Origin of the sequence: Mucilaginibacter sp. SG538B (genome assembly GCF_013376065.1) — a bacterium.
Classification (GTDB): domain Bacteria; phylum Bacteroidota; class Bacteroidia; order Sphingobacteriales; family Sphingobacteriaceae; genus Mucilaginibacter; species Mucilaginibacter rubeus.
In genome coordinates this window covers 813,729-919,850 of the sequence record NZ_JABMJI010000001.1, presented here as the reverse complement: position 1 = coordinate 919,850, position 106,122 = coordinate 813,729, and the positions used below count along the sequence as shown (strand labels likewise).

The following is a 106,122-nucleotide window of genomic DNA, read 5'->3' as shown; positions in this document are numbered from 1 at the left end:
ACCTTTCACCTGTATTCCAGAATATCCCCCGGCTGGCAGTCAAGCGCCTTACATATGGCTTCGAGTGTTTCAAAACGGATGGCTTTCGCCTTGCCTGTTTTTAGGATAGAAAGGTTTGATATGGTGATCCCTACCCTGTCGCTCAGTTCATTTAATGACATTTTTCGTTTTGCCATCATCACATCAAGATTTACTATTATCGGCATGACTTAAATAGTTAAAGCTTGCTCCTCTTTAAGCCTCGCCCCTTGCTTAAATGCTTCGGCCAGGATAAATATCAAGATAGCAAATACCAGCGTGCCAAAATTAAATGCCGATGTATTAATGATTTTTAGCGGCACATGCAATTTAGCTATTAACACCTGATAGGATACCTGCTGCCCTATATAATCAGTCAATGTAAACAGCAATAACAGCATCCCTGTGCTTTTGATCAGCCTAATACATCGCTGCTCAAATAAAGTACCCTCTACAATATTTACAATAACCTTATTAACAAGATAGGCTATTCTTATTACTATCAGAGTTGTAATAAGTATCAGCCCAGTTTCAATCGCGTTTAATGGCCAGCTTACAGATATATTATCATTATTAACTACTATATCACTGTTTATAATTATATTCTTTAAAGTATAGTTTTCACCTATCTTCATTTCGCCCCCATTTTTTTGCGAAATGAAGCTTCCGTCAATAGTGGCTTGCAATGTTGGCCCGTATCTTTTAGCGCCATCTATTGTACCCATTCCATCATTGTATCCATCCTTAAACCCCTGCCAGAAATCGGCAGCCATATTCTGAAAAACAAACAAACCAAACACTATATAAACAAGTATTTGCAGGGCACGTACCTTTTTCATTACACTACAATATTAATTCAATTCAAATAAAAACAATATTTATTAAATAACAAAATAAATTCATTGTTTTACAATAAATTTTATGCGATATACATAAATTTAAAATTTTGAATATAAAATTTTACACTGGTATTGCTATTTCTGATTTATATGTTTTATTTTAGAAACAAAATATTAGCTTTGCACGTTCTATTCAGAATATAACGAATAGAGAGGTTTATTAAATAGATGAGACAACTCAAAATAACGCAATCCATTACCAATCGCGAGTCGCAATCGCTTGATAAATATCTGCACGAGATTGGTAAGGTAGACCTAATAACCGCCGAAGAAGAAGTAATTTTAGCGCAAAAGATCCGCGAGGGCGACCAGGCGGCATTGGAGCGTTTAACCAAAACTAACCTTCGCTTTGTTGTATCTGTTGCTAAACAATACCAAAACCAGGGCCTCACACTGGGCGATTTAATTAACGAGGGTAACCTCGGCCTGATTAAAGCCGCCAAGCGTTTTGATGAAACCAAAGGCTTTAAATTTATATCATATGCTGTATGGTGGATCCGCCAGTCAATATTGCAGGCTATTGCCGAGCAATCGCGTATTGTGCGTTTACCGCTTAACCAGGTAGGTTCATTAAGTAAGATCAGCAAGGCTTTTTCAAAACTTGAACAGGAGTACGAGCGCGAACCATCGCCTGAAGAACTTGCTGATATATTGGAGACCACTGTTGATAAGATCTCCGACACACTGAGTAACTCTGGTCGCCACGTATCAATGGATGCACCGTTTGTACAGGGTGAAGAGAATACATTGCTTGATGTACTGGAAAACCAGGAACCAAACACCGATTCGATCCTGATCAATGAGTCATTATCTGAAGAGATCAAACGTTCACTATCAACCTTAACTGAGCGCGAGCGCGAGATCATTGTATTGTTCTTTGGCTTAGGCACCAACCATCCGCTTTCATTAGAGGAAATTGGTGAGAAGTTTAATTTAACCCGCGAGCGTGTGCGCCAGATCAAGGACAAAGCCTTGCAACGCTTGCGCCATACTTCAAGGAGCAAGATCCTGAAATCATACTTAGGTTAATCAAAAAATTTAAAGGAGATATTAAAAGCCACCAGTTATGTAACCGATGGCTTTTTTATTGGTATGGTTAGCTGCGATGTAATGACTGCCCCTCAACGACTAATGACGATTTATCAAAATGACTTAATGGCTAAATAAGCCGCCTGTCAAAACTAAAAGGTTCTCTTTTTAAAAGTTTCACTCCAAAAGACTCGGGATGCGAGGGGTTAAGCAGATAGTTATTTTCGGCAGGGACAATTGAAGAGGGTACTTTCATTAATAAATACTCCTGTTTTTTAAGAAAGGCATCGCCAAGTTGGCGCAAAATTACCGGACCGGATATATCACGCCAATCTTCAGGTAATTGCTCAGCCTCCACAGTGATTATTTTACTATCCGGCACTTCTATTTCAGTAAGGCAATAATTACCCGGAATTACCAGCGGATCCAAATGCACCAACACCTCAAGCACCGCTAATGATCTGGAGGAAGCAAGGTAAAGCATCGGTTTACCTTCGCTATTCCAGCGACCGCCATATAATCGTGCTCCGGTGCCGCTCAGATCGGCCGCATAATTACATTTGGTAATACGGTAAAGTATCATCAGGCGAAAATACCGTGCTCAATACGGCCAAGCTCCTTGAAAACCATGTCGAAGCCGGCAGATGTATCCAGAATAGTAACCGGTGCCTCACCTCTGAAAACCAACGACGGCGTTTTGATCCAGATCTTGAATTTATCCATCGATTCAAAAACCTCCTCGCCGCGGGTATAAAGCCGTGCAAGCTCAATAGCCTTTTCGGCATATTCGGTTTTGATGATAACATCATCCTCGTAGCGCTGTAAGGTGCGCTCGGAGATATGCAGTATATTGGCAAGCTCCTGGATATTAAGGGAGATTTTTTTTGCCAGGGAAAGCAAGGCGCTTTTAGGGAAACCCTTACGCGCCAGGCTGATGATATCAAAATCAGAGGATGCTTTTAACTGTTTTGAGCCGTTCAATAAACTATAAAACGAAGGCATAGCTCCCTGAACAACATACGCTGCCATGGGCTCATTAACCTCATTTTTAGTATCTGGTTTTGATTTATACGACATATATACAAATATAATTACCATTTGTCGTATTTACAAATATTAAGCCAACAAAAAAAGCGATAGGTTTTAACCTGTCGCTTTTCTATATCGTTTGGTCATTTTGTCATTAAGTCATTGACCTTACCAACGATTTAATGAGACAAGAGTCCAATGACTTAATGACGATTCATCGAATGACTCAATGACCTAACTTATTCTGCTATTATCAAAAAATAGTTCTTCTTACCTTTTTGAGCTACGATGAATTTATCGCCAATCAAAGCATTTGCATTATAAACATCATCGGCAGTACCTATTTTAACTTTATTGATAGCAACACCACCGCCTTGTATCATCTTTTTAGCTTCACCTTTTGATGCAAAAACAGCCGTTTTCGCCGCTAACAGATCGGCAGCGTTAATTCCCTGCTCTAATTCGCTTAACGCTATGGTATAGTTAGGCACACCGGCAAACAAACCCAAAACCTCAGCTTCATTCAGTTCGCTCAAAAATTCGATGCCTATATTACCAAACAAAAACTCCGAAGATTTTATTGCTTTTTCGTATTCAGCTTCGCCATGTACGCGAATCGTAATATCTTTAGCCAATGCTTTTTGCAATACACGTGTATGTGGTGCGGCATCATGCTCAACTTCCATCGCTTCAATAACATCACGACCAAGCAGAGTAAAAATGCGGATATATGATTTGGCGTCAACATCGGTAGTATTTAACCAAAACTGGTAAAACTGGTATGGCGAGGTACGCTCGGCATCAAGCCAAACAGCACCGCTTTCGGTTTTTCCAAATTTTGTACCATCTGCTTTTTTGATCAGGTTGGTAGTTAAGGCAAAAGCCTCACCGCTGTCTTTACGACGGATAAGCTCAGTACCGGTAACGATATTTCCCCATTGATCGCTGCCACCCATTTGCAATGAGCAGTTATGATACTTCCACAGGTAGTAAAAATCGTAGCCCTGTACCAACTGATATGTAAATTCGGTGAATGACATACCGGTATCGCCCTCCAAACGTTTCTTCACCGAATCTTTGGCCATCATATAATTAACCGTAATGTGTTTGCCTACATCGCGGATAAAATCAAGAAAAGTAAAGTTTTTGAACCAATCGTAATTGTTCACCATTTCGGCGCTGTTGGCACCGGTGTTAAAATCAAGGAAACGGGTAAGCTGTTTTTTTACAGCTTCCAGGTTATGCTGTAGCACATCTTCTGATAATAAATTACGCTCGGCCGATTTACCCGACGGATCCCCCACCATGCCGGTAGCCCCACCAACCAAAGCATATGGTTTATGACCTGAACGCTGAAAGTGGATCAGGGTCATGATCTGGGTAAGGTGACCAACATGCAATGAATCGGCAGTTGGATCAAACCCGATATACCCCGAAGCCATACCTTTATTTAACATATCCTCGGTTCCGGGCATTTCGGTATGCAGCATGCCGCGCCAGCGTAATTCTTCAACAAAGTTCATATCAAGTTCTGTTTCAAAAAGGTGCAAATATAAATGAAATTGATACACTAATTTTCACTAATTGAATCGAATTTCACTAATTGCAGATACCCCCTTTGAAAAATTCGTGTAATTCGATTTAATTATCTATTCGTGAAAAAATCCGTGCTTATATAGGTTAACTACAGGTAAAATCTGTTTCAAATAATTACTTATATTTTGTATCTTGAGCAAAACCGGGTATTTTGCAAGGCAAGGCTTATGAATTTTTTATCGCATTTTTATTTCGACAGGGATACGACCAACTGTTACCACGTGCTGGGAACGGTGCTGCCCGACCTGCTGAAAAACGCCGATAAAAACATCATCCTTCATCCCGAAAAACTGCACCACACTGATAACAAGGTTAATTCGATCATAGCAGGATGGAACAAACACCTTGATGTCGACCGGTATTTTCACTCATCTGCTTTTTTCACCACCCGTTCGCATGAGCTTAAAAAGTTGTTAGCCCCGGCCTTAATAAACTCGCCGGTAAAACCATTTTTTTTAGGGCACATCGCACTTGAGTTAATTATTGATAACCTGCTGCTGACCACTGGCAAAATAAGTGTCACTGAATTTTACGACCATTTAGAAGGTTGTCAGGACGATAAAATAAAAAGCTTTTTAACCTTTGCCGGGCTTGAGGATACTGCCGTTTTCTTTAAATTTTATGAAGGTTTTAAAAAAAGCCAGTATCTGCATACTTATGCCGAAACGCACCAGATTGCCTATGCATTAAAACGGATCTGTATGCGCGTTTGGAAAAACCCATTCACACCAGAGCAGGAGGTGATCATGGATGAAATATTGAGCAGTTACCGCGAGGAAATGCTGAATGATTTTATGCAGATTTTTCAAGAGATAGAAAATAAACTCAACGCAAATTAAAGTTTGTCTTTATATTTACTTGTTAAAAAACCTTATCTCAATGAAAAAAACAATCTGCATACTGTTATCGGTATATTCAATTTTAACCTACTCCTGTAAAAAAGACAAGAAGGAGACCGCATCGATAATAGGAAAATGGTATTGGGTTGAGCAAACCTATGATGATTACACTAATGATAAATTGACTGATCATCGTGATTATACCACTACGCTTGACCCGCTTAGTTATTTTGAATTTAAAGTCGATGGCACATTCATTGAAAATCCCCAAGATCGTAATGGGCTTTTTGAATATGGCAAATATCAAATTGCTGGCGATAGCTTATTTGTAAAAAGGGATATTGACCAAAAAGCCACTCGGTATGCTATAAAAAAAATTACAAGCTCAAGCCTGGTCATACATTTTTCTGGCAGTTCCTCTATATACCGGGGAGAAGTAGAATACACTATGAAAAGGCAATAATTATTTGTTAACTGGCCTTAATATTAAGACTTACAAGAGTGGCAATTAGTATCAAAAGTTATTCTAACTCGTTTCTGACCTAAAATTGCCTGAATATAAGCAATTAACATTAAAAAATTTCTTTTTTCAATAAAATATATCCGTACCTTTGCAGTCCCAATTAACAAATTGGGAAAAGGAGAAAAATTATTTAATGGCAAAAAAACAAGAAGCAGAAAAAGAATTAAAAGCGAAAGAAGCTGAACTGGGTACAGTTAAAGCGGCTGGCGAAAAAGAAACTATTGAATCAGAAGCTGATTCAATATCAATTGAAGAGATCAAATCAAAAATCGCGGCTACACCAAGCGAAGATTTCGACTGGGATGCTGACGACAAAAAATTTGGTAACTACAGCGATGACGACCGTGAGAAATTTGAGAAATTGTATGATGGAACTTTCAGCTCTATCACCAAAGGCGAAATCATCACCGGTACTGTTGTTAACGTTAACAACAAAGATGTTGTACTTAACGTAGGTTTCAAATCAGACGGTTTAGTATCAGTATCAGAATTCCGTGACACACCTGATCTGAAGATCGGTGACAAAGTTGACGTTTTTGTTGAATCGCAGGAAGATGCTAACGGTCAGTTAGTACTTTCACGCAAACGTGCAAAAACTCAAAAATCATGGGAGCGCATTAATTCAGCCCTTGATAACGATGAAATCATCACCGGTTTTGTTAAGAGCCGTACTAAAGGTGGTTTAATTGTTGACATTATGGGCGTTGAAGCCTTCTTACCTGGCTCACAGATCGATATCAAACCTATCAGGGATTACGATGTGTATGTAGGTAAAACTATGGAATTCAAAGTTGTTAAAATCAACCACGAATTCAAGAACGTTGTGGTATCGCACAAAGTGCTTATCGAAGACGATCTGGAAAACCAAAAAACTGAAATTGTTGCTCGCCTTGAAAAAGGTCAGGTATTGGAAGGTACCGTTAAAAACATTACCGACTTTGGTGTATTCATTGACCTTGGTGGTGTTGACGGCTTACTGCACATTACAGATATTTCATGGGGCCGTATTGAGCACCCACGCGAAATTTTATCATTGGATCAAAAAATCAACGTTGTTGTGCTTGACTTTGATGATGAGAAAAAACGTATCGCTCTTGGCTTGAAACAATTAACCCCTCACCCTTGGCAAAGCCTTTCTGAAGATATTCAGGTTGGTTCAAAAGTTAAAGGTAAAATCGTTACCGTTGCTGATTACGGCGCATTCCTTGAAATCATCCCTGGTGTTGAAGGTTTGATCCACGTATCAGAAATGTCATGGTCACAAAACCTGCGCAACCCTCAGGAATTCCTGAAAGTTGGTGACGAGATCGAAGCTCAGGTATTGACTTTAGACCGCGAAGAGCGCAAAATGTCATTAGGTGTTAAACAATTAACTCCTGATCCATGGCAAAACGCTGCTGAAAGGTACGCAGTTGGTACTCAGCACGTAGCTACAGTTAAAAACATGACCAACTTTGGTGTATTTGTTGAACTGGAAGACGGCATCGACGGCTTAATCCACATCTCTGACCTTTCTTGGTCTAAAAAAGTTAACCACCCTAACGAATTCACTAAAGTTGGTGAAAAATTAAACGTGGTTGTACTTGAGCTTGATGTTGAAAACCGCAAACTGAGCTTAGGCCACAAACAGCTTGAAGAAAACCCTTGGGATACTTTTGAAACTATCTTCACTATCGACTCGATCCATGAAGGTACTGTTATCAAAGTAACCGACAAAGGTGCTATCGTAGCTTTACCTTACGGTGTTGAAGGCTTTGCGCCAACCAAACACTTAGTTAAAGAAGACGGTAAGAGCTTAAAAGCTGAAGAAGCTGCTGAATTCAAAATCATTGAATTTAACAAAGAAAACAAACGTATCGTTATTTCACACTCACGTATCTGGGAAGAAGCCCGCGCTGATGCCCGCGTACAGGAATTTGAAAACCGTAAAAAAGAAGCAAAAGCTGCTACTAACGCGGTGAAAAAAGTGAAAGATTCTGTTGAAAAATCAACTTTAGGCGATCTTAGCGTATTAGCTCAGTTAAAAGAGCAAATGGAAGGTGCTGAAAACAAAGCCCGCAAGGCTGCACCTGCTGCTAACAGCTCTGAAGAAGAAGCATAATTTTAGCTTAAGCAATTATATAAGCCCCTTTGGTTATCCGGAGGGGCTTTTTTTGTTTCCCTTTCATTTTATTGCGCTCATTTGCAATGAGCGCTTAATAGGGCTTGGCAATTGTATTGCCCGTGGCGTTATAAACGCAAACCCGTGTTATGCACTCGTTAAAAACGAGCGCGAATTAGTTTTGTATATTTGGGATATGACCACCGGCGAAACCAACCTCAATACCCTACTTAAAAACATGACACCCGTAATTAATGAAGGTGACTATGTTTATTTCACAACATCATCATTAAGTAACATTAACACTGATGCTATCATAGCTTTTTTTTTAAAGAACAGGAAGCCGTAACCCTCATTCTAAAAAAAGAAACAGACGATAAGCTAAATCTTGAATACAGCTATATTGCCGCCTGGATCACTTTAACCATCCATTCATCACTGGAAGCGCCTGGTTTAACCGCTGCATTTGCAACTGCGCTGGCCAATGAAAATATCAGCTGCAACGTAGTAGCTGCTTATTATCATGATCATATTTTTGTGGCGAAAAAAGATGCAGAAAGGGCGATGTTGACTTTAAGAAAACTTGCCGAATAACTGAATTGTAAAAAGTCTCCCCTATCGGGGGAGATTTAGAGGGGGCTTTTGAAAACAAATTATTACTTTTGCCCAAATCCACCCATACGATGCAAAATCTAACACTGCTCGACGGACAAAAGTTTCAAATTACCATACAACGTTTATGTCGCCAGTTAATTGAAAATCATAACGACTTTTCAAATACAGTATTAATTGGTATTCAGCCGCGTGGCATTTATTTAGCCAAACGCGTTGCAGAAGAACTTAGAAAAATCCTTCCCGATAAAAACATACTGCAAGGCGATCTTGATATCACCTTTTACCGCGACGATTTCCGCCGCCGCGAATCACAACTGGTACCTAATCAAACCAAAATAGATTTTATTATTGAAGGTAAAAAAGTGATCATGATGGATGATGTGCTGTGGACAGGCCGTACTATTCGCGCCGCTATGGATGCCATGCAGGCATTCGGCAGGCCGGAGAAAATAGAGCTACTGGCTTTGGTTGATCGCCGTTACTCGCGCCACATCCCGGTATCTGCCGATTATGTGGGTATCGAGGTCGATTCTATCGCATCGCAAAAAGTAGTAGTAAGCTGGAAGGACACTGATGGTGAGGACAAGATCGTTCTTGTTTCAGAGGTACAGGAATAAAATATTATAATATACACAAAGCGTCATTGCGAGGTACGAAGCAATCCCAAATTGTACAGAGCTATCATGCAAGAAGTCTCTGCTAATCGGGGATTGCTTCGTATCTCAATGACGGAATAAAAATAAAAATTCAGAAATCGAACATCCGAAATCCGAAATCAAAATAACATGGCAGGACTGAGCACACGACACTTATTGGGTATAAAAGATTTGAACCAAGCAGATATTGAGCTGATATTTGAAACTGCCGATACTTTTAAATCTGTTTTAAACCGACCGATCAAGAAAGTGCCGTCGTTACGGGATGTTACCATCGCTAATATTTTCTTTGAAAACTCAACCCGTACCCGTTTATCATTTGAACTGGCCGAAAAAAGGCTTTCGGCTGATGTGATCAACTTCGCGGCCTCATCATCCTCTGTAAGCAAAGGCGAAACGCTGATCGATACAGTAAACAACATCCTGGCTATGAAGGTTGATATGGTAGTAATGCGTCATCCGTACGCAGGCGCCGGGATCTTCCTGTCAAAACATGTTAAAGCACAAATCGTAAACGCAGGAGACGGTGCACATGAGCACCCTACCCAGGCCTTGCTTGATGCTTTCTCTATCCGTGAAAAATACGGCGATGTAGCTGGAAAAAAAGTGGTGATTGTGGGCGATATCCTGCACTCACGCGTGGCACTTTCCAACATCCTTTGCCTTAAACAACTGGGTGCCGAAGTAATGGTTTGCGGCCCAACCACGCTTATTCCAAAATACATAGGCTCGTTAGGTGTAAAGGTTGAACACAACCTTATTAAAGCCCTTAATTGGTGCGATGTTGCCAATATGCTCCGCATTCAGCTGGAACGTCAGGATATTAAATATTTCCCTTCACTAAGGGAATACACCATGCTTTTCGGGCTTAACAAAACCATTCTGGATTCGCTGGATAAAGAAATCACTGTGATGCACCCCGGCCCTATTAACCGTGGTGTGGAGATCACCAGCGATGTGGCCGACAGCAAACAGTCTATCATTCTCGACCAGGTAGAAAATGGTGTTGCCGTACGCATGGCTGTACTTTACCTGCTGGCCGGACAAACACCAACCATATAAGCGCATGTTTCAGATATGAAATTCAATTTTAAAACATATCTGAAACATACTTACAAAACCGAACTGGTTTATCTTGCCGTTATTGTTGCACTGTATTTTTACGACCACAACAATATCATCTTTCTTTTATTTTTCCCGTTCTCGTTTGTACAGGGTTACTATCGTTATCAGTATAAATTAACCCAGGCCGAAAAACTTAAAGCCAAAGGCCTCACCGAAGAGGACATCGACAACATTAGCTTTGTAAAAAAGTGGGAGCACTCGCGCCAACGCGGTATGTGGAACTATTGTATCATCGACGGCGGGTTTATTTTCGGATTGGCAATATCCCTTATCACAAGTGTAGCCTGGCTAATTTTCAAAGGCAAAGACATGCACACATTACTTGCCGAACCCGGCGATATGTTTGCTTTTATCGGTTTTAATTATATCATCGGAGCCGGTATTGCCGTTATCATATTCCGTATGAAATGGAAATACAATGAGAAACGTTTTGTGCGCCTAACCGATCCTTTGGCCGATAATTACTTTGCCAAAGATTACCAGGATATTTAAGTCAGTAGTCGTAAGTCAACTTTTCCCTTCAGGATAAAGACTAAACGACATTAATTAAACACGAATTATTTCATGAAACTCAGGTTCTGCTTTATCTTACTTTTGTTTATCCCGGGCATAGCCTTCGCCCAAAGTCATCAGCAATTTAAAACCGATTCGGTATTTGTACTGGTGAAAAAATTCTTCAACGCCAAGCAGGCCGACTCCATTTATGCTTTAACCGGGCCGAACTTCAGGCATGCCGTAAGCGCGGGCCAGTTCCGTAGTCTTACCGAGCAACAATTATTCCCCTTAAATGAAATTAAAGGCTCAACAGTAATCAGCTTCGTTAACAATAAGGTAAGCACTTACAAACTGGTATTTCAGTCGGCAACATTGCAACTGCTTATGAGCCTCGATGCAGGTAATAAAATTGAACTTTTTCTGTTTCAGCCATTTAAAGATGTCACAGCCGATAAAACCACACAGGTACCTACCTCCAACAAACTGCTCAACCCAATGGATAAACAGGTTGATGAAATTGCCCGCCCGTATATTCAAAAAGTAAATACAGTAGGTTTGAGCATAGGCATATTAAAAGACGGACAGATCAGCACTTATAATTACGGAGAAACCGCCCGCGGCAATAACCAGCTACCAACGGGCAATACAATCTTCGAAATTGGTTCTATTACCAAAACATTTACCGCTACTTTACTGGCTTATTACGCCAACGAGGGCAAAGTAAAGTTAACTGATCCCATAACCCAATACCTGCCCGATTCAGTAAAAACCAATGTCGCACTGAATGATATAACTTTGCAAACGCTAAGCAATCATACTTCGGGGTTGGCAAGGATCCCGGAAAACCTTCAGTTTGATTCTGCCAGTGCAGCAAATCCCTATAAAAGTTATAATAAAAGGCTACTGTTTAGTTATCTAAAAACCTGCAAACTCAACAGTAAGCCAGGAGAACAATACGCATACTCCAATTTGGGAGTTGGTTTATTAGGAATGATACTATCACAGGTAAGCGGCAAAACATTTGATCAGATGGTGCAGGAAGTGATCTGCAGTCCCTTGGGGATGAAAAATACAGTACAGCATTTAAGCGCTTTACAACTGCCCCATTTTACCAAAGTATACAGTCAATACGGGAATGCAACAGTAGCCTGGGATTTTAACGCCCTTGCCGCCTGCGGGGCCCTCCATTCAACGGTAAATGATTTGCTGATATATGCAAAGGCAAACATGGCAAATGGTACAGACAAGCTATCAAAGGCTTTTGAGCTAACCCACCAAATCACCTACAGCAAAGATGCCAAAATAGCCCTCGGCTGGCACATTATTTTGGTTGATGGTGTAGAATACATTTTCCATAACGGTGGCACTTACGGCAGCAGTAGCTTCCTGGCTTTTAATGCTGATAAGAAACTGGCAGTGGTTATACTATCCAATGCTGCTGAAAGTACGGATGCTGTGGGGACGGGGATTATTAAGAAGTTGCAGGCGGAGGGGAAATAGAACAAAAGAAACAGGGATTATGCGATTCCCCTCTCGAGAGTAATGGCCCATGAATTGACAGTTCCCTCCCTTGGGAGGGGTGCGTTAGGATTCTGCGTTGGCAGGGAGGGGTTTCTACGCCTTGATAACGATTAGGTATCTCGCTTAAACCCCTCCCTACACCCTCCCAGGGGAGGGAATCGCTCAATCCCCGCCCTTAAATTTCTCTAATTGTCTAATGCTGGTCTATTACTCTCAAGGGGGGAATTTAATCACTCGCATAAAAAGAGCCCGAAAACTTTTCAGTTTTCGGGCTCTTTTCTCTTCGCACTATCCAAAAGGCTGAATCTAATCGAACTTCAATTTATTAATATTTCAAGGTCGATCCGTTCCTGATCTCGTCTGAAGCTACTTTTACCAGCTTGTCATCAGGTTTCAGGTCGCCACCGAAGATCTCGATACTATCGCCATTACTCAGGCCTTTTTTAACATCAACCCAAACGGCCTTATGATCAACAACTTTTATCACAAACACCTTTTCGGTCGAAGTTGCTACGGCTGTTTTAGGTACAACATAAGTACTGTCGCCGGCAGGCAATGGTACACTTACTTCGGCAAACATGTGCGGGATCAGCTTTTTGTCTTTATTGTAAACGTCCATTTCTAAACGTTCGGCACGTAATTTTTCATCAAGTGCACCTGCTATACGTTTTACCTGGGCGGTAAATTTTTGGCTTGGCAAGGCTCTTACGGTAAAATTAACTTCACTTTTGTTGCTCAATGCGCCTGTGTAAATTTCAGGCACTGATACCACTAAACGTAAACGGCCCTGATCCTGAACTGTAAACAATGGATCGGTACTTTTTCCTCCTGGACCAACATAGGCACCCAAGTTAACGTTACGACTGGTGATCACGCCATCAAAAGGGGCGCGGATCTCCAGGTAAGCCAAATTAGCTGATACTTCTTTTAAGCCGGATTTAGCGGCATCAATATTAGCCTGGTCGGCGTTCTTTTTAGCTTCGGCTTGCTCCAGGTCGTTTTGCGAAACAGTACCCGGCGTTTTGCTGGTGCTTACCAACCTGTCATAGGTGGCTTTGCTGGCAAAGTAAACCGCTTCAAATTGTTTAATGCGAGATTGCGCCGCAGCCAATTGCGAGTTAATTTCCGGCGCTTCAAGCACAGCCAATAACTGGCCCTGCTTAACTTCTGAACCGATATCAACCAAAAGCTTTTTAACATAGCTGTTGGTTTTGGCATACAGGTCAACCTGTTGGTAAGGGATCAGCTCACCGGGTATGGTGATGTTGCTGCTTAACCTGCCTTTAGTTACCGGCACAATTTGCACAGTTGGCGTTTCAACAGCTTCCTGCTGCTCCTGCTCTTCCTGTTGTTCTTTCTTTTCTTTATCATCCGAGTGGCAGGCACTCAATGAGCCTATTGCCATTGCTAAAACGGCAAGCAGCAATATCGATTTATTTTTTAGCTTATTCATGGTGGTGCAAAGGGACATAAAATTTACTTTCTTTATCTTCCGGGTCTAATGAAACAGATTGGGTAGTGGCATTACCTTGTACCCAGGCAAAAACCAATGGTAATATCAGCAGCGCAGCAAAAGTTGATGCGATAAGTCCACCGATAACGGCGCGACCTAATGGTGATGTTTGATCACCGCCTTCACCTAAGCCCGATGCCATCGGGATCATACCTACAATCATGGCTAAACTGGTCATTAATATAGGGCGAAGACGCAAGGCCACCGCTTCACGGGCTGATTTTAGTGCATCACCGTTGTGCTTGCGTAATTCCTCGGCATTGGTGATCAGTAACACGGCATTTGAAATAGATACACCTACCGACATGATCATCCCCATGTATGATTGCAGGTTAAGCGTAGCGCCGGTGATCTTAACCAACAGCAATGAACCAAACAATACAGCCGGCACAGTTGATAATACCACCATCGACATTTTGAACGATTGGAAGTTTGCAGCCAGCATCAAAAATATCACCAATACGGCTACCAATAAGCCCGATTGTAAGCTGTTCAGTGTATCGGTAAGGGTTTGGCTCATGCCATGCATCTCAACTGTTAAACCGCGCGGCGGTTTGCCTAATTCGTCAATGGCTTTCTGTACATCGTTAGTTGCCGTACCCAAATCCTTTTTGTTGATGTTTGCTGTTACGGATAATGTGGGCACAGCGCCTACGTTATCGTTTTCGCCAAAGGTGGTACCGGTTTTAACATCGGCCACATCTCCCAAAACAGGGCGTACCTGATTTGCTAATACCGGGATCTCCTTAACATCGTTCAAACTGGCCATTTGATATTCAGGCACCTGTACCTGCACGAGATAACTTAGATTTGATTTTTCATCGATCCAGTTATTCTTTTCGGTAAACCTTGATGATGATGTTGAAGCTACCAGTGAACGTGAAATATCATTTAAACCTACACCAAGCTGTGCCGCCCGCTGCCTGTCGATATTGATATCGATAGTTGGGTAATTGAACGACTGGCCTATCTGCACATCGCGCAGGTATTTGATATCTTTCAGTTTATTGATAACCTTAAAAGCGTAATCAACGTTTTGCTTTTTGTTTTTACCGGTGATGGCTACTTCGATAGGAGTTGGCGAACCCTGGCTCAGGATCTTATCTGTTAACTCAATTGGCTCAAATGATAGTTTAACATCGGGTAACTGTTTTGCCATCTCATGCCTGAATTTTTCCTTCAGATCATCAAGATTAACTTTATAATCCTCCGTTAAGCTTACCTGCATAACAGACTCCTGCGGACCAGCCATAAACAGATAGATAGGGTTAGTTGAGAATGATGAAGGGTGCGAGCCAACAAATGTCGAAGTTATAGCTATGTGGTTTTTACCCACAATATCGCCCAATATGTGTTGCGCCTTAACAGCTATTAGTTCTGTACGCTCTAAACGGGTACCATCAGCAGCCCGCAAACGTACCTGGAAGGTACCTGAGTTTACCTTAGGCAGTACGTCACGGCCTATGATATTGAATAACAGGAAAGCAAGGCCAAAGGCAACGATTACATAAACCGTTACCAGTATCTTGCGGTTAGGCAGCATGCGGTCCATCAGGCGCATAAAGCTGTCTCTGAATTTGTCAAAGCGGGTTACCTCGTCGCCTGTATGTTCAAGGGCAGCCTTCATGGCTTTTTCTTTTTGTTCCCATGGCTCACCTTCATCCTCCAGTGCAAAACCATCTTTATGGCTGTGGTCTTCATGTTTGTTTACCATGATCCAGTTGGCCATGATTGGTACAAAGGTTTGCGCCAGGAAGTAAGATACGATCATCGAGAAACCGATAGCCAGCGCCAACGGCAGGAACAATGCTCCCGGAATCCCGTTCATGGTAAATGCAGGTGCAAACACCGCCAGGATACAGAACAGGATCAACAATTTAGGGAACGCGATCTCCTTACAGGCATCCCAGATAGCCAAAGCTTTCGGCTTGCCCATATCAAAATGCTGGTGAATATTCTCAATTGTCACCGTCGACTCATCCACCAAAATACCTATCGCCAGCGAAAGCCCGCTAAGCGTCATAATATTGATGGTTTGGTGTGCCAGCGACAGGAAGAAAATAGCCGAGATAATACAGGTGGGGATAGTAAGGATCACGATAAGCGCCCCGCGTTTATCACCTAAAAACAGCAATACCATAAGCCCGGTAAGTACCGCCCCTATCGCGCCCTCTTCGGCCAAACTTTTTACCGCGTTAATTACATAAACCGACTGGTCAAACACGAACGACAGCTTCACATCATCGGGTAGTAAGGCCTGGAATTTTGGCAATGCTTTTTTCAGGTTTTGCACTACTTCCCAGGTTGAGGCCGTGGCCGATTTGGTGATTGGCAGGTAAACCGAACGCTTACCATTAATAAGTGCATAGCCGTTGGTGATATCGGCGCCATCTTCTATAGTGGCAACATCCTTCATAAATACGGTTTGGATCCCATTTTTATAAAGCGGGATATCTCCAAAATCCGGGATTTTCTTTATCGTGGTGTTTGAAGGTGCAAGGTAGTTGTAATCGCCTATACGCACGTTACCTGCCGGGGTGTTCTGGTTATTCTCGCGCAGGGCGGCCACGATCTGGTCGGGTGTTAAATTGTGCGAGCGTAACAGGTTTGGATCGACCTTAATCAGGATAGTACGCTGGTTACCACCAAAAGGAGCCGGCGCAACAAGGCCGGGGATTGAGGTAAATGACGAACGTACGTAAACCAAAGCATAATCGAGCAATTCGTTATTGCTTCGGGTAGCGCTGCTCAACACCAGCTGACCAACCGGCAGCGTTGAGGCATCAAAGCGCAAAATGAAGGGTGGCTGCGAGCCCTGCGGGAATGCGGCCTGCGCCCGGTTGGTGTAACTCGTGACCTCCGCCGCGGCCTGAGCCATGTTTGTGCCCTCGTAAAAAGTAACTTTTATTAACGTTAAGCCTTGTATGTTTTTTGTTTCGATGCTTTTTACGCCCGATACGAAAAGCAACAGGTTAACATATTGCTTACCAAAGTAAGCTTCCATTTGGTTTGGGGTGAAACCGCCGTATGGGTGCGATACATATATAACCGGCAGGTTCAGATCGGGAAATATATCGATCTTGATAGTCCGTACCGCATTTATACCGAAGAAGAACAGCCCGGCTACTATAACCAATATGGTAATTGGTTTTTGCAGCGCCCCTTTTATCATTCCCATTGTATATGTGTGTAACTGTTAAAAATTATTGATAAAAATCCCGAAATCGCCGGTAGCTGCTGATTTGAACAGCAGCGCCTGCCATACATTGTTCAGGGCTATGTATTTGTCAACCTCGGCCCGGTTAAGGGTATAAAGCGCCTGTGTAAAATCAACTATATTTGATAGTCCGTTTTTGTACAGTGTATATTTTTGAATGTAAGCGTTGTTAGCGGCCGATACTTCAACCGGTACCTCGTTTACATTTTTAAGGGCATTGCTTATGCGTGTTTCGGCCAGGGTACGCTGCGCTTCCAGTTGCTTATCAACCAGTTCGTAGTCGTTTTTCAATTGCTCTGAAGTGAACTTTTGCGATTGAACCTGGTAGTGCGTCCTGAAAACGTTTGTAAAGTTCCAAATCATGCCAATACCAAACAGATAGTTATAACGGGTTGGATCAACACCTGCACCATAGCTGCCGGTATAGCTTGATTGATCAACGCCATAATCCGACTTAAAGCCCGATCCCCTGCCCTGGTAAACACCAAACAAGCTAAAGGTTGGCAAGGCGAAAGTGCGGAGATATTTAGCCTGCTGATCGCTCACGTTTACCCTGTTTTGATAGAATTTCAAAGTTGGATGATCGGTCGCGGCAACAGCACTTAACGCTTCCAGGTTATTGGGCTGCCTGGTAATGAAAGCGCTATCCAATTGAAATTCCTGCGCGGGTATCCCTAAATAAATAGATAGCTGATTACTTTGGTCCTGCACGGCTTGCTGTGAGTTGGTAAGCGCTATTTTGGCATTAGATACCTCGGCATTGGCCAATGATGAATCCACGCCCGGATTTAAACCGTTCTTTACGCGGGCAACTACTACCTTTTGCAGTTCCATCGCACGGTTGAGGTTATCCTGCTGTGCTTTGGCAAGTTGCTGAGCCGCAAGGAGGTTTAAGTAAGTAGCAGCAACACGTACCTGGTGCTGAAATTGCTCCTGTGCAAGATCTGTTTCATCGCGCGATACGATGGTTTTCTGTACGCCGATCCTTTGCTTTGATCTGCCGAAGGCGAAAAAGTCCCAGCTAACGTTGGTTAAATAGAGGGCCCCAAAAGCGGCATTCCAGTTCTGTTTGGCCAAAGCTGGCCCCGATGAGGATACCGACAAGCCACGGTAACCATACGATGGTCCGTTTTGGCCGTTCACTGTTCCGTAGTCCTGCTGCGCGGAGAAATTTACATCCGGCAGATACTCCGTTTTTGTTTCTTTGAGGTATGCCTTAGAGGCGTTAAGCTGGTTTGCCTTCGACTTGATGGAAGCATAGTTAGCAAGGGCCATTTGTTCAGCATCCTTAATGGAAAGGACTTTTTGCTGAGCTTGTACGTGTAAGACATATGAAACACTCAAAAAAAACAGGAGTAATTTTTTTGAATTTGTGTTTAACATGAGGTGTATTTTATACACGGCAAATGTATATCTATATGATTCATGAAAAAAATGAATTAATTTTGTGTAAATCATTAGCAAAACTAATAATGAATATTGCACTACATCATTTCAGGTTAGTTGATACTATTTCAAAAGAGGGTTCGCTGACCAAAGCAGCAAGCGCTTTACACCTAACTCAATCGGCCCTGAGCCACCAGTTAAAAGAGCTGGAAAAGGAACTGGATATAGAGGTGTTCCATCGCCAGGGAAAGAAGCTTCAGCTTACCGAAGTGGGTTATCGTTTTCTACGAAGTTCGGAAAAAATATTGGCCGAAATACGCACCCTTGAAGAAGATATTAACAACTATAAAAATGGCAAAACAGGCAAGCTCAATATCAGTATGCAGTGCTATACAGCGTACCACTGGCTGCCTGGTGTAATTAAGGATTTCAAGAGCCAATGGCCTGATATTAACATAAATATAGTTTCGGATGCCAGCCGCCGACCGCTCGAATACCTCATGCGTGGCGACCTTGACCTGGGTATTGTGCGCACCCAAATGGTGAACACACAAATCGTTTATGAACCCATTTTTGAAGACCGCCTGATATGCATTTTACCGGCCGATCATCCGCTTGCAAAAAAGGCCGTTATTGACATCTGCGACTTCCAGGATCAGGAGTTAATTCTGGCTCTTTATGACCCCTCTTACCAGGAGACTCCGGTCATCGAAACGCTGATCCAGGAGCAGCATGTAAAGCCCAAAACACTTAACCGGATCCACTATACTGATGCCACTATTGAGATGGTAAATGCAGGCCTCGGAATAAGCGTTATGGCCGACTGGATAGTGAAACCATACCTCCCCGGTAAACACATTGTTACAAAACCATTACATCACAGTATAGCAAAACGCACGTGGTATGCCGCTACTTGTAAGGATACACCGGTAATTCAAAACTTTTTGAGCTGTCTTAAGAACCATTTCTGCAAAACTGAGTTATTGTGCAATGATGTTGAAAAGGTTGCTGCTTACCCCGAATTGCGTGCGATATAGCCTGCTGTTATTTATAATATTTATTGTAAACGGCCTTCATGCACAAGTTGTATTAAGGCCGTTTCCGCAACATTGTAAGTATACTTCCGGTACAATCAAGCCCAATCACCTCAATCAGCAACAGTTGGATAGGCAGGTAACCAGTTTTTACGATCAATGGAAACACAGGTATATAAAACCGGGCTGCGATAAAGAACAGTTTTATGTTTGGTTTGAAAAGCCCGGGAAAGAGTGCGTATCCGAAGGGCAGGGTTACGGTATGGTGATTACCGCGCTAATGGCCGGGTATGATAAACAGGCAAAAACCGTTTACGACGGCTTGTATAATTATTACAAAATTCATCCGGCCAAAGCATCCCCTTATTTAATGGCCTGGGCCCAACTAAAAAACTGCAAAAACCACGACCGGGATGCTGCCACCGACGGCGATATGGATATCGCTTACTCCCTCTTATTGGCCGATAAGCAATGGGGCAGCAAAGGCAATATCAACTACCTGCAGGAAGCCAGAAACGCGATGGCGGCAATTATGCACTATGAAATCAATCCTAAAACATTTTCTGTTTTATTAAGCGATGGCAGCGACGGAGATAGCGAAGATTATTACGATATGCGCGCGTCTGATTTTATGCCTGCCAATTTCAAAGCATTTGAAAGTGCCTCAAAAACCGGTAAATGGCAGAAAGTCATTGATAACAACTACCTCTTATTCGGCTATCTGCAAAAAAACTACAGCCCGGATGCAGGCCTGGTGCCCGATTTTATCAGAGGAATAAAGACTAAAGCCCGGCCTGCTCAGCCCAACTACATGGAGTCAAAGTATGATGGTTATTATAATTACAATGCATGTCGTGTTCCATGGCGCATAACAACTGATTATTTACTATATGGCGATAAGCGCGCAAAAGCTTTTGTAAACCCGATAAACCGATGGATCAAAGAAACTACCAACGGCGACCCTGATAATATTTCGGCAGGGTATACGCTTGAAGGAAATGATATTAAAGGGCGATACTTTGAAGCATTGAGTTTTATTGCTCCCTTTACGGTATCTGCCATGGTCGACAAAAGTAATCAGCAGTGGCTTAACAAGGTATGGGACTATCTCGTGGCTTTTAAACTGAAGGATTATGATTATTACGATAATACTATCAAAATGTTGGATATGATTATTGTGAGTGGGAATTATTGGAAGGTGGAATAGCGCCTCCAACTGTTCATGTCATTGCGAGCGTAGCGTGGCAATCGCACGGAGGCAAGGCCGCTCTGTATAGTATGCGATTGCCACACTACGCTCGCAATGACATGGTTTTAATTACTCATAATCCAACAACATTTCCGCCGCCCTTAAACCACTGGTAAGCGCAGCCTCAACAGTCCCCATAGCTGTACCCTCATATAAATATTCGCCTGCAAAAAACAAGGTATCGCCTATTGGATGACTCAAAATCTTCCTTGCTTCAGCCGTTTCTGTGGTATCGTAGCTGTATGATCCGCGCGAAAATGGATCGACTGTCCAGTTGATTACATTCCAGGTGAGGAGTTTTTCTTTCAGCTTCGCGATATCTATCTTAAAAATATTGGAGATGGAACCAAGTGCTTCTATCAAAACATCCTCGTCGCTGGTATTCAAACGTGCGGCTGCAGGCGGACCACCGAGCCAGCCGGTAAGCAGCGGGCGATGTACCGGCATTTGGGTCCACCAAACCGGGATTGCTTCATTTGAAAACAGAAAGCCCATATCTTCCAGATCGGCACCAGTCATTTGCCGGGTTTCATCACTGTACCAAAATGCTTCGTCAAACTCAAGTAACACTTTGATCACCGCTCCAAAGCCGAGCGATTTTAATGCCTTAATATAATAATCAACCGGTGGGTCAAAACTTAGTGTCCCCTTCAACCCGGCTTCTGCCTGTAAAATCCCAAGCGGCACAGCAACCAACAATTGCCGGGCCTGATAGGTGATACCTATGTCAGTACTTACCGTAACATGATGCCGGCCCCAGTCGATATCTTTCGCGACAGCATTAAGATAAATATGCCCACCAGCCTGTTTAAACTCATTTGCGAGGTAGCTGATTAACATGCAATAACCACCTTCTATACGATATTGTGCATCCTCATGTTCATTTTGCCATTCTTTACGGATAGAAAAGGCGCTGGCTTTTTTGGGATCGGCGTTGTCATATCCCGACACATATCCCCGCACTGAATCGCGAAGACCTTCATACTGCTCGCCCGAAAACTCCTGCTGCATGAACGCTTCAATGCTCATGTCATGCTTCAGCTGCATAATGCTTTCCAGAAACTCGTCCCAATGTTCAATAACGTGTCCTTCGGCTATAAACTTCCCGTCCTCATACTTCCACATGGAGGCCGAGGCGGGGGTGTATTTAATGCCGGCTTCATTAAGCAAGCTTTGGGTTATAGGTAAATCGCCATGAATAAATTCGGCACCCAGCTCTGCAGGTTCTAAAGATGTACCATGTTCCAGCGTATGGATCCGACCTCCAAGTCGGTTACGCCCTTCAAGCAATACAATATTCTTCCCAGCTTTGGCAAGCGTACGGGCGGCCATCAAGCCGGCTGCTCCTCCTCCAATGATAATTACATCTGTATTTTCCATATGTAAAATGCGTTGAGCAAGATAAGCAGATTTTTAAAGCTCCGCCTGTATGACAAGTCATTCTTAAACAAAATTTAACTTTGAAAACAGAACGCGGCACAAGTCCCCCCAACCACTATCCAAACACACAAGACTTGCGCCAAAGACAAAAAGCAAAGGCTCAAAGCCGCTAAGAAAAAATCTTTGCGTCTTCGCGCCTTTGCGAGAATATTAAGTTTAAAAAGTTTTACGGTAGCGTTATCACCTGCTTATCCAAATTCCAGCCTTCAAGTAATATCGTTGGTTTTACCATGCCCAATTTGGCTACAGGAGCGCTAACGGATACCGTGATGCTTTCACGCGGCGCCAAGCTAAAGTAATTGCCTGTCCAGTAGCTTGGCATTACCTCCTCACCGTTTTTCATCAATTGCGGGCGGACAAAAAATGCCAGTTGATTGGAGTTATTGGTGAACTGCATAGTCCATTTATTTTCACTTACTCCTTTTTCAGCTTTGATCACTTTGCCTTGTACCTGCGCATGTTTCATATCATTCAATGATGTAAAGTCATCAGTGGCCGATAACCAGTAAACATTATGTGATACATTTTTGCCTGTGGCATTAGTTAAGTTTAATACAACAAAGCTTACGCCTTTGGTATTGGCAAGTGCATCTTTGAGCTGGATCACTTCCTTAACTCCGGTTTGTGCTAATCCTACATTGCCAACCTTTTCTGATTTTATCAGTTTACTGTTGATATCATAAATATCGGCCGTTGCAGTTAAGCTGCCTGTTGCATGGTGCGTACGGTTGATGACAGCTATCGATGAATTATCATAATTATATTGAATGTGAACAGGTTCGCAAGCATTTTGCATTGTATAGTAGCCTGCGTTAGGTTCAAGGTACCAATCGTAGATCTGCCATATTACACTTGGCAAGGCCGCATTTAACTTCCAGAGCATTACGCCGCCGGTTTCGTTCAGTTTATGACCATCGGCTTCAAAAATACCCTGGTAGCCTACGGCGTTCATGAGCTGCATCTTGTCCGAAAAATTAACGATGCTACTTGGTTTGCCATACCTTTTGGTCATTTCTTCATAATACTTATCATATTTACCGGCTCCGGTTGCCGCGTCATGGTAGCCCCATGAATTATTAAGCGGGAATGGCAAATTTGTATCCCAAACCAAATTAGGGATGATCTTTGGCAGAGTAGTATAAGGCGGCTGCGACGGTAAGCCTGTTTCATCCTTAAATACCCAATCCTTAGCATCATCGGCCAGCTTATAATAGTCTTTAGGATCCTTCCACTCGTACGGGCCACCGCTGTAAACACCCGATGGCATCTCATCAGGCCACGAGCCCTTCCAGCCGGCAGGCAGTTTGGCAAAACCCGATGAACTTGGAATGAACGGACGCGTACCATCTAAAGTGATGATATCATTACGCATTACATCATATAGCTCTTTACGGGCATGGCCTTCGTTCCCTCCTGTCCATACCAATAAACTCGGATGGTTACGGATGCGATAGATGGTACTTTCTACGTTTTTGATGAATACGTTACCTGCCAGCGGCCAATCAGGCGAACCTTTAAATTCGCCTTGGGTATCGCCGGTGATCCAAAAATCCGACCATACCATCTGCCCGTATTTATCGGCAGCATTCCAGAAAGCGTCCGGCTCAGTAACGCCACCGCCCCAAATACGTACCAGGTTAACATTAGCATTGCGGCACAGGTGCATCTCATAATCATAACGGGCCGAATCGCGGTTCACCATCATATCCGGTACCCAGGCGCCACCTACCAAATGCACTTCCTTCCCATTAACATAAAACTTACGGCGTACAAAACCATTGGCTGTAGTTTCGGCTTTTGAGGCCACCTTGCGGATGCCAAATACAAAAGTGGTATCGTCACTTACAGTATTCCCTTCAGCGTACTGCATACGGATCCGGTATAAGTTTGCTTTACCATAACCGTTAGGCCACCATAATTTAGGCTGATGGATTATCAGCTGGCTAATCTTATCGGCATTTAAGTCGACCGCTTTTTCGGCACCGGCTGGTACAACCACAGACTGGCTAAACTGAACCGGTACGCCTGCAAAATTTTCGGGCTTTATACTGATGGTGAGTTTACCACCACGCGTTGCAGTTGTATTGTTTGTTAATGTCAGGTTTAATGAAAGCTTTGCTATGCCGGTATCGGGCAGGTTTGGCAGATCAGTAACCAGTTTTGGCCTACTAATAGTCACGGCACCGCTTGTACGCAGAAAAACCGGCTGCCAGATCCCCATATTACGGTCGCGCACGGGCGGGATCCAATCCCATCCTGATGAGCAAAGCATAGTTACGTTTTTGCCGATATCACCCGTTGGCCCCCCATTTTCATAAAACGGACCGAGGGCTTTCAACTGCTCCTTTGCAGGATATCCCGGATAATCAAGCGGATAAATTTTTACGGCAAGGGCATTTTCAGCACCAGCTTTAACTATATTGCTTACATCAAGGTTATGTTCAGCAAACATACCAGCCATCTGGGTACTGTCGGCAATTTGCTTGCCGTTAAGCCATACAGCTGCCCGGTAGTTGATACCTTTAAAGATCAATTGGAAACGACGGCCTTTATCTGCGGCAGGCACTTTAAAAGTAGTGCGGTACCAGTATGGTTTTTTCCAGGGATTAGGGTCATTGGGTAAATGACTGTATTGTTCCAGGTTATATTCTTTATTAAACTGATCGGAGGCATCAGGGATCAGCATATTATTAAGGCCCTGGTATGGGTCTGGATAAATGTGATTGGCCACCAGTCCGGTGAGTACTGTAGATGGTACTTTTACAGGAAACCAGTATACCGGCGAGTGGTATTGTGTATTGGAAAGTTCAGTGCCTGGTGCACTTACCAAAGCCGATGATTGCAGATCGAAATTGCTTAATTTAACTTGTTTTACAACTCCTGATTGTGCCGAAACAATGGCGGGTAAAACACAGGCTGCCATAACACTTAAAGCAGAGCGGATACTTTTGTTCATTTAGTATATCAATAAATAAGTATGGCAAAACTACTTAACATACAACCAGATACAGCGGTACTTATTTATCAATTTATTGTACAAATGATACGTTTTGGGGCTTTAGTAATCAATTTACCAGTTTCTTATCAAGACAACCTCTGTCCTTGTTAAAACGGTTAATGAAACCCTACTTCTTGATTGTTTTATTCTGCAGTACAATAATTGGCTCGTACATATCCCAGTTGGGTTTATAATCCTTTTGGTTCATCAGGCCCTGCGCCCCTACTGAAAAATTGCCCAAAACCAGATCAGTATCGCCATCGCCATCAATATCACCGGCTTCCATCGAAATCCAACGGCCTAATAAATTAACCGGAACCTCGTGTACCTTAAACTTTCCCGGACTAACCTGCTCGTGATAGGTAAAACCTTCGGTAGGATGATATTTATAATCAGGAAAGAAAGCTATTACAGCAAGATCAAGATCTCCATCCTTATCAAAATCGGCGGCTATTGCTTTGGAGCAGCCGTTGATATGGTAAAAGTAGGTTTGTATAAATTCCCAGTTGCCTTGATTGGTAAATATATAAACTCCATGATAGGGCTTAAATATAGGCGAGTAATCATTGTTATCGCCGCAGGTATATACAATGTCGAGTTTGCCGTCATTGTTAACATCCACCAACTGGAAACTGCTCGACCCATATACAGATGGAAAACGTATGATATTTTGGGTAGTAAATCCTCCCTTTTTATCGTTCAGAAACAGCCAGATCCCTTCATCGGCCTGGGCAAACAGGCAGGCAATATCAGGCCAGCCATCGCCGTTAAAATCGCCGGTATAAACTATTTCAGGACCAGGAACTGCACGGATGATCTTTCTTTTGAATGTATGATTAGTTTGTTGCTGTAATAGGAACAAACCACCCCGGTCGCGGCCAAAACCGCAACTAACATAATCCATCAGGCCATCTTTGTTAAAGTCGGCCGTCCCACTTTTAACCGGGCGTGGCAGACTATCGGCCATTAGGGTGGTATCTTTTGATTTCTTGTCGAGATTAATATGTGTTAAGGTTCCTTTGAGTTGATCATTAGGCGGAAGTATCCCGATGCAGGTAACTACGACGCTGTTAGGTTCGGTTGCCGACTGATAAAAGGTAGCATCGGTTATTGGCGAATGGAATTTTTTTATCAGGGTAGCTGTAAGGTCACTATTCCAGCGGTAAAGCTTATTGCCGGCATCTCCTGTATAAAAGTGCTTATCAACATCATTAAACTTAACCATGGTGGTCATGGCCTCCCCTGATTTTGTGTCAACATTAACAGGTCTTTTCACCGAAAATATAGCCGAATCGAGTAAAGCATCCGGTTTGGGAATTTTTAGTTTTTTGGGTGAGGCGTACTTATAGTACACAACAATCTTTGTCCAGTCAGCAAGAGACAGCGTGGCCCCTGGACCGGCTATATACTGGTCCATAAAAGGGCGCATGCCAAGTTTTGCTCCCATGGCTGGTAATATGTGCTTGTCCCAGGTGGCACTATCCAGTAAAGAAGCATCGGGCGGTTCATGGCAGCTGCCGCAATGTTGGAACGCCGTTTTTTTAGCGTCGGCCAAAAGCTGTTCGTCGCTCGGTTCATTATCGCCGCAACTATTCAATGCGGCAATAACAACAGCTGCGAATATTATAGTCAGCAACAATACGTTTCGTTTTATTATGCTCACCCCTCCTGCTTTCCTCATACAGTTCGGTATCGCTTTACTTTTTGGTGTGATTTTCAAGCATTATCAGTGGCAGGTGCTGATCCCAATTAGGTTTAAAACCATCCTGGAACATAAAACCATCTGCATAATTACCTAATACAATGTCGGGTTTGCCGTCCTTGTTCAGGTCGGTCATTTCCATACACATCCAATGACCAAGGTTGCTAATCGGCAAAGCATGAGGTTTAAAATCTAAAGGTTTAGCCTGTTCAAAGTAAACAAACTCTTCGGCAGGCGTATTTTTCATATCGGCAAAGAAAGCTATCGTAGCAATATCGATATCGCCATCACCATCAAAATCAGTGGCAATGGCTTTGGTACAACCGTTTATAGGGTAAAACCAGCGTTGTTTAAAGTTCCAGTCGCCCGTATTGGTAAAAATGTATAAGCCGTGGTAAGGTTTCAGAATCCTCGAATCACGGTAGTTGTAGCCGCAGGTTAGTACCAGGTCAAGTTTGCCGTCATGATCCATATCAACCAATTGAAAACTGCTTGAACCATAAACCGGCGGAAAATGTAGCAGGTTCCGGGTTGTAAATCCTCCTTTTTGATCATTCAACAACAACCAAAGACCTTCATCGCCGCTTCCGGTTAACAACATTACATCTGTCCAACCATCGTTGTTAAAATCACCGGCTAAAGCTTGTGCAGCGCCCGGCTTGTCATAAATGGTTTGTTGCTCATACGTATGATCCTTATTTTGCTTAAGCAAGTAAACGCCTCCTTTAAACTTGCCCTGACCGCAAACTACAACATCCTGCAAACCGTCCTTATTAAAATCGCCTGTTATTGTGCCAACAGGCCGGGGCAAATCAGATGCAATGTAAGTTTGCTCGTTATTAACATGCTGCGCATCAAGGTTCACTTTAACTACTTTACCATTCGGAAAATCAACCGGTGCCATACGCCCAATACAGGCGAAAAAGCCTATATTATTCCCGGCACTATCCTTGTCAAAACTAACCCCAACTGCGGCTGATGGAAATTTGGCGAGGGAGTCCATTTTTAAATTACTGTCCCAGGTATACAATTTTTCATCCACAGCGTCGGCACTATACATACGCCCTGTAGCTGCATTGGCAGCAAGCATAGTAGTAAAAGCGGTATAACCTACCCGTGCAGGCTTTTTAAGTGTAAAACCAGCCCAATCATTTATTAATGGGATTGGCTTTTTAGCCGGCAGCAAGGTGTCGGGTGCAGCTTTTTTATAATAATCTAAAATGGCTGTCCATTCGGCAATAGTGGCGCCGGTAGTATCAAGCGGATTATCCTTATAGTATGACGAACCGCCATAAGTTGAAATATGCAGCAGCGGGGCCATATTAACCAGCGTGTGGTTAAGCCAAACATCCTTAGGTAATGCATCAACAGGCACTAACGAGTGGCAGCGGGTACACTTTAATTGTACCAGGTTTTTACCATCAACTATCACATCGCCGGTAAATTTATAAGGTTGATATGCCGGTTTCCGCTTGCAGCTATTGATGAGCGTTAAACCGGCTAATATTGCAGAAAATGAAAAAAGGTATGATATGGTTAATAAGCTTTTTTTTAAATTCATAAAATAGCTCAGCCCTTAATTTTTAAGTTTTAATTTTTTCCAGATATATTCGCCTACCTGTTTGCCCTGTACAGCGCCCTGATTAACGCTGTTCCGGAAGTGGATGCCGCCGTAAAACCTGCTTATTGAAGTTTCGTCGGCAGCTTTCAAAAATGAGTCGAAATGGCGCTGCATGCCTATGTAACGCAGATCGCTGGTATCCTGATAGGCAAAGTTATCGCCAAATAAATGCGTAAGCACCACAGCCGAGGCCCCACTGATATCGCTGTGGCCGCTCGGATACTCGGGGAATGGTGGTGTTTGCAGCATTGGCAACCAGTCGTGGTCAATTTTATCATTGATAATGGTTACCGGTCTTATATAATTAGTTTCATACTTAACCTGCCAGCCGCAAATAAAAGCATCAAACAAAGCTATTGAGGTAAGCGCATAAGCCTGCGCAGTTTTTACAACATCAGCATGGGTTTGCTTGCAGGCAATTGCGGTTATGCCGATCCAGTGACCGCCCGGGGTGATTTTCTTGTTGGCAAACATCATGTGGCCATTATGCTCAATAACAAAAGGATTATCATCCCAAAACTTTGCAATAGTTTTTTGCTCGGGCGTAATGTTTTTGCTTTGGTTATACACCTCCATTGTTTGTCTAAAATACTCGCTGTTTTTATCCTCGCTAAAAGCAGGTGGCGGAGGCAAAGGGAACATGGTTGAGGTGTCAACGGCGAAAGTATGCATAGTACCCCAGCAAAACTCAACACCATCCAGGTAATCGGGAGGAGTAGGATGCCAGTTACCCGGATTATCGTTGCCCAAAAACCTTGGCTTGCCACGGGTTTGGGGATAATTATCCACTGCTGCTCTTTTTAAGATGTACTTGCCAATTTTTTCGCCAAATGCCATTGAGCGGGCATAGGTTGAATCATCCATGTTGTCTTTATACATGGCGTAAACCTTGGCCTCATATTTTTTGAGCGAATCGATAGAGAAGGTAACCTTATGAGCTACTGCAAAAAACGCTGATGTAGCCGCAAGCGTATAATTATACTTTACCCCTGCCTTTGGTTCGGGAGGTTTACCAAAGCCCCGCAGCTGAGCTGTAATTGAATTGTATCCGGGATTAGAATAACGTATTGCCTCATAAGCAGCCAGCGAGGTATATCCATAAATACGGCTTGCTACGGGAGGGCTGAACACATCATAAATAATAACCTGCGTAAGCTGATCAATGTTGTTATGTATAACATCAGCATCTTTCATCATCGGTGTTTTTTTAGGCTTACTACCGCAACCTAAAACAAGGGCACAACCCGCAACGGCTATAAATATTTTAAAGCATCTCATTTATAATAGTTTATTTAATTGGTACATTACGTTGATGGCCATAACTATCGGTTACAGTTATCGATGCCATGTTATCATCAATATTAATGAATCTGCCCGATTGCGACAAGAAAGAATTACCATTATAAAACTCCTGTTTAGCAGTTTTACCATTTTTGTATTTTATGGTTGCAAATGCATCAAGCGGCTGCAGATTATAGGTTTTAACTGGCCGTTTCAGTTCAAACAATTTCATACTGTCACGATTTTGAGTAGCTGCCAACAGGTAGTTACCACGGGCTCCTTTAAGCTTCACCAGGGCCTTGCCATTGCCAGGAATATAAATACCGCTTTGCATAATGCTGAGCGGTTTAAAGCCACCTTTGCCATCTCCCTTTAGCAATAAACCATTAAAAGCATCATAACGGCCAGTTGCAACCTCAGTGCCGTAGTCATTGCCGTTCAGTGCAACATCAAGGTTGCCATCTCCATCAAAATCATCAACAGTAATGCCGCATAGTTCAGACATTTGCGCTTCAACCGGGAGTGGAATAGCCGTAAACTTCCCTCCCCCGTCATTGCGTAAGTATACCGATTGCAGGTAGTTCACTTTTAAACGCAATGCCCCCTCACGCATTTTTGGGGTTATCACCGAATCCATTGTCGCTGTTGCAAATGACCTATAATTCTGGAATCTGATACGCATGCTGATCATTTGCTTCACAATATCGTCGCGCCCGAAAGCCGGAAATTCCTGCAATTGGCCCTGCTGATCTTTCAGGAAAACAGAGGGGAAAGCATCGTAGCTGCCATTCTTATCAAAATCCTTAGCAGTAATATAAATCGGGTATTGATCGGTTGCTTTATAAAAAGTATTGAGGCCGGTATTGCCTATAATGTAATCAGTATCTCCGTCGTGGTCAAAATCGCCGGAGGCAATTGTATTCCACCAACCAAGCTTATTTTCAACGCCGGTGCTTTGCGTTACATTTTTGTATATGCCATGATCGTTTTTAAGGAATGTGATCGGCATCCATTCGCCGGTAAGAATCAGGTCGGGCCACCCGTCATTATTAAAATCGGTAAATGTGGCATCGCAAACCAAACCTATATTATTCAATTCTTTTGCCGCTGATGCGGATACGTCGGTAAATTTGATAACGCCGTTCTTGCTATCGTTACGCAAAATAAAACTTGAAACCGGCTTAGGATAGTTCCAGGGATCCACACGGCCGGAGATAAACAGATCCATTTTGCCGTCGCGGTTTATATCTGCTGCTTTTACACACAGTTTGCTGGTAAAGTTTTTAGGCAGGGCATCGGGTTGCAGTTTGAAGTTGCCTTTACCATCGTTAACATAAAGCCTGTCCTGGTAATTTGATGAACCAGGCTCGCTTTCATAACCGCCGCTGGCAACGTACAGATCAAGGTCGCCATCGCCGTCGGCATCAAAAAGCAACATACCTTCGTCTTTCACTCTTACAGGCGATATCATATGTGCCATATCGTTGGGATCTCCAACCGGGATGATAGTTTTAGGTTGAGGCACTAAATCGCGCTGAATAAATTTTCCGCTGGCTTGCTGCAATAATAACTGAGCCGGATATTTTGTAGTGCCGCCTACCACCATATCATCAATGCCGTTACCATCTACATCGCCAACCGCTACGGCCGGCGTATATTCCGACAGTTTATGCGGAAGCAGTTTCTGAACATTAAAATCGATATAATCCTGATCATTATGTTTATAGGTTATTCCTGCCGATTGAGTGACATCTTTAAACAACGCAGTGTTATCAACAGAGGGCTGTTTATTGGTATAATTAAGCTTCGCATCGCCAATTTTAACCTGGAGTGTTTGATTCGTTTTAACATGGGTAAGCACCTGTTTTTTACCGTTATCCCAGCGGATCACTACCGAATCGAGTTGAGATATGTTACCCAGGCCAAAGTGGGCGATATCCTGTATGGTTGATAAATAACCACGGTAAGGTGTATTTTCATAATATTGATGTTTGCCGTGATCGTAATAAATATCGGCAAAAGCACCAAGACCGTTCAGGTTTTTTGTACCGCCGTGAAACTGTATATGTAAGTAGTTACTACTGTTTGTTGCTTTATTACGGGAGGTGTTTCTGTACACCATGGCTTCATCATTAATATTGTTGATCACCATATCCATTGCGCCGTCATTATCCAGATCGGCATAGGCACATCCGTTTGAAAACGAGGGAGCATCAAGCCCCCAGCTTTGGGTTACATCTTCAAACTGCACACCATTGGTATTGCGGAAAGCATAGTTGGGTATTTTCACAATCGGGATTTGGTCAAGCACCTGTTGGGTTGACGCTACCGAATAGGCCATTTGCCTGAAAGTTATAAAATCATGATCAGTTACATCGCGCGGATAGCCATTGGTTATTACAATATCGCGATACCCGTCATTATCAAAATCGGTTATCATGGGTCCCCAGCTCCAGTCTGTTTGTCCAACACCACTTAAAAAAGCCACATCGCTAAATGAGGGGTCGCCAATAGAATCATTACCGCCAATTCGCGGGCCGTTGTTTAATTGTAAAGTATTACGGGTGTATTGATATTGATATTGATACCTGTCGAAATTTTGAAATATCTGGTAATTATTAGGCGGCATGAACATCTTTTTACGGTAGTTATCCTCGGGGTTCATGTCAACCTCAAAAACATCGGCAAGACCATCGTTGTTTACATCCTCAATATCCTGCCCCATGGAGCTGAAGGCGGTGTGCTTAAAATACTCCTTCACTTTATCTCTAAAAGTGCCGTCGCCGTTATTGATGTATAAAATGTTATCGGTTAAAAAATCGTTGGTTACGTAAATGTCTTTCCAGCCATCTCGGTTAATATCTACAATGGTGGCAGCATGTCCATAGCCTTCGGTCCCAATGCCTGCCCGTTTGGATACGTTGGTATAAACCGGGTGTTTTAACGCCGGATCCCAGTCGCAGCGGTAAAGCTGCCCGGTACTCCGGTGACTTCCATTAGTTATTATCGGCCTGAAAGTACTTTGATTATCTCCGGCTACAGCCTCATTAACGGTGAGGTACATATCCAGGTCGCCATCGTTATCATAATCAAAAAACGACGCCATGGTTGAGTGAAGTTTTACATTGAGGCCATACGCTTTAGCCATTTCTTTAAAGCGCGGTACGCCGTCGTTACCTATTCCCTGGTTTACATAAAGCAGATTAGTGCGCTTAACCGAATCATCAAGCAAAGTATAGCACACATATATATCCATAAGGCCGTCGTTGTTGATATCAACAACAGCCACTCCCCTGCCCCAGCCGCCACTCCCCTTTACACCGGCTACGTCGGTAACGTCATCAAATTTCATATCGCCCTTGTTAAGGTATAGCTTATTTGATGTAGTATTGGCTACAAAGTAGATATCCTGCAGGCCATCATTATTAAAATCGCCTATGCCCACGCCACCGCCATTATACAGGTTAAGTTTGGTAAGCGGGTTTATGGTGTCATTTTCAACGATTTTATTATTGAAGGTGATACCCGAGTGCGAAGAAGGTACCTGTTCAAAAAGTGTAGCTTTTTTACAGGCACTAAATAAAACGGCAACCAGGCATATAAAGGGAAGGGTATACTTCATTATTGGTTAGTAAACTATAAAAAAAGGTGGAGATAACTATCTCCACCTAAAGTTAAATATTTAAAATCAATGGTTAATTAATAACCAGGGTTTTGTTTCAATACACCTTGTCCGGTTGATGCAGACAAATCAATTTCACTTTGCGGAATTGGATAGTATTCGTTTCTGCCTTTGGTGAAATGAGCGCCTTTTAGCTGTAGGTTGATATTGATATCATATGCAAAGAAGGCGTTGATCTCATTTGCCATGCTTCCAGTACCCTGATCCCAGCGTTGTAAGTCAAAGAAACGCTGACCTTCCATCGCCAGTTCAAGCTTACGCTCAAAATGTATGGCTGTACGCGCATAATTTTTATCAGCAAACACACCGGCAGGGTAAGGTTTGATCAGATAATTATCAGCCGGAGTAGTTTTAACTGTATACTCAGATTTTGAGGGATCATAAGCAGAGTTTTTGTAAACCCACCATGAACTGCCGGCAGCACGGTTACGGACTAGGTTCACATAATCCAAAGCTTTATTAACATCCCCAACTTCAACTTCGGCTTCAGCAGCCATTAAAAGTACATCACTCCAACGCATCAGGTTTACGTTATTTGAAGTAACCTCGTTAGCTGCCCAATAGTTTTCGGTACTTGAATTGGTACCTTTTTCGGCAGACGAGTAAACGTTTTTACGCGGGTTAAATACACCGTCTGTAGGGTCACGGATCCAGGCAGCCGGAGGATTACCCCAATCAAGATACGGAATATTTGGGCGGCCCATGGTGATATCAATACGAGGATCTACAGTACCGGTATATGGATTAGTCTTTCCACTAACTAATTGACCATCATTAAAAGTAGTAAACAACGGCAAACCACTGGCATCCGTTTTAAATGAGTTAGCCAGTGATTGAGATGGATTAAACCAGCCGCAGCAAGCGCCAGGGCCTCCGGTATAGGGAAAGTTAAGCTCATCACCGGTATTACCATTGTTACCACCCGAGTTATCATTTACCGAAGCCTGTGCTGCAAAAACTGATTCGGGGCTATTTTTTTGGGCAGCCTGCGGACTAAAGTTCCTTTGAAAGTTCACGTTTAACGCAAACTTGCTACCGTCACCTTTTATCCCGTTTGGTATTAAGTCATCAAACAGCTTCTTGGCTTCTAAAAATTTATGCTGAAACATTTTTGCTTTTGCCAAATATGCAACGGCAACCCATTTATTAGCGCGGCCTTTTTGTGCCTGGGTAACAGGAATATTGTCAATACCGGCTTGCAAATCAGCTTCAATATTTGGCCATATATCCTTATCGTTAGGCAAGTTGTAATTGGTGGCAGTTTCGTCAACATAAGGAATCATGTTATACATTTTTTTAAGCTCCATATAATAATACGCTCTTAAAAATTTAGCTTCACCAGTTATCCTTTTAACATCATCAGCGCCTATATCTTTCGCAAGGGCAAGCGTACGCAAAACGTCATTTGCACGGGCCACACCATCAAAGCATAATGTATACTTTGAAGTGATATACGGATTTGAGGTTGCTAATGTAAAATTACCCACCGGCAACGCATCGTTACCGCCGTCTGATGGTTCAGAGCCTTTATAGGCATCTCCGGCAGCCACGCTGCCAAATAACCAGTTAGAACCGGCCGCGTTAATACCGCCGCCGCGACCGCCTACACCATCAAGCAATGAATAAGTGCCTATAAGCAAACTCTCAACACCTGTTTTATTAGCTACGATACTCGGGCTTAACGAGCGTTGTATAGGCCTGTTCAAAATATCCTTCTGGCAGGCGTAAACCATACACACTAACAATACGGCTAATGGTATAATTACTTTTATGTTTAATTTTTTCATAACTTTTATGATAATATAACTATTAGTATTAGAATGTTGCGTTTACACCAACGTTATAAATTTTCTGATTTGCAGGATAGTTACCGAAATCAATTCCGAAGCTGGTGTTATCCTGTAAGTTTGAATTTTGAAGCTCGGGATCTAAACCTTTGTATTTTGTTATGGTAAATAAGTTATTGGCTAATAAATATACCCTTATTCTGCTGACACCTAAACTTTTAATTTTTGATTGAGGAATAGTATAGCCTAATGTCAATGATTTAAGTCTTAAGTAAGATCCATTTTCAACATAAAATGAGTTGAATACGCTCGAAGTACTTAAGTTGGCATTTCTGCTTAACTGAGGTACAGTTGCATGGCTGTTATCAGCACCTTCGCGCCAAACATTAGGACCTAAAATGTCGGCGCTTACGTTGCCGTTAAACACCTGAGGGAAATAAGTCCAGTATTTAATATAATTAACTACTTTATTACCATAAGTACCGTAGAAGAACGCATTAAAGTCGAAACCTTTGTAGCTTGCTCCTAAGGTTAAACCACCGGTAAATTTAGGGTTAGGATTGCCTATAAACGTCCTGTCCTTATCATCAATGGTGCCATTATGGTCTACATCCACATATCTGAATGCACCAGGTGCTTTACCAGGCTGGGCTGGCGCAGCATCAACTTCGGCTTGGTTTTGAAATAAGCCCGATACCTGATAACCAAAAAACTCACCTACAGGTTGGCCTGGCTGCAACCTAACAAAATTTTGCAAACGGGTTGAGCCTGAGCTGTTGTAGTCTTTATATTTCAGGCCACCGCCCAAAGCAACCATTTTATTTTTGTAATGGCTAAAATTTAATCCTATGTCATATCTCAATCCGTTACCCGCCGTACCGTGGTAACCGAAGTCAATATCAATACCTTTGTTACTGATGTTACCACCGTTTACATAAGGTGCAGATGCGCCACCTTGCGGTGCGAACAATGATGAAGGGAATAGTAAGCCAGATATATCTTTTTTATACAACTCCACAGAAAGGGTAAACTTGTTATTGATAAAAGTTGCATCAAAACCAACGTTGGTCACCTTATCAGTTTCCCAGGTTGTTGATTCATTACCAATTTGAGATTTATATAAACCGGTTAAGGTTGAGTTGCCTGTACCTGTTATATCGTAGTTAGCATTACCATTTGATTTTGCGTATAAACTATAAGCATTACTTTGGCGCTGATTAACACCCGATAACGAACCCAGGGTTCCGTAACCTCCCCTGATTTTTAAGTCATTCAGCCAGCTTACGTTTTTCAGGAAGTTTTCTTTAGAAATACGCCATGCACCAGTTATTGAACCAAACGTACCATATTGGTGGCCAGGAGCAAAGAACGATGAACCATCATGACGAATAATACCACTGATATAATATTTTTCATCATAGTTATAGTTAACCTGACCGAATTGTGAATATAATGTGTTGTTGTAAAGCTGGTCGACAGCGTTTGTTGGTGTACCATCACCATTTTCTACAGTTACGTAGTTAGGATCATAGCTTAGCGCATAGGTAGTATTACCAGCTCTTATACCACGGCCATAATTTGTAATAGCCTCAGTTGCAACGAAAGCTTTAATACTGTGTTTGCCAAATTGCTGGTTGTAGCTTAATTGATTGGTCCATGTGTATGAGCTGTTATAGCCTGCAACCTCAGTGAACGAATTGTTGGTGGTATTACCTTCAGAGTTTTCATACGCGGTTGGGGTAAAGTAGTAGTAGTAGTAGTTATCTACCGTTCCACCAAACTGGGTGCGCACAGTGAAATGTTTCAGGAAGTCAACCTCAGCAAATACGTTACCGGTAATATCCCAGTTGTTGTTCCTGTCGTTTTTTGTACGTTCCTGACGGGCAACCGGATTGCTTGAGTTACCCAAAGACCCAGGCCGTGTACCCGCATAGTTGCCCATGATATCGTAAACCGGAATTATAGGTGGTTCGCGATAAATATATGATATGCCGTTGCCTTCATTTTGGTTGTTGCTTACATTGGGATTTCTTTTGTAGAAGATGTATGCGTTTTCACCTACACGAATATTTTTTCCAACATTAAAATTGGTATTAATTCTTGATGAATAACGCTTAATGTAAGTATCAATAAGCGTACCCTGTTGATTATAGTAACCTATCGAGAACAAATAAGTCGATTTTTCGCTACCACCGCTTGCAGTAATGTTATGGCTTTGTATAGGTGCAGGTTTAAACACTTCATGAAACCAATCTGTACCTACTTTATTTGCCCTGGTAATATTATTTACATCCAGCTTATCTATGCCGTTCGGACCCAAACGGTCGGGGTTCAACGGTTTCCCGGTAAGTGTGTTCAGGTTGTACCAGTCAGCGGTAGTACCAGGGTCACCTACATGCGCACCTGCAGGCTGTATAAAATCAGGTATTGTCCAGGTTTTAGTGTTCTTTGGATCAAACTGGGTATTTGTAGTAAGCGCATTTGAATTTTTAAATGATTCATACACCGCTTGCATATAAGTTTGAGTGCCCGCAAGTTTAAAACCATCCGCAAGCGGCCTTTGGGTACCATACATGCCATCATAAGTTATAGTGGCAACACCAGATTTACCTTTTTTAGTAGTTACTACAACTACACCGTTTGAACCACGTACGCCATAAACCGACGCAGCACCGGCATCTTTTAATACTTGGATTGATTCGATATCGTTAGGGTTAACGTTATCAAGGTTACCTTGTGTACCGTCAATAATTACCAGCGGGGCTGTGCTGTAAATAGAACTGATACCACGAATATTAACAGATGTTCCCCCACCCGGGTTACCGGAATTGGTAACTGTTACACCGGCTGCCTGGCCCTGAAGTAAAGAGGTTGTGTTACCAGAAGGCACAGTTTTTAAACTCGCCACGTTAACAACCGCTACCGAACCTGTAATGTCCTTTTTACGTTGTGAACCGTAACCAGTAACAACCACCTCATTAAGCGTGCTGCTGCCTGATTGTAGCGTAACCCGAAGGTTTACATCGGTACCTACCTTGACTTCGGTAGTTTGATAACCGATGTAAGATACTACCAGTGTATTGCCCGGGCTTAGGGTTAAGGTGAATTCACCATTAACATCAGTTACAGTACCTGTACTTGTACCTTTGACGCGTATAGAAGCGCCAACAACAGGTAATTTATCGTCGGAGCCGATAACTTTACCTTTGTACTTTGTTTGTGCTGTAACTACCAATGAAGATACCAGGCAGCATAGCAGCAAACCCAAGTATCTTCCTTTTAGGAGTAAACTTTTAAACATGAGATTGAGATTTAGTTGATTAATATATTTGATTTAAGCTTTTAAGTCGATAATTGGTATTGCTAAGTTTTAAAATAGAAAATTGCACACTTGCGGGTAGCCTGTTTGAACTGAGCGATTGTGAGATAAGCTCTGTTAAACAGATTAATGGAAGATGAAGTGTTGGAAAGTAAAAAATGTAAAAGTTTTATCATATGAACTTCTCTCGTATAATTTTTTTTAAACTTTTTATCCGTGTAGTCACCTTTTTTACGCTACCGCAACCGAAGCAACATTAAAGTTAAAATGTTATAATAATATTAGATTTTGAACGATTTCTGCCAAAACAGAAATTTATATTGGCTATGGAACTAATGTAATTAGTGTGTACTGTATACACAAGTAAAATAGGTAGATTTACAAATTAATTATTTATAGGTCGATTTATCCACTAAAATTACAAATTGAGAATATTTCATTAATACATTGCTAACACATGGCCTACTTTTTTAAAAATATCGTATTGTAAAAGTGTTGCTATTATTCTGTAACCAGTGCAAAAAAGTTGTTGAAACAATAAATATTAACCCAACCGAGCTGTTATCTTAAATATTTTGCCCTTAGTTTAATGTGCGGGCCCTCCCTGCCATAATTTACCAAAGTGTTAAAATATCATTATACTTTGCAAATACTGTCAGGTCAACATTTATTATTAATTATACAATAATAAATGTTAAATATACATTTACCCAAGCAGTACTTTTCAAACAATAAATGTTCAGGTTACATTTATTACAATCGATTTCACGCCATTATACAACATTTTATACACTTTTTCCAAAACAAAACGACACCGGTAAACTTTACTTACCGGTGCCGTTCAGATATTTTCGTGCATCAAAAAATACCTTTACTATTTTTAACAAAGTGCTAAAAATGTATTACACTTTAAATGGCACTATTTAGCCCACCAAACCGATGTATTATGCGTATCGGCCGAGTTGGTTCCTATTTCAACTACAAATTCGCCTGATTCCCAGTCATACTTAAGCTGCGTGTTATAAAACTTCAATAGCTCCGGAGTAATAGTGAAGCTTACCTGTTTTGACCCACCCGGCTTAAGGCTTATTTTTTGATAACCCTTAAGCTCTTTTACCGAGCGGCTGATACTTGCTACAGGATCGCTTATATATAACTGTACCACTTCTTCCCCCGCATATTTACCCGTATTGGTTACTGTAACAGTAGCCGTTAAGGTTTCATTACCTTTTAATTTGGTTTTGCTTACGCTAACAGCGCTGTAGTTAAAGGTGGTATAGCTTAAGCCGTAACCAAACGGATAAAGCGGATCGTTTGAAATATCAAGATAATTTGACCTGAATTTTGAAGGACCGCCTTTGTATGGCCTGCCCGTGTTTTTGTGGTTGTAATAAATAGGTATTTGCCCTACGCTGCGCGGAAATGTAGCAGTTAATTTACCGGCCGGGTTATAGTCGCCAAATAATACATCGGCGATGGCGTTACCGGCCTCGGTGCCGGGCGCCCAAACGTCAAGTATCGCGTTAGCATGCTTATCTTCCCAGGTTAGGGTAAGCGGACGACCGTTAAACAGCACAATCACCATCGGTTTGCCCAGTTTTGAAAGTTCCTTCAGCATGTTTTTCTGGCTTTCGGGAATATCGATATCCGAGCGGCTTGACGATTCGCCCGACATGCTTTGGGATTCACCAACAACAGCCACAATCACATCCGATTTTTTAGCAGCGTCAACCGCTTCTTTCAATAATTCGTCAGCCGGCTTAGCATCTAAAGAAACCATTCCGGGACCAAAGTTCAGCCTTTTAATAAACAAACTATCTTCAGTTACATTAGCACCTTTAGCATAGTTAATGGCAACATTGTTACCCACAACATTTTTAATACCTTCCATTACGCTCACCGATTTTTGCCACTCGCCGGCAATAACCCATGTACCCAGCATATCGCGGTGATTATCGGCCAATGGGCCTACCAATGCGATGCTACCGCCTTTTTTAAGCGGAAGCGTTTGATTATCATTTTTTAATAATACGAAGGAATGTTTAGTAATCTCTCTTGCAGCTGCGCGGTTCGCAACTGATAGCTCTTCTTTAGCCTCTTTACCGGCATCCATCGATTTGTAAGGGTTATCAAACAAACCTAATTTGTACTTAGCTTCCAATACACGCTGGCAGGCCTGGTCAATTTCCTGCTGGGTGATTTTCTTTTGTGTAAGTGACTTTTTCAACGTTTTCAAGAACCCCTCTCCTACCATATCCATATCCAAGCCGGCTTTCAGCGCAAGGGCAGATACTGTTTGCAAATCGCCAAGGCCATGATCTGTCACTTCGTTTACAGCGGTATAATCAGATACCACAAAACCTTTAAAGCCCCATTGTTTCCTTAACAAGTCGGTTAACAACCACTGGTTAACTGTTGCAGGCACACCATCAACCGTATTAAATGAGCTCATGAAACTGCCTGCACCCGCATCAACTGCTGCTTTATATGGCGGCAGGTAATCCTGGTACATTTTAATGCGGCTCATATCAACTGTATTATACTCACGGCCGGCTTCTGCGCCACCGTAAAGTGCAAAGTGCTTAACGCAGGCCATCACGGCATCAGCATCTTTCATACTGCTGCCCTGGTAACCCTGCACCATAGCTTTTGCCACTTGTGAGCCATACCATGGGTCTTCACCCGAGCCTTCTGAAATACGGCCCCAGCGCGGGTCGCGGGCAATATCAACCATTGGCGAAAACACCCAGTTCAAACCTTCTCCGGTTGCTTCTTTAGCTGCGATTTGTGCCGATTGTTTGATCAAACCCATATCCCACGTTGCCGACATGCCCAGCGGAATAGGAAAAATAGTGCGGTGGCCATGGATTACATCCAAACCAAAAATAAGCGGAATATGCAGTCTTGAGTTTTTAACGGCTATATCCTGGATCTGGCGGGTTTGTGCTGTACCCCAAACACCAAACACTCCACCAATTGATCCATTTTTTATATTTTCTTCAACCCCTTTATTTACTACCGATCCTGTTGTTGCCGCTCCGATGGTTACCAGGTTTAACTGCCCAATTTTTTCATCGAGTGTCATTTTACTCATCAGGCCTTTAACATAGGCATTCATTTTTGCATCTTCGGTTTTGCTTTGGGCCAATACCTTATTATAAGGCATCAACGCCAAGCAAAGTGGCGTAATGGCTATAACAAGCCGACTTGAAAAATACTTTTTCATTTTTTAATTTATGTGGGTAGTAAATAATTGGTTAACAAATATGACTAATAATCAGAGCATTTCATTGCGCCTTTAAATATTTTTGACAATTTTAGAAACAGGATGCTACGGCATTTATCATAGTGTATTAAGTACACAATTGTAAATATTATAATTAAAAAATCAAACTTTATTTGTACAATAGCACAAATGTTAAGTAAACAGCAACTTATTGAGTACAGCGAGGATGCCCGCAAAAATTACGTAAACCACATTTCTATTGATTGTGTTGTATTTGGATTTCATGAGGGGCAAATGAAAGTGCTGCTATTAAAAACCCATGACGAAGAGAAGTGGTATTTGCCCGGCGGTTTTGTACTTAAGGAAGAACCGATAGACAATGCCGCTGTAAGGATACTACAGGAACGTACCGGTTTAGATAAAATATTTTTACAGCAGTTTCGTGTATTTGGTGATCCCGACCGTTCAAAGGTCCATAACGATATGTATGCCGATATGCTGCCAAAAGAACAAAACTGGTTTTCTGGCCGGTTTATATCTATTGGCTATTACGCGCTGGTCGACTTTTTTGGCGTTATACCCCACCCCGATCAGTTTTCGGAGCTTTGTGCCTGGCGCGACCTGGATGACATGCCCGAGATGCAGCTCGACCACGAAAATATTTATAAAAGCGCTTTGGATGCCTTGCGCCTGCAGCTTAACTATCAACCCATAGGTTACAACCTGATGCCGAGAGAATTTACCATGCCCGAGCTGCAAAAATTGTATGAAGCCATTTTAGGTAAAAAGTTGGACAGGCGTAACTTTCAACGCCGGATCTTAGCTTTTGGCATCCTTAACCGGTCTGAAGAGCCACGTAAAGGCGGTGCGCATAAGGCGCCGTACCTGTATTCGTTCGATATAGAAAATTACCAACACGCCTTAACCGAAGGGTTTAAAGGCGGTTGGTAATTGCCGATAAAAGGGTTATGGCTCACGCCGCGGCTATCGCCCGTTTTAATGTAAAATAAAATGTACTGCCCGAACCTATTTCACTATCCACGCTAATTTTACCTGCTTGCGCCTCAATAAAATCCTTGGCGATGGCAAGGCCTAAACCCGTTCCGCTTTGCTCGGATGTAGCATTAGGCACCTTAAAATAGCGCTCAAACAAACGGGGCAGATATTGCTGTTCTATTCCCTTGCCATGATCAGTTACCGAAAACTCTATCTCATCGTTCTTATGTTTTTTAACTACCAGTTCAACTGTCGATTTTTCGTGGCTATATTTTATAGCATTCGAAAGCAGGTTGATGAGCACCCAGGTTGTTTTATCCAAATCGGCATGTACTTTGGGGAGGCTTTGATCGCATTTCACCTTAATTTCTACATGCTTTTGATCGGCTATAAACTTAATGGCTTTTACGGCATAATCCACAATATTTTGAGGATGCGTACTGCCGAAGTTAAGTTGTAATTTACCTGTTTCAACCTGTGCCATATCCAGCAGCTCGCCGGTGATGAGCAACAGGCGGCGGGTATCGTCTTCTATATTACCTATCAGCTGGCGCTGCTCGGCATTTACTTCGCCTATACGTTCATCTTCCAATAATTTCAGGCTCATTTTTATGGATGAGATAGGGGTTTTTAACTCGTGCGATATGGTAGCGATGAAATTAGTTTTTGCCTCATCCAACTGTTGATACTCGGTAATATTTTTTAGGATAATCACTTTGCCTATCACTTTATCCCTGCTGCTTACCGATAATGATTCGCGCGAATAAAAACCTTCGCGCTCATCAGCAAAGATCCGAAGCTTTGCCTGGTCATTAACAAGCAGCTTGCGCATCAGGTCATTTTCGATGGCAATATCTGGCGCGTATTTACCGTTGAGCTGATCTGGCTTCATGCCGATCAGGTTGCAGGCCACCTGGTTGGCAAAAATGATAACACCTTTTTCGTCAAGACCAATAATGGCATCATGCATGGAATTGATAATAGTTTCAATCCGCTTTTTCTCAAACAGGATACTGGCCAGGTTACTGTTTTCAAACTCATCAAGCTTGCGGGTCATGTTATTGAAAGCCTGGCCCAGTTCGCCAAACTCATCGTCCGACTCAAAATGAATCTGCTGATGGTAGTTTTTGTTTGATACCTCTTTAATACGGACCGTAAGCTCCTTAATTGGGTTGGCGATGTATCCCGGGAAATTAACCGCGAAACTGAATGCCACCAAAAACAAAAACGCGCCTAAAAATGCCACCAGCAACGACCCTCGTTTTGAAGTTGTGTTAGCTATCTCATTCTTTCGCGCGATGGCATCCATGTTGAGCTTCATTATCCCATATACTTGCCTGTGCAGGCGATTGCGTAAGTCGTCTTCGGTTATTTTATTATCAGGTTCCTGCGTTAAACGTTCAAAAATAGCACGCAAAGAATCAGTAAGCTGCAGCTCGCCAACCTCGGTAATATTATGTTCCTGCAATACCAAATTGTCATTTATCGTTTTTTGTTGGTCTGCCGATAGTTTGTCGGTGCGCGAATCAATAGCGGTAAGTATATTTTGCATATACTTTACTGTTTTATAATTATCCTTTAATATAGCACCTGCATCGGCAGATAACCGATTTAGGAAATATATCGACATTCCGCAGCAAATTATTGCCAGTACAAACAGGAAACCTATCCCTGCCCGGAGTTTATTTTTTATTGTCATGGCTATGAAAGTATTACAAGGTCAATATCAGTTTTCGACATTTTATTTAGTAGCTGTGTAAACACCGCTGTTTTCATGATAAGCTGGTAAAATTTAAACCGCGGCTTGCCAATGCAAATCGTGGTGATGTCATATTTTTCGGCCGTTTCCCAAATGGTGCGAGCTACATTATCGTCTTTTACCTTCAACACTTCGCCCCCCAGTTGCGTGGCCAGCTTCATGTTGTTAATAAGGTGCCTTTGCGCGGCTAAGTTAATCTTATCACTGCTCTCCCGCGATGTTTGCACATACAACAAATACCATTTGGAGCGATAGTATGACGATAACCGCGCCGTTTTACGGATAATAACCTTGGCCGACTCATCATTAGTACTGATACAAGCCAAAAACAGCTCGGGCCTTAGCTTAATTGTTTTGGGCACCTCAATATCAATTTTCCGCTCCACCTGGTGGGCCACCTCACGCAAGGCCAGCTCCCGCAGCTGCAAGATCCGCTCCGCCTGGAAAAAGTTACTTAGCGCTGTCGGGATCTTTTTCTCATCATAAATTTTGCCTTCTTTAAGTCGTTCAATCAACTCATCGGCGGTAAGGTCGATGTTTACCACCTCGTCGGCCAGTTGCAGAACCTTATCGGGTACACGCTCGTGGATGGTTGCACCGGTTATCCGTTCCACTTCCTCATTAAGGCTTTCCATGTGCTGAATGTTCACCGCACTGATCACGTTAATGCCTGCATTCAGGATCTCCAGTACATCCTGCCATCGTTTTTCATTGTTGCTGCCCTCAATGTTGGTGTGGGCAAGCTCGTCAACTATAACCACCTCGGGGCGCAGGCTTATTACAGCTTTCAGGTCCATCTCCTCCAGCTCCTTCCCCTTGTAAAACAGTTTACGGCGGGGTATTACAGGCAAACCTTCCAGCAAGGCATGGGTTTCTTTACGGTTATGGGTTTCGATGTAGCCAATTTTCACGTCGATACCATTGCGCAGCAGGGTTTGGGCCTCCTGCAGCATCCGGTAGGTTTTGCCTACACCGGCACTCATGCCTATATATACCTTGAACTTTCCGCGGCGCGATTTTTTGATCAGCTCCAGGAAATGCTCTACAGATTGCTCTTTAGTGTCCTCATTCATAAGTCGCCTTTGAATCTTCCTTTAGTTTTTATGGTGTTCCATGCCGGTCAGGCTTTCCGCTCACTTTGCACATGCTTTAGTCACGATGCCTGGATTTGCTGTAATAGTTAAGCATTTAATTGCTGCTAAAACCCATAAACGGCTGCCAGCACAAACTGTGATGCAGACTTTGTCAGATCACCATTGCGTGCTTTAAACTGCTCTACCGATCCGTGATCCAATCTCACCTCGGGTATTAATGTTAACGGGCCTGCTTTAACGTTAGCAGTAAGCGTTGCCGCTGTAACCGATTTACCATTTACCGGCCCTGCAATTGCGGTATAAGTACCTGTTTTATGCTTAAAATATTCGCCCCTTAAACCAAGTGTAACATATTTTGAAACTGCCAGTTGCGGATACAAAGCTACGCCCGAAAAACCGCCGGTAACACCTTTGTTTGCCGAAAAGTCGGCCGCGTTCAGGCCAAGCTTAAACGCGTTTGTTATTTGATAGGCAGTTGTTAAATCAAACTCGGTGCCTACAATCCCTCCGGTAATTACGTTTAAATAGGCGGTCCAGCCCTTAACCGGGTTTAATATCAGCTGAGCGCCAAAACTGTTTACTTGATTTGACGACCGGTAATAATTCCAATTATCATTAAACACACCGGCCATCACGTTCACTTTATCCGAAAACGAATATGCGGCTTTAAAACCCGCGTTTTGAAACGGGCCATTGGTAAACAGATAAGAGGTTGAGTAGTTAAAATTGCCAACCGGGCTCACAACTTCATAACCTATAAAGGTAGCCATATATCCAGCAGTAAGTACAAATTTATCTGTTACATCATAAGCCACATACAAGTTTTGAATATGATACGAATCGCCATCAGATCCGTTTGGTATCGACTGGCTTTGTCCTCTCGGACCAAATGATAACTCGCCTACAAAAGCGGCCCTGCCAACCTTTTTCTTTAAACCCAGATCTATCATCCCGATAGAAATTGAATTGTGATCCGTTGCAAAACTCGTCGGGATCTGCGATCCCCTGTTCGCGAAATCATACTTAAAATAGGTATCAACCGAGCCATAAACCACCAAAGGCGCATCGGATGTGGTTTTGACCGTATCCTGAGCCTTAACTATAAAAGCACAGGTTAACATCGAAAATATCAATAGCAGGAAAAATTTCATTTAAGTAGGTATTAAAATTTCGGGTTCCTTATTGGTAACCCAAATTGTGTTTGTATCCTCGCCGTTGCTAATTATTGCTAACCCCGGCGAGGATTTGAGCTGCGCTAAAACCGCGGCAGCCTGGTTTTTACTTCTTCAATCCATCCAAAGCTACATTCAGCTTTAATACATTCACTTTAGCAGGACCAAACAAACCTAACAAAGGCTGCTCAGTATGCTCATCAACCAGTTTGTTTACGGCATCAACTGATAAACCGCGAACTTTAGCTACACGGGCAACCTGTACTTTTGCTCCGGCTGGTGAAAGATCAGGGTCCAAACCGCTGCCTGACGCTGTAACCAGTTCGGCAGGAATTTGTGAGCGTGTTACGTCAGGGTTATGTTTCAGGAAATCCTCAATCCTGCCTTCAACCTGTTTCAGGTAATCAGGATTTGACGGGCCTTTGTTTGAGCCTCCTGAACCGGCAGCATTATAATCAACTGATGACGGACGACCCCAGAAATACTCGTCTTTAGTAAACTTTTGACCAATGTTGGCGTAGCCAACTACACGGCCTTTGTATGTAATGGTTTCACCATCGCCTTTACCCGGGGTAAATTTACCTATACCGGCTATAGCTAAAGGATAGATGCCTGCTGTTAATACTATCAGTATTAGGGTAAGCTTGATGGATGGCAACAAATATGTTTTCATTTTATTTAATTTTTAAAGATGAGTTTGGGAACGTGGGGTTTGTGACGGATGGTAGTTAAAGCTTATCTGTCGCCCTAAAACCATACCTCACGTCCCCGGCTCATTTAGTTTTTATATGAATAATGAAACAGCTAAATCAATTAATTTAATGCCTATAAAAGGTATAATAATACCGCCTAAGCCATAAATGAGCAGGTTACGGCGTAACAACGCACTTGCGCCTATCGGTTTATACTCAACGCCACGCAAAGCCAATGGTATCAGCAACGGAATAATAATAGCATTGAATATCACCGCCGAAAGTATCGCCGATTGCGGACTGTGCAGGTCCATAATGTTCAGCGCTTTTAAGGCGGGCATTGATACCATGAATAAAGCCGGAACAATGGCGAAATATTTAGCTACGTCGTTTGCTATACTGAAAGTTGTGAGCGTACCACGTGTCATCAGCAACTGTTTACCTATTTCCACAATCTCGATCAGCTTGGTTGGGTCGTTATCCAGATCCACCATGTTACCGGCTTCTTTGGCAGCTTGAGTACCGCTGTTCATGGCTACGCCAACATCGGCCTGGGCAAGTGCGGGGGCATCGTTTGTACCGTCGCCCATCATGGCTACAAGTTTACCGCCTTGCTGTTCTTTCTTAATGTAGTTCATTTTATCTTCGGGCTTGGCCTCGGCAATAAAATCATCCACACCGGCTTTCTCGGCAATAAACTTGGCGGTAAGTGGGTTATCGCCGGTTACCATCACCGTTTTAACACCCATTTTACGCAGGCGTTCAAAGCGTTCGGCAATACCGGTTTTAATGATATCCTGCAACTCAATCACACCCATGATCTTTTCATTTTGTGATACAACCAATGGCGTACCACCGTTTGATGAGATCTTTTTAACATTCTCCTCTACATCTGTTGGAAACGGGTTACCAGCTTTTAAAGCAATATTACGGATGGAGTCAAAAGCACCTTTGCGGATGCGTAAACCATCGGGGGTATCTAAACCGCTTGAACGGGTTTCGGCAGTGAATTTGATAAACACTGAATCGGCTGGAGCGTGGATTTTTAGTTTGTGCGGACCTTGCTCGGCCAGCTCTACAATCGACTTACCTTCAGGGGTTTCGTCGGCCAGTGAACTTAATACGCAAGCCATTACAAACTCCTGCTCATTTACCCCTGCTGTTGGGTAAAAGCTGGTTGCTTTACGATTACCAATGGTTATGGTACCAGTTTTATCCAGTAATAAAGTGTCTAAGTCACCCGCTGTTTCAACAGCTTTACCACTTTTGGTGATCACGTTGGCGCGTAAAGCCCTGTCCATCCCGGCAATACCGATGGCCGATAAAAGGCCACCGATAGTGGTAGGGATCAAACAAACAAACAACGATATAAAAGCGGCTATAGTGATGGGCGTATTTGAATAATCACCAAATGGCTTCAGGGTAACGCACACAATAACGAAGATCAGCGTAAAACCAGCTAATAAAATGGTTAAGGCTATTTCATTAGGGGTTTTCTGGCGTGATGCACCTTCTACCAGCGCGATCATCTTATCCAAAAAGCTTTCGCCCGGTTGGGTAGTAACCAATACTTTAATCCTATCGGATAATACCTTGGTACCGCCGGTAACTGATGATTTATCACCACCGGCCTCGCGGATCACCGGGGCGGATTCACCTGTAATAGCCGATTCATCAATGGTAGCGATACCTTCAATAATTTCACCGTCGGTAGGGATATTATCCCCTGTTTCGCAAATGAAAACATCACCTTTTTTTAGTTGTGACGACATCACTTTTTCTTCCTTACCGTTAACCAGTAAGCGGGCAGGTGTCTCTTCGCGGGTTTTGCGGAGACTTTCGGCCTGGGCTTTACCACGTGCTTCCGCAATGGCCTCGGCAAAGTTGGCAAACAGCACAGTTAACAATAATATAATGAATACCGTAAAGTTGTAGGCAAAGCTACCCTGGCCTTTATTGGTCAGCGAAAATATGCTCACAATGAGCATTACAACTGTACCGATCTCTACAGTAAACATTACCGGGTTGCGGAACAGCACACGAGGGTTTAACTTGATAAAGGATTGTTTAAAAGCATCCCTCATCTGATCACCCTGAAACAATGTATTTTGAGTTGAGTTCATGATTATTTTAATGAAAAATGTTCAGCAATTGGGCCTAAAGCCAGTGAAGGGAAGAATGACAACGCTGCAATGATCACGATCACCGCGAAGATCATCAACCCAAAGGTTGAAGTATCACTCTTCAATGTACCGGCCGATTCAGGTATATATTTTTTGTTAGCCAACAATCCGGCAATAGCCAGCGGACCAATTATTGGCAGGAACCTGCCCAATATCATCACGATGCCGGTGGTATAGTTCCAAAAGATATTACCATCGCCCAAACCTTCAAAACCCGAACCGTTGTTGGCTGCGGCTGAAGTATACTCGTACAACATTTCGGAGAAACCATGTGTACCGGGGTTATTTAACCAGGCCGAAGGTTTAACAGCCCAATCGGCACCGGCTACGTTAACCACATAATATGATGATATGGCCAAGCCTACAAGGATAATGAACGGGTGAAGCAAAGCGATCAGCGAAGCTATTTTCATCTCCCTCGCCTCTATCTTACGGCCTAAAAACTCAGGCGTACGGCCAACCATCAGTCCTGAAATAAATACTGCTACTATGATAAATATGTAGAAGTTGAGGATACCAACGCCGCAGCCACCATAAAAACAATTAACCATCATACCCAGCAGCATCATAGTACCTGATACCGGCATAGCACTGTCATGCATGGAGTTTACCGAACCTGTAGAGATAATAGTAGTCACGATGCTCCAGTAAGCCGAGTTAGCCGGACCAAATCTTACTTCCTTACCTTCTATAGCACCGGTTGGCTGGCTGATACCCATTTTTGCGATGGCAGGGTTTCCGTTCAGTTCGGCATTCATAGTCGGGATCAACAGCATGAGCATACCCAGCGTCATTACGCCGAAGATCACATAAGCGAATTTCTTTTTATTGAGATAAAAACCCAATGCAAACACCAACGCGATCGGGATAGCAACCTGTGCTACCAGCTCGACAGTATTGGTTAAATAGTTAGGGTTCTCGATAGGGTGGGCGGAGTTTGCGCCAAACCAGCCGCCGCCGTTGGTACCTAAGTGCTTAATAGCAACCAGAGGTGCAACCGGTCCGCGGGATACGTGAACAGTGTCGCCCTGCATACTGATGAAAGTATCTTTACCTGCATAGCTGGTAGTCATGCCGTTAAAAGCGAAGATCACGGCTATTACAAACGAGATAGGCAATAATATACGGGTGATTGATTTTACAAAATACTCCCAAAAGTTGCCCAGCTTATCGGTAACCTTATCTTTCATGGCCCTGAAAACAACCACCAGCGCAGCAATACCTGTAGCAGCCGATACAAAGTGTAGGAACATAAATACAAAGTGCTGTGTAAAGTAAGTAGCACCGCTTTCGCCAGAGTAATGCTGCAGGTTACAGTTTACCAAAAAGCTGATGGCAGTATTGAAAGCTGTATCAGGCGACTGCCCTGGGTTAGCATCGGGGTTAAGCGGCAAATGACCTTGTGCCATTAAACACACAAAGGCATATACCAGCCAAACGCTGTTGATGGTAAGCAGTGCCAGCAGGTGCTGTTTCCAGTTCATTTCGCGTTTGGTGTCGATACCGCTGAAACGGAAAATAAAGCGATCAAGCGGGGCGAGAAAATCGAGCCAGGTTTTTTCGCCCTTAAATACCTTAGCTATGTAGCGGCCAAGGGGAATGGCGATGGCTAAGGTGAGCAGGTAGGTGAAAATTACACCCGTTAGTTCAGTGTTCATAGTTTAATTTTAAAATTTTTCGGGTTTAAGAAGTACGTATACCATGTAAATGAACACGGCTATTGCTACGATGAATAATGCTGCCATGATTTTAGATTTTTTCGAAGTACGTTACAGATTTAAAAAAGACCCAGAATACCACTACAAATGTGGCCAGGTAAGCGATTGTGAGTAAAGCATCCATTTTTATGTGTTTTGCAAAGGGCTTTGCCAAGTGGATGCCAAGAAAAATTATTATTATATAAAAAACTGATTGTTAATTATTTATACAAGTATCAAATTAAGATTTTATTTATTTAGCAGGAATTCAGCTATCATTTTGATAGGTGATTATCAAAGTGGAATTACATTTCTCCTTATCATGGCATTATGATATCTTCGATCACTTAAATCTTATTTTTATGGGACAAAGCGCGTCATTATATCAGGTTACCAACGCCGACTTTTTGAAAATAGCGGATAACCTAAACGATCTTAACCTATTTGACATCGCAAAATCAAGCAGGCACTTCGATAAATCTTTTGAAGGACTTCGGTTTGTGCTTTCAAAAAACAGGGATACCGAAACTACAGACCTTGTACAGGAAATATTTTATCCTGTTTTGTTTTTAGGAGAAGAAATAGACTACGCAAATTTTGACTTTGAAAATACTCCGGACGATTTCGACAGCGTTGCCTTATATTTTCATGATCCATCGAAAGTAGCCCTGATCAACCAACTTCTCGAATTGGTTAGTAATGACGATTTTGTAAAATCATTTAACGCCGATGAGTTAAATACGAATGATATTTATCCGGGTAAGGTCTGGAGCACAGGCACAGGCGATGACCACGCGTTCAATATAACGCATATGCTTCAGGAATTTATCAATCTGAAAAAGGTGTTCAACAGTGCAGCGATTGGTAATGATTATGTTATTTGTACTATTGGGTAACGAAAAATAATGTTTTTTATGAAGGTATTTGTGCGCTGTATAACAACGAAACGGAGCTATTGGAAAGTCATATTTACCCCAAATTTGTTATAAAGTATACAAAAAAGAGACTGGGTCGAAATACCTGCGAAAGTTAGCTGGGCCAAATGTTAGACAACGGAATGAGTATTAAACTATATCTTTAAGGGAGGGCAAAACAGGAGTTTTCTTTGCGAGAAAAGTGGTTTACTGAGAATATTTATGTACCAGCGTAACTTGGTCTAATAACAGTGGCCTCTGGCCTGTGTGTACGGCAGCCAGAGGCCGCTTGATAGTCGACACCCGGAGAGTTGTCTGAACTCGAATTTTTAGAATTTAAGAATTGCCAGAACCAAAGAAAGATTCAATAGATTCAGGTTCAGACAATCCGAAATTACTCCAGGTTATATTCCTTCAACTTCCTATACAATGTAGCCACACCAATATTCAGTAAATGCGCAGCTTCCGCCCTATTACCATGAGTATGGTTCAAAACCCGTTGAATATGCAGTTTCTCTACAGAAGAAAGGTCAAAAGCTGAGATTGGTGCACCGCTTTTCACCTGTTGCTGCTGAACTTCATAAGGTAGCAGGCTCTCATCAAGCACATTGCTATCGGTCAGGATCACCGCACGTTCTACAATATTCTTCAACTCGCGGATGTTACCGGGCCAAGGATAGGCTTCCAGTTTTTCTATGAACTCGTCGCTGAGGGTATTTACCTGCTTTTTTACTTTAAGGGCAAAATGCTGCATAAAGTATTCGGCCAGCAGTTTGATATCTTTTTTACGCTCGCGTAAGGCTGGCAGCGTGATCTGGAATACTGAAAGACGGTAATACAAATCAGACCGGAAATGGCCGTCATTGATTTCGTTGAGCAAATTACGGTTGGTAGCTGCCAGAATCCGTACGTTAACCTGGGTGGGTTTAGTATCGCCAATTTTAATGAATTGCTGCGATTCAAGCACACGAAGTAGCTTAGCCTGCAGATCGTGATCGAGCTCACCTATTTCATCTAAAAATATAGTGCCGCCGTTGGCCTCTTCAAAAAGTCCTTTTTTATCTTTAACTGCTCCCGTGAATGAACCAGCTTTATGACCGAACAGTTCGCTTTCCAATAATTCCTTAGTGAATGCGCTGCAATTTACCGCCACAAATGATTTTGCGCTGCGGTTGCTGGCCTGATGAATAGCTTCGGCAAAAATTTCCTTTCCGGTACCGGTTTCACCCAATAATAACACAGTTGTATCGGTAAGGGCAACCTTTTGGGCAAGCTTAATTACATCGCTGATAGCCGTTGATTTACCGATGAGCCTGTCGAAACCAAACTTATCATTCAGCTTGCTTTCCAGTTCTGCAACCTTTTGCTGTAGCAGGGCTTTATCCATGGCCTTGCTTACCAGCGGGATGATCTTTTCGTTATCATCGCCCTTGGTGATATAGTCAAATGCACCGGCTTTTATGGCCTTTACGCCATCATTAATGGTACCATAGGCGGTCAAAACAATGATCTCGGTATTTGGGTAGTTTTTTTTAATGGTTTCGGAAAGGGTAATACCATCAATATCAGGCAGCTTAACATCGCTTAATACCACCTGTATGCTTTCGAGTTGGAGCTTTTTAAGCCCCTCTTTGGCTGTAGCCGCAGTAATTACCTCATGGCCTTCCAACTGCAGAATGCGCGCCAGCAAGTTACGGAGGCGTTCCTCGTCATCAATAATTAATAGCTTACCTTTTTGCATCGTGGCAAATATGGCAATTTATTTTGAACCTTGATTTTTAGGATTTAAGGATTTCCTGATAGAATAGTCCTAAATAGTCTCATTCAAAACCTCAGGGAATCCCATAATCAAGCGAATCAAGGTTACCAACGGTAACGCCTTGTCGCCCGCATCAGTTGCCTGTGGCGTTTAGCCTCATAATAATCGCTGGTTACCAGGATAGAATGAATCACGCCCGGGATCCAGAAGAAAAGGGTTAAAAATATATTCAATATAAATGCACCTATCCTGCCGGTGGTGAGGATGGCAAGCGGTGGCAGTAAAAAGCACAGAAAATATCGCATGGCAATAGTTTTAATGTTTAAACCATTTAGACAATGCGCCGGGAAATTTGTTACTGCTTTATTTCTTCACCAAGATTAGGTGGCAACTGGTCGCCAAAAAAAAGCGCTTTCAATTCAGTAGCATCATTTGGGTTCATTTTTCCGCCTAATATTAACCTTAATTGGCGACGGCGAAGCGCCCCCTCATACAATGCGCGCTCTTTATCCGTTTCAGGTACCAGCTCGGGCACAGTTGTCTTTTGGCCATCTTTATCCAAAGCAACAAAGGTATAATAGGCCTCATTACTTTTTACTTTAGTGCCTGATGGAATGTTTTGCGCCCATACATCCATCCTTACCTCAACTGAAGTAGTGAACGCGCGGGTAACCTTTGCTTCAATACTAATCACATCACCTAACTTTATCGGTGACTGGAACGATACGTTATCTACTGAAGCTGTCACCACGATCCTGTTACAGTGCTTTTGTGCCGAAATAGCAGCGGCAATATCCATCCAATGCAGCAGACGGCCACCCATCAGGTTGTTTAAAGTGTTGGTATCATTGGGCAATACCAGTTCGTTCATGATGGTGTATGATTCCTGCGGCGATTTTCCGGTCATATTCAGTCTGCTTTTGGGGCAAAGATAGGAAAAAACCTCACCCCAGCCCTCTCTTTTGGGGATTGGCTGAACGTACCTTGTAAATGTTTTGCCCCTGCCGAAATCCCTTTGCCCTGAAATAAAAACATGTCATTATAAGAAGAACGACGAAGCAATCGCACGCAATACAGGGTGACCGTGCTTTCGTACCATTGCTTCGTACCTTATAATAACGTGTTTTTTGTTTACTACTCCGTCTTCAAACTCTTTACCGGGTTCATCAGCGCGGCTTTCACGCTCAAAAACGAAACCGTTGCAAAGGCAACCAGCAACACCAGGAAAAATGGAATAACAAACAGGAAGGGGTTGATATCCATCCTGAAAGCATATGTTTGCAGCCATTGATGAATAGCGTACCAGCCTATTGGTGCCGAAATCACAAACGATACCACTACAAGCAGGGCGAAGTCTTTATACAACAATCTTAAAATACTGTTTACTGAAGCTCCCAGTACCTTGCGTATGCCAATTTCCTTGGTGCGCTGTACAATGGTGTATGATACGAGGCCAAATAAACCTAAACAGGCCACAAAAATGGCGATGCCGGTAAATACGCCAAACACCTGCCCAAAGCGCTGATCAGTTTTGTATTGCTCGTTAAAATGCTGATCTAAAAAGAAATAATCAAACTGGTCGCCTGGGAAAAAACTGGCCCAGGTTTTCTTTAAGTCGGCGATGGTTTGCGGCATATTGGTTGTACTTACCTTTACCGATACCGGGCCCCGAACATCAGGGATACAACGGAAGATCATGGAATCGTAGGCATCATGTAAGGATTGCTGGTGAAAATTATCAGCCACTCCTATTATCTCATAAACCTGTCCCCAAAAATCGATGCGTTTGCCAAGGGCATCGGCAGGTTTGCTAAAGCCTAACTGTTCAACCCCTTTTTTGGTGAATATCACTTTATGTGGTTCATCTCCAAACTCTTTCGAAAACTTACGACCGGCTATCAGTTTGATATCATAAGCGTTAAGGTAGTCATAGTCGGCACCAATAATGCGGTATTGTTTGCTTGTGCTTTGATCGGAGCCAACCAACTTAATACCGCCAGCGTTCCATTGCACAGGTTCGCCGGGGATAGAAGTAGATACGGTTACACTTTTAACGGCAGATTGCGCCAGGCATTCGTGTTTAAATGAGCTCATGCTACGGTAAAACGAATCTACCTTAACCAACGGAGCTTTAATGACCAGTGTTTGATCTATTTTTACCCCTAACTTTTGGCTTTGCATGTATTTAAGTTGTTTGAACACTGTAAGCGATCCTATCAGTAAAAATATCGACGCAGCAAACTGGAATACCACCATTGCCTTACGTAATATCACTCCCCCTGGCGATGCCAGGATCTTGCCTTTCATCACCTCAACCGGCCTGAACGCCGATAATACAATGGCCGGGTAAAAACCGCTGAAGAATGAGCCCAACACAAAGATTCCCAAAACAGCCAACCAAAAAGTTGCTTTAGCAAATAACGTAAAACCCATCTGCATGCCGGAAATATTGGCAAATGCAGGCAAACAGGCCATAATGATAAGCAATGCCAGGCCAATAGCCATGGCGTTAAGCATCATGGCCTCCAACATGAACTGGGTAATCAACTGTGCTTTTGCCGAGCCCAAAGTTTTACGCACCCCAACCTCTTTAGCCCGGCCAATACCTCGGGCAGTAGCCAGGTTGATATAGTTGATCCATGCTATGATGATCACAAAAATAGCGATGCCCAAAAGCAGGTACACCGACTTGCCATCTCCATTGGGCTGAAACTCCAGCATCCTGTTGGAATACAGGTGGATATCCTTTACCGGCTGAAGTGTATAAATGCCGCCTTCGCCCGTACCAGGATATTTATCATAAGCTTTTTTTACTACAGGGATAAACTTAGCTTCCAAAGCACGCGGATCAACTCCCGGTTTAAGCAGCAGGTAAGTTGTGCAGCCGTCACTCAGCCAGGCATTATCGAGATTAAAATCTTTATTAGGCGGATTTTCTTTAAGCAGCGTAGCGTAGGATTGCATGATATCGAAATTCATATGCGTGTTGGCAGGCATATTTTCCATTACGCCGGTAATTTTAAGCGGCTTATCTGTATTAATATACAAGGTTTGTCCCACGGGATTTACGCCATGAAAAAGTCTATCGGCAATTTGCCGGGTAATTACCGCGGTGTTGGGTTCTTTAAGTGCGGTATTTCCGTCGCCGTTTATTAGCGGGAAAGAAAAGGTTTTAAAAAAAGCGTCGCTTACATAGTAAACATTCCGGATTACCATTTTCTGATCCTTGTAGTTGGCTATGGTTTGCCCTGCTCCTACAATCTTTACGTACTCTTCAATATCGGGGAGCGCATTTTTAAAAGCTGTGCCGGGTGCAAAGGCCCCACCGGCCCACTGAGTGCTCAATTTGCCATTGTTGTACCTATCCTGGTTAATACGGAATACACGATCTTTGTTGACATGGAAATCATCGAAACTAAGCTCAAAGCTAACATATTGCAAAATGAGCAAGCAAGCCGCCATGCCAATAGCCAGTCCTACTATGTTTATAGCGGAGAAAGCTTTGTTTTTTGAAAGGTTTCTAAAAGCAACCAGCAGGTAATTTTTAAGCATAATTGTGGGGTTTATACTGGCAATTCAGCTAATCGCGTGCCTTATTTTTAAATCACTGACTATAAGTAACTTAAATCAAAATCAATCAACGAAACTGTTCGTTTCCGCACAGTTATTGTGCGATTGTGGTTAGAGATTTGAGGTTCGGTTATTTTTACTGCGCAAGTATTGTGTGGCTGCCTATGAGAGGATTACTTGCGCCTTCTGCATCTTGTCCGGGTAGTTTGAAATCGTTGGACACAAGCAAATGAACGGACAGAGAAGGCTTTGACTAAACATCATTACCTCGTGTAGTGGATTGTTTAGTGTTTTGTATTGATTAAGTATTATAACTAACTTACAGACAATTATAAACCTGATTATCAATCAATACAATCAACCTTATTTTCAATTACCATGGATCAACCCAAAGTATTTATCAGTGTTGGGGGAACCTCAACTCCCAGCCAGGAAGATTTTGTAAAATCTATAGAAGACAGACTTAGAAGCGAAAATTTGATTCCCTACACCATCGGAAGAAATACATTCAGTTCTGATTCGCCTTTAAAATCAATAAAGGGATTGATGGATGAATGTTCAGGCATCTTAGTTATTGCACTTGAGCGAATCTATTTTGAAAGCGGGATTGAAAAACGGGGCAGCGCTAATGAAATAACACTATCAACAACCAAATTTGCTACTCCCTGGAATCAAATTGAATCAGCGATAGCATACACTAAGAATCTTCCGATTTTAGTTATCGTGGAGGAAGGAATACGTGCCGAGGGCTTATTAGAAAAAGGCTACGACTGGTATGTGATGACAGTAAAACCCAACCAAAATTCGTTATCAACAGTAGAGTTTAATGGTGTTTTGGCCAGTTGGAAGAGCAAAGTGGAGGCACTCAGCATTAGCAAAAATAATACTGCTGCCGAAAGAAGGAAAATTGTCCCGGACGAGCTAACTGTCGGCGAGTTACTATCAAATATGAAACCTGCTCAACTATGGGGAGTGTTGGCCGCTATTATTGCATTAATGGCTGCAATTTTCGTGATTGGCCAGCATTTTCCGGGCTAAATAGAATTTTAAGTTTGTAGTAGATCATTTCCTTGCGCAAACATTGTGCTTTTGCCTGTAGGGAGGCTTACTTACGCCCTCTGCATCAGATATCTCATGTCCAGGCAAATAAAAAAGGGTTGGATACCGGCAGGTGGACAAATAATGATAAAAATGAAAATACCGTATTATATAAGATTCTTTATTTTTGCTGAAGCAACTAAACCGATAATCAAAACAAGTCATCATGGGGCTATTCGACCTTTTCAGGAAAAAACCACCAGAACAAATCCAACCAACTGCACAGCCTCAGAAAGAAGAACCTATTGCAAAATATAGCGATTATAATGGCTACCTCATAGAGGTACTTAAAGACAGATTAGTTGAAATGGGGCACCAGGTTGAACGTCATCCGCAATATCTTACTTTGATACTTGATTCGGGCTTAGAAATATCCACTTCAATCATTGACGTGCCAGATGCACATCCATTTTTGATACAACTTAATATTTTAACCAGGCATCCTTTATATCTGGAGCAAGGGATATATGAATGTTTAGCCGGTATTGGCGAAACGATGGATAAGAGGATTACTTCGGCCTTAGATAATTACCTTAACATTGTGTTTCCGCCAATAATGGAGGGCTTTACGGATACTCATGACCCGGAAGCTGATATGCTGGTAATTACAAATGCTCGGGAGATACTTTGGCACCCTAAGTTAGGCGACTTAATGGTGCAGGGGCAATGGGAGGAAATGCCGGACGGAAAATATCTTTTTGAAACTTTAAGAGAGAAAATTCAACCGGTTTTAATCGACAAAAAATTTAACTCTCTAAAAATTTATATTTCCAAACGAGCCGATGGCACTATAATAGGCGAATGCGTTTTTAATAATCAGCAATGGAACGATGGCCTTGACGAAATGACCAAACACGCAGAAACCTGGGTAGTGAAAGGTGACTTTATGGCCTTGAAACAAGTAATTATGTTCAGGAGATGCGACGTTTATGATGGTTTGTAGCGGTTACCAAATCCTCACATCAGCTCATTATCCTTTTTAACATGATAAGCCTTGTACGATAAGTAAAACAAGGCCAAAGCTGGCAGAGCGCCAAGGATTATCCCAACTGTATTAGGCTTTGGATAGGTAGACACTATTTGCACAATAAACAATATCGTGGCAACTATACCACCTATAAGATAAAGATATTTGAATTTGGGGTTCATAGGTTATTTACATACTAACAACAGGGCATCCTTAACTTGTTTACTTAGTTTTGAAAGACTTACGAAGTATTTGGAACTTCGTAAGTCTTTCAAAGCTGCTTACCGTTTCAATTCATATTTAGCAGGCACATCAGGTACCAGTTTAAATACCGCAGCCGCAAGCGGCGGTATAGTAATTTTGATAGACTGGCTTTTGCCATGCCAGCTTACCTGATCGCTATTTACAGGCTCATAATTGATGATGCCGCTGCCCCAGTATTTTTCATTATCCGAATTAAAGATCTCTTTCCACTTACCGGCAGCAGGTACGCCTATGCGATAATCACGGCGTACAACGGGGGTCATGTTCAGAATGATCATCAGGTCGTTTTTACTGTCATGTCCCATCCGGCGGTAAACCAGTATGGAATCATTGGCATTGCCGCCGTCAACCCATTCAAAACCCCGGTGCGAAAAGGCTTTTTCATACAGCGCAGGCTCTGTACGGTATAAATGGTTCAACGCCTTAACTGTTTCGCTAATACCCTGGTGATTTGGATACTGCAGCACATGCCACTGTAACGATTTGCCGAAATCCCATTCATCGCCCTGCCCAAATTCGCCGCCCATAAAGAGTAGTTTTGAACCGGGGTGTGTGAACATGTATCCGTACATCAGTCTCAGGTTAGCAAACTGCCTCCACTCATCGCCGGGCATTTTGCGCAACATACTACCTTTACCATAAACAACCTCATCATGCGAGAAAGGCAGCATAAAGTTTTCGGTAAAGGCATATATGGTGCTAAAAGTTATTTCGTTATGATGATATTTACGATGGATAGGATCCTCATGAAAGTAATCGATAGTATCATGCATCCAGCCCATCATCCATTTCATACCAAAGCCCAGGCCACCTAAATAAACCGGGCGACTAACGCCGGTAAATGACGTAGATTCTTCAGCTATGGTTTGTACCGATGGAAAATGGCTGTAAACAGCTTCGTTAAATTCTTTGAGAAATGATATAGCTTCGAGGTTTTCGTTACCACCATACCTGTTAGCTTCCCATTCGCCATGCTTGCGCGAATAATCAAGGTACAGCATTGAGGCCACCGCGTCAACGCGTAAACCATCGGCATGATACCTTTCCAGCCAAAAAAGCGCGTTGCTGATCAGAAAAGCCCTTACCTCGTTTCGGCCGTAGTTAAAAATATATGATTTCCAGTCGGGGTGAAAACCTTTGCGGGCATCGGCATGCTCATAAAGGTGTGTACCGTCAAATTTATACAGCGCATGGATATCTCCCGGAAAATGCGAAGGCACCCAATCCAGGATTACGCCAATACCGGCTTTGTGAAATTCTTCAATCAGGTACATCAGTTGTTGTGGTGTACCGTAGCGTGATGCCGCTGCAAAATAACCACTTACCTGGTAACCCCAGCTCGGATAATACGGGTGTTCCATAATAGGCATAAACTCCACATGGGTGAAGCCCATTTCCTTTACATAAGGCACCATTTTTTCGGCAAGCTGAGTGTAAGTTAAAAACTCGTCCGGACTTTCGGGATTACGCGCCCATGAGCCCAAATGCACTTCGTAAACCGAATATGGCCTGTCGAGCGCGTTATGTTCATGACGGTTCTGCATCCAATCCTGATCCTTCCACTCATAAAAAGTATCAGCAACTATAGAGGCAGTACGCGGCGGCAGTTCCCAGCGTAAAGCAAAGGGATCGCTTTTTTCCAGGTCTTCGCCGGTTGATGATTTGATATAGTATTTATACGTTTCGCCATTGCCAACATTTGGAATAAAACCTTCCCAAATACCCGATGAATCCCAGCGGGCATTCAAACTATGCGAACCGCGGTTCCAGCCGTTAAAGTTGCCAATTACCGCTACGTATTGTGCGTTTGGAGCCCAAACGGCAAAATAAGTCCCAATAACACCCTGATATTCCACTACATGCGAGCCCAGTTTTTCGTACAGCTTATAATGTTTGCCCGACTTAAATAAACTGATATCAAAATCCGTAAAACGGCTGTATGGTTCAACGGCTTTAAGCTTTACAGGTTGCGGGGTAATTTCTGTCGGGTTATTGGCATTCACCGCTTTCGACTTAACCGGCGCAGCTTTTTTAACGGCTGAAGGCTTCTCAGCAGCAGTCGATTTTGTTTTAACCGGCTCAGCTTTCTCTGCAACGATAGGCTTTTCGGCAGCCGCTGTTTTTGTTTTAACTGCTTTTTTATGTTCCGGGGCTCCTGTTTCAGGCGTTACTTTATCGGCTTTGACCTTAGTGACGGCTTTTTTTTCCTTTACAGGCTTTGTATCCGGTAAGGGGTTCTCGGTTTTAGTTGTTTTTTTGGCCATGATATAGATAACCTGTTAGGGTGTTAGTAAATAACCCAAATCACAGGAATGAGTTTGGTTTATATGTAATCAAATATAACAGGATTAATATATTATGCAGGGTTTTGGAGATTTATTTTTGGAGGGAAGATTGTCTGAATCAGAATTTACCGAATTTGAGAATTAACAGGATAACTTGTCTGAACTGATTTATTGAATTAAGAGAATTTATTAAATTTACTAAGCATTCTGTCCGTTCATCTAATCCAATAAATTCGAATTCATACAAAAAACGCCATTGCAGTAGCAATGGCGTTTTAATGAGATAGCCTTAACGTGAGCAAAGCTATAAAGGTTTTTTTTCTTGATTTACAAGGCTACAGCTACCTTTAACCTTTTGCCCTTCAGCTTTAACCTCTTCTAAATACTATCTGCTTATTTCAATATGTTTAAAGTTTTTACTGTATTTAAATTCTACCGTTTTATCATCATTTAGTTGAAATTCTTTTACCTCTTTGCCATCTACTTTTATTTTTGATGGCGTAAACGGCAAACCTATCAGGTTAAAATGATAGCCGTCATAGCGTGGGGTATACAAACCTTCCAGGCTCTGATCAATGGTTAAATTTTTGCTGCTGCCATTTACCACAAACTTTTTCTCCAGATAAATATCCTGCTCGTAAGCAAAGGTTTCGCCGTAATCTTCAAACAGGAATGAATTTACTTCATAATCGGTATAGTAAATATTCAGCTTTACTTCTTCAATCTCTTTGTGGCCAACATACTGCATTACCGGGTATTCAGGGATTACCGAACCTGCTTTAATGAATAGAGGCATGGTTTCAAGTGGGGTATCTACTGATACTTCCTGGCCGCCGTTAACAACCTCGTGAGTCCAGAAGTTGTACCATTTACCTTTAGGCAGGTATACGTTGCGTTTGATCTGGCCCGGTTCCATTACAGGGCAAACCAGGATCTTATCACCATATGTAAACTCATCCTGGCGGAAGTGGTTCAGCTGTGTGTCCTGCTCATGCATTACAACCGGCCTCAAAATTGGGAACCCATAGCGGTGGTGCTCCCAGAAAGTGGAATACAGGTAAGGGATCAGGCGGTAACGCAACTCGATAAACTTACGGTTGATGGCAGTGAATGGTTCACCAAAACTCCATGGCTCGCGCTCTTTGGTATCACCTGCCGAGTGCGCACGCATAAACGGCGAAAAGGTGCCCATCTGAATCCAGCGGGTAAACAGTTCGCCATCGGGCTCACCACTAAAACCGCCAATGTCGGTACCGCAAAACGGAATGCCCGATATCGACAAGCGCTGACACTGGATATTACCCAGCTTCAGGTGTTCCCATGAGGCTACGTTATCACCGGTCCACACCGATGAAAAGCGTTGTACACCTGAATAACCTGCCCTTGTAATAGTAAAAGGGCGTTTGTTTTTCATGATCTTGCGCAAGCCTTCGTAGGTTGAGCGTACCATCTGCATGCCATAAATATTATGCGCCTTGCGGTGTGATCCACGGTAACCATCGTACTGGTGACGCACATCATCAGGGAAGGTACCGGCACCAAATACAGCAGGCTCATTCATATCGTTCCAAACACCGGCAACGCCCATTTGTACCAGTTCGTCAAACAAACCGCCCCACCATTCGCGTACTTCAGGATTGGTAAAGTCAGGAAACTGGCAACGGCCTGGCCATACGTGGCCCTCCATAAAGTAATCATCGCTTCGGCGGCAGAAATATCGCTTCTCCTTACCCTCCCTGAATACCTCGTAGTTGTCATCCACACGGATCCCCGGATCAATAATTACCACCGTTTTAAAGCCATCAGCCGCAAGCTCGCTGATCATTTTTTTAGGATCGGGGAAATACTTACGGTTCCAGGTAAAGCAGCGGTAACCATCCATATAATCGATATCCAGATAGATACCATCGCATGGGATCTGGTTTTCGCGGAAACCTTTGGCTATCTTCTTAACCTTAGCTTCAGGATAATAGCTCCAGCGGCATTGATGGTAACCCAGCGCCCAAAGCGGTGGCATAGGGTGTGTACCGGTTAAGGTGTGGTAGCTTTTTACCACGTCCATCATGTGCGGCCCGTGGATATAGTAATATTGCAGTTCGCCGCCATCAGCCCAAAAACTTGTTTTAGTCCTGTCTTCGGCGCCAAAGTCAAATTGCGCTTTAAATGTATTATCAAAAAAGATACCGTGTGCTATACCCTCGTTTACGCTGATATAAAAAGGGATACTGCGGTACAAAGGGTCCTGGTTCCACTGAAACGAGTAGGCATCAGTGTTCCAGTTTTTTAGCCTTTTGCCACGCAGGTTAAATTCGGTTGGTTTATCGCCTAAGCCAAAGAAGCTTTCGTCGGGTGCGCAGGTTTTGGTGCAAAACACATAATAACCGCCCGCCTGCACGTTCTCTTCCCAATGCATTGGCACAGCATCGATGCTGGTTACATGGTTACTGCTATCTGAAAAAGAGATAAAGAAATCCTTTTTGCGGATATGGCAGTTCACTTTATAAGTAGATACCCGAAATTCATTATCATCTTCATGCAGAGTAAAACCTGCCACCTTGGTTGGCAGCTTAGGCACCCCGTATGAAAAATCGTCTAAAAAAACGCTATGCGGCGCAAGCCTCACACGGATAATCTCGTCGGTAACAACTATTACTTCAACTTTAGCATCGCCATCAGTAAAGTAGAACTTATTCCCCACCTGATCGGCATGATTGGGTACACCGAGATACTTTTTTACAACCGGCTTAATACCATCGGCAGGGTTATTAAGGTGGTGAAATTCCTCTTCTTCTTCAAGTAAGTTTTCTGCTTCAATTAACTTACTGGTTATCAACTCCGGATTTGGGGTATTACTTTCCATTCAAACAAATTAGTGGCTTCTGCAAAGATGTATAAAGTGTACTTACTACGCAATATACAATAATTGAATTAACGAAAAACCATTAACCGTGCCAAATCCTTAATTTTTATTCAATTTGCAGCTTCAATTATTTGAATTTTCTTACCATCCTGAACAAAAAGAACAGCTATCGCCCCCAGGAACATAAAAATACCGGCCATTACTAAAGCATAAATGGCATGCCCGCTGTATGTATACTTCACTATCGGACCACCAATAATGCCATTAACTATTTGCGGAAAAGTAATAAAGAAATTAAAAATGCCCATGTATACGCCTATCTTTTTGGCTGGTATTGAGCTTGATAGAATAGCATAAGGCATAGCAAGGATACTCCCCCAAGCCAAACCGACGCCAATCATTGACAAAATCAGCAGACGGGGATCAGGAATAAAGAATACGGAGATTAACCCTAAACCGCCCATAGTTAATGAAAACGCATGCGCTTTTTTTCGGCTCAGTTTTTTAACTATGCGGGGCAATAACAAAGCATACACTGCCGATACTAAATTATATACACCAAACAATACATTTACCCAGTTGGCGGCATCATTATAAGCTGCCGAAGAAGTATCCCCTGCCGAGATGTGGTAAACATGATCAACAACTGCCGGGGTTGTAAACACCCACATAGAGAAAAGTGCGAACCAGGAGAAAAACTGTACCAACCCTAATTGCTTCATAGTTTTGGGCATATTGACCAGGTCGGAGAAGATCTCCAACAAACCGCCTTTATGCCCAGATAACATTTCGTCCTTTTCATGAAAGGTTGCATAAACTTCGGGGGGATATTCTTTAGTGCGGACTACAGTCCATAAAATAGCGCCTATTAAAACCGCGGCACCAATGTAAAATGAATACAGCACATTATTAGGCACAATGCCCTGATCGGCTGTTTTGGCTATTCCAAACCATTCGGCAAAAACATAAGGTAGCCATGAACCAATTACAGCGCCTACACCTATCAAACAGGTTTGCATGGAAAAACCGGTTGTATGCTGGCTATCGGGCAGGTTATCAGCCACCAAAGCTCTGAAAGGTTCCATAGCTACGTTGAATGAAGCATCCATAATCATGAGCATGCCAGCGCCTACTACTATCGGCGGGATCAGCGCTGCCAACATAGATGAGTTGGGCATAAAAAACAATGCCAAACCCGATAAAATAGCGCCTGTTAAAAAGTAAGGGCGGCGGCGACCAAGACGGTTCCAGGTCCTGTCGCTGTAATGACCAATGATAGGCTGAACAACCATGCCTGTTATAGGCGCGGCCAACCAAAACCACGACAAATGCTCCACATCGGCACCAAAGGTTTGGAGGATGCGGCTTGCGTTACCTGTTTGTAAGGCAAAACCAAACTGGATGCCCAAAAAGCCGAAACTCATGTTAAAGATCTGCCAAAAGCTTAACCGTGGCTTTTGCGCGATGGTTGGTTTACTCATAATTGGTTTTATAATGTCAGAATCAAAATTCACAGATTTTTTTGGATTTTCAGAATATCAGGGTGTCATGCTGAGCCTGTCGAAGCATGGCGGCGAAGGCCTCTGCGCGCGACCCTTCGACAAGTTCAGGGTGACAGGCCCGCACGGAACACTATGACCTTTCACAACATGACAAGCATTCTGTCAATTCTAAAATTCTGTAAATTCTGATCAAAACTCCAGCAACAATCCGCCCATGGCTGGCAGGCTTACTTCAACACCATTACGTATATCATCGGTATTGAATTTAGCGCCGCTTAGCAGATCGGTGAATTGTTTATGGCCGCTTTGATTTAATTTTGTTAACAGGTCTTCCGGAAGCTTTACGGTTAGTTTACGCTCACTCCGGTTAAAATTGGTTATTACTAATATACGTTGATTGTTGGTATAGCGGGCGTAGATATACAAACGGGTATCAAAGCCCGGCTGATGTTCATTAGCTATCATCAGCTCATAGAAAGCGCCCGATTTAAGAGCTTCACTATTGCGCACTGCGTTAAGCAGGTTATGATAAAAGCCGCGAAGCTTTTGCTGATCGGCAGATAGTTGCGCGCCATCGTACTCGTGATTATTCACCCATTTTTGATACTCAGGCACTCCCCAGTAATCAAAGATGGAAGTGCGGCCGTCATTACCGCTAAAGCCTTCGTTGCCTATAGCAGGTTCGCCTACTTCCTGGCCAAAGTAAACCATCACCGGGCCGGTATTTAAAGTGGCTGTTACGATCATGCCGGGAACGGCCAGCCAAGGGTTACCCGCAAAATCATTTGAAGCAATGCGCTGCTCATCGTGGTTTTCCATAAACCGGAGCATGTGCTCGTCGATGCCTTTGCTATCATGGTTCCAAACAGCATTGATTTCCCAGGTTGATGAGTTATGCTCATCGCGGGTAAGGCGTTTGATGGCATCGTACAGGCCTACCTTATCGTACAGGTAATCAAACTTGCCTTTATAAATATAATCGTTATATTTTCCTTTATCGTAAGCTTCACCAATGAATACCAAACCAGGATGTTCGGCTTTTAGTTTGGGGATCACCCATCCCCAAAATTCAATCGGCACCATCTCCACCATATCGCAGCGGAAACCGTCGACGCCTTTTTCGCTCCAGTAATGTAGGATATCATAAACCTTATTCCAAAGCGGGGGGATGGGGTCGAAATGACCGCGGCGATGATCCATGTAGTCAACACCGTAGTTCAGCTTCATGGTCTCGAACCAATCGTTGATTGATGGTGCAGCACTGAATACATCATTACCGGTTGCCTTAGCAGGATTTTCATCAAATTTTCCATCCTTCAGCGGGCTTTTAAACTCATCGCCTCCGGGATTATAGCCTGACGGCACAACAAAAGGCTGACCGGGCATATAGTAAAAATCATTGGTTGGGCTAAAAGCTTTGCTCTTATCATCATCCTGGCCAAAATCACGTACCCCGGCAGGCTTAACGTCCGAACCATAGGTACGGGCTACGTGGTTAGGTACCAGGTCCATCAGTACCTTTAAGCCGTTGTTATGGCTACGCTTGATCAGTGCCTCATACTCGCCGATACGGTTTTTAACATCAACAGCCAGGTCGGGATCGATATCGTAATAGTCTTTAATAGCATAAGGTGAACCTGCCCTGCCCTTTACAATATCCGGATCATCGGCTTTAATACCATATTGCGAATAATCAGTCATGGTTGCATGCTCAATTACACCGGTATACCAAACATAGGTAAAGCCCATTTTTTTAATTTCCTGAAGGGCCTTATCATTGATATCGTTCAACTTGCCTACACCGTTTTCCTCAATAGATCCATTGGTTTTATTAAGTGTGTTGGTATTGCCAAACAGGCGGGGCAATAACTGGTATATGATGAGCTTATGGTTGGTAGTTTGTTCCATGCGTTTTTTTGTATGATGTGGTTTTACCTGTGCCAACGTAATAACGGGCAACATTGTTGCAGCAATAAAACATGTAAAGATCTTATTGCCTTTCATTACGCTTCAACCAGTAGTTCATCATTGGCTTTCACCAATTGCTCTTTACCATAAACCAGCACTGTTGTTTCCACATCCGAAGCGTTTTTGATCTGCACACCTTCTTTGCTCACTTTAATATTCAGCAAGGCACCGCGGAAACCAATATGGAACGAAAATGACGACCATTTTTCGGGAATGAATGGCTGAAATACCAGCTTGCCATCTCGTACACGCATCCCGCCAAAGCCTTCAACAACAGCCATCCAGGTGCCGGCCATTGAGGTGATATGACAGCCATCTTCAGTATCGTTGTTGTAATCATCCAGATCTAAACGAGCCGTGCGCAGGTAAAACTCATAAGCACGGGCTTCATCGCCGAGCTTGGCAGCCAAAATAGCGTGCACGCATGGTGATAATGATGATTCATGTACCGTCCGCGGCTCGTAGAAATCAAAGTTGCGGCGAATAGTATCTATATCGTACTGATCTTCAAAAAAGTAAATTCCCTGCAATACGTCGGCTTGTTTAATGTAGCATGAACGCAGGATCCTGTCCCAGCTCCATTTTTGGTTGATAGGACGTTCGGAAGCCGGCAGATCTTTTACCAGGATCTGCTCTTTATCCAGGTAGCCGTCCTGTTGTAAAAACACCTGGCGTTTCTCGTCGTATGGGTAATACATCTTTTGGACGATATCGTTGAAACGGCCAAATTCGGCTTCCTCATTCAGGCTTACCTTGCTCACCAATGCGGCGTATTTTTCCGGATCAGCTGCTTTTATTTTATCAGCAACATCAACAGTATATTGCATACACCAGGTTGCAATAGTACTGGTGTACCAGTTATTGTTTACGTTGTTCTCGTATTCGTTTGGCCCGGTTACGCCCAGCATTACGTACTGCTGTCTGTCCTCCGACCAGTTAACCCTTTGCGACCAAAACCTGGCTATGCCTAACAATACCTCAAAACCGTAATCGCCTAAATAAGCTTCATCGCCGGTATAACGCACATAGTTATAAATAGCAAACGCAATAGCCCCATTACGATGGATCTCCTCAAAAGTGATCTCCCATTCGTTATGGCATTCGGTACCATCCATCGTAACCATTGGATATAAGGCAGCGCCATTTTTAAATCCAAGCAATTGCGCGTTTTCAATGGCTTTACCTAACTGTTTATAGCGATAAAGCAGCAAATTGCGGGTAACCTTTTGCGGTGCTGTTGAAAGGTAGAAAGGCACGCAATAAGCCTCAGTATCCCAATAGGTCGAGCCTCCGTATTTTTCGCCGGTGAAACCTTTAGGCCCAATATTCAGGCGGTCATCTTCGCCGGTATAGGTTTGGTTAAGCTGGTATATATTAAAGCGGATGGCTTGTTGTGCCGATACATCGCCATCAATAATAATATCATTGTGTTTCCATTTTTCGGCCCAGGCAGCAGCTTGTTCGGCCAGCATGGTATCAAAGCCTTTCGCACTAATTCGGGTTAATGTGGAATTTAACTGATCAACCAGTTCTTCGGGCTTATAGTTTTGGGATGACAGGTTAGCGGCGTATTTAATTACCGTAATACTTTCGCCCTGTTTTGCCTCTAAGCTAATCTTAGCTGCTACGTATTTTTCTTTTTCGATAGCCTCCGTAGCTGGTTCAATAACAACACCACCTTGCAGGATGTTAAACTTCATACCGGTAGCAACAACAAAGCCTGTTTTTTTGGTGCGCATTACAATGTAACCGCCATCGGTTTGTGTGCCCTTGCTTACCTCGTCCCAAAACTTTTCATCGTAGTTAGAGTCTTTGTTTACCACATCACCATCAATGGATGGTGTTAGCGTAATAGCACCGCTGAAATTTAACGGAGTAAACGTGTATTTGATAGCGCCTGCTTCATCATCGGCCATGCTGCAAAAGCGGATAGCCTCTACCTTTACTTCTTTACCCGACGCGGTTTTAGCATGAAAATCTCGTTTCAGGTAACCTTCCTTCATGTTCAGTTCCCGATGGAAGCTCATTACCTCGCATTTGGCAAGGTCAAGCTGTTCGCCATCAATTACAATATCGATACCTACCCAATTGGCTGCGTTAAGTACTTTGGCGAAATATTCGGGATAACCATTCTTCCACCAGCCTACACGGGTTTTATCGGGATAGTACACCCCGGCTACGTAGTTGCCCAACAGGGTATCACCGCTGTACGTTTCTTCAAAATTGGCGCGCTGGCCCATGCGGCCATTGCCTAAGCTGAAGATACTTTCAGAAATTTTATTGTAATGAGGATCGAAGCCTTCTTCAATTATCTTCCACTCATCAGCTTTTATGTAGTTTTTCATTTGCCCCCTCTAAATCTCCCCCTAAAAGGGGAGACTTTTAGTTTAATAGTTAATAGTTTATTATGCCTCCATGCAATTCAAAAGCCTTCTCCCTTTAGGGGAGGGTTGGGTGAGGCTTACAGTTTATACAATTTATCCAAAGTCATTTCGTCCAAACCTTTAATAACCAGGTTGGCGCCCTTAAGTACATCGGGCGAGCCAATGCCTACCACTTTCATATCCCCGGCAATGGCAGCCTCAACGCCAGCAATGGCATCTTCAAATACCACACATTCTTCGGGCTGAACGCTCAGGGCCTGTGCACCTGCCAAAAACACTTCAGGGTCGGGCTTAGCCTTGCTTACCTTGTTGCCATCAATCACAGCATCAAACATATCGGTGATACCAATTTTCTCCAATATGGTCATTGAGTTTTTACTGGCGGAACCCAGCGCCGTTTTAAGACCTACCGCACGGCAGGTTGTTAAAAACTCTTTGGCACCAGGCAGGATCTCTTCGGGTTTCATCTGGTTTACCATTTCCATATACCAGGTGTTTTTTTGAGTAGCCAACTGCTCCTGTTCGGCTTCTGTTTTGGTAACGCCACCCCAACCCAGGATCAATTGCAGCGAACGTACCCGGCTTACGCCCTTCAGCTGTTCGTTCTGATGTTCAGTAAAATCAAAGCCAAGCGAATTGGCCAGCCTTTTCCAGGCTTTATAATGGTAAACGGCAGTATCGACTATCACACCGTCAAGGTCAAAAATACAGGCTTTTATTGTATTCATTTTTTTGGGTAAAACACAGGGAATTAGTCCCCTAAGATATTATTTTAATGGGTAACACCGGGTATTAATTCTAACACTAAAGTTGTCTTGCCTGGTATAGTGACTTTATCCAGACCAATCATTTCATCCGTTAGTACATTCTTTGCTTTTTTAGCATCGCCGATACGCTCAAAATACCGTGCGGTAGTAGTTTCCTGTTCCTTATCGCTGCTGTTGAACATGACCATCACCGTTTTTTGGGCATCATATCTAAAATAAACATAAATACCTTTTTCGGGTACAAATTGCATCATTTTACCGGTTTGCAGGGCAGTAGTGCCTTTGCGATAATTAGCCAGCTTGCTCACATAATTAAAAGCGTCATTTTCTTTTTTACTGCGGCCTTCGGCGGTAAATTTATTTTCCTTATCGCCGGCCCAGCCGCCCGGGAAGTCCTCGCGTACCAAACCATCAGGGTTCGAGTAGTTTTTCATCAGAATCTCATCGCCATAATACATTTGCGGCACGCCCCTCATGGTCAGCAGCATAGCCATAGCCGATTTGTATTTGGTAATATCCTCCCCTACCATTGATAATAAACGGCTCATATCATGGTTATCCATAAATATGGTATTGCGGGTGGCATCCTGGTATAGAAAGTCCTGAGCTACTACCGAATACAAGCGACCAACACCGTCTGTCCAGCCATCGTTACCGTTAATAGCTTCATAAATGGCGTCTTTTAAAACAGCATCAGTTACGCCCGGTAGCTGGGTATCAAAACCCCGGTTAACCGTATTGCCCTGCGTAAAAAATGCCTGGTTAGCAGCCGACCATACCAGTGTTTCGCCAAATATGGAAAGCTTAGGAAACTCGGCTTTTACATCTTTCGCCCATTTGGCCATATAAACAGGTTCATTATAAGGATAAGTATCCAGCCTGAAACCGTCGATACCAGCATACTCCACCCACCAGATGTGGTTTTGGGTAAGGTAGTTTTGCACGTAAACATTATTTTGGTTTAAATCGGCCATGCGGTGGTCAAACCAGCCGTCCTGCATCAGTTTGCGGTCCATTGGCGAGGCGTGCGGATCCATCACCGCAGCATCCCTGAAGTTTGATTTGGTGTACGCTGGCCATTGGTGTACCCAGCTTTTCATCGGCATATCCTGTATCAGGTAACCTTCGGTACCCGCGTGATTGTGTACAAGGTCTTTAATAACCTTAAGCCCCATGCTGTGGCATTTTTCCACAAACTTTTTGTAAAGATCGTTGGTACCGTAACGGGGATCGATCTTATAATAATCGGTAACCGCATAACCATGATATGATGCGCTGGGTTCATCATTTTCAATTTCGGGGGTAAGCCAGATAGCGGTAACACCTAAATTTTTCAGGTAATCGAGGTGGTTCATAATACCCTGAATATCGCCCCCATGGCGGCTGAACATCGAATCGCGGTGGATGCCTCGCTCACGCATGTTATCAAATGAGTCGTTGGCAACATCTCCATTGCTAAACCTGTCGGGCATAATCAGATAGATCAGATCTTTACTGGTAACACCTTGCGCCTTGCCGACAGACCTGTCGCGTTTGTTAAGCGTATAATTATATGTAAGGTCTTTTTCGCCTGCTTTCTTAAATCTTATCGGGAACGTTCCCGGAATAGCCGATGAAAAAATTTTCAGGTCGATGAATAAATAATTCGGATTTTCAACTTTATGAACTGCTTTAAGCTTTACACCGGGGTAAGTAAGCACTACGTTACGGGCGGCAATATTGTTGCCATGCACAACCAGCTGGAGGTTGGGATTGCTCATGCCAACCCACCAGGACATGGGCTCAACACGCTCAAGTGCAGGCGTTTGTGCCTTTACACCCAAAGCAGCCAGCAAGCAGCATAAAGCGGATAGTAAGGTTTTTCTCATATTAAAAAATGATAAAAGGATAATTGGTTAGGTTACAGACAAGCCCATAACCACGCTCCAAATTTATAATAAAATTTATTGCTTGCATGAAAAAGTTACAGATAAGTTAATTACCGTTATATCCCATTGGCAGATAACAAATTTTATGGCTTTATAACTTACATCGTCGCCCTCTTGGCCGGGCGGGGCCAGTCACTTTTTCCTTGATGAAAAAGTAACCAAAAAATCAAGACAAAAAAATGCTTCCACCCACAGGCCATACTCCCCGGCCCGCTTTTTTATCGGGCCGGCGCACTTTTGTTTTGGAGATTATAACAGCCTTTTCCCTTATTAAGCTCTTCTCTTTTGTCTTTCATCCTGACTCTCATTGTCTTGCTTCCTAACTCTCCCTATCTTCCTCCGTCTGCAGGTAAGCTTCGGGTGAAAGCCGGCAGAACAATGGTGGCCTGTGCGGCTGCACGGGCATAGCAAGTTTTTGCAGACGTTGAGGTGCGCGCGGCCTAGGCAAAATAATTGCAGCCCGTGATCTGACCGATTTGCAGGGCAAAGGCCAAGGAGAGGAAGGCGGATTGGTCAGTACGGCGAAGAAGCCTGTCTGCCGACTTGACTTCCTGGTTACTTTTGTGTCAAGACAAAAGCAACAGCCACCCCGCGGCGATTGAGCGGGTCAATGTTTGTCAAATACAACCAAAGCTCTTACTACCCGAAACCTCCGCAAATTTGTTAATATTTTTTCTTGTGTTTATTTGGATTGATTACAAATAATACCAATATTTGTATCGTTATATGATTGCGACCACCGAACTAACTTTATGGACCGACGTTTTCAGCACCAAGACAGGTGGCGTTTACCAATGCGATACAGAGCGTTGCTGGTATGTCGATTTCGCCGGTAAGGTTGCCCGGTTTGATCATCGCAATTTCTTAAAATTACGCAAAGCCGTTTATGCCATCGACATTGAGCAAAAACTGCTGAACACCACTACTGATCCTGACGTGGAGATCATTTTCATCTGCGCCTGCGATCATTGTTATGTACTTTCACTGGCTCAGATCATCAGCCTGAAAGAACTTTTAGAAGGTACTTTTGTAATGCTGGAACTCAACCACATTATTCATGACCGCCTGCACAGTAACTCACTGTAATTTAGACTAATTATCAACACAATTTAGATTAATTTCATATTGTCTTTAAATTAAACTAATATGCCTTTACCGCATTATTATTGTACATAATTTCCTGCGATAAGACATATAACATTAATTTATTAAGATCATGAAAGACCTACTCCGCATAAAAAGCCTGATATCATCCGATATCGAAGCGCTTTTAAATCAACAAGTTAAAAAAGAAGCATTTTCTTCGTCAGCATATTTGGCCATGGCATCATGGTGCAATCGCAACGGTTATGATTTTTCGTCAGAATATTTTTTCAAACAAGCCGAAGAAGAGCGCCATCACCAGCTAAAATTTTATAAATATATCCTTGATATGGGCGGCAATGCTGTATCACCTGAGGTAACCGGCATTAAACAGGAATATAATTCATTCCGCGAAGTGTTTGAAGACGCCCTCGACCAGGAAATCAGCGTTACCAACGCTATCAAAAACATATATGCGCGCTGCATGAAAGAACAGGATTTTGTTACTATGGAATTCCTTAACTGGTTCCTGAAAGAACAACGCGAAGAAGAATATAAAGCCCGCCGCGCCCTCGAACTATTCGAAGTTATCGGCGAAGAAGGTACCGGCAGATGGCAGATTGACAAGCACGTTGGTCAGATAAAATATGATAGTGAGGCTTAAGCCCCACCCTGCCCTCTCCAGAAGGAGAGGTTTCCAGACGAAAAGCCTTTCGATAAACGAAAGGCATTTTTTTTAACATCTTATTTTAAGCAGGCCGTATCATAAATCAAATGATGCGGTCTTTTTTGTTTTGGTGGCTCTTTCCTTTTCATATGATACCTTCGGCATTATCTTGCAAAACATAAAAAAGCCGGCGATTGCTGGCCGGCTTTTTATAAGGGCAGAAAAAGCTTATTTTCTGAAATCGGTCGATTTGCTGATACTCTCGAAAGCAGCCAGGTCTTTCTGAACGGCTTCGATCTTGTTTTGCGCCATACCGAATGAATCCGAACCCAGGAATAAGTGCAACGGGCGCTCTTCCATTTCAGCCACCTTGATGAAGGCTAAAGCCGCATTTTCAGGGTCACCGGGCTGGTTGCCGATGACCTGTTCGTTGTGGATTACTTCCAGGTCGCGGGCTTCTTTATAGTCATTGATCGGGTTTGCCGCGGTGCGCAATGAGCCTTGCAGCAGAAAATTGGTCTTGAAATAGCCGGGATAAACGATGGTTGCAGTTACGCCCAGTGATTTTGCTTCAGCCGAAAGCGCTTCGGTAAAGCCGGCAACCGCGAATTTGGTGGCGTTGTATATACCCCATCCGGGGAAAGTGCCCAGGAAACCGGCTATGGAAGAGATATTAAAGAATGCACCTGATTCCTTGGCGCGAAATATCGGCATTACGTTACGGATCACATTCAGCGAACCGAATACGTTGACGTCGAAGTTTTTGCGGGCTTCGTCGTCGGTTAGTTCCTCCAATGTGCCGAGCTGCCCGTAACCGGCGTTATTCACAACTACGTCAATCGTGCCGAATTTAGCAACTATCGCAGTAATCGCTTCCGCTACACTGTTATTGTCGGTCAGGTTCACCTGCAGCGGAAGAAAATCATCGCCGCTGTGACCCACCTCGGTACGTAAGGCTTCTGCCTCCCTTGAAGTAGCCGCTACCTTGTAGCCTTCAGTTAACAACCGTTTTACCAAACTTAAACCTAATCCTTTTGAGGCTCCTGTAACGAACCATACTTTCTGTGTTTTCATTTTCTTGATCATTAATTGTATGGTACAAAATTGCGTAGGAAGGGCCTGAAGGAACTTATTCAAATCACAGGAATATTTGTGAGTTTCAAATATGAGTGGAAACAGCCGCATTTCTGCGGAATTCTGAAGGGGAGACAAGGGCCTTTTTTTTGAATAAGGAGGTAAAGGCGGCCTGGCCGGAGAAGCCCAACCCGTCGCTGATCTCATTGATACCCCAGTCGGTTTGCACGAGTAAGGATTTGGCCTCATGGATCAGACGATCCTGTATGTGTTCCCGCAGGGTCTTTCCTGTCTGGTTGCGAACAAGGGAATTCAGATAATTGGGGTGTACATGCAGTTGGTCTGCAAATTCAGCCGCCGTTTTAAGCCTGACGTAGGAGTCGCGTTCCTGTACCTGAAAGGATGATTCCAGTAAGGATAAGAAACGGTAGATATAGCTATAACCTTCCGGAGCCTTCGTGCGCATCAGGTTCTTGCCAGCGCGCCGGCTTTCGAGCAACAGCAACTGCAACTGTAATAAAATCGCCTGCTTTTTATCGTCGCTGTTACCGCGGTCTTCCCGGTGCATGGTTTCGAAATAACCGTTGATCGTGGCCGACTGTTCTTCGGTCAGTTGGATCACCGCCTTATCAGTCTCAAAGTTCGGGAACTGCCGGAACAACTGAAGTACATGGTCGGCTTCGAGCCCGAAGTAGTTGGGATGAATCAGGCAGAAATGTCCGCCTGTCTCTGCTGAGGTGGTTTGCCAGGACATGATCTCGTCGGGGTGCAGAAAAGCGATCTCATTCCGCCCCATTTCGTAGCGGTGAAGGCCGATGGTCAAAACTCCGGTGCCCCGGGTCATATGGAAGATCTTGTAAAATTTACGACGGTGCGGTGATATATAATCCTTAATCGGGTAAGTGTCCCGGTTTTGAATGACAAAGTATTGCGAATCAACCGGGTAATGCTCTACATTGAGTAATGGCTGCTGGTAGTTGTCCGCCGCGAACGTTTCCAATGGCATACGGGGAATCGTTGAATTTTCCATGGCCCGGTAATGTAATTTGATTCGGCGCAAAGTTAGTGAATTTTAATAGCGCCGTCCAAGCCCTACAAAGCCGGGGCTTATGATACGGCATCTTTGGAAGACGTCACTCAATCAGATCCATCAACTTCAACACCTCTTTAGGGTGATATTCTTTCAACCAGGTATTGCCGGGCTGGATACTGCACACAGGTGCATACTTACACCTGTCGGTGCATTCGGTTTCAATTACCTCCAACTCTTCGGGGCCGTGATGATGTTTAATGTACGATTTTGCGATCTTGTACATGTCCTTACCGCCTCGTTTTCCGCATTTGCTGCCTACGCATACGTACAACACTTTATCAGGTATGGTAAATTTGCTCATAATGGCAATTATTAAGACAATGTTAATAATCAGCAAAGTTAATGCTTTAATGTTCCAATTTAATCTGAAACGGGATTTAATTGGGTTTATAAGATTGAAAGGGCTTTATTATAATGCCGCTGTCCGATTTGATATGCATACGTCGACGTGATGCCGATGTTAATTTTTTTAATTGTGTATTTTTAAAGATAAATTTGAAATTCAATGCAGGGTTAAGCCAACCCGTTAGCATTAAGCAAAGCTAAGTATATGAAAGCAATTGAAATTATCTCGATCCCTGTAACCGACCAGCAAACAGCCAAAGCGTTTTACCTAAAAATGGGTTTTGAAATATTAGTTGAAGCTAACTTTGAAAAACAAACCTGGATCCAGATGGCATTTCCCGGCTCGCCTGTTTCCATTACCCTGGTAAACTGGTTCCCTGAAATGCCTGCAGGCAGTGTACGTGGCCTGGTAATTAAAACCGACAACCTGGATAAAGATATAGCAGACCTTAAAGCCAAAGGCCTTGAAGTGGGCGATGTTGACACAACCCCATGGGGTCGCTTTGCCACTGTTAAGGATCCCGACGGAAACGCGTTGAGCCTGCATGCGAAATAGAACCGGGATTTGAGGAGATTTCGGATTCCGGGATTTTTGCCGGTCAAATCCTTTAATGCTTTTCATTTAACCCGGGTTAATCTTCTTACTGTCAAATCTGATAAACCCTTTAATCCCGTTTCAGATACCCATATTTGCATATCAAAAATCTGCACATTAATATATGATATTTAAAAAGTACTCTGCCCTCCTCGTCCTCGTATTACTTATAATTGCCGGTTGTAATCCCAATAATACCAAACAATCCGATGCCGGTGTTTATAAAGTTGTGAAGATAAAAGACGGTGATACTTTGGATTTGCTTACCGGCGATAACCAGCAGGTTACCGTAAGGCTTGCCGAAATTGACTGCCCTGAAAAATCGCAGGCGTTTGGACAGGCAGCTAAAAAATTCACTTCTGATCTGTGTTTTGGTAAAGAGGTAAAATTAATTGGTAACGAACATGACCGCTATGGCCGTACCGTTGCGCAGGTGGTACTTATTGATGGCACTAATATAAATTATGCGCTGGTGAAAAACGGCTACGCCTGGCAGTATAAAGCCTATTCCAAAAACACCGAACTGGCTGCTCTTGAGCAACAGGCCCGTGAAGATAAACTTGGTTTATGGCAGGATGCCAACCCTACCCCACCCTGGGATTTTCGCCGGGAAAAGAAACAACCTAAGACAGACTCACTTCAAACTCCTAAACCTAAAAAACATTACCGCAAGCGTAAGCCAAGACTTGAATATGCAGCCTAAATGGTTAACTTTAGGGGCATCATCACCCAAACAATGAAGTTTACTAAAGCATTCATATCCATCTTTTTCACATTACTGCTCATCTGGGCACTGCAAACTAAAATAAGCGTCGTTCCACCATTAGGAAAATTCCTGAGCCCTGCTGATGGTTTTTGGCAAAATGCCGAGAGCAAGCACATTTTGCCAACGCTCGACCTGAAACTTAAAGGCTTACAGGGTAAGGTTACCATTAAATTTGATGAGAATCATATCCCGCACATTTTCGCACAGAACGAGCACGACCTGTACTTTGCCCAGGGATACATGACCGCCACCGACCGTCTTTGGCAAATGGATATCCAAACCCGGCAGGCAGCAGGCAGGCTGGCTGAAGTTATCGGCCCCAAAGTGCTGGATATTGATCGCTATCACCGCCGCATGGGAATAGTTTATGGCGCCGAAAAAACAATAAAGGCAATGATGGCCGATCCCGTGGTGCGCAATATGATCCTGGCTTATACCGATGGCATCAACAGTTATATCCACCAGCTAAGCCCGAGGAGTTATCCTATAGAGTTTAAACTCCTGAACTATGCCCCCGAAGACTGGAAACCTATCAACTGCGCCTTTTTGCTTAAGCTGATGTCGGAAACATTGGCCGGCGGCTCAAACGAATTTGCCATGACCAATATCCTGCGCAAATTTGGCCCGGCCGTTACAAATGATCTTTTTCCCGATTATCCTATGCACGAAGATCCCATCATCCCTACAGGGACAAAATGGGATTATTTTAAAACATTGCCCATTCCCAAACCATCTGCTAATTTTTTAGCCGGAATGGCAGATAGTACAAATACTAAGCCTCGTGTTGAAGGTATTGGCAGCAATAACTGGGCGGTAGCGGGCAGTAAAACAGCAAGCGGGTATCCTATTTTAGCTAATGACCCGCATCTTAACCTCACACTACCTTCTATCTGGTACCAGGTACAGCTTTCGGCGCCGGGTATGAATGTTTATGGTGTATCATTACCAGGTGCGCCCTGTGTTATTTTAGGTTTTAACAATAACATTAGCTGGGGTATTACCAATGTTGATGCCGACGTATTGGACTGGTACCAGGAAAAATTCAGGGATACCAAAATGGAGGAATACTGGTACAACAACAAATGGAATAAAACTACCCGCCGTGTTGAAAAAATTGAAGTACTTGGTCAAAAACCGGTTTATGATACAGTAATTTATACGCACCATGGCCCGGTTGTGTATCAAAACAATGCTCAAAAAGCCGATGGCCCTGATTTTGTTCCGGTTGGGCATTCTTTAAGGTGGATAGCGCACGAATCATCCAACGAACTGATGGCTATGTACCTGCTTAATACAGGCAAAAACTATAACGATTACCGCAAGGCGCTTACCTTTTTCAGCGCCCCTGCTTCAAATTTTGTTTTTGCCAGTAAAGACGATATCGCCATAACGCCAAACGGTAAATATCCGCTTAAATACAAAGACCAGGGGAAATTTATTTTAGATGGAACCGATCCTGCCGACGACTGGCATGGTTGGGTACCATTTGAGCAGGATCCCACCATTAAAAATCCGCCTCGGGGATTTGTAAGCTCAGCCAATCAGTCGTCAACAGATCCGTCTTATCCTTATTATATCAACTGGTCATTTGCACCCTATGAACGCGGTAAACGCATTAATGACAGACTTTCCGTTATGACCAATGCCACCGTTGATAGTATGCGCAAACTCCAAACAGATGTATACAGTATCCGGGCACAGGACATTTTACCAACCCTGCTTAAATATATCGACCCAACCAAACTTAATGCTGCACAACATAGTGCTTACGATCAAATCAATAAGTGGGACAAAAATTTTACACCGAATTCAATAGGTGCCACTGTATTTTCCAACTGGTGGTCGCAATTGTACAATGCCGTGTGGGGGGACGATTTTGCAGATAAGACCCTACAGAAGAACTTTCCTTCAGTAGATCGTACGGAAAAACTGTTACTTAAGGAGCCGACTTCTAAATGGTTTGATGACATTCGCACACCGGCAAAGGAAACCGCGGCGGACATCGTTAATAAAGCTTTTGCAGCTGCAGTAAAGGAAATTACCGACAGATGTGGTAAACCCGGAGCAAACTGGCAATGGGGTAAATTTAAAAAAATGGAGATAGCGAGCCTTTCACGCCAACCGGCTTTTGGTTCGGGTAATTTTGAATCGGGTGGCACAGCATCAACAGTTAATGCCCTTCACGACGGGCATGGCCCTTCATGGCGTATGGTGGTGCAAATGGGCCCCAAAGTAAAAGGTTACGGCATTTTTCCCGGCGGCGAATCAGGTAATCCCGGCAGTTTTTTCTATAACGATATGTTCAAAACCTGGAATGATGGGAAGTTAAAAGAACTGCTTTTCATGCAATCGGTAAGTGAACAGTCACCACGCATTAAATCAACTTATACATTAACCGGTAAATAATAGCACTATGTTGTTCTTCATCATACTTATACTTTCATTTGCCAGCGGATATTTTTTACCCTGGTGGATAGTTGCCGTCATATCATTTTTAACGGCCCTTTTTATTGGCACAACAGCAAAAAGTTCTTTTTGGCAAGCCTTTATAGCGGTTTTGATGGTGTGGATAGTACTGGCTCTCTTTAAAAGCATACCCAATGACCACCTCATGGCTACAAGGATAGCGCACTTATTCCATTTGCCTGGCTGGGGCTATATATTAGCTGTAACCGGCATTTTAGGAGGCTTAGTAGGTGGAATGTCGGCACTGTCCGGACTACTGCTTAAACGGGCATTTCAAAAGCATTAAAACAAAAATACCCGGAACTTAGCCGGGTATTTTTGTTTATCAGCGCATTGTTTTTAAAACGCGGCCAATGTTTCTTTTAATGTTTTAACCGCCTCGGTATTGCTGCTTGCCTGCGCAAAAATATCCTGCGAGGTGGCTTTGGCTCCATAATAAGCAGCATTTGAATCCTTATCAATGCCCAGGTTTGAGCCATTGATAGTTATCCCGGCAAACAAACCACGGCTGCGTGAGTATGAGTAAACCTCGGCCTGCAGCTTATAATCGGTACTTGCAGTCGAACTGCGGCCAACAGGACCGGCTGCTGCAGAAATATCTCCGCCGATAGTAAAATCACCATTCTTAACTTTGGTTAAAACACCTTTATGGCGGAACACCAGCACCAGATCAACGGATTGTACGCCGATTTGCAAGCCAAAGCTACCGCCTGTTAAAGTAACAAACACCGGATCGCTCCATTTGCCATTACCCAGTTTCACCATGGCTACGCCTTTACCGCGTTTACCGCCAATGCCAAATCCGGCATTGATGAGTTTGGGGATGATAACAATGCCTTCGTATTCTTCCAATAGCTGATGCGGGATGCTTTCCTTCATCTTGGCAAACTCTTTCAACACATTTGACGAATTATGGATGCGTTCTGTCTGTTTGCTGTCATCGGCCGGTTTTGCCGATATCATTACAAAAAAGAGACCTAACAAAACCGGGAGTCTCAAGAATTTTAATGTTTTCATGGGGATGGATGATTAATATTATTAATTATATATTCAATACTTAACTAACCCCCAAAACACGTACTTGTTTTTTTATTTTATGTAATAGGAAAGTCAAACACGCTCAATTTTGCATATAAAACAACATGCCTGGGCATTTCTGGCATGCAAATATTCAACATTATCATTTTCAGCAAATATTCCGCTGATCAGTTCATCAACATCGGCATCACCAACAAGCCGGGTTAAAACCATTTGCTGCGCTTTGCTGTAACCTATAAGCGACAGCGGGAAACTCTTTTTATTAGCCTTAATCTCCGGCGGGAAACGATAAATGTCGCTGTATTCCTCCACATCTTCAGCGTGAATAAAAATAGGTCCCGGCTGGTTATAGGCATTTTCGATTTCAAAAGGCGAATGTTTTAGCAACAGGCGTTTATCAACGTTACGTTCAAAGGGTTTAAGTGAAACCCGGCATGGTCCAATCCCGGTAGCCAGTTGTTCAACCACTTCGCCTCCAAAATCGTCGGTCATGGTTGTCCTTATTTTTTTGGCGAATGATTTTGATAGCGGTACAATTTTAAATGTGCTCATGATTATTGTTTTTTAGATAGATCAAAGTTCGCGCGATAAACAAAGCGTTTCAACCCGAAACTTGCGGAGTTTATTTATCCGAACCGTGATTTATAGGATGAAGGATTCACCGGATACCAATAAATAGTTTGAAAGCAAATCCGTTAATCCCAAACATCAGTTTAATCCCGGTTCAGATAATCTGCACATCTGAAATCCGCACATCTGCACATTTCCTTATCTTTGCCTCAATGGACAAGCCCGGAAAACAACAGGTATTTTCTATCGATACTGATGAACGATTTAATGAAACAGCCTTGCAGGTTTTCAATTACCAGGCACAGCATAACCCGGTTTACAGGCAGTTTATTGAGGGATTAAAAATTGATCCATCATCAATTACATCTTACAGCCAGATCCCATTTTTACCTATCGAGTTTTTTAAGTCACATACTATATTAAGTACCGGTAAGCCCGTCGAGGTAACCTTTACGAGTTCAGGTACCACCGGGATGATCACCAGCAGTCACCGGGTTACCGATATAACCTGGTATGAGGAAAGCTTTCGGCGTGCCTTCAATATTTTTTATGGTGATATCAGGGATTTTACCGTCCTCGCTCTGCTCCCGTCGTATCTGGAGCGTGAAGGTTCATCGCTCATTTACATGGTTGATGATCTCATTAAACAATCAAATCACCCGGATAGCGGTTTCTTTTTGTATAATCATGACGAGCTGTTTCATCAACTTAAAAAACAGCAGGATGCCAGGAAACCTACGCTTTTAATAGGTGTTACTTTCGGTCTGCTCGATTTTATTGAAAACTACCAGGTCAACTTCCCTGAACTGGTTGTAATGGAAACCGGCGGCATGAAAGGCCGTCGTAAGGAAATGATTCGCGAGGAGTTACACGCCATTTTGGGCAAAGGCTTTGGTGTAAAGCAGATCCACTCGGAATATGGAATGACGGAGCTGCTGTCACAAGCTTACTCCAAAGGCGACGGCATTTTCAATTGCCCGCCATGGATGAAGATCATCATCCGGGATACTAACGATCCGCTCAGTACGTTACAAACTGGTAAAACAGGCGGCATCAGCGTTATTGACCTGGCCAATATCAATTCCTGCGCGTTTATTGCTACGCAGGATTTGGGCAGGATTTACCCTGATGGCTCTTTTGAAGTATTGGGCCGGTTTGACCAGTCAGACATCCGCGGATGTAATTTGTTGATTGCTTAATACCATTTGAGAATCAAGACGTCAGGAATCACGTTTCAGGAAAACTTGATTCTTAACATTTGATTCTTGACTCTTTAACAGGTATAATTGTTATTTTTGCGCGCATCATAAATGCTAAAAATATGATTGAGAAATTTTTAAACGAGGAACAGGACCCTAAAACAGTTGAAAAGGTTTATTCACGCCTTGTTGATCTACTTTCTTCAGGCGAAGAGGTTATCTACATTGCCGTTCAGAAAAAGCCGCTGGTAAACCTTTTTCCTGATTGTATAGCTATTACCAACAAACGTGTATTGTTTTTTACCCCGGCCAACCTTGGGCTATCTATCAAGTTTGTTGATTTTGTTTGGAAAGATATCGTTGACGTATATACCAAGGAAGAAATTATCGGTTCCATTTTCAGCGTAAAAACCACCGGTGGCGCCGAAATGGCTGTTGACTACCTGCCTAAAGTTCAGGGCCGTAAATTATACCAGTACGCCCAGGAACGTAAGGAAGTTGAGCGTGAAGCCCGCCGTCAGCGCGACCTGGAGCAAAAACGTGCCGAATCAGGTGCTATCCAGCTGGAAAACTCGCCTGCCCGCGCTTTTGTAGCACCGGCATCGCCTCAGCCGTTTTCTCAACCAAATGGCTATACAGCACCTGCTGCACCGGTAACGCCACCCGCACCAGTCGCGGCCCCTGCTCCTGTTGTACAGGAAACACCTCCGCCTGCCGCACCAAAGCCTGATGAGCTTACCGAAAAACTAAAAAAACTAAAAACCCTGTTTGATAACGGTCTTATCTCGCAGGAAGAATATAATGCAAAAAAACTTGACCTCCTGAGTGACTTATAGTCTTTTGGGGGCATGGTATCCTTATAAAAAAGGAGGCTGTATCAATGTGTGATATAGCCTCCTTTTTTATCTATAGGCTGGCAACTAATCTCTAATCACCAGCCTCTAATCTCTAAAAAGAATTAAAGCGCTAAAACCTCTTTAACACGGTCTGCAGCTTCTTTCAGCAATATTGCCGAGTAAACTTTCAAACCTGAGTTATCAATCAGTTCTTTTGCTTCGGCAGCGTTTGTGCCCTGTAAACGGACAATAATTGGCACCGGGATATTACCGATCTCTTTGTAAGCATCAATTACACCTTGCGCAACACGATCGCAACGAACGATACCACCGAAGATGTTGATCAGGATGGCTTTTACATTAGCATCTGAAAGGATGATATTGAAACCTGCTTTTACAGTTTGCGCGTTGGCAGTACCGCCTACGTCAAGGAAGTTGGCAGGCTCACCGCCAGCAATTTTAATGATGTCCATAGTAGCCATAGCTAAGCCGGCGCCGTTAACCATACAACCTACGTTACCGTCAAGCTTCACATAGTTAAGGTTTGATTTGCTGGCTTCAACTTCGGTTGGATCTTCCTCATCAGTATCACGCATTGCAGCGTAATCCGGATGACGGTAAAGCGCGTTATCGTCAAGGTTTACCTTAGCGTCAACAGCTAAAATTTTATTGTCAGAGGTTTTTAAAACCGGGTTAATTTCAAATTGCGATGAGTCGGTACCTTCATAGGCTTTATATAAAGCAGCAATGAATTTGGTCATGTCTTTAAACGCTTCGCCTTCAAGGCCAAGGTTAAAGGCTATTTTACGGGTCTGGAAGCCCTGTAAACCAACTTTAGGATCAATCTCTTCTTTAAATATAAGCTCAGGGGTTGAGTGTGCAACTTCCTCAATATCCATACCGCCTTCGGTGCTGTACATAATTATGTTGCGGCCACGTGCGCGGTCAAGCAATACGCTCATGTAAAACTCTTTAGTTTCACTTTCGCCCGGATAGTAAACATCCTGTGCAACTAAAACTTTCTTAACTTTTTTACCTTCAGGACCAGTTTGCGGAGTTACCAATTGCATACCTAAAATATTGCCGGTATGTTCTTTTACCTGGTCGATGTTTTTGGCAAGCTTAACGCCGCCGCCTTTACCACGGCCACCTGCGTGGATCTGTGCTTTGATCACTACCCAGCTTGAGCCCAGGTCTTCTTTCAATTTTTGGGCAGCCTCAACAGCCTGCTCAACAGTATCGGCTACAATGCCTTCCTGAACTCTAACGCCATAGCTTTTTAATATAGCTTTACCCTGATATTCGTGAATATTCATGTTTTGAAGAATTTGCGGTAAAGCTACAATTTTGTTTGAAACGGTAAACAGCTTGTTTCAGTTTATTTGCCCTTATCGGGTTAAATAACATTGTATTTACAAAGAATGCAAAGTACGGAAAAGTTAGGGAATTGAATATTAAGCACGCTAAGGCGCAACGCCGCAAAGAAAGTGGGAGAATTTGTTTTCAGTTGAGAGCCTCCTTAAATCATTTCATTCAGCTCATTGTCAGAATCAGGATTTACAGGATTTTAAGATTAATAGAATGTTCGTCAAATCAGAAAAATCGGATGTCAACATAATCAAAAATCATCAACGGTAAAAAGCGCTGAAATCATAAATCAATCGGTGTAATCCCAACAAAATAAATCCAGCTAATCCGTTAACTTTGCCAAATGCTTAAAGCCAGATCTATCCATAAATCATACGGACAGTTACAAATATTAAAGGGCGTTGACCTTGAGGTACAAAAGGGCGAAATCGTAACCATCGTTGGGGCTTCAGGTGCCGGAAAAAGCTCATTACTTAACATATTAGGTACCCTTGACCGGCCAGATTCGGGCACTTTAACCATTAATGATATTGAACTAAACAAACTAAATAACAAACAACTAAGCGATTTCCGGAACCGGCAGATTGGTTTTATATTCCAGTTTCACCATTTACTGGCCGAGTTCAGCGCTCTTGAAAATGTTTGCATCCCGGCCTTTATAGCAGGGAAATCAAAATCTGAAGCAGAAAAAAAAGCGGCTGGGTTGCTTGATCTTTTGGGGTTGAAAGACAGGCTGCACCATAAACCTAACCAGCTATCAGGCGGCGAGCAGCAAAGGGTAGCTGTGGCCCGTGCGTTAATCAACAATCCGGCACTTATTTTTGCCGATGAGCCTTCAGGCAACCTTGATTCGGTCAACGCGCTCGAGCTTCATGAATTATTTATTAAGCTTAAAAATGATTTCAGGCAAACCTTTGTTATTGTTACTCATAATGAAGATCTTGCAAACCTGTCAGACCGCACAGTTACAATGAGGGATGGTTTAATTGTTAACGCCCATTAACATGAGCATTTTAATTACCGCCGCTACAACGGCACAAGCCTACCAGCTCAAAAACAAACTGGAAGGAAAAAATATTATTTTGGGCGACCACATGGACCTGCCCGATTTTATGGTAAAAACAGGCAAAATGATATTATTGCCCAATCCAGCTTCGGCAAGTTATACCCATGAAATGTTAACGCTTTGCCTTGATAAGGGTGTGGATTCGGTTTATTTATTAAGGCCCGACGAAGCCGCGCTTTTATTAAAAGCCGAAACCCTTTTTAATGAATACGATATAAAACTACACGTAATTGATTAATGGACTATAAGGATATTGATAAACGTAAAACTGCTTTTATTTTTGAGTTAGATGATGTGCTTTATCCCGCAAAGGATTACTACTTTCAGGCTTATTACCTGTTTGCAAATATGCTTGAATATATTGAGCTAACGGATGCAAAAGCGGCAACCAAAGTACTAACGGATACGTATATAACTGAAGGGAAGGATACTGCATTTAACCGTTTGACGGAGCAGTTCCCGGTGGCCGAGCAATACCGCGATAAGTTTGAGAACCTGCTTTTGACTGCCAAATTACCGCTAAAACTGCTTTTATATCAAAATATACTTACCTTAATGCAGGATATTGTGGTCGACCGCAAAAAATTGTTTATTGTAACTAACGGCAATGTTCAGGAACAGGTAAATAAAATTAAACAAACCGAATGGCACGGGCTGGAAAAATATCTCCGCTGCTATTTTACCGAAGAAACCGTACCAAAACCCGAACCAGATGTAATTAACCTGCTTATTCAGGAACATGGCCTTCAGCGTAAAGAGATAATAATGATTGAAAATTCGGAAACCGACAGGCTGTGCGCCGAGGCAAGCGGTATTGACAGTATTAATGTTAAAGATTTTTTATAGCATTGGCTATAACATACTTACTAACAAGGCGTTTAAATACTTAAACTCAAACAAATGAGAAAAATATTTTACTTTTTAACGTTAATATTAACGGTTTCATTTGCAGCTTGCAAAAAAGACAAACCTGGTAATAATAACAACGATGACAATTCCGGGCCGCCAAGTACTGGTACGCTACTTGACCGTATAAGAGATTCTGTTTTTTTATATCCGCAGGAAACCTATTTGTGGTACAACCAGCTTCCAACCTATAAAAATTTTCAGCCCCGTAACTATGTCAGTACCGACACCATTACCGGGTTAGGCAGCGAGGTTGACCATTTATCACAATATGCCATAAATCCGGCAAGCTCTCAACCATACGAATATTATGATAATACCGGTACGGCCAAATACTCGTTTATTGATGATGGATCCGTATCAAACGAATTAAGCGGTAATGGCGGCGACTTCGGATTTTCGGTATTCTACCCTACCCGCTCAGATCTGAGGATCAAATATGTATACCCTGGTTCACCTGCTGATAAAGCAGGTATTAAACGCGGGTATCAGATCACCAAAATAAATGGACGCACCGACCTCGCGTACGACGACGGCGGTACAAATACCCAGTTTGTAATACAAGCCTATGCATACAGCAAAACTATCAGCATGACATTGGCCAAACCGGATAATACCACAGTTGATGTAACACTTAATACGGCTAATTATACCATAAACCCGGTTATCACGTATAAAACATTAGAGGTGGGTTCGGGCAAAACTGCAGGTTATATGGTTTTCAATTCATTCACAGATCTGGCCAATGCCAAACCCAAAATATTAGCGGCCTTAAACAGCTTCACCGGTATTTCTGACCTCATCATTGATTTAAGATATAACGGCGGTGGATCAGTAGAGACTGCCGAATATTTTGATAACCTTTTGGTGCCTTCTGCAAAAAACGGCACTAAAATGTATACCGCTTATTTCAATGATAAGCTCACCAGCGATAACTATACCTTGTTTAAAAACCTCTATGAGATACCTAAGGGCTTTTTCTCGGTGAGCAACCAAACTGTGAATTTTCAAAAACAGGGTTCGCTTAATTTAAGCCGCATCTTCTTTATTGTTGGCAGCGGTACTGCCTCGGCAAGTGAATTAACCATTAATAACCTTATCCCTGAGCTTGACGTTCAGTTAATAGGATCAACAACATACGGTAAACCAGTTGGCTTTTACGGCATTGACATCAATAAATACCAGTTGTATATGCCCATGTTCTCTACCAGAAACTCGGCGAATAATGGCGACTACTATACCGGTATGACGCCAGGAAAGAATCCTTATAAAGGTATCGGCGCTACCGACGACCTGACCAAAGACTTCGGCGACCCTACAGAAGGGTTATTAGCACAGGCTTTAAGTTATATCACAACCGGCAAGTATAAAACCGGTTCAGTAACCACGCAAAGCTTAGCTACCTCATCAAAAAACGTGCTTTCGGCAGATCAAAAACGCGAGATGGAACAAAGGTTTAACCGCAGTAAGGTTAAAGGCCTGATGCTTAAAACGCCATCAGTATCTAAAAAGAGGAAATAGAGGATAAAGTCTACTTAAAACGTCATTGCGAGGTACGAAGCAATCCCCGATTAGCAGGTCCGCCCCGTATAGTTTAGGATTGCTTCGTACCTCGCAATGACGATCTTGTTCATTCATTCCTACAGCTTTTAGCTTTTCGCCTTAGGCTTTAAGCTTTTAATCAGCCAATTCCCTTAAATCAACAGGCACCACGCGAGAAATTCCCTGCTCAACCATGGTTACACCATAGATAACGTCAGTACTGGCAATAGTGCGTTTGTTGTGAGATACAATGATAAATTGCGACTCTTTGGAGAAGGTGCGGATAATGTTATTGAACTTATCAATGTTGGTATCATCAAGCGGGGCGTCAACCTCATCAAAAATACAGAAAGGTGCAGGCTTTAGCAGGTACAGCGAAAACAGTATAGCCGTTGCCGTAAGGGTTTTTTCCCCTCCCGATAGTTGGTTGATGGATAATGGTCGTTTACCTTTTGGCTTCGCGATGATATCAATATCCGATTCGAGTGGATGGTCAGGATCTGTTAGGATCAGATCGCATGAATCCTCTTCATTAAACAGCGAGCGGAATACTTTAATAAAGTTTTCGCGCACCATAATAAACGCCGTCATGAACTTATCTTTCGCGGTATCGTCAATCTCCTGTATGGTAGCCAGCAACGATGCTTTGGCTTCGCTCAGGTCTTTCTTTTGCGCCTGGATAAAAGTATAACGCTCATTCATTTCGTTATAAGCCTCTACCGCCATCGGGTTTATGGCGCCAAAATCGTCTAATTGTTTTTTTAGCTTTTCAGCTTTTTCCCGAAGGTCCTGTTCGCTTTCTCCTTCGGGCACTTCGCTTTCCGGCAGGTCTTCAATATCTATATTAAACTCAACCGAAAGACGCTCTTTCAGCGCGTTCAGGTCTATCTTTAAATTATTTCGTTCGTCGCGCAGCTCATTCTCAATAACTTCGCTGTTCTCTTTTTTGCGCCTCAATGAGCTTACCTGGTTCTCATTTTCGGTGATGAGGCCGCGCCATTGATAGTACTCCTGTTCGGCTTGTTGTGTGGCCTTTTCCAGGTTTTCCTTCTGCTCATACATTTCGAGCAGGTTATCGTCGGAGTTATCGGCCAGCTTCAGGTTTTCCTGTATAGCAACTTTTACTTTTTCAAGCTCGCTGCTATTTTGCCTTATACGTGTTTCAAGGCTTTCCTGCTGGGTATCCCGATAGTCAAGGTCTTTCATTAAACCCGATACCTTATTTTGTTGCTGATGAAAACGGATGTTTTCCTGATTGTAGGCGTTTGACTGTACGGAAACGTATTCGTTCAGCTCGTTAAAAGCCATCTGCTTATCGGCCAATAAATCGCTTTGGATCTGGCGTTGAGTTTTTAACTCGGCCAATTGCGGTTGTAGGGCAGCCATTTCATCTTTTATCCCGGAAATTTTACGGGCGATATCTTCTTTACGGTTAAGGCTGTTTTCAATAAAAGTTTGATATTGCTCCTGGCGCGTTTTTACAGTGATCAACTCGTTATTTAAACGGTTCAGGATCTGTTGCTGCTCATTAATCTCAGCTGCCTTGGTTGACGAACGTAAAGCTGCAAGCTTATTCTGTAATTCTTCAGACTTCGTACGAAATGAACCCACCTGGTTCTCTATTCCCCGGATCTCTTTAGCCAAATTCTCCAGGTTTTTAGCACGCCCGATCCTTTTACCCTCAAACAAACCAACCGAACCACCGGCCATGGTATGTTTTGATTTATTGAACTTACCGCTCTTGCCGATTAACACAACGCCCTGCGGTAAAGTTTCGCTATTGATCTGGCCTTCTTTATCGTCATCAACCAGGTAAACACCTTTAAGCAGGTAATTACAAAGCGGCAGGTAACGTTTTTCAACCTCAATAACACTCAGTGCCGGGATAGCCCCCTCCTTTTCGAAGCTGATTTGTGCAGGCGATTCATCAGCGTAGTTATTCAGCACAAAAAAATTTGCTCTGCCCTTTGCCGAATTGCTCAATAGGCTTATAGCCTTTACTGCATCGTCGTACCTTTCAACCACGTAATAGTTCATGAGCGGTTCAAGGTAGTTTTCAATGGCTACACGAAACTCCTCCTTACAAAAAAGCACATCGCTAAACAAAGGTGCATTTTTAGCCCAATCGGTATTCTTTTTCAGGAACCTTATTGACTCCGGGAAACCTTCCAAACTATCAACCATACTTTTGGTAAGGTTGTATTCGTTTTGCTTGGCATCAAGGCGACGGCTCTCTTTTATAATGGTATCCTTAACCGAGTTCAACTCAACATCGGTTTCGGCAATTTGTTCTTTTAATTTATTTTCAAACTCAACAGCCTGCTGAAATTCGTCGTCGAGTGTTTCCTTGCGGTATTGCAGCTCGGCAACCACCTGGTTAAAGTGCGATAGCTCCACCTCTTTATTGGTGGTATCTTCCATATTGCGCTGGCTTTCCTGCTCCAAAGCCTGTTGCTGAATTTGCAATATATCCAGGTCTTTTTCTGCCTTATAAGCCTGGTTTTGCAGGCGGGTATTGATATTATTAAGCTCGTTGAGCTCACTACGGGCTTCGGTTTGTTGTGCACGTAATTCATCAACGGCTTCTTTTAAATCAGAAAGTTTGCTTTGGATGGTTTGCAGCGCTTCATCCTCGGTGGCCTTTTCCTCGTTTAAGCGTTTAATGTTATATAAAACGTGGTTCAACTGGTTTTTATCGCGTTCTAACTCTTCAGTCAGACGCGATTCTTTATCTTGTTGAAACTTCAACTGTTCATTCTTGATCTTCTTTTCGCTTTCGTAAGCCCGGATCTTTGAAACAAACTCATTGGTTGTTTTTTGCTGAACCGAAAGGTTCTTTTCTTTGGTGATACTATCCAGCTTTTGTTGTTGCAGCATTGCTTCCAAAATATCTATCTGGATAATAATATCGCCTTTCTCGGCTTTATGCTTTAGCTCCTGCTCTTCTATCTTTTTCAATGATTCGCTAAAAGCCACGATCCTGAACGAAGCCAGCATAATGCTCAGCGTTTTATACTGTTCTTTGAGACGATAGTATCGTTCAGTTTTCTTCGCCTGGTTCTCCAGTGATTTCAGGTTCTTCTCAATCTCAAACAGCAGGTCATCAACACGGGCCAAATCGGCCTCTGTCTCTTTCAGCTTACTGAAAGTTTGCTTTTTGCGGAGCTTGTATTTAGAGATGCCCGATGCTTCCTCAAACAGGTTACGGCGTGAGCCCTCCTTATTGGTGATGATCTCGTCGATCATCCGGAGCTCGATGATAGAATAGGAGTCGGAGCCGATACCCGTATCCAAAAAAAGATCGGTAATATCCTTTAAACGGCACTGTACATCGTTAAGTCGGTATTCGCTTTCGCCCGTGCGGTAAAGCTTACGGGTAAGTGTTACCTGCGAATAATCGGTTGGCAGTACGTTTTTTGTATTATCAAAAGTGAGGGAAACTTCGGCAAGGTTAGCCGATTTACGGCTTTTGGTACCGTTAAAAATAACGTTATCCATTTTCTCCGAACGGAGCATCCGGGTGCTTTGCTCACCCAAAACCCAGCGGATACTGTCAACAACGTTCGACTTACCACAACCGTTAGGCCCTACAATAGCGGTAACACCCTCATTAAAATTGATGGTTATTTTATCGCCAAAACTCTTGAAGCCTTTGATTTCTAAACGGGTAAGCTGCATTTAATTTATTAAGTACCTTGCAAAGTCCAAACCTCCAAAGTAATTATAAATAATTGAGTTTTGAAAGTATATTTTGATTTGAGGCGAAAGGAAAAGGTGAAAGGAAAAAGGCTAAAGGTAAAAGGATAAAGGCAAAAGGTTACTGGCAGGGTTTGTATAACGTCATTGCTTTGTCCCTACCGATGACAACTCAAAAAGGGTGTCATACTGAGTTCATCGAAGTATGGTGGGCAGGCCCTGCACACGACCGTTCGGCAACTCAGGGTGACAACTCCTTTTTTGCCTTTTACCTTTAGCGGCCCGGACTTTTACATATTCGCAATGACAATTTATAATTTAAACCCTTATCTCCCCCTTCAAATAAGTAACCGCTTTGCCACTCATCAACACGCGGTCACCTTTAAGCTCGCACCAAAGTTCACCGCGGCGGGCTGAGAGCTGATAGGCATGAAGCATATCTTTACCCAGGCGTTTTGCCCAATACGGGATCAGGTTACAATGTGCAGATCCGGTAACCGGGTCTTCGGGGATGCCTGCGCCGGGCGCAAAAAAGCGGGAAACAAAATCAGAGGTTTCGCCAGGTGCGGTAGCTATGATCCCTACCGTATCCATTTTTGACATGGCGAAGAAATCGGGCGTAAGCTCCCTGATATCCTGCTCGGTTTCATAAACAATGAAATAATCACGCGAGCGCAAAAATGCTACCGGTTGCTTTTCGCCAAGCGCTTCGGCTAATCCATTCGGCGCCTCAATGGGGATTGGCGGACGTGATGGAAAATCCATCGTATATTTATCGCCATCACGCTTTACGGTGAGCGTTCCGGCTTTTACAGTTTCAAAATGAATGGTATCACCCTCATAGCCCAGTTCCGAAAACAGAATATGAGCAGATGCCAGGGTAGCATGCCCGCAAAGATCTATCTCATACTCGGGCGTAAACCAGCGAAGCTTATAACCATCGTCGTTTTTCACAAAAAAAGCGGTTTCGGCAAGGTTGTTTTCAATGGCTATCATTTGCATGGTAACATCGGGCAACCATTCATTAAGCGGACAAATTGCCGCCGGGTTACCGCCAAAAAGCTTATCGGTAAATGCGTCGGCCTGGTATATAGGGATGGTCATAACAGATATGGTATTTTAGCTAATATAACGAGGTGAGCGTCAAAATGCAAAAATATGAGAACCAAGATGCGAGAATACGAGAATCATGATGCAAGACTATGAGAATCAAGATCTTTCTTATCCAGCTTCTTTATTTTTTTTGCTTCTTTATTCTTGTATCTTGATTCTTGCAATCCTGCTTCTATAATTGTTCGATCCATAAAACGGAATTACCCGAATTATATTGGTTAGGTTCGTAAAGTTTATTGCCAGGGTCTATCATCCATTTACCATCCACAATAAACTTGTACAGTTGCTTGCCTGGCTTCAGGTAAACACTTACCGTCCACTCTTTACCGTTAAAAGCAAGTGTGTAACCAAAATCATCAAAGTTGTTAAAACTGCCCGCTAAATGAACCTTTTTAGCATTATTGAAACCGCTTAGCTTAAACGTATAATTTGGCTTCACCGAAATATATGAATTAACAACGCCGCCCTCCATCATATTACGAGGGTTTTTGGGGTCGGTGATCCAGTTATCATCCACAACAAACTTATAGCCATAATTGCCCGGCGGAATAATTAAGGACGATGCCCAGCCCGTTTTGGTTTTGGTAAGCGGGATCAAGCCATGCTCCCAATTATTGAAGCTTCCGCCTACGTACACTTTCTTTGCGCTGGTATAACCATCAAGCTTAAACACAACCGTTTCGCCAAGGTTCAGCACTGAGTTGGTATATCCATCAGCGCCCTGGATCTTATTAGGATTAGCTGGATCGGTGATCCATTTGCCATCAACCAGGAAACGATACGCCTGTGTGCCTTCGTGCAGGTAAAGCTGTTTTTGCCAGCCTTTGGGACTTTTCTCGAGGACGATATTGTTAGCGTCCCAATCATTAAAACTCGCTGCCAGTGTTATTTTATGCGCATTGGTGTATCCGTTCAGCTTAAAAGTGTAGTTATAACGAAAGTATATCGAATTATCGTCATTGTCGCTCACCAGGTTATTATAACGGTCGCTGATCCAATGGCCATCCACAATAAATTTATATTCATATTTGCCGGGTTTCAGCTTTATGTCGGCAATCCAACCGCTGTCGGTTTTGGCCATGATACCTTTAAGGGTGCTCCAGTTATTGAAGTTGCCTGATAGCAGTACCCTTTTACTTTGGGCGTAGCCGGGCAAAAAGAAACGGGTTAAACCAGATGCTAATTCATGAACAGTGACTTTAGCAAAGTTATTGATACCGAAATTAACATCAGCCGGATACCCCGGCGACTCATCATCATTGTTATCTATTTTAGTAGTTATCAGGTAAGGAGTAACTTGAGGGTTCAGATTAAGGGCCTCAAGCGGCCTGTCAAACTCTATTATATTTCCCTGTTTTTCGGCCATTGTCCAGCCGTCTTTTTTCAGGGCGGTAAAATCGCCTTTTAAAACATCAGCTGCATTTGCACCTTTTAACCCGGCTTTTTTGAGCAGGCTATCAACTTCTGTTTTGGATGAGCGCATATCAATAAGCAGAACGAGATTATCCCTGCCCATGATCAGGTTATTGCGCTTTTGCGCTCTTACATGTATGGCCATGCAAACCATCGCAAAAAAAACAATAACTATACGCCCGCGCCTTTTCATATTACTGGTTACTGTAAATGTACATTTCAAATTCTTTTTTAACAAAGTTGATGGTGAATATGCCGCGCACAAAGAAGTCATACCCTAAAACACCATCAATTTTGTAGCCATAAGCATTCCCCATTTTTTCGAGATTGGTTATTAAAATACGGTTTTTCATGTACTTTCGGTCGCCGACAACCAAATTATCAAAGCGGGTGTAGATCACCTCGATAGAGGTACCGCCGATACCCATAATTTTTGAGCGGCTGATAACCTCCATATCGGGGATCAGTTTTTTTGAACGCCGGTAGTCGAGTAAACTGGTTTCGGCGGCGCTGTCAAAAGCGAACCAAAGCGAATTATCGTTAACAGTACCCTTCATTAAAATAACATCATTGAGCATACGGAAAGGACTTACCATAAAACGATCGTGAAATACCTTTTCGGTTTCGGGGATGTTACCATTCTCATCAAGTTTTTGGATGTATAACGTATTTCTGAAAAGATCAACGGTAATCGCGAAATCGGAAAATAGCCCGGTACCCAGCAATCCCAATATTTTGATCCGCTTACCGTTTTCTATAGATGACAGGTCGGTAACATCGGCCCGGAGCTTTGGATAGTGCAATTCGAGGATGTTAAAATTACGGATATAAGTAGTAAAAGAGCTGCCGGCAACCCCGTTGATTCCTGCAGATTCCTGCTCAGCTACGTGTGGCAGATCCCTAAAATAGGTTTCATTTAAAACCAGGTACGGCGCGCCGGTATCCAGCACAAAATTACCTTCAAGGGTATCGATCTGAGCTTCAATAAGAATTAGGTTCCCAGCCCTTTTTATCGGAATGACTAAAGTTTTAAAATCACCGGTGGGCGATGGATCAGGATCGGGCTTTGCATTTTTAAAGGTGATGCCATTGATAGTCACTTTCTCGCTGCCCGCCGCACTGAAGCAACAGAAAACTAAAAAAAAGATCAACAGATAAACCTTAGGCATCGTATTAAATACTATACCTAATAGACCCTCATTTTATGCCTTAAGTTACACAGTCTAACAATTAAATAATGTGACTGATGTACCGGTACCTGATCAGATCATCAGGGTTGTTGATGGCTTTGGTGCTCCCGTCGGTAATTAGTACTATTCTATCGGCCACGTCAAGGATATTATAATACTGATGATCGGTAACAATGATACCTTTTACCTTAGCGCATTTACGAATGATACCCTTAAACATTTCCGCCTGCACCGGCGAAACATGAGTAAATGGCTCATCGAGCAATATAAAATCTGCCCGGCTGTAAATACACATCAGGGTTTCCAATTGCCTGAGTTCTCCGCCGGATAGCTGGCCGGGCTTTTTGTGATGATGATCCTGGTAAATTGACAATGAGGTAAATTCATCAGTAAATTGAGGATCGATAATGGTACCAGCAAGGCTTTGGATCTTTATATTTTGCGGCAGATAATTGTGCTGGGGCAAATAAGCTACCCGACCATCGTCATAACCTTTATAAATGTGTTTATCGTCGATGCTGACGTGCTTGTAAGTTGGCTTTAGGCTACCGAAAATAACCCGCAGCAGCGATGACTTGCCACAGCCGTTGCGGCCAAGCAAACCTACCACCTCGCCCTGGCGGCAATCGAGATAAATATCTTGTAAAATCTTGCGTCCATCAAACTCGAGGTGAACGCTGTCGGTTTTTAAAATATACTGACCCAATATTTTACCAGTTTTAAGAGCGATAACAGTATTCCGTAGGCCAGGGCATCGCACGTAAGGGCGTACAGGTATAACCTGTCGATCCCGTAACCTGCATTACGGAAGTAGAAGAAGGTTTTAGTTGAGTTGTAATTATAATACCGGAAGCCGATGATTAAACCATAACTCATTATTTTAAAAATGTATGATTCTACAATATTAACCTCTCCGCGAAACAAATAGTAGATGCAGATCATGTTGATGGTCATGCACCATAACAACATCGACTTATAAAAATACCAGGTGATTTTTATGGTATTACGCATTCAGCTAATCATGACAGGTGAGCTAAAATAACGCAGGTTGTGGCTTAAAATTTTCCTCGCAGGCAATTCTATTTTGTTCGCCTGCTGGTTCACCTGGCGAACAGGTTCGGGGATGCGGTAATTGCCGACACAGTTTTTGATGAGCCCGGCACTTTACTCCACACTGATGTGTTGTTCCAGCGATCTGTAAAACCGGACATACTCATTTTTATGTTTACGTCCACGCTTACTTTAGCGTTGCTATGTAAGCGCGGACGCTTGAAGGGAATTACATATCCCCTTTGCTCACAAACCTTATTCAACCCGCTCCTTTAGCGCTGCTTCCCAGCCTATTATTGCGTTTTTACGGGCACTGCCCCAATGATACTGACCTATTTCGCCGGTTGATTTGATTACCCGGTGGCAAGGGATCAGGAACGCTACGGGATTACTACCTACCGCTGAGCCGACTGCGCGGTAAGCATTTTCGCTGCCTGATTTTTTGGCAAGTGAGGCATAAGTGGTCAATCCGCCGGCAGGTACTTTCAATAATGTTTCCCATACCTTGATCTGGAAATCGGTTCCTTTTAAATGCAGCTTGATCTCGTCCAAACGGCTCCAGTCCTGTGTGAAAATAAACAAGGCATTTTGCTGGATTCTGTCAACTAACTGGTTGTATCCGGCGTTTGGGAAACTTATTTTCAACTGCTCCAAAGCTTTCTCTTCCCCATCATCAACAAAAGCCATATGGCAGATACCTTTGCCCGTTGATGCCACGATCACCTTACCAAAAGGCGTATCGGCAAATGAATAATTGATCTGCAGCATAGCCCCGCCGTTGCGGTATTCGCCAGGGGTCATACCTTCTACCTTAATGAACAGGTCATGCAGTCTGCCACCTCCCGAAAGCCCTGTCTCCAGCGCGGTATTAAAAACATTGGTGTTGTCCTGCTTTAATATTTCCTTGGCATGTTCTACACTTAAATATTGCAGAAACTGCTTAGGCGTTACCCCCGCCCAATCCTTAAACATCCGCTGAAAATGGAAGGGACTTAAATTAACATGTTCCGCAACTTCATCCAGTTTAGGCTGTGCCTTAAAATTCTCCCTGAAAAAGCCAATCGCATCGGCTATGCGGGTATAATCTATCTCTTGTTGAGTTTTCATAAAGCCTTATATTTAAATAATTCAATTGTGTTTTTTAGTATTTATAACACAAAGGTACCGGCCTCGCCCATGCTCAACAATCCGATTCTTGCGGAGTTTTCAGGCGATATGCTCTTCGATTATCTTGCTTAAAACTACCGCATTATTTAATTTCGGCTCTTTTGAAGAAAACACCAGCGTCACTGTTTTATGCTGCCTGATATAATCTACCAATTCATCCAAAACCTTTGCACCCTCAATTTCGGCGCGGTATTTTTGGTTAAAGGCTTCAAATTTTTCAGGATCATGGTTATACCATTTTCTTAGCTCGTTAGATGGTGCTACACCTTTAAACCACTTGTCAATCCGTTGGTCTTCCTTTTTTATCCCCCGCGGCCAAAGGCGGTCCACCAAAACTCTAACGCCATCTGCCTCGGCATAAGGTTCGTAAACCCGTTTAAGTTTAATCTCCATGATATGTATTTAATAATTTCTCTTCAATGAAACCGACAGTATAAATTCCGCAAGAATCGGATTGCCCGCCAATCTTCCTAATGATAGTTTTGATACTATTCAAAATAACAAAAATGACACCGGAACAAACACTTAAAGATCGCATCAAAAATCTTGATTGGGATCAAATTAATAAAACATTACATGACAACGGTTTTGCAATTGTTAAACAGGTTTTAGGTGAACGCTACTGCGATACATTAATCAGCGAATATGACGCAGATGCTTACCGCAAAACCGTCAACATGGAGCGCTACAGATTCGGATATGGCGAATACAAATATTATAATTACCCGCTTCCTGCTATTATAACAGATTTAAGGGAGAGCGTTTATACGTGCATCGTACCTGTCGCCAATAAATGGATGAATGAACTTGGTATTGACAAACGATTCCCCGGCACCCATGAAGAAATGAAACAGTTAAGCCATGAAGCCGGGCAAACCAAACCCACAGCCCTGATATTGCAATACACAGAAGGCGGATTTAACACCCTGCACCAGGACCTTTACGGCGAAGTATATTTCCCCATCCAAATGGTTTTCATGCTCGACCAACATGACAGAGACTATACCGGCGGCGAATTTGTAATCACCGAGCAAATTCCGCGGGCACAATCAAAAGTTAATGTACTTACTCCAGACATGGGTGATATGGTTTTATTTACCACTAACTTTAGGCCGGTAAAAGGCAGCAAAGGTTATTACAGGGTAAATATGAAACATGGAGTAAGCCCGGTTCACAGCGGTAAGCGCCATAGCCTGGGCATTATATTTCATGATGCACTTTCTTAAACACATTGATGTAATTTTAACCGATGCTGCAGAACCGCGTAAATCCATTTGGCCAACTCATTAAAACTCCCGAACGTGGCGCCTGGCTCGGTAACCGCGGCGTAATACATAACGAGTGCAAGGAGATAGTACGCCCCTTTAAAATCAAAGCATGGATAACTTGCGTTTTGGAGTTCAGGGGCCGCCATCGGGAAATCATGCAGCCCAACCGGTGGACGGAACTATTCTTCCTTGACGAAGCTACCGCATTTTCGGCCGGGCACCGCCCTTGCTTTCAATGCCGGTATAAAGACCATCAAAAGTTCAAACAGTTTTGGCTAAAAGGAAACCCGCAATATGGTTTCGATATGAAAACACCAGTATCCAAAATAGATGACATTTTACAGGCCGAGCGAATTACCGTCGATAAGTCAAAAGTTACTTATGACGAAAATATAAGGGCATTGCCAAACGGAACTTTTGTGATTCATGAGGGGCGGCCATATTTGCTTAAAGATGACGAGTTGCACTTGTGGAGCGCCGTGGGATATGAAGAAGGAATAGCATTACCCCATGTGGATAAACTGCAGGTGTTAACTCCCCGTTCTTTTGTGAATATGTTTAAAGCAGGATATGCACCGCAAATGAGTATTTAACTTATAATGCTAACAAATATCAGGGATTAAATAATTTCCAATGTCCTTCGGTAACAACCTCAATTACTCCATCGACAACTTTAATGGCGGTTTGATCGTCAATAGCGTATGATGGTACAGGTATGGAAGCAGCCAGTTTCTCAATATTGGCCAGTGAATTCTCAGGGAACCATTCGTAGTCTAAATGAGGGTGAATAGCAAAATCAACAACATTCAGCGACTTATCACTGTTAGCCGGTAACACATGGTTGCCATAGGTTGTGCCAAACCGGGTCATGATCATACTGCCGGCACTTAAACCTACGTATACCATTTTATGCAATAACGATGGCAACAGCTCTGCCAGGCCGGATTGCTGCATCCAATAGGTCAGATATTGGCAGTCGCCTCCACCTACCAACAAGGCATCAGTTTCATTGAGCATATTAACCCAAAGTTCTTGTTTGATGCTTGGCAGCACCGTTAGCTCCAGCAACCCCAGCGATTTCCAGCCTAATTCGCAAAAAGGATCGCCTAACGATCCTCGAATTACTCTTCGTACTATGTCGCCGCCATTAGGAATGGCATATATCGCCGTAGGGACAAAAAGGGCATTCGATTCAGCAATTGGCTTGCCCAGTAGTTCAATGAGCGCATTTTGAATGCTCATATTGCTTATACCGGCAGAAGTGAGAAGCAGCTTCATATTCGTTTATATCGTGATTGTGCGCAATAAGCTTAAGGTAACAATGTAATTCAAAAAGTAACCGGGCTTATAAATAATTCATTGATTATTTCACCCATTATAATGTAGCCGCACACCCGCATGCCGGCTTTCAGAAGAAGTGCCTTAGAAGCGTGATTATTGACGTTGCACCGGGCTGCAGGAACCCTATTTAACCGGTAGGCTTCCTTTTTCAACTCCTGCATAAGGAAAACGCCATATCCTTGTCTTCTTAAATCTTCCTTTACTTCATAGTAAATATCGATATAAGGGAAATTATAATTCAAGATAAAACCACCTGTAGCAATAACTTCACCATCTTTTTGTATACTGTAAGCATTCCATTCGTCTGCATTTTTACTTTTTACAAACTGCGCATCATCTATTGCAAATGCCGTTTCAAAAGCCGTTTCGAACAGAATAGCCTCGGCATTGATGTTTTTTGTTAGTTCAAACGCCATACCCGCAAGTAAGATATCATTGGTTTGGCATTCTACGAAGCCGGCACCCGAGGCTTTTATAAATAGCTCAAAGATCTGCCTGGCATGCTTTCTGAAAGGTTTATCTAAAAAGAACTCACATATGGTATCCCTTTCCTCGCGTTTATCTTTTCCCCATACCGAACCATAACCAATGGGGATGTCGTTATCCTTAAAAAGATAAGTGTCTACCCAACCTGCACCATGACATTTGTTATACACAAATTGAAATTTTGCTTCTGCAAGAAATAACCGGCGATGCGATTCAATATCTATCTCCTGTACTTTTACAACGTCAAATTTCATTTGCACATTAAAATTAAACTACTAAGCATAAATATACCAAATAACAAGAATTAGTAGTATCGAAGCCGGTAAGGAATTCATGTTCTAAACCATATTTCGATATCAAACTAACAGTGTTTTCAGATACAAAAAGCTTGCAAAGCCTCTTCCATCCATTCAATCCCGCAATTCGTCGGTACAAAATTTCAAATTAAGGCCGCGCGATTACTTTTACACCGTCAAATAATAATTTGATCAGTGATAAGGTTTAGGTGACAGCCCCCAAGCAGCGAGTGCAAGGGGGCTTTCTTGTATAATCCACTCATCCCTATTTTTCGGTAAAACGTGCCGCTTCCCTCCGTTCATCTATACAATTTCCCAATTCACCGACACATGGTTGATAAAACCAACCGCTCATCTTCACCTTTGATTTATAATTCAGAAGCAGGGACACTGAATTATAGTTTTTTTCGTATAAGATGAAGCACCTGTGCAATGTACAGGTGCTTTTTTTAAATTAGATGCTAAAATATGTGCTGGCCAGTAGCTTCGGCATTGATGAATAAAAGAATCTTAAAATAAAATGATCCGCTCAAAAGCAACCACTTTTTTCATTCATGCTGCAGGCTGGCTTGTGTTTTTAGGGTTCCCGTTATTGTTCATGAACCGCACGCAGCAAAGCAGCGCCGCCACCTATACAGTACTGTTTTCGCCTTACTACTGGCTGTTTTGCCTTACTTATATATTTATGTTTTACCTGAACGCCTGGTACCTGGTGCCAAAATTCGTGTTCCGTAAAAGATATATCTGGTATGGATTTATTGTGTTACTGCTTTCAGGCTGTGTTTACTTTTTGCAGCCTTTTGATAACCTGCTTCTTCACAATCTCATTAAAGGGAATAAACCTGTAGCAACAACTGCCCCCAATCCGCAGCCTATAGGGCCGCAAATTGTGCCTACAGGTATTGACAGCTCAGCACCTGATCAGCAAAACATGCCTTTTGGCCCGTTGCCACACGAGGACCTGCGGATGCAGGACCCCAGCCTTAAACCCGCCAACCGCATTATTTTCATTCACCAATCAGGTAATATTGATATGGTAGGCTTATTTATTTTTATCATTGTGATGGGACTGAGCGTTGCCATTGCCACGGTTCAAAAATGGCAACTTACCGAGCAGATGGTTACCCGCGCCGAGGCCGAAAAAGCCCATGCCGAACTCTCTTTTCTTAAAGCCCAGATCAATCCTCATTTTCTGTTCAATACGCTGAATAATATTTATGCCTTATCGGTTACCAATAGCGAGCATACTTCCGAAAGTATCATGAAACTCTCTAATATCATGCGCTACGTAACCGATGAGGTAACGGAGGATTTTGTTTTGCTGCAAAACGAAGTTGATTGTATCAACGATTATATCGATCTGCAACGCCTGCGACTCGGCAAAAAAACAAAGCTTGATTTTGAAGTTTCGGGCAAGATAGACAATCAAAAAATTCCGCCCCTGATACTGATGACCTTTATTGAAAATGTTTTTAAGTACGGCGTAAGTAAACATCAGCCATCAGTTATCAATATTTGCTTAAGGGTAAACGGCAACCAAATGCTGTTCATCTGCAAAAATACCATTTTCGAAAAACGACCTGCCACCGAACGGAAAGGGATTGGCATTGCCAATAACCGTCAGCGCCTGCAACATATTTACCCTAACAAACACCGGCTTGACATCAGCTCGGCCGATGGCAATTTCACTGTCGAACTGGAGATTAACGCTTAAAACTATCTATTATGCAGTTAAAATGTGTAGCTATTGATGATGAGCCACTGGCCCTTCAGATAATTGAAAAATATGTAGCTGGCTATCCCGCGTTAACATTGGTCAATACTTTTGAGGATGCTATATCGGGCGGGGAATACCTGAAAATGAACAAGGTAGATGTGCTGTTCATAGATATTAACATGCCTGATATTACAGGTATCGACCTGGTAAAATCATTGACTGATAAACCAATGATCATTTTTACCACTGCCTACAAAAATTATGCATATGAAGGTTACGAACTGGAGGCGGTTGATTACCTGCTGAAACCGATCAATAACCTGCGCTTTGACACAGCGGTTCAAAAGGCAATTGGCTATTACCAGTACAAGCATACCGATACCCCGAATGAAAGCGATTTCCTGTATGTGCATTCAGAATACAGACTGATCAAGATCAACATTAAAGACATTGAATATATTGAAAGCATGCAGGATTACATCAAGATCCATATGCTGGGCGTAGCCAAACCCATACTAACGCTTATGCCCCTGAAAAGTGCAATTGAAAAACTGCCTGCATCAAAGTTTATCCGTATTCACCGCAGCTTCGTGGTAGCGCGCGATCTGATCAGGTCTATCCACAACCGCAAGGTAAAACTAACCGACGTAGAGCTTCCTGTAGGTACAAACTATACCGATTTTATCAAAAACTGGCACAAATAATCAATTCATCGGCACATTAAAGGCGTTGAACGACACATTATTTTATAGCCCCTTAAATAGCCTCAACTTTATATTATTAAAATTGGCACTAATCCTTAAGTCATGAAAACAGCAGGCGATAAAAAAACCATCTTAGTACTTGATAAAAACAGCCGGATGTTATCGGTAATTGATGACATTATGTACTATGGCGATTTTAATGTGCATTTAACTTTTGACCCCAATGCTATATATGATAAAGCTAAAATGATTAATCCGGATTTGATCATTTTGGATTATTTGTTGGTAGATAACGATTGTGAACTGG

Annotated in this window: 86 protein-coding genes (1 of these 86 cut by a window edge); 33 read left to right on the top strand and 53 right to left on the bottom strand. The window is 42.9% G+C overall.

Going from position 1 to position 106,122, the window contains the following annotated elements:
- Positions 1–5: 5 nt before the first annotated feature.
- Complete coding sequence (locus FHW88_RS03515; protein WP_090531574.1) at positions 6–206, bottom strand: helix-turn-helix domain-containing protein; 201 nt, start codon at positions 204–206, stop codon at positions 6–8.
- Between the two features lie 3 nt (positions 207–209).
- Entirely contained in the window at positions 210–857 is a 648-nt protein-coding gene (locus FHW88_RS03510; protein WP_176623187.1) for a DUF2975 domain-containing protein, read from the bottom strand.
- Positions 858–1,085: 228 nt separating this feature from the next.
- Between FHW88_RS03510 and FHW88_RS03505 the strand changes: the two genes are divergently transcribed.
- Positions 1,086–1,946: an RNA polymerase sigma factor RpoD/SigA gene (locus FHW88_RS03505; protein ID WP_090466905.1), complete on the top strand. Its 861-nt coding sequence runs from the start codon at positions 1,086–1,088 to the stop codon at positions 1,944–1,946.
- Positions 1,947–2,076: 130 nt separating this feature from the next.
- Here the strand turns inward: FHW88_RS03505 and FHW88_RS03500 are convergent, their stop codons facing one another.
- The 3 genes from FHW88_RS03500 to tyrS form a co-directional block, all read right to left on the bottom strand.
- Positions 2,077–2,529, bottom strand: a complete 453-nt coding sequence (locus tag FHW88_RS03500; RefSeq protein ID WP_176623185.1) for an RES family NAD+ phosphorylase — start codon at positions 2,527–2,529, stop codon at positions 2,077–2,079.
- The gene (locus tag FHW88_RS03495; RefSeq protein WP_176623183.1) at positions 2,529–3,023 is read right to left on the bottom strand and encodes an antitoxin Xre-like helix-turn-helix domain-containing protein; all 495 of its coding nucleotides are present in this window, start codon (positions 3,021–3,023) and stop codon (positions 2,529–2,531) included. Before FHW88_RS03495 ends, FHW88_RS03500 begins: the two co-directional genes overlap by 1 nt.
- Positions 3,024–3,214: 191 nt before the next feature.
- On the bottom strand, positions 3,215–4,498 hold the full coding sequence (gene tyrS / locus FHW88_RS03490) for a tyrosine--tRNA ligase (RefSeq protein WP_176623181.1): 1,284 nt from the start codon (positions 4,496–4,498) through the stop codon (positions 3,215–3,217).
- A gap of 240 nt (positions 4,499–4,738) precedes the next feature.
- Between tyrS and FHW88_RS03485 the strand changes: the two genes are divergently transcribed.
- From FHW88_RS03485 to FHW88_RS03450, 9 genes are all read left to right on the top strand, one after another.
- The gene (locus FHW88_RS03485) at positions 4,739–5,410 is read left to right on the top strand and encodes a hypothetical protein (protein ID WP_090531567.1); all 672 of its coding nucleotides are present in this window, start codon (positions 4,739–4,741) and stop codon (positions 5,408–5,410) included.
- A gap of 40 nt (positions 5,411–5,450) precedes the next feature.
- The gene (locus tag FHW88_RS03480; RefSeq protein WP_090531564.1) at positions 5,451–5,873 is read left to right on the top strand and encodes a lipocalin family protein; all 423 of its coding nucleotides are present in this window, start codon (positions 5,451–5,453) and stop codon (positions 5,871–5,873) included.
- 193 nt (positions 5,874–6,066) lie between these two features.
- The gene (gene rpsA, locus FHW88_RS03475) at positions 6,067–8,034 is read left to right on the top strand and encodes a 30S ribosomal protein S1 (RefSeq protein WP_090531562.1); all 1,968 of its coding nucleotides are present in this window, start codon (positions 6,067–6,069) and stop codon (positions 8,032–8,034) included.
- 196 nt (positions 8,035–8,230) lie between these two features.
- Positions 8,231–8,383 (top strand): ACT domain-containing protein, encoded by a 153-nt coding sequence (locus tag FHW88_RS30005; RefSeq protein WP_218117124.1) that lies wholly within the window; start codon positions 8,231–8,233, stop codon positions 8,381–8,383.
- Between the two features lie 5 nt (positions 8,384–8,388).
- Positions 8,389–8,628 carry an ACT domain-containing protein gene (locus FHW88_RS30380; protein ID WP_410505617.1) on the top strand — a complete coding sequence of 80 codons (240 nt, stop codon included), beginning with the start codon at positions 8,389–8,391 and terminating at the stop codon, positions 8,626–8,628.
- Between the two features lie 89 nt (positions 8,629–8,717).
- Entirely contained in the window at positions 8,718–9,266 is a 549-nt protein-coding gene (gene pyrR / locus FHW88_RS03465) for a bifunctional pyr operon transcriptional regulator/uracil phosphoribosyltransferase PyrR (RefSeq protein ID WP_090531558.1), read from the top strand.
- Positions 9,267–9,434: 168 nt separating this feature from the next.
- Positions 9,435–10,367, top strand: coding sequence for an aspartate carbamoyltransferase catalytic subunit (locus tag FHW88_RS03460; protein ID WP_090531556.1), 933 nt, complete (start codon positions 9,435–9,437; stop codon positions 10,365–10,367).
- Between the two features lie 15 nt (positions 10,368–10,382).
- Positions 10,383–10,922 (top strand): hypothetical protein, encoded by a 540-nt coding sequence (locus tag FHW88_RS03455; RefSeq protein WP_090531554.1) that lies wholly within the window; start codon positions 10,383–10,385, stop codon positions 10,920–10,922.
- Between the two features lie 72 nt (positions 10,923–10,994).
- Entirely contained in the window at positions 10,995–12,425 is a 1,431-nt protein-coding gene (locus tag FHW88_RS03450) for a serine hydrolase domain-containing protein (RefSeq protein ID WP_176623179.1), read from the top strand.
- 346 nt (positions 12,426–12,771) lie between these two features.
- Here FHW88_RS03450 and FHW88_RS03445 read toward each other — a convergent pair whose 3' ends face one another.
- Genes FHW88_RS03445 through FHW88_RS03435 form a run of 3 tightly spaced genes read right to left on the bottom strand, consistent with a single transcriptional unit; the run spans position 12,772 to position 18,559 of the window.
- Positions 12,772–13,899 carry an efflux RND transporter periplasmic adaptor subunit gene (locus FHW88_RS03445; RefSeq protein ID WP_176623177.1) on the bottom strand — a complete coding sequence of 376 codons (1,128 nt, stop codon included), beginning with the start codon at positions 13,897–13,899 and terminating at the stop codon, positions 12,772–12,774.
- The gene (locus FHW88_RS03440; protein ID WP_176623175.1) at positions 13,892–17,137 is read right to left on the bottom strand and encodes an efflux RND transporter permease subunit; all 3,246 of its coding nucleotides are present in this window, start codon (positions 17,135–17,137) and stop codon (positions 13,892–13,894) included. The genes FHW88_RS03445 and FHW88_RS03440 overlap by 8 nt, the downstream gene beginning before the upstream one ends.
- A gap of 18 nt (positions 17,138–17,155) precedes the next feature.
- Positions 17,156–18,559: a TolC family protein gene (locus tag FHW88_RS03435; protein WP_176623173.1), complete on the bottom strand. Its 1,404-nt coding sequence runs from the start codon at positions 18,557–18,559 to the stop codon at positions 17,156–17,158.
- Between the two features lie 89 nt (positions 18,560–18,648).
- On the opposite strand from FHW88_RS03435, the gene FHW88_RS03430 reads away from it, so the two are divergent.
- On the top strand, positions 18,649–19,599 hold the full coding sequence (locus FHW88_RS03430; protein WP_175490051.1) for a LysR family transcriptional regulator: 951 nt from the start codon (positions 18,649–18,651) through the stop codon (positions 19,597–19,599).
- The gene (locus tag FHW88_RS03425) at positions 19,553–20,803 is read left to right on the top strand and encodes a glycosyl hydrolase family 8 (protein WP_176623171.1); all 1,251 of its coding nucleotides are present in this window, start codon (positions 19,553–19,555) and stop codon (positions 20,801–20,803) included. Before FHW88_RS03430 ends, FHW88_RS03425 begins: the two co-directional genes overlap by 47 nt.
- A 111-nt stretch (positions 20,804–20,914) precedes the next feature.
- Here the strand turns inward: FHW88_RS03425 and FHW88_RS03420 are convergent, their stop codons facing one another.
- From FHW88_RS03420 to bglX, 9 genes are all read right to left on the bottom strand, one after another.
- Positions 20,915–22,234 (bottom strand): flavin monoamine oxidase family protein, encoded by a 1,320-nt coding sequence (locus FHW88_RS03420; protein ID WP_410505616.1) that lies wholly within the window; start codon positions 22,232–22,234, stop codon positions 20,915–20,917.
- Positions 22,235–22,451: 217 nt separating this feature from the next.
- Positions 22,452–25,241 carry a glycoside hydrolase family 2 protein gene (locus FHW88_RS03415; RefSeq protein WP_176623167.1) on the bottom strand — a complete coding sequence of 930 codons (2,790 nt, stop codon included), beginning with the start codon at positions 25,239–25,241 and terminating at the stop codon, positions 22,452–22,454.
- A gap of 169 nt (positions 25,242–25,410) precedes the next feature.
- Positions 25,411–26,964 carry an FG-GAP repeat domain-containing protein gene (locus tag FHW88_RS03410; protein ID WP_176623165.1) on the bottom strand — a complete coding sequence of 518 codons (1,554 nt, stop codon included), beginning with the start codon at positions 26,962–26,964 and terminating at the stop codon, positions 25,411–25,413.
- Between the two features lie 16 nt (positions 26,965–26,980).
- Positions 26,981–28,546 carry an FG-GAP repeat domain-containing protein gene (locus tag FHW88_RS03405; protein ID WP_176623163.1) on the bottom strand — a complete coding sequence of 522 codons (1,566 nt, stop codon included), beginning with the start codon at positions 28,544–28,546 and terminating at the stop codon, positions 26,981–26,983.
- 15 nt (positions 28,547–28,561) lie between these two features.
- On the bottom strand, positions 28,562–29,884 hold the full coding sequence (locus tag FHW88_RS03400) for a vanadium-dependent haloperoxidase (RefSeq protein WP_090531535.1): 1,323 nt from the start codon (positions 29,882–29,884) through the stop codon (positions 28,562–28,564).
- Positions 29,885–29,894: 10 nt separating this feature from the next.
- Positions 29,895–33,509 (bottom strand): VCBS repeat-containing protein, encoded by a 3,615-nt coding sequence (locus tag FHW88_RS03395; RefSeq protein WP_176623161.1) that lies wholly within the window; start codon positions 33,507–33,509, stop codon positions 29,895–29,897.
- Between the two features lie 77 nt (positions 33,510–33,586).
- Positions 33,587–35,356, bottom strand: coding sequence for a RagB/SusD family nutrient uptake outer membrane protein (locus tag FHW88_RS03390; protein WP_090531531.1), 1,770 nt, complete (start codon positions 35,354–35,356; stop codon positions 33,587–33,589).
- Positions 35,357–35,384: 28 nt separating this feature from the next.
- Positions 35,385–38,657: a SusC/RagA family TonB-linked outer membrane protein gene (locus tag FHW88_RS03385; RefSeq protein WP_090531529.1), complete on the bottom strand. Its 3,273-nt coding sequence runs from the start codon at positions 38,655–38,657 to the stop codon at positions 35,385–35,387.
- A gap of 937 nt (positions 38,658–39,594) precedes the next feature.
- Positions 39,595–41,901, bottom strand: coding sequence for a beta-glucosidase BglX (gene bglX / locus FHW88_RS03380; RefSeq protein ID WP_176623159.1), 2,307 nt, complete (start codon positions 41,899–41,901; stop codon positions 39,595–39,597).
- A gap of 189 nt (positions 41,902–42,090) precedes the next feature.
- Between bglX and FHW88_RS03375 the strand changes: the two genes are divergently transcribed.
- Positions 42,091–42,852, top strand: a complete 762-nt coding sequence (locus FHW88_RS03375) for an NUDIX hydrolase (RefSeq protein ID WP_090531523.1) — start codon at positions 42,091–42,093, stop codon at positions 42,850–42,852.
- 22 nt (positions 42,853–42,874) lie between these two features.
- On the opposite strand, the gene FHW88_RS03370 is transcribed toward FHW88_RS03375, so the two are convergent.
- The 7 genes from FHW88_RS03370 to kdpF all read right to left on the bottom strand — a co-directional run bounded on the left by FHW88_RS03370 (position 42,875) and on the right by kdpF (position 51,542).
- The gene (locus tag FHW88_RS03370; RefSeq protein ID WP_090531521.1) at positions 42,875–44,596 is read right to left on the bottom strand and encodes an ATP-binding protein; all 1,722 of its coding nucleotides are present in this window, start codon (positions 44,594–44,596) and stop codon (positions 42,875–42,877) included.
- A gap of 2 nt (positions 44,597–44,598) precedes the next feature.
- Entirely contained in the window at positions 44,599–45,729 is a 1,131-nt protein-coding gene (locus FHW88_RS03365; RefSeq protein WP_090531519.1) for a histidine kinase, read from the bottom strand.
- 125 nt (positions 45,730–45,854) lie between these two features.
- Positions 45,855–46,901 carry a porin gene (locus FHW88_RS03360; RefSeq protein ID WP_176623157.1) on the bottom strand — a complete coding sequence of 349 codons (1,047 nt, stop codon included), beginning with the start codon at positions 46,899–46,901 and terminating at the stop codon, positions 45,855–45,857.
- A 127-nt stretch (positions 46,902–47,028) separates the two neighbouring features.
- The gene (locus FHW88_RS03355) at positions 47,029–47,595 is read right to left on the bottom strand and encodes a K(+)-transporting ATPase subunit C (RefSeq protein ID WP_090531515.1); all 567 of its coding nucleotides are present in this window, start codon (positions 47,593–47,595) and stop codon (positions 47,029–47,031) included.
- 111 nt (positions 47,596–47,706) lie between these two features.
- Complete coding sequence (gene kdpB, locus FHW88_RS03350; RefSeq protein WP_176623155.1) at positions 47,707–49,737, bottom strand: potassium-transporting ATPase subunit KdpB; 2,031 nt, start codon at positions 49,735–49,737, stop codon at positions 47,707–47,709.
- 2 nt (positions 49,738–49,739) lie between these two features.
- Positions 49,740–51,455, bottom strand: a complete 1,716-nt coding sequence (gene kdpA, locus FHW88_RS03345; protein WP_176623153.1) for a potassium-transporting ATPase subunit KdpA — start codon at positions 51,453–51,455, stop codon at positions 49,740–49,742.
- Positions 51,456–51,464: 9 nt separating this feature from the next.
- Entirely contained in the window at positions 51,465–51,542 is a 78-nt protein-coding gene (gene kdpF / locus FHW88_RS30375; RefSeq protein WP_083879072.1) for a K(+)-transporting ATPase subunit F, read from the bottom strand.
- Between the two features lie 314 nt (positions 51,543–51,856).
- On the opposite strand from kdpF, the gene FHW88_RS03335 reads away from it, so the two are divergent.
- Positions 51,857–52,390: a DUF1877 family protein gene (locus FHW88_RS03335; protein ID WP_176623151.1), complete on the top strand. Its 534-nt coding sequence runs from the start codon at positions 51,857–51,859 to the stop codon at positions 52,388–52,390.
- Positions 52,391–52,802: 412 nt separating this feature from the next.
- On the opposite strand, the gene FHW88_RS03330 is transcribed toward FHW88_RS03335, so the two are convergent.
- From FHW88_RS03330 to FHW88_RS03315, 4 genes are all read right to left on the bottom strand, one after another.
- Entirely contained in the window at positions 52,803–54,149 is a 1,347-nt protein-coding gene (locus FHW88_RS03330) for a sigma-54-dependent transcriptional regulator (RefSeq protein WP_090531509.1), read from the bottom strand.
- A gap of 122 nt (positions 54,150–54,271) precedes the next feature.
- Positions 54,272–54,472: a YqaE/Pmp3 family membrane protein gene (locus FHW88_RS03325; RefSeq protein ID WP_090531506.1), complete on the bottom strand. Its 201-nt coding sequence runs from the start codon at positions 54,470–54,472 to the stop codon at positions 54,272–54,274.
- A 50-nt stretch (positions 54,473–54,522) separates the two neighbouring features.
- Positions 54,523–55,074 carry an acyl-CoA thioesterase gene (locus FHW88_RS03320; RefSeq protein WP_090532037.1) on the bottom strand — a complete coding sequence of 184 codons (552 nt, stop codon included), beginning with the start codon at positions 55,072–55,074 and terminating at the stop codon, positions 54,523–54,525.
- A gap of 227 nt (positions 55,075–55,301) precedes the next feature.
- Complete coding sequence (locus tag FHW88_RS03315; protein WP_176623149.1) at positions 55,302–57,719, bottom strand: ABC transporter permease; 2,418 nt, start codon at positions 57,717–57,719, stop codon at positions 55,302–55,304.
- Between the two features lie 396 nt (positions 57,720–58,115).
- On the opposite strand from FHW88_RS03315, the gene FHW88_RS03310 reads away from it, so the two are divergent.
- Positions 58,116–58,775 (top strand): hypothetical protein, encoded by a 660-nt coding sequence (locus FHW88_RS03310; protein ID WP_176623147.1) that lies wholly within the window; start codon positions 58,116–58,118, stop codon positions 58,773–58,775.
- Between the two features lie 226 nt (positions 58,776–59,001).
- Positions 59,002–59,778 carry a DUF6348 family protein gene (locus FHW88_RS03305; RefSeq protein ID WP_176623145.1) on the top strand — a complete coding sequence of 259 codons (777 nt, stop codon included), beginning with the start codon at positions 59,002–59,004 and terminating at the stop codon, positions 59,776–59,778.
- A 14-nt stretch (positions 59,779–59,792) separates the two neighbouring features.
- On the opposite strand, the gene FHW88_RS03300 is transcribed toward FHW88_RS03305, so the two are convergent.
- The 8 genes from FHW88_RS03300 to FHW88_RS03265 all read right to left on the bottom strand — a co-directional run bounded on the left by FHW88_RS03300 (position 59,793) and on the right by FHW88_RS03265 (position 73,700).
- Entirely contained in the window at positions 59,793–59,984 is a 192-nt protein-coding gene (locus tag FHW88_RS03300) for a hypothetical protein (RefSeq protein ID WP_090531498.1), read from the bottom strand.
- 99 nt (positions 59,985–60,083) lie between these two features.
- Positions 60,084–62,330, bottom strand: a complete 2,247-nt coding sequence (gene glgB / locus FHW88_RS03295) for a 1,4-alpha-glucan branching protein GlgB (RefSeq protein ID WP_176623143.1) — start codon at positions 62,328–62,330, stop codon at positions 60,084–60,086.
- A 406-nt stretch (positions 62,331–62,736) separates the two neighbouring features.
- Positions 62,737–65,211: a TIM-barrel domain-containing protein gene (locus tag FHW88_RS03290; RefSeq protein ID WP_176623141.1), complete on the bottom strand. Its 2,475-nt coding sequence runs from the start codon at positions 65,209–65,211 to the stop codon at positions 62,737–62,739.
- Positions 65,212–65,321: 110 nt separating this feature from the next.
- On the bottom strand, positions 65,322–66,692 hold the full coding sequence (locus FHW88_RS03285) for an MFS transporter (protein ID WP_176623139.1): 1,371 nt from the start codon (positions 66,690–66,692) through the stop codon (positions 65,322–65,324).
- A 210-nt stretch (positions 66,693–66,902) separates the two neighbouring features.
- Positions 66,903–68,621, bottom strand: a complete 1,719-nt coding sequence (locus tag FHW88_RS03280) for an alpha-amylase family glycosyl hydrolase (protein ID WP_218117123.1) — start codon at positions 68,619–68,621, stop codon at positions 66,903–66,905.
- Positions 68,622–68,716: 95 nt separating this feature from the next.
- Positions 68,717–71,026: a glycoside hydrolase family 65 protein gene (locus FHW88_RS03275; RefSeq protein ID WP_176623137.1), complete on the bottom strand. Its 2,310-nt coding sequence runs from the start codon at positions 71,024–71,026 to the stop codon at positions 68,717–68,719.
- Between the two features lie 116 nt (positions 71,027–71,142).
- A complete protein-coding gene (gene pgmB / locus FHW88_RS03270; protein WP_176623135.1) occupies positions 71,143–71,793 on the bottom strand; it encodes a beta-phosphoglucomutase in 651 nt (216 codons plus the stop codon).
- A gap of 44 nt (positions 71,794–71,837) precedes the next feature.
- Positions 71,838–73,700, bottom strand: coding sequence for a glycoside hydrolase family 13 protein (locus FHW88_RS03265; RefSeq protein ID WP_176623133.1), 1,863 nt, complete (start codon positions 73,698–73,700; stop codon positions 71,838–71,840).
- Positions 73,701–74,486: 786 nt separating this feature from the next.
- Between FHW88_RS03265 and FHW88_RS03260 the strand changes: the two genes are divergently transcribed.
- Together FHW88_RS03260 and FHW88_RS03255 are read left to right on the top strand one after the other, a co-directional pair.
- Positions 74,487–74,846: a hypothetical protein gene (locus FHW88_RS03260; protein ID WP_176623131.1), complete on the top strand. Its 360-nt coding sequence runs from the start codon at positions 74,487–74,489 to the stop codon at positions 74,844–74,846.
- A 130-nt stretch (positions 74,847–74,976) separates the two neighbouring features.
- A complete protein-coding gene (locus FHW88_RS03255; RefSeq protein ID WP_129569350.1) occupies positions 74,977–75,507 on the top strand; it encodes a ferritin in 531 nt (176 codons plus the stop codon).
- 231 nt (positions 75,508–75,738) lie between these two features.
- On the opposite strand, the gene FHW88_RS03250 is transcribed toward FHW88_RS03255, so the two are convergent.
- The 3 genes from FHW88_RS03250 to FHW88_RS03240 form a co-directional block, all read right to left on the bottom strand.
- Entirely contained in the window at positions 75,739–76,584 is an 846-nt protein-coding gene (locus FHW88_RS03250) for an SDR family NAD(P)-dependent oxidoreductase (RefSeq protein WP_176623129.1), read from the bottom strand.
- A gap of 85 nt (positions 76,585–76,669) precedes the next feature.
- Positions 76,670–77,614 (bottom strand): AraC family transcriptional regulator, encoded by a 945-nt coding sequence (locus tag FHW88_RS03245; RefSeq protein ID WP_176623127.1) that lies wholly within the window; start codon positions 77,612–77,614, stop codon positions 76,670–76,672.
- A gap of 103 nt (positions 77,615–77,717) precedes the next feature.
- Positions 77,718–77,978: a (2Fe-2S) ferredoxin domain-containing protein gene (locus FHW88_RS03240; protein WP_091163031.1), complete on the bottom strand. Its 261-nt coding sequence runs from the start codon at positions 77,976–77,978 to the stop codon at positions 77,718–77,720.
- A 249-nt stretch (positions 77,979–78,227) separates the two neighbouring features.
- On the opposite strand from FHW88_RS03240, the gene FHW88_RS03235 reads away from it, so the two are divergent.
- From FHW88_RS03235 to FHW88_RS03225, 3 genes are all read left to right on the top strand, one after another.
- Positions 78,228–78,578: a VOC family protein gene (locus FHW88_RS03235; RefSeq protein ID WP_176623125.1), complete on the top strand. Its 351-nt coding sequence runs from the start codon at positions 78,228–78,230 to the stop codon at positions 78,576–78,578.
- A gap of 163 nt (positions 78,579–78,741) precedes the next feature.
- Positions 78,742–79,320 carry a thermonuclease family protein gene (locus FHW88_RS03230; protein ID WP_176623123.1) on the top strand — a complete coding sequence of 193 codons (579 nt, stop codon included), beginning with the start codon at positions 78,742–78,744 and terminating at the stop codon, positions 79,318–79,320.
- 33 nt (positions 79,321–79,353) lie between these two features.
- Positions 79,354–81,789 carry a penicillin acylase family protein gene (locus tag FHW88_RS03225; protein WP_176623121.1) on the top strand — a complete coding sequence of 812 codons (2,436 nt, stop codon included), beginning with the start codon at positions 79,354–79,356 and terminating at the stop codon, positions 81,787–81,789.
- Here the strand turns inward: FHW88_RS03225 and FHW88_RS03220 are convergent.
- Positions 81,775–81,996 carry a hypothetical protein gene (locus FHW88_RS03220; protein WP_176623119.1) on the bottom strand — a complete coding sequence of 74 codons (222 nt, stop codon included), beginning with the start codon at positions 81,994–81,996 and terminating at the stop codon, positions 81,775–81,777. The two genes, FHW88_RS03225 and FHW88_RS03220, sit on opposite strands and share 15 nt — an antisense overlap.
- Here FHW88_RS03220 and FHW88_RS03215 point away from each other — a divergent pair.
- A complete protein-coding gene (locus tag FHW88_RS03215; protein ID WP_167516217.1) occupies positions 81,995–82,135 on the top strand; it encodes a hypothetical protein in 141 nt (46 codons plus the stop codon). The genes FHW88_RS03220 and FHW88_RS03215 overlap by 2 nt on opposite strands.
- A gap of 53 nt (positions 82,136–82,188) precedes the next feature.
- Here FHW88_RS03215 and FHW88_RS03210 read toward each other — a convergent pair whose 3' ends face one another.
- Positions 82,189–82,866 carry a lipid-binding SYLF domain-containing protein gene (locus FHW88_RS03210; protein ID WP_175490050.1) on the bottom strand — a complete coding sequence of 226 codons (678 nt, stop codon included), beginning with the start codon at positions 82,864–82,866 and terminating at the stop codon, positions 82,189–82,191.
- Positions 82,867–82,959: 93 nt separating this feature from the next.
- On the bottom strand, positions 82,960–83,439 hold the full coding sequence (locus FHW88_RS03205; protein ID WP_176623117.1) for a DUF1203 domain-containing protein: 480 nt from the start codon (positions 83,437–83,439) through the stop codon (positions 82,960–82,962).
- Positions 83,440–83,669: 230 nt separating this feature from the next.
- Between FHW88_RS03205 and FHW88_RS03200 the strand changes: the two genes are divergently transcribed.
- Together FHW88_RS03200 and FHW88_RS03195 are read left to right on the top strand one after the other, a co-directional pair.
- Complete coding sequence (locus tag FHW88_RS03200; RefSeq protein WP_176623115.1) at positions 83,670–84,656, top strand: acyl transferase; 987 nt, start codon at positions 83,670–83,672, stop codon at positions 84,654–84,656.
- Positions 84,657–84,778: 122 nt separating this feature from the next.
- The gene (locus FHW88_RS03195) at positions 84,779–85,492 is read left to right on the top strand and encodes a PH domain-containing protein (protein WP_090531464.1); all 714 of its coding nucleotides are present in this window, start codon (positions 84,779–84,781) and stop codon (positions 85,490–85,492) included.
- 122 nt (positions 85,493–85,614) lie between these two features.
- On the opposite strand, the gene sucC is transcribed toward FHW88_RS03195, so the two are convergent.
- The gene (sucC, locus tag FHW88_RS03190) at positions 85,615–86,808 is read right to left on the bottom strand and encodes an ADP-forming succinate--CoA ligase subunit beta (RefSeq protein ID WP_176623113.1); all 1,194 of its coding nucleotides are present in this window, start codon (positions 86,806–86,808) and stop codon (positions 85,615–85,617) included.
- 395 nt (positions 86,809–87,203) lie between these two features.
- On the opposite strand from sucC, the gene FHW88_RS03185 reads away from it, so the two are divergent.
- From FHW88_RS03185 to FHW88_RS03170, 4 genes are read left to right on the top strand one after another with little or no spacing between them, the layout of a single operon-like run.
- On the top strand, positions 87,204–87,863 hold the full coding sequence (locus FHW88_RS03185; RefSeq protein ID WP_091163023.1) for an ABC transporter ATP-binding protein: 660 nt from the start codon (positions 87,204–87,206) through the stop codon (positions 87,861–87,863).
- 1 nt (position 87,864) lies between these two features.
- Positions 87,865–88,164: a hypothetical protein gene (locus FHW88_RS03180; protein ID WP_176623111.1), complete on the top strand. Its 300-nt coding sequence runs from the start codon at positions 87,865–87,867 to the stop codon at positions 88,162–88,164.
- Positions 88,164–88,772: an HAD family hydrolase gene (locus tag FHW88_RS03175; protein WP_176623109.1), complete on the top strand. Its 609-nt coding sequence runs from the start codon at positions 88,164–88,166 to the stop codon at positions 88,770–88,772. The genes FHW88_RS03180 and FHW88_RS03175 overlap by 1 nt, the downstream gene beginning before the upstream one ends.
- Before the next feature lie 54 nt (positions 88,773–88,826).
- Positions 88,827–90,353: a S41 family peptidase gene (locus FHW88_RS03170; protein ID WP_176623107.1), complete on the top strand. Its 1,527-nt coding sequence runs from the start codon at positions 88,827–88,829 to the stop codon at positions 90,351–90,353.
- Between the two features lie 156 nt (positions 90,354–90,509).
- Here FHW88_RS03170 and smc read toward each other — a convergent pair whose 3' ends face one another.
- The 8 genes from smc to FHW88_RS03130 form a co-directional block, all read right to left on the bottom strand.
- Entirely contained in the window at positions 90,510–94,052 is a 3,543-nt protein-coding gene (smc, locus tag FHW88_RS03165; protein ID WP_176623105.1) for a chromosome segregation protein SMC, read from the bottom strand.
- A gap of 336 nt (positions 94,053–94,388) precedes the next feature.
- Complete coding sequence (locus FHW88_RS03160; RefSeq protein WP_176623103.1) at positions 94,389–95,174, bottom strand: PhzF family phenazine biosynthesis protein; 786 nt, start codon at positions 95,172–95,174, stop codon at positions 94,389–94,391.
- A 181-nt stretch (positions 95,175–95,355) separates the two neighbouring features.
- Complete coding sequence (locus FHW88_RS03155) at positions 95,356–96,789, bottom strand: hypothetical protein (protein ID WP_176623101.1); 1,434 nt, start codon at positions 96,787–96,789, stop codon at positions 95,356–95,358.
- Between the two features lies 1 nt (position 96,790).
- Entirely contained in the window at positions 96,791–97,765 is a 975-nt protein-coding gene (locus FHW88_RS03150) for an aspartyl protease family protein (RefSeq protein WP_176623100.1), read from the bottom strand.
- A gap of 61 nt (positions 97,766–97,826) precedes the next feature.
- A complete protein-coding gene (locus FHW88_RS03145; protein WP_176623099.1) occupies positions 97,827–98,492 on the bottom strand; it encodes an ATP-binding cassette domain-containing protein in 666 nt (221 codons plus the stop codon).
- A complete protein-coding gene (locus FHW88_RS03140; protein WP_139160014.1) occupies positions 98,474–98,797 on the bottom strand; it encodes a hypothetical protein in 324 nt (107 codons plus the stop codon). The genes FHW88_RS03145 and FHW88_RS03140 overlap by 19 nt, the downstream gene beginning before the upstream one ends.
- A 294-nt stretch (positions 98,798–99,091) precedes the next feature.
- Positions 99,092–99,943, bottom strand: coding sequence for a methylated-DNA--[protein]-cysteine S-methyltransferase (locus FHW88_RS03135; protein WP_176623097.1), 852 nt, complete (start codon positions 99,941–99,943; stop codon positions 99,092–99,094).
- 99 nt (positions 99,944–100,042) lie between these two features.
- Positions 100,043–100,396, bottom strand: coding sequence for a DUF488 domain-containing protein (locus FHW88_RS03130; RefSeq protein WP_218117122.1), 354 nt, complete (start codon positions 100,394–100,396; stop codon positions 100,043–100,045).
- Positions 100,397–100,509: 113 nt separating this feature from the next.
- On the opposite strand from FHW88_RS03130, the gene FHW88_RS03125 reads away from it, so the two are divergent.
- Positions 100,510–101,229: a 2OG-Fe(II) oxygenase gene (locus FHW88_RS03125; protein ID WP_176623095.1), complete on the top strand. Its 720-nt coding sequence runs from the start codon at positions 100,510–100,512 to the stop codon at positions 101,227–101,229.
- 23 nt (positions 101,230–101,252) lie between these two features.
- Positions 101,253–101,864 (top strand): hypothetical protein, encoded by a 612-nt coding sequence (locus tag FHW88_RS03120; protein WP_090531443.1) that lies wholly within the window; start codon positions 101,253–101,255, stop codon positions 101,862–101,864.
- 19 nt (positions 101,865–101,883) lie between these two features.
- Here the strand turns inward: FHW88_RS03120 and FHW88_RS03115 are convergent, their stop codons facing one another.
- Both FHW88_RS03115 and FHW88_RS03110 read right to left on the bottom strand, forming a co-directional pair.
- A complete protein-coding gene (locus tag FHW88_RS03115; protein WP_176623093.1) occupies positions 101,884–102,549 on the bottom strand; it encodes a Type 1 glutamine amidotransferase-like domain-containing protein in 666 nt (221 codons plus the stop codon).
- 50 nt (positions 102,550–102,599) lie between these two features.
- Entirely contained in the window at positions 102,600–103,352 is a 753-nt protein-coding gene (locus tag FHW88_RS03110; RefSeq protein ID WP_176623091.1) for a GNAT family N-acetyltransferase, read from the bottom strand.
- 562 nt (positions 103,353–103,914) lie between these two features.
- Here FHW88_RS03110 and FHW88_RS03105 point away from each other — a divergent pair.
- The 3 genes from FHW88_RS03105 to FHW88_RS03095 form a co-directional block, all read left to right on the top strand.
- Positions 103,915–105,108: a sensor histidine kinase gene (locus tag FHW88_RS03105; RefSeq protein ID WP_176623089.1), complete on the top strand. Its 1,194-nt coding sequence runs from the start codon at positions 103,915–103,917 to the stop codon at positions 105,106–105,108.
- A gap of 11 nt (positions 105,109–105,119) precedes the next feature.
- A complete protein-coding gene (locus FHW88_RS03100; protein WP_176623087.1) occupies positions 105,120–105,815 on the top strand; it encodes a LytR/AlgR family response regulator transcription factor in 696 nt (231 codons plus the stop codon).
- A 102-nt stretch (positions 105,816–105,917) separates the two neighbouring features.
- A protein-coding gene (locus FHW88_RS03095) for a PleD family two-component system response regulator (RefSeq protein ID WP_090531434.1) crosses the window boundary here: on the top strand, positions 105,918–106,122 show its 5' portion. The gene runs 173 nt beyond the window's last position; 205 of the gene's 378 nt are visible here — the first part of the coding sequence; the start codon lies at positions 105,918–105,920; the stop codon falls past the right edge of the window.

Bases quoted from the DNA above. Each gene is read 5' to 3' on its own strand.
- FHW88_RS03515 (WP_090531574.1), bottom strand. From the start codon at position 206: ATGCCGATAATAGTAAATCTTGATGTGATGATGGCAAAACGAAAAATG.
- FHW88_RS03510 (WP_176623187.1), bottom strand. From the start codon at position 857: ATGAAAAAGGTACGTGCCCTGCAAATACTTGTTTATATAGTGTTTGGT.
- FHW88_RS03505 (WP_090466905.1), top strand. From the start codon at position 1,086: ATGAGACAACTCAAAATAACGCAATCCATTACCAATCGCGAGTCGCAA.
- FHW88_RS03500 (WP_176623185.1), bottom strand. From the start codon at position 2,529: ATGATACTTTACCGTATTACCAAATGTAATTATGCGGCCGATCTGAGC.
- FHW88_RS03495 (WP_176623183.1), bottom strand. From the start codon at position 3,023: ATGTCGTATAAATCAAAACCAGATACTAAAAATGAGGTTAATGAGCCC.
- tyrS (WP_176623181.1), bottom strand. From the start codon at position 4,498: ATGAACTTTGTTGAAGAATTACGCTGGCGCGGCATGCTGCATACCGAA.
- FHW88_RS03485 (WP_090531567.1), top strand. From the start codon at position 4,739: ATGAATTTTTTATCGCATTTTTATTTCGACAGGGATACGACCAACTGT.
- FHW88_RS03480 (WP_090531564.1), top strand. From the start codon at position 5,451: ATGAAAAAAACAATCTGCATACTGTTATCGGTATATTCAATTTTAACC.
- rpsA (WP_090531562.1), top strand. From the start codon at position 6,067: ATGGCAAAAAAACAAGAAGCAGAAAAAGAATTAAAAGCGAAAGAAGCT.
- FHW88_RS30005 (WP_218117124.1), top strand. From the start codon at position 8,231: ATGACCACCGGCGAAACCAACCTCAATACCCTACTTAAAAACATGACA.
- pyrR (WP_090531558.1), top strand. From the start codon at position 8,718: ATGCAAAATCTAACACTGCTCGACGGACAAAAGTTTCAAATTACCATA.
- FHW88_RS03460 (WP_090531556.1), top strand. From the start codon at position 9,435: ATGGCAGGACTGAGCACACGACACTTATTGGGTATAAAAGATTTGAAC.
- FHW88_RS03455 (WP_090531554.1), top strand. From the start codon at position 10,383: ATGAAATTCAATTTTAAAACATATCTGAAACATACTTACAAAACCGAA.
- FHW88_RS03450 (WP_176623179.1), top strand. From the start codon at position 10,995: ATGAAACTCAGGTTCTGCTTTATCTTACTTTTGTTTATCCCGGGCATA.
- FHW88_RS03445 (WP_176623177.1), bottom strand. From the start codon at position 13,899: ATGAATAAGCTAAAAAATAAATCGATATTGCTGCTTGCCGTTTTAGCA.
- FHW88_RS03440 (WP_176623175.1), bottom strand. From the start codon at position 17,137: ATGGGAATGATAAAAGGGGCGCTGCAAAAACCAATTACCATATTGGTT.
- FHW88_RS03435 (WP_176623173.1), bottom strand. From the start codon at position 18,559: ATGTTAAACACAAATTCAAAAAAATTACTCCTGTTTTTTTTGAGTGTT.
- FHW88_RS03430 (WP_175490051.1), top strand. From the start codon at position 18,649: ATGAATATTGCACTACATCATTTCAGGTTAGTTGATACTATTTCAAAA.
- FHW88_RS03425 (WP_176623171.1), top strand. From the start codon at position 19,553: ATGATGTTGAAAAGGTTGCTGCTTACCCCGAATTGCGTGCGATATAGC.
- FHW88_RS03415 (WP_176623167.1), bottom strand. From the start codon at position 25,241: ATGAACAAAAGTATCCGCTCTGCTTTAAGTGTTATGGCAGCCTGTGTT.
- FHW88_RS03410 (WP_176623165.1), bottom strand. From the start codon at position 26,964: ATGAGGAAAGCAGGAGGGGTGAGCATAATAAAACGAAACGTATTGTTG.
- FHW88_RS03405 (WP_176623163.1), bottom strand. From the start codon at position 28,546: ATGAATTTAAAAAAAAGCTTATTAACCATATCATACCTTTTTTCATTT.
- FHW88_RS03400 (WP_090531535.1), bottom strand. From the start codon at position 29,884: ATGAGATGCTTTAAAATATTTATAGCCGTTGCGGGTTGTGCCCTTGTT.
- FHW88_RS03395 (WP_176623161.1), bottom strand. From the start codon at position 33,509: ATGAAGTATACCCTTCCCTTTATATGCCTGGTTGCCGTTTTATTTAGT.
- FHW88_RS03390 (WP_090531531.1), bottom strand. From the start codon at position 35,356: ATGAAAAAATTAAACATAAAAGTAATTATACCATTAGCCGTATTGTTA.
- FHW88_RS03385 (WP_090531529.1), bottom strand. From the start codon at position 38,657: ATGTTTAAAAGTTTACTCCTAAAAGGAAGATACTTGGGTTTGCTGCTA.
- bglX (WP_176623159.1), bottom strand. From the start codon at position 41,901: ATGAAAAAGTATTTTTCAAGTCGGCTTGTTATAGCCATTACGCCACTT.
- FHW88_RS03375 (WP_090531523.1), top strand. From the start codon at position 42,091: ATGTTAAGTAAACAGCAACTTATTGAGTACAGCGAGGATGCCCGCAAA.
- FHW88_RS03370 (WP_090531521.1), bottom strand. From the start codon at position 44,596: ATGACAATAAAAAATAAACTCCGGGCAGGGATAGGTTTCCTGTTTGTA.
- FHW88_RS03365 (WP_090531519.1), bottom strand. From the start codon at position 45,729: ATGAATGAGGACACTAAAGAGCAATCTGTAGAGCATTTCCTGGAGCTG.
- FHW88_RS03360 (WP_176623157.1), bottom strand. From the start codon at position 46,901: ATGAAATTTTTCCTGCTATTGATATTTTCGATGTTAACCTGTGCTTTT.
- FHW88_RS03355 (WP_090531515.1), bottom strand. From the start codon at position 47,595: ATGAAAACATATTTGTTGCCATCCATCAAGCTTACCCTAATACTGATA.
- kdpB (WP_176623155.1), bottom strand. From the start codon at position 49,737: ATGAACTCAACTCAAAATACATTGTTTCAGGGTGATCAGATGAGGGAT.
- kdpA (WP_176623153.1), bottom strand. From the start codon at position 51,455: ATGAACACTGAACTAACGGGTGTAATTTTCACCTACCTGCTCACCTTA.
- kdpF (WP_083879072.1), bottom strand. From the start codon at position 51,542: ATGGCAGCATTATTCATCGTAGCAATAGCCGTGTTCATTTACATGGTA.
- FHW88_RS03335 (WP_176623151.1), top strand. From the start codon at position 51,857: ATGGGACAAAGCGCGTCATTATATCAGGTTACCAACGCCGACTTTTTG.
- FHW88_RS03330 (WP_090531509.1), bottom strand. From the start codon at position 54,149: ATGCAAAAAGGTAAGCTATTAATTATTGATGACGAGGAACGCCTCCGT.
- FHW88_RS03325 (WP_090531506.1), bottom strand. From the start codon at position 54,472: ATGCGATATTTTCTGTGCTTTTTACTGCCACCGCTTGCCATCCTCACC.
- FHW88_RS03320 (WP_090532037.1), bottom strand. From the start codon at position 55,074: ATGACCGGAAAATCGCCGCAGGAATCATACACCATCATGAACGAACTG.
- FHW88_RS03315 (WP_176623149.1), bottom strand. From the start codon at position 57,719: ATGCTTAAAAATTACCTGCTGGTTGCTTTTAGAAACCTTTCAAAAAAC.
- FHW88_RS03310 (WP_176623147.1), top strand. From the start codon at position 58,116: ATGGATCAACCCAAAGTATTTATCAGTGTTGGGGGAACCTCAACTCCC.
- FHW88_RS03305 (WP_176623145.1), top strand. From the start codon at position 59,002: ATGGGGCTATTCGACCTTTTCAGGAAAAAACCACCAGAACAAATCCAA.
- FHW88_RS03300 (WP_090531498.1), bottom strand. From the start codon at position 59,984: ATGAACCCCAAATTCAAATATCTTTATCTTATAGGTGGTATAGTTGCC.
- glgB (WP_176623143.1), bottom strand. From the start codon at position 62,330: ATGGCCAAAAAAACAACTAAAACCGAGAACCCCTTACCGGATACAAAG.
- FHW88_RS03290 (WP_176623141.1), bottom strand. From the start codon at position 65,211: ATGGAAAGTAATACCCCAAATCCGGAGTTGATAACCAGTAAGTTAATT.
- FHW88_RS03285 (WP_176623139.1), bottom strand. From the start codon at position 66,692: ATGAGTAAACCAACCATCGCGCAAAAGCCACGGTTAAGCTTTTGGCAG.
- FHW88_RS03280 (WP_218117123.1), bottom strand. From the start codon at position 68,621: ATGGAACAAACTACCAACCATAAGCTCATCATATACCAGTTATTGCCC.
- FHW88_RS03275 (WP_176623137.1), bottom strand. From the start codon at position 71,026: ATGAAAAACTACATAAAAGCTGATGAGTGGAAGATAATTGAAGAAGGC.
- pgmB (WP_176623135.1), bottom strand. From the start codon at position 71,793: ATGAATACAATAAAAGCCTGTATTTTTGACCTTGACGGTGTGATAGTC.
- FHW88_RS03265 (WP_176623133.1), bottom strand. From the start codon at position 73,700: ATGAGAAAAACCTTACTATCCGCTTTATGCTGCTTGCTGGCTGCTTTG.
- FHW88_RS03260 (WP_176623131.1), top strand. From the start codon at position 74,487: ATGATTGCGACCACCGAACTAACTTTATGGACCGACGTTTTCAGCACC.
- FHW88_RS03255 (WP_129569350.1), top strand. From the start codon at position 74,977: ATGAAAGACCTACTCCGCATAAAAAGCCTGATATCATCCGATATCGAA.
- FHW88_RS03250 (WP_176623129.1), bottom strand. From the start codon at position 76,584: ATGAAAACACAGAAAGTATGGTTCGTTACAGGAGCCTCAAAAGGATTA.
- FHW88_RS03245 (WP_176623127.1), bottom strand. From the start codon at position 77,614: ATGGAAAATTCAACGATTCCCCGTATGCCATTGGAAACGTTCGCGGCG.
- FHW88_RS03240 (WP_091163031.1), bottom strand. From the start codon at position 77,978: ATGAGCAAATTTACCATACCTGATAAAGTGTTGTACGTATGCGTAGGC.
- FHW88_RS03235 (WP_176623125.1), top strand. From the start codon at position 78,228: ATGAAAGCAATTGAAATTATCTCGATCCCTGTAACCGACCAGCAAACA.
- FHW88_RS03230 (WP_176623123.1), top strand. From the start codon at position 78,742: ATGATATTTAAAAAGTACTCTGCCCTCCTCGTCCTCGTATTACTTATA.
- FHW88_RS03225 (WP_176623121.1), top strand. From the start codon at position 79,354: ATGAAGTTTACTAAAGCATTCATATCCATCTTTTTCACATTACTGCTC.
- FHW88_RS03215 (WP_167516217.1), top strand. From the start codon at position 81,995: ATGGCTACAAGGATAGCGCACTTATTCCATTTGCCTGGCTGGGGCTAT.
- FHW88_RS03220 (WP_176623119.1), bottom strand. From the start codon at position 81,996: ATGAGGTGGTCATTGGGTATGCTTTTAAAGAGAGCCAGTACTATCCAC.
- FHW88_RS03210 (WP_175490050.1), bottom strand. From the start codon at position 82,866: ATGAAAACATTAAAATTCTTGAGACTCCCGGTTTTGTTAGGTCTCTTT.
- FHW88_RS03205 (WP_176623117.1), bottom strand. From the start codon at position 83,439: ATGAGCACATTTAAAATTGTACCGCTATCAAAATCATTCGCCAAAAAA.
- FHW88_RS03200 (WP_176623115.1), top strand. From the start codon at position 83,670: ATGGACAAGCCCGGAAAACAACAGGTATTTTCTATCGATACTGATGAA.
- FHW88_RS03195 (WP_090531464.1), top strand. From the start codon at position 84,779: ATGATTGAGAAATTTTTAAACGAGGAACAGGACCCTAAAACAGTTGAA.
- sucC (WP_176623113.1), bottom strand. From the start codon at position 86,808: ATGAATATTCACGAATATCAGGGTAAAGCTATATTAAAAAGCTATGGC.
- FHW88_RS03185 (WP_091163023.1), top strand. From the start codon at position 87,204: ATGCTTAAAGCCAGATCTATCCATAAATCATACGGACAGTTACAAATA.
- FHW88_RS03180 (WP_176623111.1), top strand. From the start codon at position 87,865: ATGAGCATTTTAATTACCGCCGCTACAACGGCACAAGCCTACCAGCTC.
- FHW88_RS03175 (WP_176623109.1), top strand. From the start codon at position 88,164: ATGGACTATAAGGATATTGATAAACGTAAAACTGCTTTTATTTTTGAG.
- FHW88_RS03170 (WP_176623107.1), top strand. From the start codon at position 88,827: ATGAGAAAAATATTTTACTTTTTAACGTTAATATTAACGGTTTCATTT.
- smc (WP_176623105.1), bottom strand. From the start codon at position 94,052: ATGCAGCTTACCCGTTTAGAAATCAAAGGCTTCAAGAGTTTTGGCGAT.
- FHW88_RS03160 (WP_176623103.1), bottom strand. From the start codon at position 95,174: ATGACCATCCCTATATACCAGGCCGACGCATTTACCGATAAGCTTTTT.
- FHW88_RS03155 (WP_176623101.1), bottom strand. From the start codon at position 96,789: ATGAAAAGGCGCGGGCGTATAGTTATTGTTTTTTTTGCGATGGTTTGC.
- FHW88_RS03150 (WP_176623100.1), bottom strand. From the start codon at position 97,765: ATGCCTAAGGTTTATCTGTTGATCTTTTTTTTAGTTTTCTGTTGCTTC.
- FHW88_RS03140 (WP_139160014.1), bottom strand. From the start codon at position 98,797: ATGCGTAATACCATAAAAATCACCTGGTATTTTTATAAGTCGATGTTG.
- FHW88_RS03135 (WP_176623097.1), bottom strand. From the start codon at position 99,943: ATGAAAACTCAACAAGAGATAGATTATACCCGCATAGCCGATGCGATT.
- FHW88_RS03130 (WP_218117122.1), bottom strand. From the start codon at position 100,396: ATGGAGATTAAACTTAAACGGGTTTACGAACCTTATGCCGAGGCAGAT.
- FHW88_RS03125 (WP_176623095.1), top strand. From the start codon at position 100,510: ATGACACCGGAACAAACACTTAAAGATCGCATCAAAAATCTTGATTGG.
- FHW88_RS03120 (WP_090531443.1), top strand. From the start codon at position 101,253: ATGCTGCAGAACCGCGTAAATCCATTTGGCCAACTCATTAAAACTCCC.
- FHW88_RS03115 (WP_176623093.1), bottom strand. From the start codon at position 102,549: ATGAAGCTGCTTCTCACTTCTGCCGGTATAAGCAATATGAGCATTCAA.
- FHW88_RS03110 (WP_176623091.1), bottom strand. From the start codon at position 103,352: ATGAAATTTGACGTTGTAAAAGTACAGGAGATAGATATTGAATCGCAT.
- FHW88_RS03105 (WP_176623089.1), top strand. From the start codon at position 103,915: ATGATCCGCTCAAAAGCAACCACTTTTTTCATTCATGCTGCAGGCTGG.
- FHW88_RS03100 (WP_176623087.1), top strand. From the start codon at position 105,120: ATGCAGTTAAAATGTGTAGCTATTGATGATGAGCCACTGGCCCTTCAG.